Below are 98,407 nucleotides of genomic sequence, written 5' to 3'. Positions count from 1 at the left end.
GGCGGGGGGGGCCCGGTGGCGGGGGTGTCCGCGGCATGGATGCCGCGGCCAACCCCCCATGGACGGGTTAACGGCGTCCCCCCCAACCGGACCCACCCCGCCATGCCACGGATAGCCGGCTTCTGCTGTTGCTTCGGCTCTGGCCTCTGCAGGTGCCGGGTGCAACCCGGCCGATACCCTCCCAGTGCTAGGCTGTGGCTACCGACAACCACGGAGGCGGGATGGGGGCGATCGTGTTGTTGCCGCTGTGCGTGGACGATGCCGCGCTCGACCGCTGCCTGGCCGCGCTGGATGCCGGCACCGCGCCGGGAACCGCGGTCTGGCTGGCCGATGACGCGCAGACCGGCCCGCGTGCGCAGGCGGTGGTGGAGCATTGGTTGGCGCATACGCCGTTGCAGGCCGAATACACCCGCCGCGCGCGGCCGTTGGGCGAGGTCGCCCATCTGGATGAGATGCTGCGCGCCTGCGAGGGCATGGACGTGGCGGTGCTGGCGCCGGACAGCGTGCCCGCGCCGGGCTGGCTGCAGCAGCTGCAGGATGCCTTCGCCCGCGACGCCGCCATCGCCACCGCAACCCCGTGGTGCAATGCCGGCGAAACCGCTGCATGGCCGCGGCTGGGCGAGATCAATCCGGAACCGGAGGACCCGGCGCTGCTGGCACACACCTGTGCCACGCTGCCGGTGCTGCATCCGGAGCTGCCCTCGGCGGTCACCCACGCGGTACTGGTGCGCGGCAACGCGCGCCGGCGTGCCGGCGGCCTGGACGTGGACAGCTACGTGGGTTGGAACGCGGCACTGGTGGACCTGAGCCTGCGCATGGCTGGCCTGGGATGGCGCAACGTGCTGTGCGAGACCGCCTTCGTCAGCCGGGCAGGGGAGGCGGTCAGCCGTGATGGCGATCTCGAGGCCCTGGCCGCGCGCTGGCCGGGGTGGGTGCCACGGCTGGCTGACTTCCTCATGCACGATCCGCTGCATGGCCTGCGTGCCGATCTGCAGCAGCGCATGCGGCAGGCGATAATGCCGAAGGAACAGGGTGACCTGTTCGTCTCGTCTTCCGCGCCGGAGCCTCCTGCTTGAATGTTGCCATTGCCGCCATCGTCGTCACCTACCAGAGCGGCAGCACCATCGACGCCTGCCTCTCGCGTCTGCGCCAGGCGCAGGACGTGGCCGAGATCCGGGTGATCGACAATGGCTCGATGGATGGCACGCTGGATATCGTGCAGCGCCATGCCAGCCACGACCCGCGCGTGCGTTTCGTCGGCAATCCGGACAATCCCGGCTTTGCCGCCGCCAACAACCAGGGCGTGGCCGATTCGCACAGCCCATGGCTGGCCTTCATCAACCCGGACCTGATGGTCGAACCGGAGACGTTGGCCGCACTGCGCAGCCGCGCGGAAGGACTGGGCGACTGCCTGCTCGGTGTCGAGCAGGTGGACGAGCAGGGCCATGCCGACGAAGCCGTGCGCCGCCGCGACCTGGATTTCCTGATGATGCTGCGCTCGCCGGGCAAGGGCTCGAAGCTGGCGGTGCCGCGTGACCCGCAGCAGGCGCTGCAGCGGGTGCCGGCGCTGTCCGGTGCGCTGCTGATGATGCCGCGTGCATTGTTCAACTGCATCGGAGGTTGGGACGCCGGCTATCGTCTGCATGCCGAAGACCTGGACCTGTGCCGGCGTGCACGCGAAGCCGGAGCAGTGGTGGCGATCGCCAATGACCTGCAGGTCACCCACGTTCGTGGCGTCTCCAGCCGCTCGCGGCCGTTCTTCGTGGAATGGCACAAGCACAAGGGCCTGTGGCGCTATTTCCAGAAGTTCGAGGCCAGGCAGCGTTCGCTGCCGGTGCGGGTAGCGGTGTGGGGCGCGATCTGGGCGCACGCGCTGATGCTGGTGCCGAAGCTGCTGCGCAAGGCGCTGTAGCGCCGCAAGAGCATCCACGCATGGCGTGAATCTACCAATGTTGTTTCCCGTGAGCTGAGTGTGGCCGCAGGCACCCCGGTTCACCCTGCCGGGCGCATAATCCGCCCCATGCCTATCATCCAGTCCCTGCTCGACACCGACCTGTACAAGTTCACCATGATGCAGGCGGTGCTCCACCAGCACCCCGGCGCCCAGGTGCAGTACCGGTTCAAGTGCCGCACGCCCGGCATCGACCTGGCCCATTACATCGACCAGATCGACGAAGAGATCGACCACCTGTGCAGCCTGCGTTTCAGCGACGCGGAGCTGGACTACATGCGTGGCCTGCGCTTCGTGAAGCCGGACTTCGCCGATTTCCTCGGCCTGTTCCACCTCGACCGCAAGTACATCCAGCTGCGCGCGTCGGAGACCGTGCCCGGCGAGATCGAACTGGACATCACCGGCCCCTGGCTGCACACCATCCTGTTCGAAGTGCCGCTGCTGGCGATCATCAACGAAGTCTGGTTCCGCAACACCACCACCGCCGACTTCGCCGAGGGCGAGCGCCGCCTGCAGGCCAAGGCCGCGCTGCTGCGTGATACCCCGGGGTTCGAGCAGTGCCGCATCGCCGACTACGGCAGCCGCCGCCGCTACTCGCGTGACTGGCACGCCCGTCTGCTGCCGCTGCTGCGCGATGCGCTCGGCCCGCAGCTGGTCGGCACCAGCAACGTGCACTTCGCCCGCCTGTACGGCATGACCCCGCACGGCACCATGGCCCATGAGTACCTGCAGGCATTCCAGGCGCTGGGCCCACGCCTGCGCGATTCGCAGGTGGCGGCACTGGAATCGTGGGCACGCGAGTATCGCGGCGACCTCGGCATCGCGCTGTCCGACGTGGTCGGCCTGGATGCGTTCCTGCGCGACTTCGACATGTACTTCTGCAAGCTGTTCGACGGCGTCCGCCATGACTCCGGCGATCCGTTCGACTGGGGCGACCGCATGCTGGCCCACTTCCAGCAGCGCCGGGTGGATGCACGCAGCAAGGTGCTGGTGTTCAGCGACGGGCTCGACATCGCCAAGGTGATGCGCCTGTACGACTACTTCCGTGGTCGCTGCCAGGTCGCCTTCGGCGTCGGCACCCACCTGACCAATGATCTGGGGCCAACGCCGCTCAACATCGTCATCAAGATGGTCCGCTGCAACGGCCAGCCGGTGGCCAAGCTCAGCGATTCGCCGGGCAAGAGCATGTGCGACGACCCGGGCTACCTGGCCTATCTGCGCCAGGTGTTCGAGCTGCCGCCGGCGTAAACACGTCGGCTTACAGGTAGTCGACCACCACCAGGTAGGCGCCCTGCAGCGGCTGCTGCTTCGAAGCCTGCACGCTGTAACGCTCGGAGAAGGCGATATCGCCGGCGCGCATCGCGCTGGCCGACACCGACAGCTTCTGGCCCTGGCGCTTGCCGTCGCGCAGCGTCGCGGCCTGGCCATCGGCCAGCGCCGTCACGGCCACCGTCGAGCCCTTGGCCGAGGGCGGGCAGGCGGCCAGGCTCAGCTCACCCTGGGACAGGTTCGTCGTGCAGCCCGGCTCGGCGATACGGCCGCTGAAACGGATGCTGCCGCTGCTGGCCTGGGCCAGCGCACTGACGGACATCAGGGCCACACACAGCAGAATGGAGTTCCTCATGACACGTTCTCTGGTTCGGTGTGTCCTAGTTAGCGACAGGTTCGATCCGTCTTTAATAGGACAAATCCGAATCTGCTAGGGCCATCACCAAGAAAGAGTGATGCGCATCAAATAAGGCGATTTCCACCTGAAAAAAGCCTGTTTTCGCGCATGCCGAACGCGCCACGGGAAGCGTCATGCAGGGTCGTTTGTGACCTGATCGCCTTGCCGTCAAATCCCCCACGCCCGCCGGGCTCTCATTCCGCCTACCACGTCACATTTGAGGCGTCAATGAATTGGCGTTCAGAAAAATAATGAGACTTTCATCACAGTTGTGCCTATACTTGCGTCACGGATTCAGGGGAAGGTATGTCCGAGTCCGGCCACAGGTGAGACGCAAGGATGGGTCTTGATAGCCCGGCAGTGCTCCTTGCTTCCTCCTCTACTTCTCATCTCTTCAGTAGGGTTAGGTAAAAGCGAATGCACAAGATCAATATCATCGCCGCTCTGATGCTGGCCGCCGCTCCGCTGGCCGCCAACGCCGCCGACGGCACCATCACCTTCAACGGCAAGGTGACCGACAAGACCTGCACCATCTCGACCCCGGGCGGCAAGGACTTCTCCGTCAACCTGCCGACCGTGTCCAAGAACACCCTGGCCGCCGCCGGTAACGTTGCCGGTCGCACCCCGTTCGCCATCAACCTGACCAAGTGCAGCGCCGGCAACGTCGCGACCTACTTCGAGCCGGGTTCGACCGTTGACTTCAACACCGGCCGCCTGCTGAACCAGGCTTCGGCCAACGCTGCCACCAACGTGCAGCTGCAGCTGCTGGGCTCGAACAACCAGGTCCTGCCGATCAAGGCTGCAGGCGCTGGCCAGGCCCAGACCAACTCGCAGTGGGTCACCGTCGGCACCGACGGCTCGGCCGATCTGAACTACTACGCTGAGTACTACGCCACTGCCGCCGCCACCCCGGGCGACGTCACCAGCAGCGTCAAGTACACGATCATCTACAACTGATCGTAGTCGTACCCGCACTGGCCGGCGTACGCGCCGGCCAGTGCATCGCGGCCCCTGGCCACATACCTCGAGCGTAGTACTTCCGATGAAAGCATTCTTTCCCCGGGCGCTGCTGCTGGCAGCGTTCACGCTGCCCTTCTGCCAGAACGCTCTGGCCGGCGTGGTGGTCAATGGCACGCGAGTGATCTATCCGGCGCAGGCGCGCGAAGTCACCGTGCAGGTCGACAACGTGGGCGATTCGCCGGCGCTGGTGCAGGCCTGGATCGACAGCGGCGACGCCAACCAGACCGCCGACACCAGCGATGCCCCGTTCGTGCTGACGCCGCCGATCGCGCGCGTCGAACCGGGCCGCAGCCAGGCGCTGCGACTGATCTTCTCCGGCGCGCAGCTGCCGACCGACCGCGAGTCGGTGTTCTGGCTCAACGTGCTGGATGTTCCGCCGTCCCCGGACAACGCCGACAGCGGCGAACAGAATTACCTGCAGGTCGCGTTCCGTTCGCGCCTGAAGCTTTTCTACCGGCCGCAGGGCCTGAAGGGCGTCGCCAACGACGCGCCGGCAGCGCTGCGCTGGACCCGCACGGGCGACCGTCTGCGGGTGGAAAACCCGAGCCCCTTCCACGTCACTCTGGCCGAAGTACATGCCGTGACCGGCAGCAGTGAAAAGGCCGTCGAGGACAAGGGCGCGATGGTCGCGCCGAAGCAGAGCCTGGAGTTCGCCGCACCGGCGGGCACCGACCAGGTCCGCTTCATCACCATCAACGACTACGGCGGCCGGGTGGAACACACCATCCGCCTCGGCAGCACCGGGGGCTGAACGCGCCGCGCCGGCCTTGGGCCTGCGCATCCCGCCACCGCCGCTGTGCGGCGAATTGAAGGAATGTCAGTGTGATCGGAAACAGATTGACATTGTCGATCCATCAGGCGCTTTGCCTGTTGGTTGCTGGCGTGGCCTGCCCAGGATGGGCGCTGGCTGCCCCGGCCAATCTCGGCGAACAGGCGCTGATGGCGCAGAGTGGTGCGGCCAATGCGCGTGCACCGGAATCGGCCCAGTTCAACTCCAGCTTCCTGTCTGGCCAGGCCAAGCAGGTCGATCTGGCGGCCTTCAGCAACGGCAACCCGATGGTGGCCGGCAACTACCGTGTCGACGTCTACGTCAACGGTGCCTGGCAGGGCCGTCGCGATCTGCAGTTCAAGGCCGATGCGCAGGGCCGTGTCGACGCCTGCCTGCCGCTGCCGATGCTGGAAGAAATGGGCGTGGACAGCGAAGCCGTGCTGCTGCAGCAGGATCCGTCCGTGCCGACCGACAAGACCAGCTGCGTGCCGGTCCAGCAGCGCATGGCCAATGCCTATGGTGTCTATGACAGCGGCAACCTGCGCTACGACCTGAGCATCCCGCAGGTGTTCCTGCGTCGTGAGGCACGCGGCTACGTCAACCCGGCGCTGTGGGACCGCGGCATCAATGCCGGCTTCGTCGGCTACAGCTTCAATGCCATCGACAGCGACAGCCGTGTCGAAGGTGGCCAGCGCAACCGCAGTGCCTACCTCGGCCTCAACGCCGGCATGAACCTGGGTGGCTGGCAGTTCCGCCACGATTCGAACCTGACCTGGTCCGAGGGCGATGGCCGCCATTGGCAGAGCATCGCCACCTATGCGCAGCGCGGCATCCCGCAGGTGCGCGGCATGCTCACCATCGGTGAGGCCTACACCACCGGTGAACTGTTCGACTCGATCGGTTACCGCGGTGCCAGCCTGGCCAGCGACGATCGCATGCTGCCCGATTCGCTGCGCGGTTACGCGCCGGTCGTGCGCGGCATCGCCGAGACCAACGCACGCATCGAAGTGCGCCAGAACGAGCAGCTGATCTACTCCTCCACCGTGTCGCCGGGCAGCTTCGTCATCGACGACCTGTACCCGACCGGCTACGGCGGCGACCTGGAAGTGAGCGTGATCGAGGCCGATGGCCGCCGCCGCGAATTCAAGGTTCCGTTCGGTTCGGTGCCGCAGATGCTACGCGAAGGCGTTTCGCGTTACTCGCTGACGGCCGGCCAGGTGCGCAACAAGCTGCTGGCCGATGAGCCGTGGCTGGTGCAGGGCACCTACCAGCGCGGTATCGGCAACCAGCTGACGCTGTACGGCGGCAGTGCACTGAGCGATGGCTACCTGTCGCTGCTGTACGGCGTCGGCCTGTCCACGCCGGTTGGCGCGTTCGCCGCCGACGTCACCCACGCACGTACGACGTTCGACCACTACGGCAACCACACCGGTGCCAGCGTGCGCTTGAGCTACAGCAACATGATCGGCGAGACCGGGACCAACCTGACCCTGGCCGCCTACCGTTATTCGACCGAAGGCTTCTACAGCCTGCAGGATGCGCTGTACGGCCGTGATTCGGACAAGCGCGGCATCGATCCGACCACCCGTGGTCGCCAGCGCAGCCAGTTCCAGGTGACCCTGAACCAGCCGTTGGGCCGTCGTGGCGGCGCGTTGTACGTGACTGGTTCGGTGCGTGACTTCTACGACCGCCCCGGCACCTCCAAGCAGTATCAGGTGGGCTACAACAACGCCTGGCGTTCGGTGAACTACGGCTTCTCGGCGCTGCGCACCGAAGAGGGCGTGCTCGGCCGTTCCGATACCCAGTACCTGCTGTCGATGAGCGTGCCGCTGGGTCGTGGTTCGCACCCGGTGTCGTTCAGCGCCGACCTCGGCGTGCGCGAGCGCGGTGGCTACGACAACAGCCGCGTTGGCATCACCGGTTCGGCCGGCATCGACAACAACTTCAGCTACGGTGTGGCGCTGTCCGACTCCCGCGAAGGTGGCACCACCGCGGTGGGCAGTGCGGAATACCGCAGCCGCTACAGCGCGTTGAACGCGACCTACAGCCACTCGCGCGATTTCCGCCAGGCGTCGGTCGGTGCCAACGGCAGCGTGGTCGTGCATCCGGGCGGCTTCACCTTCACCCCGCAGCGTGGCGACACCATGGTGCTGGTGGAAGCGCCGGGCGCACGCGATGCGATCGTCAGCAACGCCCCGGGCCTGCGCGTCGACGGCCGCGGCTACGCGGTGGTCCCGTACGTGTCGCCGTACCGCCTCAACACCGTCACCCTCGATCCGCAGGGCATGGCCCACGACGTCGAGCTGGAAAGCACCAGCCAGTCGATCGCGCCGTTCGCCGGTGCCATCAGCTACCTGCGCTTCGATACCCGCAAGGGCAACGCGCTGCTGATCCAGGTGCGCAACACCGATGGCCGCACCATGCCGTTCGGTGCGCAGGTCAAGGATGAGCAGGGCCAGCCGGTGGGCATGGTCAGCCAGGGCGGCCGCCTGTACGTGCGCAGCGAGAAGAACCAGGGCCAGTTGCAGGTCGAGTGGGGCGCAGGTGCCGATCAGCGCTGCACCATTGATTACCAGGTACCGGCGGGCGCCGACGCGTCCAAAACCGGCTTCATCCCGCTGGAGGCAGCATGCCGATGATTTCTTCCCGTGGCCGCAAGGCATTGGCCGCGTTGGCCCTGCTGGGTGGCGTGCTGCTGGCGCAGCAGGCCAGTGCGGCCTGCCGCATCCAGATCAACGGCTTCGTTGCACAGGACGTGCAGATGGACATGGGTCAGATCGTGATCCTGCCCAGTACACCGGTGGGTGGCGTGATCAAGGAAATCAGCGTGCCGATCAACCAGCAGAACAGCGTTGCCCGCTGTGACTACTGGTATAGCGGCTACTCGACAGGCGAGTACGTCAACGCGCCGCAGAAGCGACCGGTGGCCGGCTTTGCCAACGTCTATGAGACCGGCGTGGCCGGTGTGGGCATTCGCCTGTTCCGCGACTCCGGCGCGATCCAGGCCTATTACCCACATACCATCAATTTCGCGGCCAACTCCACGATCTCGCTGATCGGTGGCCAGTTCCGCATCCAGCTGATCAAGACCGCCGCGCAGACCGGTTCGGGCGTGATCGCACCGAACGGTCGCTTCACCACCTACTACTTCGATGGTGATGGCCCCAGCCGCCCGGTGCTGACCTCCACCTTCAGGGGCTCGGGCACCACCGTGGTCAGCCCGACCTGCGAAGTGCAGGCGGGCAGTCGCAACATTGCCGTCGATTTCGGCAGCGTGCCCAACACCACGTTCACCGGTGTCGGTTCCAAGGCTGTAGATCGCGATTTCGAGATACGCCTGAACTGCCAGGGCAGCAACGTTGCTGCCTACCAGAGCAAGATCGGCATCCGCCTCGACGCCGACCAGGACAGCTCGAACATGCCGGGCGTGCTGAAGCTCAGCGCGGCCACCAACAGCGCCACCCGTATCGGCATCCAGATGGTCCAGCGCGATGGCAGCACCGAGCGCGAAGTGCGTTTCGGCCAGACCGTCAACGTCGGCACCACCGTGCCGGGTACCAGTGTCATGGCGCTGCCGCTGCGTGCCCGCTATGTGCAGACCCAGGCCGGCACGGTGGGTGCAGGTGTCGCAAACGGCCAGGCCACCTTCACCATCCAGTACGAGTAAGGCGGCCGCAGGCCGCGCCACTGCTGCGTTCCACCGCAACGTCGCCCGTTCCACGGGCGGCGTTGACTGCGTCTTGATCTTCCAACGATGAAGATCAATGCCACGACGCACGTACCATCATTCGAATGTGATGTACGTCGCGATTTTGGAGTTTCCTCATGAGGTGACCGTCTCCTGCCTGCGGGTGTTGGACGGGAACGCCGAAAGGATCCAGACGTGGCTACAGCTCCTGGCATTCCCTCGCGCCGGCCTTTCGGAGCGCTGCGATGAAGGTCCTGTCGGTGTTCGGCACGCGACCGGAAGCGATCAAGATGGGGCCGCTGGTAAGGGCCTTGGCGGAGGCTGCGGACATCGAATCGGTGGTCTGCATCACCGGCCAGCACCGGGCGATGCTGGACCAGGTGATGTCGCTGTTCGCGATCACCGCCGACCATGACCTCGATGTCATGGTGCCCAACCAGACCCTCAATGGCCTGTGTTCCAAGCTGTTCGAACGGCTTGACGCGCTCTACACGCAGGTTCGTCCGGACCGGGTACTGGTGCACGGCGATACCACCACGGCGATGACCGCCGCACTGGCTGCGTTCCACCACCGTATTCCGATCGGTCACGTCGAGGCCGGCCTGCGCACCGGCGACATCAACCGGCCGTGGCCGGAGGAAATGAACCGGCGGGTGATCGATGTGGTCGGCCACCAGCTGTACGCGCCCACGCCCAGCTCGCGCGCCAACCTGGCCGGTGAACACCTGGGCGGGCAGATCCTGGTCACCGGCAATACCGTCATCGATGCCCTGCAGCAGACCGTAGAGCGGCTGGATGCCGACCCGGCGCTGCGTGCGCGGGCTGACGAACCCTTCCACATGCTTGACCCCGATCGTCGCCTGCTGCTGGTCACCGGCCATCGCCGCGAGAGTTTCGGCCAGGGCTTCGAGGACATCTGCCGTGCGCTGGCCGAACTGGCGCGGCGGCCGGACCTGCAGGTGCTGTACCCGGTGCATCTCAACCCGAACGTGCAGGGCCCGGTCAACGCCCACCTCGGCCATCTCGACAACGTGCACCTGGTGCCGCCGCAGGACTACCTGCGCTTCGTGCGCCTGATGCAGCGCGCCGACGTCATCCTCACCGACTCCGGTGGCGTGCAGGAAGAAGCGCCTGCGCTGGCCAAGCCCGTGCTGGTCATGCGCGACGTCACCGAACGCCCGGAGGCGGTCGAGGCCGGAGTGGTGACGCTGGTCGGCACCAGGCCCTCGCGCATTGTCGAGGCGGTCAACGCGGCACTGGCACAACCACCGCATCCGACCCGCTTCGATCCCGACGCCAGTCCCTACGGCGATGGCCGTGCCAGCGCGCGCATCGTCGCCGCCCTGCGTGGCACGCCCCTTCCCGAATTCTCGCCCGGCCTCCGCAACAGCGGTGCCGCCCACCTCCATCCACGCGAAGTGACGCCATGACCCAGACCGGCCGCTCTCCCCTGTTTGCATCCGCCGCCGCGTTCGTCCTGTCGGGCGTGGTTGCCAGTGCCCATGCCGCCGACAGCGTCGCCGGCCAATTCGCCGAATGGAGCGGCGACAGCACGGTCAACCGGCAGATGACCTTGCGTGAACTCGGTTTCCGCCAACCGCTGGTGCTCAGCGGGCAGGAGAGCCAGCGCGAGGTCTACCTGCCGGTGCCGGTCGGCGTCGCCACCCGCGATGCGCAGCTGCAGCTGGACGGGCGCTATGTGCGCGGCCACGCCGGGCGCACTTCCGGCCTGTGGTCGGTCGATGGCGATCCGATCGCCGCGCGCTCGATCACTGATGCGCAGGGCGACGCCAGCCAGCTACTGGCCATTGATGGCGAACCCCGCCAGAACGGCTTCGTGCGGGTCGGCGTCGGCTGGTGGTCGATCGTCTCCGACTACCAATGTGCCGACCAGAGCGCGCCGGCCAACGTGTTGCGGCTGTCGCCGGACTCGCGTTTCAGCTACCGCTTCGATGGCCGGGCCGTGGACACCGTGGCCAAGGCCTGGGGCGCGCTGCCACCGCAGGTGCGCCTGCTGGTGGACGGCAAGGCGCTGCAGGCGCCGGCCTACGATGCCGCCTGGCGCGTCGGTACCGCGTTGCAGGGCGGTGGCAAGCAGGTGCAGGTGGTGGCGCTACCCAAGGTCGGTGACAGTGTCGACCTGACCGGCATCAGCATCCCGGCCAGCCTGCAGGGCGTGCCGGCCTACGCTGCGCTGGCGACGGGCGAGCGCGCGCATGTGATCAAGGATCTGGCTGAAGTTGGCGCGCTGCTGTCGCTGCGTGACAGCGGGCCCTTGGCCGCTGACGTGATGATCGGCAGTGATGCGCTGCGGGCCGGCGTACGCGCGGCACTGGACGCGCTGGCCGTACAGGTCGCGGCTACGGGTGCCGATGCGGGCGCTGCCTTCGCCGCGTGGCGCGGTACCGATATGGGCGGCCTGGAAAAGCCCACGGCCAACGCATCGGTCAGCGTGGTCGCCGTTGCTGGCCGTCCGACGCTGGTGGTCGGCCCGGCGGCGGCGGGCAAGGTCGCCGGGTTGTTCGCCGAACAGTGGCGCAGCTATGCGCTGGGCCGCAGCCTGCAGGTCAGCGCGGCGGGAACACCGAAGCTGGACGGAGACCAGGTGCTGCTGAGCCGGCTCGGCAACATCGCCGGTACGATGGATGTGGTCACCCGCGCGGACCGCAGTGCCACCTTCGACCTCGGCGCGCTGTCGGCCGATGGGCGCCTGCCCGAGGAAGTGGTGATCGATGTCTCGGCGGCGCCCAACGCCGCCGGGCAGGGCGCGGTGGCCACGATCCATTTCAACGATTACCTGCTGGGCGGCAAGGTGCTGTCGGCCAATGGCCAGCCGCAACGGCTGGTGGCCAAGGTGCCGGCCTACGCGCTGTCGGCGCGCAACGAGATCCGCGTCAGCTTCCTGCGCCAACCGGCACGACCTTATTGCCACGATCCGGCCACCGCCTATCCGGTCTCGATCCTGCCCAGCAGCCACCTGACCCTGGCCAAGCGGTCGCTGGGCAGTGATTTCGTCGGCGCCAGCAGTCAGCTGTCGCGCGGCAACCAGGTGTTCGTGCCGGCCACGTGGCTGCAGGATGCACCGGCATCGCTGCGCAAGGTGATTGCGGTGGCCAGTGCAGTGGGTGCCTCGCCGGAGGCGTCGGAACTGAAGGTGGTCGATGCCGGTGCGGCGGTCAGCCCGGGCGCACCGTGGCTGGCGTTCGGTGTGGCGCCATCGGGTGTCGATGTGGCCGGCCTGAAGAACGGTCATCTGCTGATCGGCGGGAAGCCGCAGCCGCTGCTGGATGTCAGCGGGTTGGATCGTGCCGCGGTGGTGCAGGTCGGCACCTCCGGCGGCCAGCTCGGCGTGCTGTACAGCGACCTGGGCGCACAGGCACCGCCGTTCGGCGCACCGTTCCGGCTGCTGCGCGGTGATCTCGCCGTGCTCGACGGCAGTGATGCCGTGCGCGAGTTCGACCGCCAGGATCCTTACGGGAGCCGCGTTGCCCAGGATGGCAATCCGCAATCGAAGTGGGAACGGCACATGGTCTGGTTGCTGCTGCTGGTCGGCGTGATCGTGTTCGCGCTGCTGGCCGCCCGCGTTACCCAGGTGCGCCGCCGCAAGTCCGCCAACACAGGGCACTGATCCACCGTGGACGGTCTGTTCTGGAACATCCAGCTGGCCAACTACTACGCTGCCCTGGAAACCACGGCGGCGGCGGTGGCCGTGCTGATCCTGATCTCCAGCCTCGATGACCTGTTCATCGATGTCTGGTACTGGGTGCGCGAGAGCTGGCGGGCGCTCACCATCAAGCGTCGCGAGGCGTACCGGCCACTGAGCCAGGAAGACCTGCTGCAGCGGCCGCAACAGCCGCTGGCGATCATGGTGCCGGCGTGGATGGAGTACGACGTCATCGCGCAGATGGTGGAGAACATGATCAACGTGCTCGACTACCGCGAGTACGTGGTGTTCGTCGGCACCTATCCCAACGACCAGCAGACCATCGACGAAGTGGAGCGCATGCGCCGCCGCTACAAGCGCCTGCGCCGCGTGGAAGTGCCGCATGACGGGCCGACCAGCAAGGCCGACTGCCTGAACTGGCTGATCCTGGCCATCTTCGATTACGAGAAGCGCCACGACATCGAGTTCGCCGGGGTGATCCTGCACGACAGCGAGGACGTGCTGCACCCGATGGAACTGCGCTTCTACAACTACCTTTTGCCGCGCAAGGACATGATCCAGTTGCCGGTCACCTCGCTGGACCGCGAGTGGTACGAACTGGTGGCCGGCGTCTACATGGACGAGTTCGCCGAATGGCATGCCAAGGATCTGGTGGTGCGCGAAAGTGTTTCCGGCATGGTGCCGTCGGCCGGTGTCGGTACCTGCTTCTCGCGGCGCGCGCTGCTGGCACTGAGCGCGCAGACCGACAACCAGCCCTTCAACACCGACAGCCTCACCGAGGACTACGACGTCGGTGCGCGGCTGGCGGCGATGGGGATGCAGTCGATCTTCGCGCGCTTCCCGGTGCAGTTCCGCGTGCGTCGCCCGTCATGGTTCGGCTGGGGCCCGGTACGCGAGCGCACCCAGCAGATGGCGCTGTGCGTGCGCGAGTACTTCCCCGACAACTTCCGCGCATCGTACCGGCAGAAGGCGCGGTGGGTGCTGGGCATCGGCCTGCAGAGCTGGGAGTCGCTGGGCTGGCGCGGCTCGCTGGCCACCAAGTACCTGCTGGCGCGCGACCGCAAGGGCATCATCACCTCGTTCGTCAGCATCATCGCCTACCTCATCTTCCTGCAGCTGCTGCTGTTCTGGCTGTTGAAGATGACCGGGCTGTGGACGATGCAGTTTCCCAGCGTGTTCCAGGCCGGTACCTGGCAGATGAACGTGGCGCTGCTGACCACGGCGGCGCTGGCCACCCGCGTCGTGCAGCGCTTCTACTTCGTCAACCGGCTGTATGGCTGGGAGCATGCGCTGATGTCGATCCCGCGCATGGTGGTCGGAAACATGATCAATTCCATGGCCACCGCACGCGCGTGGAAGGTGTTCCTGGCCTACCTGCTGTTCGGCAAGCGCATGGTCTGGGACAAGACCATGCACGACTTCCCGGATGCGGCGCAGCTGGTGCAGACCCGCAAGCAGCTCGGTGAGCTGTTGACCACCTGGCAGGCGGTGGAACCCGAACGCCTGCAGCAGGCGCTGGATCAGCAGCAGGCAGGCCGCCAGCAGCCGTTGGGCCGCATCCTGCTCACCCAGGGCTGGCTGGATGATGAAACGCTGGCCGAGGCGATCGCCTTCCAGGGCGACCTGCCACGCGCGGTGATCGACGTGGATTACCTGCGTGCCTGCCAGTTCCCGGTCAGTGCCGATGCCTGCGTGCAATGGCGGATGCTGCCGCTGCCGCCGCGTCAGCAAGGTACCCTGCGGCTGGCCGTCGCCAGCCCATTGCCCGAAGAGGCGTTGGCACTGCTGAAGCAGGAAACCCGCAGCGAGCACGTTGAACAGAGCATCGCCCGCGAAAGCGAAATCAACGCGGGCCTGCGCCTGATCGGCGGCGACCGGCAGTGGCACCTGGACAACGTGCCCTTGCTGGGTGACCTGCTGGTGGAGATGCGCCTGATCGATCACGCGCGCTTCGAGATCGCACTGGATGACTACATGCCGCAGCGCGACGGCCGCATCGGCGATTACCTGGTCAAGCAGGGCATCACCACCGAGGAGGCCGTGGCCCAGGCCATGCAGGAACAGCGCCGGCGTGCGGCCACGCTGCAGTCACCGCCTCCCGGAGCCTTGCCGGCATGAAGACCACGCTGCTGTCCACCGTCATTGCCGTGGCGTTGGCCACGGCCAGCGTATCGGTACAGGCCCAGGCCGATGCGCAGCTGCCATTGTCTGGAGCTGCCTACCGTATCGCCGAACAGGCGTTTGCCGCCTATGAGCGTGGTGACTACCGAGCGGCGTACCAGCAGTCCACTGAAGCGATCCGGCTGCGCCCGGACGTGGTGCGGCTGCGCCTGCTGCAGATCTATGCGCTGCAGAAACTCGGGCGTGGTGCAGAAGCGCAGCAGCAGGCGCGGCGTGCGCTGGACGCGGGGATGAAAGATCCGGCCTTGCCGGCGCTGGCGGCTGTCACCGCTGCACGTAGCGCGGCAACCGGAGGCGAAGGTGCGCGCACGACATCCCCATCTCGTCCGGTCGGCAGCGCCGCAGACCGCAGCAGGCAGCAGGCCTACGCGCTGGCCACCGAGGCGTACGCGGCCTATGACGCCGGGCGGATGGGAGAGGCGGCCAGCAAGGCCGAGCAGGCGTTCCGGAAGCAGCCGAAACAGGGCGCATGGGCCCTGCTATGGGTGGCAGCACTGGAGGCACAGCAACAGCCCGAACAGGCCGACGCCGCCATCGGCACCGCGCTGCAGCTGGGTGCACCGAATGCCGAGGCGCTGCGCACGCGGCGCGTGGCATTGGGTCGCCAAGGCGCCCTGCTGCAGGCCCAGCAGGCCTATCAATCGCTGTCCGCAGGCGAGGATGCCGCCGCCATTGAGCATGCACACGCTGCCGTGGAACTGGCCCCCGACGTGGCTTCATACCGGCTGCTATTGATCACCGCGCAGCTGCAGGGCGATCAGCTGGCCGACGCTGAGCACAGTGCTGATCAGGCGTTGCAGGCCGACGGCCAGGATCTCAATGCACGGGTGATGCGCGGCTACCTGCGCCAGCGCCAGGGCAGTTCACTGCGGGCCAATGAGGATTTCGATGCGGCACTCGCCACGCCCGGGTCATCCATGCAGCAGCGCAACGTGCGTCTGCTGGCGGTGGATGCAGCGCTGGCCGCAGGTGATCGGATACGCGCAGCTGCACTGCTGGCACCGTTGCAGGCGGCGGTACTGCCAGCTGAAGGCGATGCACGGACGCGGCAGCTTCTGCAGCAGGGCATCGAGCAACGTAGCCGGGCGATCCGCTCCAGTCGCGAGCTTCCGCGTATGAGCGCGCAGACCTATCCGGCGCCGTTCCAGCACTGCCAGTCGGGCGACACAGGCAATGTCTGCGAGTTGATGCCGGCCGACCTGCAGGGCGACGGCGGTGCCGCACAGCGTGCCTATGCTGCCTACGCGCGCCAGGATTACACCGATGCCATCGGTGAGGCACGGCAGGCCGTGCAACTCGCACCGGACGACGCGAACCTGCAGGCCCTGCTGACCACCACGCTGGCAGCGGGCAACCGCGCACAGCAGGACGAAGCACGGCAGCGCCTGGATGCGGCACTGGCACAGCGTCCTGACGATGCGGAGGCGCTGATGCAGCGCGGCTACCTCAACCAGAAGGCGCACGAACCTGCGCAGGCACTGGCCGACTTCCGTGCCGCCGAGGCCACCGGCAAGGCACCGAAAAGCGTGGTGCTGGACCAGGCCTACGCCAGCGCAGCCAACGGCGATCATCCACAGGCGGTGACCCTGCTGCGTAGCGCCATCGACCGCGCCGACGTCGGTGAGCTGCCGCTGGATGAGCATCAGCGCTACAACGTGCGCAATGCCATCGCCAACTATTCACGCGAGTGGGGCGTGGTCGCCTCGGCGGGTTTCCGGGGGGCGCGCCAGGCCGCAACCAATGTCGGCGGTGCGGCGATCAGTACGCCCGGCGATTCGGTGTTCAGTACGCTGGAGGCGTTCTGGCGGCCCCCGGCCTTCAACGACCAGCATGGCACGCTGGAGCTCTACGCACGCCTGCTCAACACGCTGTACGACGAGGGCGGCACCTACGAGTCGATCCGTGCGGTGGATCCGTGCACCGGCGAATCAACGCCGGATGCGCGTGCACGCGCCGAGCGCCTCAGTCATTCGCGCTCGACCACCGGCTGGCCGTCCACCATCGCCTCGTTCGGCCTGCGCTACGCCTTTGGCCAGACCGGTTTGAGCGCCGGCATCGAGCGCCGCCAGTTCCTGGGCAGTGCCACCCGCCAGGGCGAGGTCTACCCCGCATCGGCAGCGGTGCAGTGCCGCCTGCAGCTGGCCCTGAACCGGCCACTGGAAGCCAGCACGCTGGCGCGCTACCGCTTGGCCAGCGGTTCCGGTGGATGGATGTCCTACCTGACCTACGGCTATTACCACGGCACCGATCTGCGCACCGATGTGAACCAGTGGTGGATGGTCAGTGGCTATGCGCAGGGGGGATATACCTGGGACGACAACGGTGCCACCTTCACCCTCGACGCGCTCGATGCCAACGGCACGCCGGTGCGGCGGATCGGCGACGCCAACGGGCGCCTGCATCGCGAACAGTGGTTCGTTGCCGGTGAACTGCGCGCCGGGCGCAGCTTCCGTTTCGGTGCCGGGCAGACGCACTGGGTGGTCACACCCTATGTCGTGGTTGGCGCCGATTGGCTGGACCAGCGCTCGCGCGTGCGCGACATCCGTTACCCGCTGTTCCCGGCGCAGTCGTTCGCGCTCAACGATACGCAGCGCAGCTGGTCACTTGGCGCAGGGCCAGGCGTGGGCGTGCGTTACTGGTTCCGCGAGGACCACTACAACACGCCGCGTTCCTACCTGGACCTGACCGTGCAGTACCGCATCGCCATCGGCGGTGGTGATACGCAGCGTGCCAAGGGCCTGTTCGCCACCGCCATCCTCTACTACTGAGGCAGGCCCCAGCGTCGCCGCAGCGCTGCGGCCTGCGGTGTGTCCTGGGTCAGCCATGGCTCCAATGCATAGACCAGCACGTGCTGTGCGCCGCTGTCGCGTGCGCATGCCAACTGCCGCTGGATGCGTGCGGCATCGGCCGTTTCGCCCTTGAATCCGCTGCCGTCGGCGGGGCCGCCGGGCAGTTCGCGGAACAGTTCAACGATCGCATCGAAACCGATGCCGTTGGCATGGAGATGATCGAGCAGCGGTTGCAGCTGCTGCACGTTGCCGGCGCCGGCCACCCCCACGCCGTCCTGCACCATGGGCCGCACGGCCGCGTGCGCGAGTACCGCCTGCCACAGCGTGACCAGGTTGCCATTGGTCTGCAGGCGGCTGAAGTAACAGGAGATCGCACAGTCACCGCCGCGTGCGCCGGCGGCCTGCACCAGGCCGTGCAACCACTGCGCCAGCCACAGCTGGCGCGCCGGATCGGCCCAGTGGTACTGCTCCAGCTCGTAGGGCAGGTACCAGCCCCCGAAGGCCGGCTGCTGCGCCCAGGGCGCCTGTGCCAACCAGCGGCGTGCCTGCGCCAGGCTGTCGGCCAGGAAGGCCTGCAGCGAGGCATCGTCGGCGCCGATGGCCTGCCACCAGCGTTGCTGGAAGGGCAGGCCGACGCGGATGCGGATGTCGTTCTCGCTGGCGGCGGTGAACAGTTGCTGCAGGCTGCCGTCGGGCAGTGACCAGTCGCCGTCGCTGCCACCGATGATGCCGGTCCACTGCAGCACCAGCTGCCGGCAGCCCAGCGTACGTGCAAGCTTCAAGGATCGCTGCCAGTCGGCCAGGCCCCACTGCAGGTGGCTGCGCCACGGCTGCAGGAACGTGCCATCGACCTGCACCGGCGGCGAGCAGCCGGGCAGGGTAGCGAGCGTACCGGCGAGCGGTGCCAGCACTGCCGCGCGCAGCAACCGGCGGCGCAACGGCGAAGACGGATCAGCGGGAAGGACAGGCGGAACCATGCCTGCATCATCCCAGAGCACCGTGCGCGGCAGGTGAACCACCACCCGGTAGTGCCGGCCGCTGGCCGGCATCGCCTACCGCTTATTCCAACGCGTAGCGCAGGGTGAACAGCACCGCCACCAGCCACACCGCCGGATGCACTTCGCACCAGCGGCCGGTGCCGGCCTTCAGCGCGGCGTAGGCGATGAAGCCGAACGCCAGGCCATTTGCGATGGAGTAGGTGAACGGCATCGCCAGCGCGCACAGTGCCGCCGGCACCGATTCGGTCAGGTCGCTCCAGTCCACTTCCACCAGTTCGCGCAGCATCAGGCCAGCCACGAACAGCAACGCCGGTGCGGTGGCATAGCTGGGCACCATCGCCGCCAGCGGCGAGAACAGCAGCGCGGCCAGGAACAGTGCCGATACCACCAGTGCGGTCAGGCCGGTACGGCCACCTACCTGCACGCCCGAGGCGCTTTCGGCAAACGCGGTGGTACTGCTGGTACCGAGCATCGAGCCGGCCACGATCGCCGTGCTGTCGGCCAGCAGCGCACGGCCGAAGCGCTTCTGCGCGCCCGGAAGTTTCAGCAGGCCGGCGCGACCGACCACGCCGTACAGGGTGCCGGTGGCATCGAACACTTCCACCAGCACGAATACCAGCACCACCTGCAGCAGCACCGCGATCGGCGCGCCGCCGTCATGGTGCAGCAGGCCCGGCAGGTCCAGCTGCAGGAAGGTCGGCGCCAGGCTCGGCGGCAGCGAGACCAGGCCCTGGTACTGCACGTCGCCCAATGCCCAACCAGCGCCGGTCACGGCCAGGATGCCGATCAGGATCGCGCCACGGATGCGGCGCGCTTCCAGTACCGCGATCAGCAGAAAGCCGGCCAGCGCCAGCAGCGGCGGCGCCGTGTTCAACGGGCCCAGCGCCACCAGCGTGTCTTCATTGCCGACGATCACGCCGGACTTCTGCAGCGCGATGATCGCCAGGAACAGGCCGATGCCGGCCACGATGGCCGAGCGCAGCGACGAAGGAATACCCGACACCAGCCATGCACGCACACCGGTCAGCGACAGCACCAGGAACACCAGGCCGGAGATGAACACCGCGCCCAGTGCCTGCTGCCACGGCAGGCCGGCAGCGCCGACCACAGTGAAGGCGAAGAACGCGTTCAGGCCCATGCCGGGCGCCATGCCGACCGGGAAGTTGGCGGCCAGCGCCATCACCGCCGAACCCAGTGCAGCCGCCAGGCAGGTGGCCACGAACACCGCGCCCGCATCCATGCCGGTGGTGCCGAGGATCTCGGGATTGACGAAGACGATGTAGGACATCGTCAGGAAGGTGGTGACACCGGCCAGCAGCTCGGTGCGCACGGTGGTGCCGTGCTGTTGCAGCTGGAACAGGCGTTCGAACAGGGACATGGGGGAATCTCGCGACAATAATGCGTCACGACCAACGGTCGTGACCTACCCGAATGCAGAACGTGGGTACCGACCGTTGGTCGGTACGCTTCACAGCGTCACCACCAACGGTGGCGACCTACCGAAATGAGAAAGGCCGCGCGAGCGCGGCCTTTCCTGTTGCCTTACTTCAGCGCCTTGAAGCGCAGGCGCTTCGGCGCAGCGTCGTCGCCCATGCGGCGGCGCTTGTCTTCTTCGTACTCGCGGTAGTTGCCCTGGAAGAACTCCACGTGCGAGTCGCCTTCGAACGCCAGGATGTGGGTCGCGATGCGATCCAGGAACCAGCGGTCATGCGAAATGACGAAGGTGTTGCCCGGGAACTCCAGCAGCGCATCTTCCAGCGCACGCAGGGTTTCGATGTCCAGATCGTTGGACGGTTCGTCGAGCAGCAGCACGTTGCCACCCTGCAGCAGGGTCTTGGCCATGTGCAGGCGGCCACGCTCACCACCGGACAGCGAACCAACCATCTTCTGCTGGTCCTGGCCCTTGAAGTTGAAGCGGCCGATGTAGGCGCGCGACTGGATCTCGATGCCGTTGATGTTGAGGATGTCCAGGCCGCCAGCGATTTCCTGGAAGACGTTGTGGTTGCCTTCCAGCGCGTCGCGGCTCTGGTCCACGTAGGACAGCTTCACGGTCGGGCCGACCACGATCTCGCCGGTATCCGGCTTTTCCTGGCCGGTGATCATCTTGAACAGGGTCGACTTACCGGCACCGTTCGGGCCGATGATGCCGACGATGGCGCCGGCCGGCACCAGGAAGCTCAGGTTGTCGAACAGCAGGCGGTCGCCGAACTTCTTGGAGACGTTCTTGAACTCCATCACCGCATTGCCCAGGCGCTCGCCCGGCGGGATGAAGATTTCATTGGTCTCGTTGCGCTTCTGGTAATCGACCGACTGCAGCTCTTCCAGGCGGGCCAGACGGGCCTTGCCCTTGGTGCGGCCGCCCTTGGCGTTCTGGCGCGACCACTCCAGTTCCTTCTGGATCGCCTTCTGGCGAGCCTTTTCCTGGTTGTCTTCCTGCTTCAGGCGTTCATCCTTCTGGGTCAGCCAGTCGGTGTAGTTGCCCTTCCACGGAATGCCGCGGCCGCGGTCCAGTTCCAGGATCCACTCGGCGGCGTTGTCCAGGAAGTAGCGATCGTGGGTGACCGCCACCACGGTGCCGGTGTAGCGCGCCAGGAACTGTTCCAGCCATTCCACCGACTCGGCGTCGAGGTGGTTGGTCGGTTCGTCGAGCAGCAGCATGTCCGGCTTCTGCAGCAGCAGGCGGCACAGCGCCACGCGGCGCTTTTCACCACCGGACAGCTTGCCGACCACGGCATCCCACGGCGGCAGGCGCAGCGCATCGGCGGCCACGTCCAGCTGGTTCTCCAGGGTGTGCGCGTCGCCAGCGGCCAGGATCGCCTCCAGGCGCTCCTGTTCCTTGGCCAGCGCGTCGAAGTCGGCGCCTTCCTCGGCGTAGGCCAGGTACACCGCGTCCAGCGCGGCCTGGGCCTGCAGCACTTCGCCCACGCCTTCCTCGACCGCTTCACGCACGGTCTTGGTCGGGTCCAGTTCCGGTTCCTGCGCCAGGTAGCCGACCTTGATGCCCGGCTGCGGGCGGGCTTCGCCCTCGAAATCGGTGTCCACGCCGGCCATGATCTTCAGCACGGTGGACTTGCCGGCGCCGTTCAGGCCCAGCAGGCCGATCTTCGCGCCCGGGAAGAAGGACAGCGAGATGTCCTTGATGATCTGCCGCTTGGGCGGGACCACCTTGGACACGCGGTTCATGGTGTAGATGTATTGCGAGGACATGCGGTCTCCGTAGGCGCGGCCCTGCGCCCGACCCGTCACGGGAACATCCCGTTGCGGCAGCGGGCACAGACTGAAATGGAATACCGCCAATTATAGCCGGAACCGGTTCCGGGCCGCGCCCGGGCAGGGGCGCCGGGCTGGCCGCGGCCTGAATACCCGGTCACAGTCCTGTAGCGGGAAGCGTTTCCAGCCGGAAACGGTTCAGATCGGGTGCGCAATATGGGCTCACCACCCACCCGAGCAGAGGTCTGACATGCGCATCAATCGAGTAATGGCCGGCGCCGTGGCCTCTGTGCTGGCGCTCGGCGCCGTGGCCCCGGCCTTCGCCGACAACGACCACCGCCGCGACCATGATCGCCGCGAGTGGCGCGAGGACCGCCGCGAGTGGCGCCAGGATCGCCGTGACTGGGAGCGCGACCGCCGCGAGGCCCGGCGCGACTACCGCCAGGATCGCCGCGAGTGGCACCGCGACCATGACCGCTACTACCGCCCGGCACCGCCGCGTGTGGTGTACCGCCCGGCCTATGGCCCGGGCTACGGCTGGAAGGTCGGCCATCGCTACCGCGACTACTACCGTGGCCCGATCTATGTGGTGAACGACTACCCGCGCTATCACCTGCGTCGCCCGCCGTATGGCCACCACTGGATCCGCGATGACCGCGGCAACATGCTGCTGGTGGCCATCGCCACCGGTGTGATCGCCCAGTACGTGCTCAGCAGCCGCTGAGTCCGTAGCCACCTCCACGCATGGCGTGGATCTACCGGTACGCCGGTACAGCGCACTCGAAACCATACGGGGCCGGATTCCTTCGGGGATGCCGGCCCCGTCCGTTTCGGCCCCGGCAGGCCCGGTGCGGGGCTACAATCGGGGGCTGAGCCGTACCCCTTTTCCCTGCCTGCTGGAGTACCCGATGTTCCCGCGTGACGTCCGCATCGAATCCTACGATCCCGAACTGGCCAAGGCCATCGCCGCTGAAACCCAGCGCCAGGAAGACCACGTCGAGCTGATCGCCAGCGAGAACTACACCAGCCCGGCGGTGATGGAAGCCCAGGGCAGCCAGCTGACCAACAAGTACGCCGAAGGCTACCCGGGCAAGCGCTACTACGGTGGCTGCGAATACGTGGACATCGCCGAGCAGCTGGCGATCGACCGCCTGAAGCAGCTGTTCGGCGCCGACTACGCCAACGTGCAGCCGCACAGCGGCTCGCAGGCCAACCAGGCCGTGTACTTCGCCCTGCTGCAGCCGGGTGACACCATCCTCGGCATGAGCCTGGCCCACGGCGGCCACCTCACCCACGGTGCCAAGGTGAACGCCTCGGGCAAGCTGTTCAACGCCGTGCAGTATGGTGTGAACGACCAGGGCCTGATCGATTACGACGAAGTCGAGCGCCTGGCTCTGGAGCACAAGCCGAAGATGGTCGTGGCCGGCTTCTCCGCCTACTCGCAGGTGATCGACTGGGCGCGCTTCCGTGCCATCGCCGACAAGGTCGGTGCCTACCTGTTCGTCGACATGGCCCACGTCGCCGGCCTGGTTGCTGCTGGCGTCTATCCCAGCCCGCTGGAACACGCGCACGTGGTCACCTCGACCACCCACAAGACCCTGCGCGGCCCGCGCGGCGGCATCATCGTCGCCAAGGGCGCCGACGAAGACCTGGTCAAGAAGCTGCAGTCGATCGTGTTCCCGGGCATCCAGGGCGGTCCGCTGATGCACGTCATCGCCGGCAAGGCCGTGGCCTTCAAGGAAGCGCTGGAACCGGGCTTCAAGGCCTACCAGCAGCAGGTGGTGAAGAACGCCCAGGCGATGGCCAACACGCTGATCGCGCGCGGCTACAAGATCGTCTCCGGCGGCACCCAGAACCACCTGATGCTGGTCGACATGATCGGCAAGGACGTGTCCGGCAAGGACGCGGAAGCCGCGCTGGGCAAGGCCCACATCACCGTCAACAAGAACTCGGTGCCGAACGACCCGCGTTCGCCGTTCGTGACCTCGGGCTTGCGCCTGGGCACCCCGGCGGTGACCACCCGTGGTTACGTCGAACAGGATTGCGTGGACCTGGCCAACTGGATCGCCGACGTGCTCGACGCACCGAACGATGACGCCGTCATCGCCCGCGTGCGCGACGCCGTCAGCGCGCAGTGCCGCAAGTACCCGGTCTACGGCTGATCGCAGCAGGGGTCGGATCCCTTCCTGCCGGGAAGGGCTCCGACACCGGTATGGGAGTAACCGCGCATGGATGAGCGCCACCTCAAGTACCTCTACACCGTCCTGGCGGTGCTGTTCGGCCTGCCCAGCCTGGCGATGGGCGGCGCGGCGGCGACGATGCTGCTGCTGATGGGGCTGGGCCAGTTTGGTCATGGCACGCTGGCCTCGGTAACGGTGATGCCGCTGTGGGGCCTGGCCGGCATTGCCGGCTGCCTGGCTTGGTTGTGGCTGAGCGCGGGTTTTCTGATGCAGGGGCGTGCCGGGCTGCACGTGCACCGCCTCTGGTGGTGGATGCTGCTGGCGGGCGGTCTCGCTGCCTTGCCCCCGCTGGGGCTGGCGCTGTGGTGGGGCATCGCCGTGCACGCCGAGGGCATCAGCCTGTTGCTGCTGGGCCCATCGATGCTGGTGCCGGCTGCGATGCTGGTGTGGATCAAACGCCGCGCATGACGCGGCCCATGGAAGGAAACCGAACGCATGGATGAGCGTCTGCACAAACGCTGGATGGCCATTGCCGGCCTGTTGGTGGGCCTGCCAACGGTGGCCGCCGGAGGCACGGGTGCCGTGCTGGGCCTGATGGTCGTATGGGATGGCAAGTACCTGACCGGTGACGAGTACAGGATCCTGCTGCTGTGGTCGTCGGCCGGGATCATCGGCCTGCTGTCGTGGTTGTGGCTGAGCGGCCTGTTCCTGTGGCGCGGTGTCAGCGGCCTGCGCCAATCGCCGGTTGTCGCCTGGGTCGGCCTGGCGCTGGGGACCCTGGCCGCGCTGGGCGTGGTTGGCGCCACGCTGTACTTCACCTTCAAGCATGGGGAGATCTCGACCCTGGCCTTCCTCGGGTTCGGCCCGCCGTTGCTGGTGATGGCAGGGCATCTGGCGTGGCTGCGTTGGGCGCGCGCGGCCTCGGCGCCGCCGGCACCCGGTTGAACGCGCAGCCGTGACCGCGCTGGCGGCTCTGTTCGGCCGAAATGCAGGCACTTCCGCGCAGACAGCATTTGCTGCGGGGCCCTTTCTCAGGTACCTTTGCGACGCTGCCATGACCGTGGCAATAGGTACTTTCCTGAGCCAGGCGTTCCATGCACTGCCCCTTCTGCCAACATGCCGATACCCGGGTCATCGACTCGCGCGTCTCCGAAGACGGCGCGACGATCCGTCGTCGGCGTGAATGCGAAGCCTGTGGCGAGCGCTTCAGCACCATGGAAACGGTGGAGTTGAAACTGCCCGCCATCGTCAAGAGCGATGGCACCCGTGAAGCATTCGACCAGCGCAAGGTCCGCGCTGGCTTCGACCGCGCGCTGCAGAAGCGTGCGGTGGCCGAAGACAAGATCGAAGCGGCGGTACGCGCCGTGGTCCACCAGCTGCGCATCAGCGGCGAGCGCGAAGTGCCCTCGATCAAGGTCGGCGAGTTCGTCATGAACGAACTGCGCAAGCTCGACCATGTCGGCTATGTGCGCTTCGCGTCGGTCTACCGCAGCTTCGAGGACGTGGCCGATTTCCGCGAGGAGATCGAGAAGCTTGAACGCGACCTGCCCTCCAGTACCGAACAGTTGCAGCTGCTGGGCGACGTGATCGCCCTGACCAAGAAGAAGAAGGGCTGACCGCCCCGGTAGATGCCAACCTTGGTTGGCGCCGATGGCACATCCACTGGTGGGTGCCAACCGTTGGTTGGCACAGTGGCGGCCATCCACGCATGGCGTGGATCTACACCGGCACCGGCGGCGCTACCATGGCCGCATGACCACCCCGTTCTCCGTTCTCGACCACCTGCACATGGCCAACGCACTGCGCTTGGCCGAGCGTGCCGCCTATACCACCCGCCCCAACCCGATGGTCGGCTGCGTGATCGCCCACGGCGAACGTGTGGTCGGGCAGGGCTGGCACCAGCGCGCAGGTGGACCGCACGCCGAAGTGTTCGCGCTGCGCGAGGCCGGCAGCGAGGCACGTGGTGCCACCGCCTACGTCACCCTGGAACCCTGCGCACACTACGGTCGTACGCCGCCGTGTGCGCTGGCCCTGATCGAAGCGGGCGTATCGCGCGTAGTCGCGGCCATGCGCGATCCGTTCCCGAAGGTCGATGGTGGTGGCTTCGATCTGCTGCGCAACGCCGGCATCGAGGTCGCAGAAGGGCTGATGGCGGCGCAGGCACGCGAGCTCAACAAGGGCTTCCTGTCGCGTGTGGAGCGCAACCGACCGTGGTTGCGGGTGAAGCTGGCCGCCAGCCTCGATGGCCGTACCGCGATGGCCGATGGCAGCTCCAAGTGGATCACCGGGCCGGCCGCGCGCGAAGACGTGCAGCACTGGCGCGCGCGTGCGGGTGCGATCCTGACCGGCGCCGAGACCGTGCTGGCCGACGACCCGATGCTGACCGTGCGCCTGGCTGATGCCGAGGTGATGCCGCCACTGCGCGTAGTGCTGGATTCGCGCCTGCGCTCACTGGAGTGCAGCCGCGTGCGCGAGGGCGGGGCACCGACGCTGTACCTGCACGATGCTGCAGTGAGTGCACCGGATGCGGCCGATGCCGAATTCGCCAGCGTGCCCAGTGTTGACGGCCGTCTCGATCTTGGCGCGGTGCTGGCACTGCTGGCCGAACGCGGCATCAACGAAGTGCATACCGAAGCCGGCGCGACGCTGGCCGGTGCCTTGCTGCACGGCGGCTGGGTGGACGAACTGCTGCTGTATCAGGCGCCCACGCTGCTGGGCGATACCGGTCGCCCGCTGCTGGCCGGCCTCGGCATCGATGCCATGGACCAGCAGCGTCGCCTGCGTGTGGTTGACCAGCGTCAGGTCGGTGAGGACATCAGGCTGCTGCTGCGCCCGTGAGGGAATGACGCAGAGCATGGGCTACGCCTTTGTCGTCAGGCATCTTCGTCGTCTTCTTCGCCGACCGGGCACTGGCCCTTCCATTGCTGCTTCCACAGCGCATGCAGGTTGCGGCAGTACGCGCCCAGTGCCTCGCCCGGCAGGTTCTTCGCCTTCAATCGCAACTGGTGACGGGTAAACCCGTCGTCGTACTCATGCGGCAATACCAACACGGCACACTGATCGTGGTACATCAGGAACGCGTGACAGTCGTCGTCTTCGCTCATCCACGCATCCAGCTGCCTGTCGCTCAGCAGGGTTGACTCGAAGGCAACCGCTGGGATGACCGAGAAGGTCGTAATCCTGGACTTGGGAGCTTTGGCTTGCCCGCACGCCACAAGCGCCAGCAGCGTCAGCAACATGACCATGGTCGACGTCGTGCGGTGTTTCATGCGGTTGCCCCGATGGAAGAGGGCAACAGCATTGACCATGCAGGCCACGCAGGGCCATGCAACGGTTCTGAAAGTGCGGCCGCCCTCGTCGTCGGCGACAATGAGCCGAGCGTGGGCTCGGCTCTACACGCGGCTCACGCGCACTCGTCGGTCCACATCATCTCGGCGATCGGGCGCAGTGCCTTGCACTCCTGCGTCATCTCATCGGCCGACTGCACCTGTGCCTTGGCCTTCAGCTCCTCGGCCATGGCGTCCACGCCGCTGATCTGGTCCGGTGCGACCTTCGCCACGCAGGCACGATGCTGCTGCAGCAACAGGTCGCAGCCCGGTACGCCGGTCACCTTCGGCGCGTTGGCCGCCTGCGCGTCCTGCATCCAGTCCTCGAACGGTGCCAGCGCACCGGCCACGGTGCCCACCAGGTCATCGAAATTGCCGCTGTACCAGTAGCCGTTGTCCTTGGCCGGGTACAGGGTGAAGGTGCCGCTGACCGGCACGCGCGCGCCACTCTGCAGCGCTTGGGTGTAGGCATCGGTGAACTGCTTGCGCGAGGCCGGGCTGGCATCGGATGCGAGGCTGGCGGCGAACAGCGGGCGCACCTTGCCCAGGTCGGGCAGCTGGCAGCTGTAGGTGATCCGAGCCAGCTTCTGGTCTTCAACGTATTCGTTGTCTTCGATCACGCTCTTGGTGGCGCGGCACTTCGAATCACGCAGCGCCTTGGCGTACAGCGCTTCGGTGGCTGCAGCGTCTACCTTGGCGCCGGTGCTGGCCAGTACGGTCTGCCAGGGTTCGGCCAATGCCTTGGCCAGCGCACCCGGGTTCGGGGTCACAGCGTCCTGGCCTTCGAATGCCGGTTTCAGTGCGTCGTTGAGCGCGCGCGTGGCGGTCGCGTCGTCTTCCAGCAGGGTGCGTGCATACAGGTCGAACGCCTGTTCGGGCGACAGCGTGGCCGGGGCGGCCGTGGCGATCAGCGGGGCGCACAGCAGCATGCTGGCCAGCAGAGTACGGGTGGGGGTCTTCATGACGGTGTTTTCCTGTTCCAGAGGCGCGCAAGCCTAGCGCATCTGCGTGGACTTTCGATGGCGCGATGGGGTCACGAGGTCGTGTATGGCGGCCAAAAAAACGGGCCCCTTGCGGGGCCCGTTCGATCGCACGACGAGGAGCGATCGCTGGATCAGAAGCTGGCGCGGACGCCGGCCGAGTACTGGGTGACGTCGCGGTAGCCGGAGATCTCGCCCACCAGACCCCAGGTCCTGGTGAAGTTGATCTGGCCACCGATGGTGCCGACCCAGGTGCCCTTGTAGTTGTTGCCGCCGTCCATGTAACCGGCCTTGGCCCAGGCTTCGGTCATGCGCGACGGCTTGCCGCGGATGCCCATGGTGGCGCGGGCCAGGTTGGTGTGGTCCTTGTAGCGGTCGCTGTAGCCGTCATAACGATCGGTCAGCTCAGCGTTCTGGCGCACCCAGGCGATGTCGGCGGTGAAGTCGACGCGGTCGGTCCACGGCATGTGGTAGCCGATGCCCAGCTCCGGCTGATTCAGTTCAACCTTCAGCGAACCGTCGCTGTAGTGATAGGTCTTGCTGGTGCGCGACCAGCCACCAAACACGTAGACCTGTTCGGCGATGGCCACGGAGCCACGCAGGTAGCCGCCGTCGACCTTCGGGTCGTCCAGTGCGTTGTCGTCAACCTTGACCTGCGTCCAACCGCCTTCAACGTAGGTGTAGCTCAGGGCGTCGGCCGAAGCCGAGAGCGGGGCGGTGGCCAGCAGGGCGGCCACGATCAGCATCTTGCGCATGGGAATTCCTGTGAATTTCAGTCCTTTGGCGGGCCTGCCCAGCGGGCTGCCCGTGGCGACCTCATGTCGTCCGGGGCAGAATTTTAATGAAAGTTTTACAAATTGCGAGCGACGGCCGTCACAGCTGTGGCATCCGACCCCGTTCAGCACGGGCTGGTACACTAGCCACGCCGGTTCGCCGGTACACAAACGTCTTCAGGGCGGGGTGCAATTCCCCACCGGCGGTAGGTGCGCAAGCACGAGCCCGCGAGCGCCCCGGCTCACGGCCGGGGGTCAGCAGATCCGGTCCAATGCCGGAGCCGACGGTCATAGTCCGGATGAAAGAAGACGGTGCCACAGGGCTCATGCCCTGCGTGCGCCTGTTTGCCTTGCGGCGTTTTTCGCTCACTTTTCGCGGAGAACGTTACTTGTTTACTGGAATCATCGAAGGCGTCGGCCGTCTGGCCGCACGCGAATCCATCGGCGGCGATGTCCGCTTCACCTTCAATGTCGGGACTCTGCCGTTCGACAACGTGCAGATGGGCGAGAGCATTGCCATCAACGGCGTCTGCCTCACCGTCATCGCATTCGACGCCAGCAGCTTCCAGGCCGATGCCTCCACCGAGACCCTGGGCCTGACTACGCTGGGCCAGCTGGGCGAGGGTGCGGTCATCAACCTGGAACGCGCGATGCGCCCGACCGACCGCCTCGGCGGCCATCTGGTCAGCGGCCACGTCGACGGCCTCGGCCAGGTGCTGTCCATCCACGAAGACGCGCGTGCCCAGCGTTGGCGTTTCGCAGCGCCGGCCTCGCTGCGCCGCTACATCGCCAAGAAGGGCTCGATCTGCGTGGACGGCGTCAGCCTCACCGTCAACGAAGTGGACGATGAAGGTTTTGAAGTCGCCCTGATCCCGCACACGGTGGCCAACACCGCCTTCTCCGCCGCAGGCGTGGGCAGCGCGGTCAATCTTGAAATCGATCTGGTCGCCCGCTACGTCGAACGCCTGATCAGCGTGCCGGCCAACGGCCAGCACCCGCATGGAGATGCAGCATGAACTTCGCCCCGATTCCGGAAATCCTGGAAGACATCCGCCTGGGCCGCATGGTCGTCATCGTCGATGACGAAGACCGCGAGAACGAAGGCGACCTGATCATGGCCGCCGAGCTGGTCAAGGCCAGCGACATCAACTTCATGGTCACCCATGGCCGTGGCCTGGTGTGCCTGCCGCTGAACCGCACCCGCGCCGCCGATCTCGGCCTGGCGCCGATGGTGCAGGCCAATACCGCGCAGTTCCAGACCAATTTCACGGTCAGCATCGAGGCCGCCGAGGGCGTCACCACCGGCATCTCGGCGCATGACCGCGCGCACACCATCCGTACCGCGGTGAAGCCCAACGCCAAGCCGTCGGACCTGCACCAGCCGGGCCACATCTTCCCGCTGATCGCTCAGCCGGGCGGCGTCCTGACCCGCGCCGGCCACACCGAAGCCGCCGTGGACATGGCCATGCTGGCCGGGCTGGAACCGGCCGGCGTGCTGGTGGAGATCCTGAACCCGGATGGCAGCATGGCGCGCCGCCCGGAGCTGGAAGTGTTCGCCCGCGAGCACGGCCTGAAGATGGGCTCCATCGCCGACCTGATCGCCTACCGCCTGGCCACCGAAAAGACCGTCGAGCGTGTGGACGAGCGCGAGATCGAGACCGAGTTCGGCCCGTTCAAGCTGGTCACCTACCGCGATCGCATCGCCCACGACGTGCATTTCGCCCTGGTGCGCGGCACCCCGGATGCCGAAACGCCGACCCTGGTGCGCGTGCAGGTGGAAAACCCGCTGGCCGACCTGCTGCACTGGCGCCGCGATGACTTCGGCGTGGCTGCCACCGATGCCCTGCGCGCGATCGATGCCGAAGGCGCCGGCGTGATGGTGGTGCTGTCGGCCCCGCGCGACGGCGAGGCCCTGCTGGCCCGCCTGCGGCAGCAGCCTGCGCCGGTGGTACCGGGCAAGGACAAGGACGTGAGCCAGTGGCGCCGCAATGGTGCTGGCGCACAGATCCTGTCCGACCTGGGCCTGGGCAAGCTGCGCGTACTGGGCACCCCGCGCCGCCAGATCGGCCTGGCCGGCTACGGCCTGGAAGTGGTGGAGACGGTGACCCTGTAATGGGTAGTGGCGGGGGGGGGGGGGGCCCCCCCCCCCCCCGCGGGGGGGGGGCGGGGGGGGGGCCCCCCCGCCCCGGGCCACCATCGGCCACGGCCGGGGCCCATCCACGCTAGAATTACCCCCTTATCGAGTCCCCCAAGCCGCATATGAGCCACTTCGAAGGCGATCTTCGCACTCCCGAATCGGCGCGCTTCGCCATCCTGGCCAGCCGCTGGAACGCCCGCATCACCGACACGCTGGTCGCTGGCGCCCGCCAGAGCCTGGCTGGCAACGGCATCACCGAAGCCAACATCGACGTGATCCGCGTGCCGGGTGCCTGGGAACTGCCGCTGGTGGCCGCGCGCCTGGCCGCCGCCCACGAACACGCCGCCATCCTTACCCTGGGCTGCGTGATCCGTGGCGATACCCGCCACTACGAGCACGTGGCCGATCGCTGCGCCGAAGGCCTGATGCGCGTGCAGCTGGACTTCGGCGTGCCGGTGCTGAACGGCGTGCTGGCGGTGGAACGCGTTGAAGACGCCGAGGCCCGCGCAGGCGGCAGCCACGGCAACAAGGGCGAGGAAGTCGCACTCGCCGCATTGGAAATGGTCAATCTTCTGGAGCAGCTGCCATGAACAAGAACACCCAGGGCAAGCCCTCCGGTAAACCCGTCCGCCGTGATGGCGTCGATCCGGTGCTGCGCTCGCGCGCGCGCCGTCGTGCTGTGCAGGCCATCTACGCCTGGCAGATCTCCGGCGGCAACGCCCAGTCGCTGATCGCCCAGTTCGCCCACGAGCAGGCCCGCGAAATCGCCGACCTGGCGTACTTCGAAGCACTGCTGCACGGCGTGCTCGACAACCGCCGCGACATCGACGAAGCGCTCGGCCCGTACCTGGACCGTGGCATCGAAGAAGTGGACGCGATCGAACGCGCGGTGCTGCGCCTGGCCGCCTACGAGCTGCGCTACCGCCTGGACGTGCCGTACCGCGTGGTGATCAACGAAGCCATCGAATCGGCCAAGCGCTTCGGTTCCGAGCATGGCCATACCTACGTCAACGGCGTGCTGGATCGTGCCGCCGTGGAATGGCGCAAGGTCGAATCGGGTCACTGACCCACCTGTGGTAGTGGCGGGGGGGGGGGGGGGGCGGCGGGGGGGGGGGGGGGGGGGGGGCCCGGGGGGGCCGCCCGCCCCCCCCCCCCCCCCCCCCCCCCCCCCCCCCCCCCCCCCCCCCCCCCCCCCCCCCCCCCCCCCCCCCCCCCCCCCCGGCCCCTGACAGTTTCCTGCGCGGCCCGCCACGGAATGGAAGAAGATCAAAGGCAACGGCGGGTCGCGCGCTGCGCTTGCTCATGCCAAAACAAAAGAGGGACGCGGCGAAGCCGCGCCCCTCTTTCAAATTCCGTCCCGACAACCCAAAGCTCTTCGATCCGTCACCAGGAATCTGTCAGAGGTGGGACGGGATGGGCCAGCGGGACCGTTGGCGCCATGGATGGCGCCATCGAGCCCCCATGGACGGGTTTACGGCGTGTCCCGCTGGCCCATCCCGTACCGCCCAGCTAGCAGCAATCCAGAGCCGCTCTTGACGTTGCTGTTGCCGTTGCCTGCCGCAGGCAGCGCCCGCGGCCGCCGCCGCAAAGGAAACTCCTTAAATCTTCTTCGCCAGCGACTCGGCCAGGCCGGTGTAGCTGCCCGGGGTCATCTCCAGCAGGCGCTGCTTCGCATCCGCCGGCAGCTCCAGCCCCTGCACGAACGCACGCATCGACTCGGCCGTGATGCCCTGGCCGCGGGTCAGCGCCTTCAGCTGCTCGTACGGGTTCGGCAGGCCGTGGCGGCGCATCACCGTCTGCACGGCTTCGGCCAGCACTTCCCAGGCCGCGTCCAGATCGGCATCCAGGCGCTGTGGGTTCACTTCCAGCTTGCCCAGGCCCTTGGCCAGCGAATCCAGCGCCACCTGGCTGTGGCCGAACGCGGTGCCCAGCGCACGCAGCACGGTGGAGTCAGTCAGGTCACGCTGCCAGCGGCTGATCGGCAGCTTCGCGCTGAAGTGCTCGAACAGTGCGTTGGCAATGCCGAAGTTGCCTTCCGCATTCTCGAAGTCGATCGGGTTGACCTTGTGCGGCATCGTCGACGAGCCGACTTCACCTTCCTTCAGGCGCTGCTTGAAGTAGCCCAGCGAAACATAGCCCCAGATGTCGCGCGCCAGGTCGATCAGGATGATGTTGGCGCGGCGTGCGGCATCGCCGATTTCGGCGATGTTGTCGTGCGGCTCGATCTGCGTGGTGTACGGGTTGAACACCAGGCCCAGGCCGGTCACGAAGCGCTCGGCGAAGGCCGGCCAGTCCACGTCCGGGTAGCTGGCGATGTGGGCGTTGTAGTTGCCCACCGCGCCATTGATCTTGCCGGTCAGTTCGACCGCGGCAATCTGCCTGCGCTGGCGTTCCAGGCGGGCGACCACGTTGGCCAGTTCCTTGCCCAGGGTGGTCGGCGAGGCGGTCTGGCCGTGGGTGCGCGACAGCATCGGCTGGCCGGCCTGGGCGTGGGCCAGGCTGCGCAGGCTGTTGGCGATGCCGTCCAGGGTCGGCAGCAGCACCTCGCGGCGCGCCTGTTCCAGCATCAGGCCGTAGCTGAGGTTGTTGATGTCTTCGCTGGTGCAGGCGAAATGCACGAATTCCAGCGCCGGGGCCAGCTCGGCGTCGTCCTTCAGCTGTTCCTTGATGAAGTACTCCACCGCCTTGACGTCATGGTTGGTGGTGCGCTCGATCTCCTTCACGCGCGCGGCCTGGACCGGGCTGAAGCTGGCGGCCAGGGCACGCAGGCGCGCGATGGCGGCGTCGGAGAACGGGGCCAGTTCGACGATGCCCGGCTCGGCGGCCAGGGCCAGCAGCCACTCCACTTCGACCGTGATGCGGGCCTTGATCAGGCCGTACTCGGAGAAGATCGGGCGCAGGGCGTCGACCTTGCCGGCATAGCGGCCATCGAGCGGGGACAGGGCGAGCAGGGCGGAATCGGACATGTCGGCAGGGCTGGGGCGAGCGGCGGGGGCCATATTCTACGACGTGCCGGTGAGGTAGTGCCGGCCGCTGGCCGGCAACCACGCCCGGCCCACGCTTCCATGGATTGCTGGCCAGCGGCCGGCACTACCCCTTGCGCGTGCAGATCGGCCCTGCGGATGAAACGATCTGGCCCGCCCTCGTCATCCCACGCTGCGGGCAAGGGAGTATCGTTGGCGCAGCCGCCAGCCCGGGAAGCGACACCCTGCCAGCCGCCGCTTCCCTTTCCCCAACTGAAGTAGTGCGGAGTTGATGCAATGAGCAAAGCTGCAAGCAAGGGTTTCAGAATCGAACACGACAGCATGGGCGAGCTGCAGGTGCCTGCGGACGCACTGTGGGGCGCCCAGACCCAGCGTGCCGTGCAGAACTTCCCGGTGTCGGGCCAGCGCATGCCGCGCGGTTTCATCCGTGCCCTGGGCCTGGTCAAGGGCGCCGCCGCGGGCGTCAACGCAGAACTGGGCCACCTGCCGAAGAACGTGGCCAAGGCCATCCAGACCGCTGCCGCCGAAGTGGCCGCCGGCAACTGGGACGCGCAGTTCCCGATCGATGTCTACCAGACGGGTTCTGGCACGTCGTCGAACATGAATGCCAATGAGGTCATCGCCACCCTGGCCAACCGTGCCGGCAAGGCGGGCAAGACCAGTGTGCACCCCAATGACCACGTCAACCAGGGGCAGAGCTCCAACGACGTGATTCCGACCGCGTTGCGGGTGTCGGCGGTGTTGGCGACGCATGAGCAGCTGCTGCCGGCGCTGGTGCACCTGCGCAAGACACTGGACAAGAAGGGCCGCAGCCTGCGCAAGGTGGTCAAGACCGGCCGCACCCACCTGATGGATGCGATGCCGCTGACCTTCGAGCAGGAATTCGGCGCGTGGTCGGCGCAGCTGGCGTCGGCGCAGGAGCGTATCGAAGACAGCCTCAAGCGCGTGCGCCGGCTGCCGCTGGGTGGCACCGCCATCGGCACCGGCATCAATGCCGATCCGCGCTTCGGTGCACAGGTGGCCAAGGCACTGAAGCAGCAGACCGGTTTCAAGTTCGACAGTGCCGAGAACAAGTTCGAAGGCCTGGCCGCACAGGACGACGCGGTGGAGCTTTCCGGTCAGCTCAATGCGCTGGCGGTGGCGCTGATCAAGATCGCCAACGACCTGCGTTGGATGAACGCCGGTCCGCTGGCCGGGCTGGGCGAGATCGAACTGCCGGCGCTGCAGCCGGGCAGCTCGATCATGCCGGGCAAGGTCAACCCTGTGATTCCGGAAGCGACGGTGATGGCCTGTGCACAGGTGATCGGTCACCACACTGCGATCACCGTGGCCGGGCAGACCGGCAACTTCCAGCTCAACGTCACCCTGCCGCTGATCGCAGTGAACCTGCTCGATGGCATCGGCCTGCTGGCCAACGTGTCCACCCTGCTGGCCGACAGTGCGATTGCCGGGCTGAAGGTGCGCGAGGACCGCGTTGCCGAGGCGCTGGCGCGCAACCCGATCTTGGTTACCGCCCTCAACCCGATCATCGGCTACGAGAAGGCTGCGGCGATTGCCAAGCGTGCGTACAAGGAACAGCGCCCGGTGCTGGATGTGGCGCTGGAGGACAGTGGACTGGAGGAGGCCGAGCTGCGTCGCCTGCTGGACCCGACCGCGCTGACCGCCGGTGGCATCCAGGCCGGTGGCGGCGGCGCCGGCGGTTGATCGGCCGGTTGTAGAGTCGAGCCATGCTCGACTGTTGTTCCGGAGTCGAGCATGGCTCGACTCTACAGAAAGCAGAAACGCCGCCCTTTGGGCGGCGTTTTTTTTCAGCGACGGTCGGCGACGATGTTGCCGAAGGTGTCGGTGTAATCCTTGAACTCCGGGATGCGCTGGATCAGGTCCGCCGGAATCACGACCATGCCCTCCGGCGGTTGGATCTTCACCGGCTGCATGTTGGGATCGGCCGGTGCGGCCACCAGGGTGTTCTGGCGCAGCACCTGCAGCTTGCCGAACATGGTCTGCAGCATCTGTTTCTGCCCGTCGTCCAGCGGAATCTGGATCTCGTCCATCTTCATCGTGCCGTCGGCGAGGATGATGATGTTCGGCGCGGGCGGGCGACGCACGGTGACCATGCCTTCGCTGACGGAAATCTTGGGCTTGCCACGCTCGGCGCGGTGGTTGCGGTACTCCTGGTCACAGCCGGCCAGGCCAAGGCAGAGCAGGGCGGTCAACAGCAGAAACAGCTTCTTCATGACATTCGGTTCGGGGGCGTCCGGGGCCGCCATTGTAAGCCGGGCGGCGCACTACGGCCGGCAGCCGGACGCCGCTGCCGGCCGGGTGCGCTGATCTGTCACAGGCCTAGCGCTGGACCACGGTGTCCTTGCCGCAGTCGTCCACGTCGCTCTGGTCCATGGTCGCGTAGGGCTTGAATGCCGGCAGTTCACGTGCGAGCGCCTGCTGGCTGGCCAGCATCGCCGGAAGGCGGTCGCAGATGCGCTTGGCCTGGGCTTCGATCTTCTCGGCTTCGGCATTGATGCGCTTTTCGACACCTTCGCTGTCGCCGCTGAAAATGCCCTTCAGCGCTTCGCCGGCAGCACTGGCACCCAGCTTGGCGCCGGCCAGGCCGACATCCATACCGTCCATCGCGATGGCGACCACGTGGCCGCGGTAGTCCTGCAGATGACGGCGCTGGATATCGTTGGCGGCGATCTCCTTGCCCGCGATCAGCAGGCGGCCATCCGGCGTGATCTCCGCACGCGGCTGCTTGTCCGCCGAGATCTTGATGTTGCCCTGGGCGATATCCTTGCGGGCATCGTCCATCGCGTTCCTGACGGTCTCGCCGACGCCGCCTGTGGCTTCGGCCACACTCTTGCCAACGGTCTTGTCGGGTGCTGACGACGTGCCGCCGCAGGCGATCAGCGGCAGGGACAGCAGCACAGCGGGCAACAGGCGCAACAGGTTCATGGTGTTCCCCTGGTAGTGTCTGGAAGAGGGTTTACTTGCTGCGCGGCAGAGTGACCCGGCCGCTGACGTTGCGATGATCGACGTCACCGCTGCCGCTGTGGTCGACGGTCAGGGTGCCGCGCACGCCGTCGACGTTGATGTCGCCCGAGCCGTGGCTGCGGACATGCACATTGCCACCGATGTCGGCCAGATCGACCCCGCCGGAGCCGACCACGCCCACTTCAACGCTGCCCTGCACGCGCTTGAACTCGATATCACCCGAGCCCACGGTATCCAGCCGCGCGTTGCCACGCACATCGCTGATCTTCAGGTCACCGGAGCCGACGGTACCGGTGCTGGCATCGCCGCTGATGTTGCGTACGGTGACGTCGCCGGAACCCAGCGACAGCAGATTCAGGGAGCTGCCGCCATCGATGTTGAGGTCGCCCGAACCCACTGCAGCGTGGATGCTGCCGCGGGTACCGCGGACCACGGCATCACCGGAACCCACGTCCACGCTCAGCGACTGTGCGTTCTCCACGCTGGCATCGCCCGAGCCGATCTTGAACTGCAGCGGCATGTTGTCCGGCACGCTGCCACGGATATCCAGCCAGGCGTAGCTGTTGCCCAGGCTGATACCGCTTTGGCGGCCGTCGCGGCGCAGGCTCACCACCAGCTTGTCGCCGACCTTGCGCTGCTCCAGCACCAGCTGGTCCAGCCATTCCTGGCTGGACGCGCAGGCGCGGCCGTCCAGCTGGCCGCCGCCAGCGCTGGCGACCACCTTCAGGTCATGCTGGTTGACCTCGAACACCACCGTCCTGGCACCAGCCACGTCCAGCTTCAGTGCGCGGGCAGCAGTGAACTTGCAGTTCGGAGCATCGGCGGCCAGCGCCGACAACGGCAACAGCAACAACGCAGAACAGGCGAGCAAAGAACGCATGGGTGGTGCCTCCGGATGGATGGGATCAGATCTCGCCGGCGCGCTTGCGCAGGCGGATGGCAAGGAAGATGAACACTGCACCGACGACGGCGCCGATCCACAGCTCCGGCATCGCCAGCGACTTCAGCTGCGAGGCGGGGGACATCAGGCTGACGACCGAGTCCAGATCGCGGCGCGATGCTTCGTCGGCGCCGAGGCGATACAGCAGGTCCATGCCGGGCACGCCGCCCAGCAGCAGGCGGCCGACGATGTTCTGCCAGAACCAGCCGGTGGTCAGGCCGAACAGCGGCATCATCTTGGTGGAGCTGACAATGATGCCGGCAAACAGCGGCAACATTACCGCCCACAGGAACGGCTTGCTCCTGGCCCATGCCGAGCACAGCAACAGCCAGCCGGCGGTGGGCAGGGCCCACAGGGCATAGACCGGAATCCAGGCCAGGTGCCCAGCGGCCAGGGTCAGCGGGCTGGCCGGGCCCCAGATCAGGGTCATCGGGCTGCCGCCGTGCAGCAGTGCGACGGCGCTGATGATCAGCATGAAGCCAAACATGGTGAGGATGCCGGCGATGACCGCGATCAACGGTGCCACGATCAGTGCGCTGATCACCTTGGACAGCACGGTCTGCGTGTCCGACAGCGGCAACGACTTCCAGAACAGTATGCTGCGGTCACGGCGATCGTCGTAGAGGGCGCCCAGGCAGTAGAAGAACACGACGAAGGCCAGCACCACGAACGGCCAACTTGAACTGAGTACCAGCGTCAGGTCCAGGCCGTTGCCAAGATCAGCAAGGTCCTTGGCACTGATGTCACGGGTGAGCAGGGCCAGGTTCAGGCCGTTGATGTTCACGTTCTCGCCATCGATGTGCAGGCCGCCGTCGCGTGCTGCACGGTTCAGCGCGAACAGGCCGAAGGCAATGCCGGCGATGCTCATCACCAGTGAGATCAGGCCCGCGATCAACGGGGCATACAGGAAGCCGCCGCGGTTCTCCCAGTACTCGCGCTTGAGCAGCCAGCGCAGGGTGCCGATCGGGCTGACGGGGTGGTTGACGGCATTCATGCGTAGGTCCCCTTCATGATGGCGACGAACAGGTCGGCCAGGCCCGGAATGCGGGTCTCGCCGAGAGAGGAAAGCTGGGTGCGCGGCACGCCATCGAACAGCATCACCGTCTTGCCGAACGCCAGGCTGCGCTCGTCGATCGGCTTCAGGGCGCGCGCGGTGTCCAGCTGGTCGGCATTGACCAGCAGCTCGGTATAGCGCTGGCCGACGTCGTCCATTTCCGCGTCGAGCACGATGCGGCCATCGCGGATGAACATCACGTCGCTGAGGATGTGCTCGATCTCCTCCACCTGGTGGGTGGTGACGATGATGGTTTTCTGTTCGTCGAAGTAGTCTTCCAGCAGGCGCTGGTAGAACTCCTTGCGGTACAGGATGTCCAGGCCGAGGGTCGGCTCGTCCAGCACCAGGATGCGGGCATCGATGGCCATCACCAGCGCCAGGTGCAGCTGCACGATCATGCCCTTGGACAGCTCGCGCACGCGCTGCTTCGGCTGCAGCTTGGTGTTGGCCAGGAAGCGCTCGCAGCGGGCGCGGTCGAAGCGCGGGTGGACGCCGGCCACGAAATCGATCGCCTCGCGCACCTTCAGCCAGCGCGGCAGCACGGCGACGTCGGCGATGAAGCAGATGTCGTTCATCAGTTCGTCGCGGTGCAGTCGCGGGTCGCGGCCGAGCACGCTCAGTTCACCCTCCACCGAGGTCAGCCCAAGAATGGCCTTCAGCGCGGTGGTCTTGCCGGCGCCATTGGGCCCGATCAGGCCGACGATGCGTCCGCTTGGAATGCTGAAACTGGCGTTGTCGAGGGCGACCGTGGTCTTGTAGGCCTTGCGCAGGCCTCGGGCGGTGATGACCGACTCACTTGCAGTGCTATTCATCAGACTTTCCCCTGGGGCAGCAATTCGTCGAGGCTCAGGCCCAGGCGCTGGATGCGCTCCAGAACCGCCGGCCATTCTTCGTTGAGGAAACGGTCGCGCTCGCTGCTGCGCAGCTGCGTGGCCGCCTGCTCGGTCATGAACATGCCCAGGCCGCGGCGCTTCTCGACCAGGCCTTCGTCGGCCAGCTCCTGGTAAGCGCGCGAAACGGTGATGGGGTTGAGTTGATAGTCGGCGGCCACCTGGCGCACCGAAGGCAGGGCATCGCCCGGCTTGAGGATTCCGTCGAGCATCATGGCGATCACGCGCTCCTTCAACTGACGGTAGATGGGAGCGCCGTCGCTCCACTGGATGTCGCTCATATTCAGCTCCGTGGGGTCAGCGGCTGGGCGAACGAGAAATACGGCATGGACAGCGCGCTGTGCAGCCGACGCGGGGGAGGGGGGGAGGAGGAGGGGGCGTTCCCTGCGGGGGAGAGAGTCGCGTCCTGCGCACTTTCAGCAGCGGCGGAAACAGGGGCGGTGGGCGTGGCCCACCAGGCCAGCACGAGCAGGGTCGAAACAGCGACGGCCGCGGGTGCGGTGAGGTTGCGACGGATCCGGACGTTCATGGCTTCCCCCTGTCTCAGGTGACTGGTGTTGTATGCAACTATAACACCGGCACGCCTACGTGCAACCCCTTGCCGTCCCCAACTGATGGCAGGGGTGGTCAGATTGCTGAAACATCCCTTTAGTCGATTGATTTAAAAGGGAAATTGATCTTCTGCAGGGGGCTTTTCGGGGCGGCCTTCCATTCAGTGATGTCCATGCTATGTCATCACTGCGCCTTCGATGGCGCCCGGGCAGCACATTCGCCACGCCGCGCAAAGCCCGGGGGGGACCTGTGCCATCAGGGGCTGCAGAGCCCGGTGCTATAGTTCGGCCGATTCCCGGCCAGCACTGGCCGGGCCTTGTGAATGGCTACCGCGGACCGCCTCTGATGCCCCTGCCGACCGTTTCCCCGTGCCGCCTGCGCGGCCTGTCCCTGCTGGCCCTGATGGTGGCCGGCGCCGCCGGTTCCGCCAGTGCGCTGGCGGCCGACCTGCTCGATCTGGAATACCGGCCGTTGGCCAGCAAGCAGCAGGTGAATCTGCAGCAGCGCTATCACGGGCAAGTGCTGCTGGTGGTCAACACCGCCAGCAAGTGTGGCTACACGCCGCAGTACGAAGGGCTGGAGGCGCTGCAGAAGCGCTATGCAGGCCGCGGTTTTGCGGTGCTGGGCTTTCCTTCCAATGACTTCAAGGGCCAGGAACCGGGTGACGAGAAGCAGATCCAGGACTTCTGCACCCTGACCTACGGCGTCAAGTTCCCGATGTTCGAGAAGGTGCATGTGGTCGGCACGCAGGCCACGCCGCTGTACCAGCGGTTGACCGCAGCGACCGGCGTTGCGCCGGCCTGGAACTTCCACAAGTACCTCGTGGGCCGCGATGGCAAGGTCATTGCCCAGTTCGCCAGCAAGGTGACGCCGGACGATCCGCAGCTGACCGCGGCCATCGACAAGGCGCTGGCGGCAGCCGCCACGCATTGATATCCGGCACGCATGCCTCGACATCGACGGCATGCGTGCGACAATGCTTCTTTTCGCGCCGACGTCGGCGCCCAGACACTTCCAGGAATGCAGCGAATGAAGATGGGAATGCGCGGCGCCGCGGCGTCGGTTCTGATTCTGGCGATGGGCACTTCGGGTGTCGCTCTGTCGCAACAACCGGCTGCCCCCGCAGCCGCCAAGGAGACCGCAACCTTGAATTCCCCCAAGCAGAAGCTCGGCTACGCCATCGGCCTTGATGTCGCCAAGTCGTTCACCCCGATCGCCGATGAGATCGATGTGGCCGCCCTGCGCACCGCCGTTGAGCGTTCGTTCGAGGGCCTGCAGCCGCAGATCACCCAGGAACAGGCCAAGGCCACCGATGCCGCCCTGCGCCAGGTCGTGATGGCCCGCAGCGGCCAGCAGGTGCCGGGCGTGGCACCGGGCTCGCAGCCGCCGAAGGTCGACCGCGTCAAGGTGTCGCAGATGATCGGCTCCTACTCGGTGGGTCCGTCGCTGGCGCAGCTGAAGGACGATATCGATGTCGCCTCGTTGTTTGACGCAATCAGCACCGGCCTGACCAAGGGCCAGCCGAAGATGACGGAAGCTGACGCGACCGCCACCATCCAGGCCTTCATGGGTGCCAAGCAGGCTGAAATGCAGGCCAAGGCCGCCCAGGCTGCGCAGACCAACCGCACGGAAGGCAACGCATTCCTGGCCAAGAACAAGACCCAGCCGGGCGTGGTGACCACCTCGTCGGGCCTGCAGTACCAGGTGATCCGCCCGGGTAGCGGCGAGCGCCCGCTGCCGAGCAGCAAGGTGCGCGTGAACTACGAAGGCAAGCTGCTCAACGGCACCGTGTTCGACAGTTCCTACGGCCGCCAGCCGGCCGAGTTCGGTCTGGACCAGGTGATCAAGGGCTGGACCGAAGGCGTCGCGCTGATGCCGGTCGGTTCGAAGTACCGCTTCTGGATCCCGGGCGAACTCGCCTACGGTGAGAACGGCACCCCGGGCGGCCCGATCGGCCCGAACGCGACTCTGACGTTCGACGTCGAGCTGCTGGGCGTTCTGCCGTAAGTCATTCAGGAGCGAATACGGATATGCGCGTTGCGATTTTTGGTACCGGCTACGTTGGACTGGTGACCGGTACCTGCCTGGCCGATGTTGGTCATCAGGTGGTCTGTGTCGATATCGACCAGGCCAAGGTGGATGGCCTCAACCAGGGCATCATCCCGATCTATGAACCCGGCCTGGAGCCGATGGTGAAGGCCAACCATGCCGCAGCGCGGCTGGCGTTCACCACGGATGCCGCGGCCGCCATCGATCACGGCCAGGTGGTGTTCATCGCCGTTGGTACGCCACCGGACGAGGATGGCAGTGCCGATCTTCAATACGTGCTTGCCGTAGCCCGAACCATTGGTCGGCACATGAGTGTGCCGACCGTGGTGGTGAACAAGTCGACGGTGCCGGTTGGCACCGCCGACAAGGTGCGTGCCGCCATTGCCGAAGAGCTGGCCGCGCGTGGCGCGGACATCGCCTTCGACGTGGTGTCCAACCCGGAATTCCTGAAGGAAGGCGATGCGGTTGCGGACTGCATGCGCCCGGACCGCATCATCATCGGTGCGGCGAACGAAGAGTCGGTGGCGGTGATGCGTCGCCTGTACGCGCCGTTCAACCGCAACCACGACCGCGTGGTGGAAATGGACGTGCGTTCGGCCGAACTGACCAAGTACGCCGCCAATGCGATGCTGGCGACCAAGATTTCGTTCATGAATGAAATCGCCAACATCGCTGAACGCGTCGGTGCCGATGTCGAGCAGGTCCGCCAGGGCATTGGTTCGGATCCACGCATCGGCTGGCACTTCATCTATCCGGGTGCCGGTTACGGCGGCTCGTGCTTCCCCAAGGACGTGCAGGCATTGGCCCGTACCGCCCAGCAGTATGGCCTTGAGCCGAAGCTGCTCAATGCGGTTGAAGCGGTCAACGATGCGCAGAAGGGCCATCTGTTTGCCCTCATCCAGCGTCATTACGACAAGGGCGAGGACGAGGGCGTGCGTGGAAAGACCTTCGCCGTATGGGGTCTGGCCTTCAAGCCGAACACCGACGACATGCGTGAGGCCTCCAGCCGTCGACTGCTGGCGCAGCTGTGGGAAGGCGGTGCGACGGTGCGTGCCTACGATCCGGAGGCGATGCACGAGTCGCAGCGCATCTTCGGCGAACGCGATGACCTGGTGTTCTGCAACAGTGCCGATGAAGCGCTGCAGGGTGCTGACGCGCTGGTGGTAGTCACCGAGTGGAAGCAGTTCCGCAGCCCCGACTTCCAGAAGCTGCGCGAGCAGCTGAAGGATGCGGCGGTGTTCGACGGCCGCAACCTGTATGAGCCGGGCGAAGTGGAAGCCGCAGGTCTTGCGTACTACGGCATTGGCCGGGGGCGCTCGTTGCATGTCTGATCTGCCCACTGAACGCGAGCAGGCGCTGGAAGCGCGCCTGGTCGAGCTGGAAATGCGCGTGTCCTTCCAGGAACAGGCGCTGGCCGAGCTGAGCGACGCGCTGGCTGATGCCCGCATGCAGGGCATGCGCAACGCCGATGTGCTGCGCGTGCTGCTGGAAGACCTGGGCAAGGTCCGCAACGCACTGAATTCTTCCGATCCGGCGAGCGAACCGCCGCCGCCGCACTACTGATCCGAATCCTATGAGCGATACCCTCCGCGACCAGCTGATGGGCCTGGGCTTCAAGCCCGCGCCCAAGCCCGAGCGCAAGAATGATGGCCCCCGCCGTGATGGCCGCCCGCAGGGCAAGGGTGGCAACGGCAATGGAAAGCCGCAGGGCGCAGGCAAGGGCGAGCACAAGCCCGGTGAGCGTCGTGGGCAGGGCCATGGCGCGGGCAAGCCCGGCGGGCATGCGCGCGGTGGCCAGGGCCAGCAGGGCCCGCGCAAGCCGCGCAGCACCGAAGAGATGGACCTGGCCAAGGCCTATGCCATCCGGGCGCAGCGGGAGAAGGAAGAGCGCATCGAGACCGAGCGCCTGAAGCAGGAAGAAGCACGCGTGCGCCGCGAGGCGAAGGCCAAGCTGGAAGAACTGCTGAAGGACAAGAGCCTCAACGCCGAGGCAGCGGACATCGCCCGCCACTTCCCGTATGGCGGCAAGATCAAGCGCATCTATGTGACCGCCGAACAGCTGACCGCGCTCAATGCCGGTGAGCTGGGTGTGGTCCAGCTCAATGGCCGCTACCTGCTGGTAACGGCCGACGTGCTGGCACAGTCCGAGGCGGTGTTCGCCGCCTCGGTGGCGCTGAAGGTCGATCCGAATGCGCCGGCCGAGGAAGATCCGTATGCGGATCCGCAGTACCAGGTGCCGGACGACCTGGTCTGGTAAAGGCGCAACCACCGCGGACGGCACTGCCCCCGCGGTTGGGGGAAGGGATGACCGCTGATCCAAGCCGCGGCTACGTGCCGCACATTGACGGCCTGCGCGCGATTGCCGTGCTGGCCGTCATCGTGTTCCACCTGGACCCGGCCTGGTTGCCGGGCGGGTTCACCGGCGTAGACGTGTTCTTCGTCATTTCCGGGTTCGTGGTCAGCGCGTCGGTGCACCGGCTGCCGCCGTTGTCGCTGTGGCAGTCGATGCTGCGCTTCTATTCGCGTCGCATCCGCCGCATCGCACCTGCGCTGATCAGCTGCCTGCTGTTGACCGCCGTCGGCAGCGTGCTGTTCATTCCCGAGTCCTGGCTCAGCGAGGCCAGTGACAAGACCGGGCTGATGGCATTCTTCGGCTTCAGCAACTGGGTGCTGGCGCTGATCGGCAACGACTATTTCGCGCCCAAGGCCGAATTCAATCCCTATACCCATACCTGGTCGCTGGGCGTGGAGGAACAGTTCTACCTGCTGTTCCCGCTGCTGTTCCTGGCCTGGGCGCGCGGCGCGCGCGGGCGCTGGATCAGCCTTGGCCTGTTTGCCGTGGTCAGCGCGGCGTCGCTGCTGCATGCGGCGGTGCTGGGCCTGCGCGAGGCGCCGCCATCGTGGGCGTTCTACGCCACCACTACGCGGCTGTGGCAGCTGGGTGTTGGCGTACTGCTGTTCCAGCTGCTGCATGTTCGCCAGCCAGTGGATGCGGTGACGACGATTGCACTGAAGCGCGCTGCGCCCGTGTTCTCGCTGCTCGCGATGGTGGCGCTGGCCTTGCTGTGCTGGGCATTGTGGACCGCACGGGCCGGACGTTCGCCGTGGCCTGATGGCCTGCTGCCGACCTTTGCTGCGGCAGGCCTGCTGTGGGCGCTGCATCATCATCCCCGGTCCTGGGTGGCACGCCTGTTGGCCAGCAGGCCGATGCGCTCCATCGGCCTGCTGTCGTACTCGCTGTATCTGTGGCACTGGCCGGTATTCGTGCTGATGCGCTGGACCGTGGGCCTGCAGACACCCCTGCAGATGAGCGCTGCGATGGCGCTGGTGCTGCTGCTGTCGTGGTTGTCGTGGCGCTGGGTGGAGCAACCGTTCCGGGGCCCCTTGGCGCAGCGTCTGCGCCCGGGTCGCTGGGTGCTGGCAGGTTCGGTTGTGCTGCTGGTCGCGGCCGGCACCCAGACGCTGCTGTACCTGCAGGCACCGCGGATATCACTGAGCACGGTCAGTCGGCATCCCGGCGACTGGTATCCCAACGGCAAGAGCGTGGCAGGCGACTATCCCGACTGCAACCTGGTGACCACCAAGCGACGCTTCGAAGGTGGCAGCATGCGGACCTATGCGCGTGGTGACTGCGATCGGCCGGTGCCTGCCGGTGCGCCGAAGCAGGTGTTCGTTGCTGGCGATTCGCATGCAATGGCCTACATCGAGCTGCTGCAGCGGCTGGCGCTTGAGAGTGGCTCGGAGGTGATTCTCTACGGTCGTGGTGGATGCCCGCAGGTGAGCCTGCAGAAGTGGCGCGGCGCGGGTGCCGGTTGCAGTGATTTCGACGCAGCGATGCTCGCCGATGTCACGCAGCGTGCGCAGCCAGGTGATGCCGTGGTGCTGGTGTCGCTGCGGATACCGCGCTTGTCCGATCAGTTCGTATTGTTCGATGCGCAGGCGCAGCTGGCGGGCGAGGTGACCCCGGAAGCCACTGCAGGGCGCGAGGCCGAAGTGGCCGAGGCGATCACCCAGTGGAAACCGTTGGCCGAGCGCGGTGTGCGAATTGTGCTGGAGGCGCCCAAACCGGTGCTGCCGGCGCCGCCGTATCGCTGCTCTGACCGCTTCAATTCACGCAACGAGGTCTGCCGCAACGGCCTGGACAGCACGCGTGAGGCGATGGAAACGCTGCGTGCGCCGATGCTGGGCAGCCTGCAGCAGGTGGTCGATGGCCTGCCAGGAGGTGTGCTGTGGGATCCGATGCCGGTGCTGTGTGATGACGTGCTGTGCCCGGCGCAGCGCGATGGCCGGCCGTTGTTCTTCGATGGCGATCACCTCAGCGCGCATGGCAACCGTGTGCTGCTGCCGTCGCTGCAGCAGGTACTGCTGCAGCAGTAGGACCGCGCCGGCGTCAGGCCTTGAAGCGGCTCCGGCGTGCGCGGATCAGTGGCAGGCTCGGTGCGAAGAAGCACAGCAGTGCGCCGACCAGGGCAAACGACACCGGACGAGAAACCGTCAAAGCCCAGCGCAATGATGAAGCGAAAAGGGGACGGAGGGGATTAAGTCGTTTGGGGCACAAACGACTTAATCCCCTCCGTCCCCTTTTGTGTCATTCGGGATCGTAGTCGAGGTTGGAGGCCAGCCAGCGCTCGGCCTGGGCGCGGTCCACGCCCTTGCGGCGGGCGTAGTCGCTGATCTGCTCGCGGCTGAGGCGGCCGACCACGAAGTACTGGCTCTGCGGATGGCTGAAGTAGTAGCCCGAAACGGCCGCCGTGGGCAGCATCGCGAAGCTCTCGGTCAGTTCCATGCCGGCGTTGGCTTCGGCCTGCAGCAGGTCGAACAGGCGTCGCTTTTCGCTGTGCTCCGGGCAGGCGGGGTAACCCGGTGCCGGGCGGATGCCACGGTACTCCTCGTCGATCAGCGCCTCGTTGTCCAGCGTCTCGGCGTGCTCATGGCCCCAGAATTCGGTACGCACGCGCTGGTGCAGGCGCTCGGCCAGCGCTTCGGCGAAACGGTCGGCGAGGGCCTTCAGCAGGATCGCGTTGTAGTCATCGTGGTCGGCTTCGAAGCGCGCTACGTGCGCGTCGATGCCGATGCCGGCAGTGACGGCGAAGGCGCCGATCCAATCCTGCTTGCCGCTGTCGGCCGGGGCGATGAAATCGGCCAGGCAGAAATCCGGGCGCTCGGCCGGCTTGTCCACCTGCTGGCGCAGGAAGTGCAGGGTGGTTTCGCCCTGCGGGTGCTGCACGCGCACGTCGTCGCCGATGCTGTTCGCCGGCCACAGGCCGAACACGGCCTTGGCGGTCAGCCATTTCTCATTGACGATGCGCTCAAGCATCGCGCGGGCGTCCCTGTACAGATCGCTGGCCTGGGTGCCGACGATTTCGTCGGTGAGGATGGCCGGGAACTTGCCGGCCAGCTCCCAGGCCTGGAAGAACGGCGTCCAGTCGATGTAGTCGACCAGTTCGGCCAGCGGGTAGTCGTCAAATACGTGCAGGCCGGGCTGGTTCGGTGCCGGCGGCGTGTAGGTGTCCCAGCCGCCCTGGAATTTCTGCCCACGCGCGTGTTCCAGCGAAACCAGGCGCTTGGCATCGCCACGGTTGCGATGGCGCGCGCGGATCTCGGCATAGTCGGCCTCGTTGGCGGCTACGAAGGCCTCGCGCAGGTCACGCGAGATCAGCGACTGGGCCACGCCGACTGCGCGCGAGGCGTCCTTCACCCACACCGTGGGCGCCTTGTAATGTGGGTCGATCTTCAGCGCGGTGTGCGCGCGCGAGGTGGTCGCTCCACCGATCAGCAGCGGCAGGTCGAAGCCCTGGCGCTGCATCTCCCGGGCCACGTGGCTCATCTCTTCCAGTGATGGAGTGATCAGACCGGACAGGCCGATCAGGTCGGCGTTGTGCTCGCGCGCGGCATCGAGGATCTTCTGCGCCGGCACCATCACGCCAAGGTCGACCACCTCGAAGTTGTTGCAGGCCAGGACTACGCCGACGATGTTCTTGCCGATGTCATGCACATCACCCTTCACCGTGGCCATGATGATCTTGCCGTTGCTCTTGGCGGTGTCGCCACTGCGCGCCTTCTCGGCCTCGATGTAGGGCAGCAGGTAGGCCACGGCCTTCTTCATCACGCGCGCGGATTTCACCACCTGCGGCAGGAACATCTTGCCGGCGCCGAACAGGTCGCCGACCACGTTCATGCCATCCATCAACGGACCTTCGATCACGTCCAGCGGGCGGCTGGACGCCTGCCGGGCCAGTTCGGTGTCTTCTTCCACGAAGGCATCCAGGCCGTGCACCAGCGCGTGCGCCAGGCGCTGCGCCACCGGCTTCTCGCGCCAGGCGAGGTCTTCGGTCTTCGCCGCGCCCTTCTTGCCCTTGTAGCGCTCGGCGATTTCCAGCAGGCGCTCGGTGGCATCGCTGCGGCGGTTGAGGATCACATCCTCCACGCGCTCGCGCAGTTCCGGTTCCAGTTCGTCGTAGATCGGCATGGCGCCGGCGTTGACGATGCCCATGTCCATGCCGGCGGCAATGGCGTGGTACAGGAACACCGAGTGGATGGCCTGGCGCACCGTTTCGTTGCCGCGGAACGAGAACGAGACGTTGGAAACACCGCCGGACACATGGCAGTGCGGCAGCGTCTGCTTGATGATGCGGGTAGCTTCGATGAAGTCCACCGCATAGTTGTCGTGCTCTTCGATGCCGGTGGCGACGGCGAAGATGTTCGGGTCGAAGATGATGTCCTGCGGTGGGAAGCCGATCTCGTCGACCAGGATGCGGTAGGCGCGGGTGCAGATCTCGACCTTGCGTGCGCAGGTGTCAGCCTGGCCGCTTTCGTCGAATGCCATCACCACCGCGGCAGCGCCATAGCGCAGGACCTTGCGTGCGTGCTCGCGGAACAGCGCCTCGCCTTCCTTCAGCGAGATCGAATTGACCACGCTCTTGCCCTGCAGGCACTTCAGGCCGGCCTCGATCACGCTCCACTTGGAGGAGTCGACCATCACCGGAATACGGGCGATGTCCGGCTCGGACATGATCAGGTTGAGGTAGCGGGTCATCGCCGCTTCCGAATCGATCAGGCCCTCGTCCATGTTGACGTCGAGGATCTGCGCACCGCTGGCCACCTGCTGGCGGGCCACGTCCACCGCTTCTTCGTAGCGGCCTTCCTTGACCAGCTTGCGGAACTGCGCGCTGCCGGTGACGTTGGTGCGTTCGCCGACGTTGATGAACAGCAGGTCCGGAGTGATGACCAGAGGTTCCAGGCCGGACAGGCGGGTAGGGCGGACAGGCGTCATGGCAGGCGTCAGCTCAACAGCAATAGGGCGGGAAGTGCGGAACGGTGGCAGCGACATTCATGCGGCCTGCTCCTGGACACCGGGCAGGGCGCGCGGCGGCAGCCCGGCCACGGCCTCGGCGATTGCGCGGATATGGTCAGGGGTGGAGCCACAGCAGCCACCGACCAGGTTCAACAGGCCATCCTCGGCGAAACCGCGCAGGGTGCTGGCCATGTCCTCGGGCGTCTCGTCGTACTCGCCGAAGGCATTGGGCAGGCCTGCGTTGGGGTGCGCGCTGACGTAGCAGTCGGCGACCTGCGAAAGGGTTTCCACGTGCGGGCGCATCGCGTCGGCACCCAGTGCGCAGTTCAGGCCGATCGACAATGGGCGCGCATGCGCGAGCGACGCGTGGAAGGCCTCGGCGGTCTGCCCGGACAGCGTGCGTCCCGAGGCATCAGTGATGGTGCCGGAGATCATCACGGGCAACCTTGCGCCGCGTGCATCGAAGGCCTCCTCCAGTGCATACAGCGCGGCCTTGGCATTGAGCGTGTCGAAGATGGTCTCGACCATGATGGTGTCGGCGCCGCCGTCGATCAGGCCGTCAATGGCTTCGCGGTACGTGTCGCGAAGCTCGTCGAAGCTGGTGTTGCGAAAGCCCGGATCGTTGACATCGGGACTGATCGAGGCGGTGCGGCTGGTCGGGCCGATCACCCCGATCACGAAGCGTGGCTTGCCTGGTGTGGTTGCAGCTACCGTATCGCAGCAGGCGCGTGCCACCGCTGCGCCAGCCTTGTTCAACTCGTACACCAGGTGTTCGAGGTGGTAGTCGGCCTGGCTGACCGACGTGGCGTTGAAGGTGTTGGTCTCGACCAGATCCGCGCCCGCTTCCAGGTAGGCGGTATGGATGTCGGCGACGATCTGCGGCCGGGTCAGCAGCAGCAGATCGTTGTTGCCCTTCAGGTCATGCCCTTCCTGCACGGCGTGGTCGCAAGCGGGGCCATGCACATGATCGTAGCCACCGGCGAAGCGCTCGCCGCGGTAGTCGTCTTCCTGCAGGCCATGGCGCTGGATCATGGTGCCCATCGCGCCGTCGATGATCAGGATCCGCTCGCGCAGGGCGTCGAGCAGGGCGTTGGCACGATCAGGATGCAACCAGGGCAGGGCAGGCATGGCGATCTCGGGCTCAGGGCTTGTTGGCGATCAGTGAAATCACTTCGAAGTGCGGCGGACGCTTTTCGCGGGTGACCGTCTCCAGGCTGGATACCTGCAGGCCGGCCTTGTCGACGAACCTGCGCAGCTCCTTGTCGCTGAAGCCGAGGTTGACGTGGCCGTAGGCCTCCACCGCCGCCTTGTGCTCGTGGCGGGCCAGGCTGCACAGCAGCAGGCGGCCGCCGGAGCGCAGCACGCGCGCGGCTTCGGTCACCGCCTGCGCCGGTTTGCTGGCGTAGGTCAGCGCATGCATCAGCACCACCAGGTCGAAGCTGCCGTCCTTGAACGGCAGCGCATGCATGTCGCCCTCGCGCACTTCCACATTGGGCAGGCGGCGCAGGCGCTCGCTGGCAGCGGCAACCACGCGCGCGCTGGTATCGATGCAGATGTAGCGCTTGGCATGCGGGGCGACGAGTTCGGCCAGCACGCCGTCACCGGAGGCGATGTCCAGCACGTCGCCGGTCTCCAGCAGCGGCAACGCGGTACGCGCGAGGGCTTCCCAGGTGCGGCCGGGAGAATAGTGGCGCTCCATGTCGCCGGCCACGCTGTCGGCCCAGTTCTGGTCGGAGGCACGGTGGGCCAGCACGGCGGCGACACGTTCAGCGTCCTGCCGCAGCAACGGGTCGTCGCTTCCATTGCTCAAGGCATGCCACAATGCACGCTGCGCCGGGTCCAGCTGGACCTCGTCGAAGCGGTAATAGGCCGACACGCCCGCACGGCGGTCGCGGACCAGGCCGGCTTCCTTCAGGCGCGCCAGGTGGGTGGACACCCGCGGCTGTGCCAGCCGGGTGATCGCCGACAGTTCGGCCACGGTCAGTTCCTCCTGCTCCAGCAGCGCCAGCAAGCGCACGCGGGTGGCATCGGCGAACACCTTGAGGCGGGTCGACCAGTCTTCCAGATCCATAAATATCTACCTATCGCGATATAGAGATATATTCGCTGAGAACGCCTGCCGCGGTCAAGTCGCTGGCGTACGGAAACTGGCGGGCCCCGGTACAATCGAGGCACCTGGGCGCGCGGTGCGCGGCCCATAACTTCATGTACCCGGGAGGGTGTTGTGGATTTCAGCTTTACTGAAGAGCAGTTGATGCTGCAGGACGTGGCGCGGCGCATCGCGCAGGAAAAGATCGCCCCCAGCGCGGAGCACCATGACCGCACCGGCGAGTTCCCGCTGGACAACATCCGCCTGCTGGGCGAAAACGGCCTGATGGGCATCGAAGTGCCGACCGAATACGGTGGCGCGGGCATGGACCCGGTGGCGTACGTGCTGGCGATGGTGGAGGTCGCCGCCGCCGACGCAGCCCATTCGACCATCATGTCGGTCAACAACTCGCTGTTCTGCAACGGCATCCTCACCCACGGCACCGAGGAACAGAAGCAGAAGTATGTGCGTGCCATCGCCGAAGGCGAGGCCATCGGCGCGTTCGCGCTGACCGAACCGCAGTCCGGTTCGGACGCCACGGCGATGCGCTGCCGCGCGGTGAAGCAGGCCGATGGCACCTTCGTCATCAACGGCAAGAAGAGCTGGATCACCTCCGGCCCGGTGGCCAAGTACATCGTGCTGTTCGCAATGAGCGAGCCGGACAAGGGCGCGCGCGGCATCACCGCCTTCATCATCGATACCGACAAGGCGGGCTTCGGTCGCGGCAAGACGGAGCCGAAGCTCGGCATCCGCGCTTCGGCCACCTGCGAGATCGAGTTCAACGACTACGTGGCGCAGGCTGAAGACGTGCTGGGCCAGGAAGGCGAGGGCTTCAAGATCGCCATGAGCGTGCTCGATGCTGGCCGCATCGGTATCGCCTCACAGGCCATCGGCATCGCCCGTGCCGCCTATGAAGCGACCCTGGAGTACGTGAAGGAGCGCAAGGCGTTCGGCGCGGCCATCGGTACCTTCCAGATGACCCAGGCCAAGATCGCCGACATGAAGTGCAAGCTGGACGCAGCGCTGCTGCTGACCCTGCGCGCGGCATGGGTGAAGGGCCAGGGCAAGCGCTTCAGCACCGAAGCAGCGGTGGCCAAGCTGACCGCCTCGGAAGCGGCGATGTGGATCACCCACCAGGCCGTGCAGATTCATGGCGGCATGGGGTATTCGAAGGAAATGCCGCTGGAGCGCTACTTCCGTGATGCCAAGATCACCGAGATCTACGAGGGCACCTCGGAAATCCAGCGCCTGGTGATCGCCCGCAACGAGACCGGGCTGCGCTGAGTTCGACCGGCCGCGCCGCTGCAACGGCGGCGCGGCCAGTAGATCCACGCCATGCGTGGATACACGGTCTTCTTGGCCGAGCGATACCCGATCTGGTCCAATGCAAGCCGGTTTTTACGTGGTCTGCAAAGATGATCTATCGAGGTTGGGGATTCATGACGCTGGTGACGCCGATTGCAGCCATCCTGCTGCTGGCGTACTTCTTTCCGCATGAAGGCTCCAGGGGCAACACGCCGCTGCCCCAGGTTCTGTTGGGTGCAGGCATCGGCGCAGCGGTGAACGTATTGCTGGGTTTGTGGCTCAACCGTGCGCCCCGGCAGAAGGGTATGGCTGCACCCCATCATTTCTTCTTTGTGCCGATGCAATGGGCTGCATTGGCTCTCGTGGTGGTGTGCGTGGTGGTTGCGCTGCTGCGCTGAGACGCCGGCTTGGCATGCGCCAACCTTGGTTGGCATGGATCCAGCGGCGCCAACCAAGGTTGGCGACTACCGGCTTCATGGCACGAATGAAAAAGCCCCGGATCGCTCCGGGGCCTTTTCGTTTCAACTCACCACCGGATCAACGATCCGGGCGGTGCGCGGCTTCCGCGTCGCGCTGGCGCTCCATGAATTCCTTGGAGGACTCATCCAGCTTGTCACCCAGCATGCGGCGCACGACCACGAAGAACACCGGGATCATAAGCAGGCCGAGCAGGGTGGCGAACAGCATGCCGCCGATCACGCCGGTGCCGATGGCGTGGCGGGAGTTGGCGCCGGCGCCGGTGGAGATCGCCATCGGGATCACGCCCATGATGAACGCGAACGAGGTCATCAGGATCGGTCGGAAACGCAGGCGTGCCGCCTCGATGGTGGCATCGCGCAGGGTCTTGCCTGCTGCGCGCTGCTCCACCGCGAACTCCACGATCAGGATCGCGTTCTTGGCGGCCAGGCCGATCACGGTGATCAGGCCGATCTTGAAGAACAGATCGTTCGGCAGGCCACGCAGCATCGACAGGCCGAGGGCGCCAAGCACGCCCAGCGGCACCACCAGCAGCACTGCCACCGGGATCGACCAGCTTTCATACAACGCGGCCAGGCACAGGAACACCACCACGATCGACAGCACCAGCAGCAGCGTCGCCGCGTTGCCGGCCAGGATTTCCTGGTAGGACATGCCCGACCAGTCGTAGCCGAAGCCAGCCGGCAGATCGTCGTTGACGATGCCTTCCATGGTCTGCATCGCCTCACCCGAGCTGGTGCCCGGTGCCTGCGAGCCGACGATGTTGATCGCCGAGTAGCCGTTGTAGCGGCTCAGCGACGGCGGTGCCGACACCCATTCGGACTTGACCACCGTATTGAGCGGGATCATCGCATTGGTGCCGTCGGCATTCGTGGTCAGGCTGGACGGGCTGTAGAAGCTCTTCAGCGACTCCTGGCCGGTGCGGTACGGACCATCGGCCTGCATGGTCACGCGCTTGATGCGGCCTTCGTAGAAGAAGTCGTTCACGTACACCGGGGCCAGCATCAGCTGGATGGTGCTGTACACGTCCGACACCGACATGCCCATCGACTGCGCCTGCACGCGGTCGACATGCAGCTGCAGCTGCGGGGCGTTTTCCAGGCCGTTCGGGCGTACGCCCACCAGATGGTCGGGCTTCTGCGCAGCCTGGCCAAGCAGGATGTTGCGGGCCTGGGTCAGCTGCTCGTAGCCGGCACCGCTGCGGTCCTGCAGCCACATGTCGAAGCCGCCGAACTGGCCGAGGCCCTGCACGGTGGGCAGGTTGACCACGAAGATCTGCGCTTCCTTGATGCCGTAGAACGCGCCGTTCATGTTCTGGATGAACTCGGGCGCGGTGAACTTGCGTTCCTCCCATGGCTTCAGGCGGATGAAGCCCATGCCCACGTTCTCGCCGGAACCGACGAAGCTGAAACCGGCCACCTGCAGCATGCCTTCATAGCCATCCTGCTTTTCCAGGATGCCACGCATCTGCGCGAACACTTCGTTGGTCTGGCCCTTGGTCGAGCCCGGCGGCAGCTGCACGATCGCCAGCGCATAGCCCTGGTCTTCTTCCGGCAGGAAGCTGCCCGGCATGCGGGTGAACAGGAAGCCGCACAGTGCGGTCAGCACCACGAACAGGATCATCCAGCGCGGTGCATGGCGCACCGCCGAAGTGATGTGCCCCACATAGGTATGGCTGATCTTGTCGTAGTACTTGTTGAAGGTGCGGTAGATGATGTTCGGGTTGTCGTTGTGCGTCGGCTTGAGGAAGGTCGCGCACAGCGCCGGGGTGAAGCCCAGAGCCAGGAACGCCGAGAACGCCATCGAGATGGCGATGGTCAGCGCGAACTGCTTGTAGATCTCACCGGCGGCGCCGCCCTGCAGGGCGGACGGGATGAACACCGCGGCCAGTACGACGGTGATCGCCACCACCGCGCCGGTGATCTGGGTCATCGCCTTCTGCGTGGCCGGCTTCGGCGCCAGGCCTTCCTCGGTCATGATGCGTTCGACGTTCTCGATCACCACGATCGCGTCATCGACCACGATGCCGATCGCCAGCACCATCGCGAACAGGGTCAGCTGGTTGATCGTGAAGCCGATCATCCACATGCCCAGGAAGGTGCCGAGCAGGGCCACCGGGATGACCAGGGTCGGGATCAGGGTGGCGCGGAAGTTCTGCAGGAAGATCAGCATCACCAGGAACACCAGGAACACTGCTTCAAACAGTGTCTTGACCACTTCCTGGATGGAGATCTTGACGAAGGTGGTGCTGTCGTACGGCGAGAACCAGGTCACCCCGGACGGGAAGCTGGGCTGCAGCTCGTCCATCTTGGCGCGCACCGCATCGGCCACGTTCAGGGCGTTGGCGCCCGGCAGCAGCTGGATGGCGAAGGCACCGGTCGGCTTGCCGTTGTACTGGGTGTCGAAACCGTAGTTGTTGGCACCGAAGGCAACGCGGGCGATGTCCTTCATCAGCACCCGCGAACCGTCCGGATTTGCCCGCAGGATGATGTTCTCGAACTCCTGCGGCGAACTGAAGCGGCCTTCAGCCGAGACCGTGGCGGTGAAGTGCTGGCCTTCCGGCGACGGGTCCGAACCCAGCGCACCGGCGGCGAACTGCACGTTCTGCGCGCGCACCGCCGCCAGTACCTGGCTGGCCGACAGGCCATAACCCTGCATCTTCTCCGGGTTGAGCCAGATGTTCATGGCGTACTCGGAACCGAACTGCTGGGTGCTGCCGACGCCGGGAATACGCGAGACCTGGTCGAGCACGCGCGAACCGACGATGTCGTTCAGGGCGTCACGGTTGATGGCCGGCGTATCGGACTGCAGCGCGATCACCATCAGGAAGCCGGCGTTGGCCTTGGCCACCACCACGCCCTGCTGGGTCACTTCCGAAGGCAGGCGTGGCGTGGCCAGCGAGACCTTGTTCTGCACCTGCACCTGGGCGATGTCCGGATCGGTACCGGTCTCGAAGGTCAGGGTGATCTGCGCGCGGCCGTTGGAGGCGGACGATGAGCTGAAGTACAGCAGGTGATCGATACCGGTCAGCTGCTGCTCGATCACCTGGGTGACCGATTTCTCGGTGGTGTCCGCACTGGCGCCCGGGTAGGTCGCCGAGACGGTGACCTGCGGCGGGGCGATGTTGGGATAGGACTCCACGCCCAGGTTGAGGATCGCGATCACGCCGCTGAGCGAGATCAGGATCGCAACCACCCAGGCGAAGACTGGATGTTCGATGAAAAATTTAGGCATGACGGAAGGTTCCCGTTACTGCTTGTTCGAATCGGTGGCGGCCGGCTTGGCCGCATCGGCCTGCTCGGGCTTGGCCGCGTCGGCCGGTGCCTTGCCTGCGGCCGGTGCTGCGCCCGCCGGAGCGGCGCCGCCTGCGGCAGGCTTGCCGTTGGCGTCCTGCCCCGGGGTCCACGGCTTGGCGACTGCCGGTGCACCTTCCTTGACCTTCTGCACGCCGGCCACGATCACCTTGTCACCGGCGGCCAGGCCGTCGCTGACCAGCCAGTTGCCGTTCTGCGCGCCATCGGTCTTCACGTTCTTGCGCACGACCTTGCCGTCGGCACCGACCACCATCACGTAGCCGCCGGTGGTGTCGCGCAGCAGCGCCTGCTGCGGCACCAGGTAGGCGTTGTTGCGCTCGCCGAGGTTGGCCTGGAAGCTGACGAAGGCGCCGGGCAGCAGGATCTGCTGCGGGTTCGGCAGCAGCGCGCGCAGCGACACCGCGCCGGTGGCCGGGTCGACCGTGGTCGAAGAGAAGTCCAGCGTGCCCGGTTCGCTGTAGGTGCTGCCGTCGGCCAGCTTGACGTTGACCGTAGCCTTGCCGTCACCAGACAGCGCCAGCGCACCCTTGGCCTGCTGCGCGCGCAGCTGGGTCAACTCGTCCACGCTCAGCGAGAAGTTCACGTACAGCGGGTCGAGCTGGTCGACGGTGGTCAGCAGGGTCACATCGCCCTGGCCGACCAGTGCGCCTTCGGTGACCTGCTGCTTGTTGGCCACACCGCTGATCGGCGCGGTCACTTCGGTATAGCCCAGGCTGATGCGCGAAGAGGTCACCGCCGCTTCGGCCTGCTTGACCGCGGCCAGCGCGGTGCGCTCGGCCGATTCGGCGTTGTCCAGGTCGGATTTGGAGACGAACTGCTGCGGCGCCAGCGAACGCGCGCGGTCCGCGGCCACCTTGGCATTGGCGTAGGTGGCGCGGGCCGAGGCCAGCTGGGCCTCGGAGGCATTGAGCGAAGCACGCAGCGGCGCCGGGTCGATCAGGAACAGGGGCTGGCCCTGCTTGACCTGCGAGCCTTCCTGGTAGACGCGCTTGAGCAGTACGCCCGGCACGCGCGCGCGGACGTCGGCGCTGCGGAACGGCGACAGGCGGCCGACCAGCTCACGCTGCAGCGGCAGGGTCTGCGGCTTGGCGTCGATCACGCCCACCTCCGGCGGCGGGGGCGTCTGCTGTTCCGGCTTCTTGCAGGCAGCCAGCGCGACAGCAACGGCGCACGTCAGGGCAAGGGTGCGGAGTGGGGCGGTCATCAGGAGGAACTCCGGGGTTGGTTTGAAGACGGGGCCGCCGACGGCTGAGGCGCGAACGCGCGCAGGAAGCTGTCGACGGAGAACTCTGCCCAGCGCCGACGCAGCTGCGCGTCATCACGATGGGGGGTATGGAAACGCTGTTTGTCGAAATCCTGACCGGCGATCATGCTCAGCAGCAGTTCGGCCATGAAGTGCGGGTCGTCATGCCGGAGCTGGCCACGCATGCAAACGGTTTCAATCCATTCAGCAAGATGAAGCGTCAGCGCGCCGGCGCCATGCCGGTACAGCGTACGCGCCTCTTCGGGAAACTGGGCCGCGTCGGCGGCGATCAGCCGACAGGCCTGCCCTACGTGCGGTTGGTTGAAATGCTCCAGGAAGTCGGTGGCGAACTGGAGCAGGCTGGCACGCAGGTCGTCAGTGCGGAGTGCACGAACCATGGCTCCGGTAGCGTGGCCGACATGGCGCTGCATCACCCGGCGCAGCAGTTCCTGCTTGTTGCCGTAGCGCGAGTACAGGGTCTGCTTGGAGCAGCCGGCATGCTGGGCCACCGCGTCCATGCTCATCTGCATGCCCTGCTGGGCCAACAGCTCGCGCACGGCATCGAACACGCGCTCATCGCGTGCGTCGAGGGCAACGGGGAGGTAGGCCGGGTTCACGCGGTGGACTATACCGTCCAGTTCAGGATTGTGGAATCGAATCGGCGTCGCCGCGTGTGTCTTCCGGTAACACGCTTTGCCGATCCTGTCGGCAGTGCTGAAGCGCGCACCAGCACCATACCGGTGCGAACTGAATAGGCGTCTAAACCGCAGCAAACCCGAATCTGGTTATTCCGTCCTGCAGCAAGGCCTTTTCGTGCGGTAGGGCTACAATTTCATTTTCCCAACTGAGCAAGCGCATCGCTCTGCCATGAAACCGCAAAAAACCGCAGCCAAGACCGTGAAAAACAAGACCAAACCAGCAGAGTCGGAGGTCGCAGTGACCGCTGGTTTCTCCCTGGAGCCGGTGTACACGGCATTGCGCAAGCGTTACCCCGCGGCCGCACAGGCCGAAGCGGTGGCCTTCGCCACTGACTTCTACAAGCGCATGGAGTCGGACGAGTTCCCGCACCACAGCGCTGAAGAGTGGGCCGCGCTCGCGGCTGAGACGCTGGAATTCGCCCGTGCCCGCAAGGCCGGCAAGGCCAACGTCCGCGTGTTCAATCCGACCGCGAAGGCCAACGGTTGGGAATCGCCGCACACCGTGCTGCAGATCGTCAACGACGACATGCCGTTCCTGGTCGACACCGTCACCATGTCGCTGGCCGAACAGGGCGTGGGCGTCCACGTGCTGGGCCACCCGGTGCTGCGCTTCACCCGCGACAAGGCCGGCAAGCTGGTCAAGGTCGGCGAGGGTGATGCCGAGTCGGTGATGCTGCTGGAGATCGACCGCCAGCCGGCCGAAGCCATGGCGGCCATCGAGCAGGCCATCAGCAAGGCGCTGGACGAAGTGCGTGCGATCGTGCGCGACTGGCAGCCGATGAAGGACAAGGCACTGGCGCTGGCCGACGACCTGGGCAGCCGCCAGCTGCCGGTCGACGATGCGTCGCGCAAGGAAGCACAGGAATTCCTGCGCTGGGCCGCCGACAACCACTTCACCTTCTTCGGCTACCGCGAGTACCGCGTCGAGAAGCAGGGCAAGGAAGAGGTGCTGGCGCCGCTGAACGACACCGGCCTGGGCCTGATGCGCGGCAAGGACAAGTCCGCCGCCCGTCCGGTCAAGACCCTGGCCGCGCAGGGGCTGAACACCACGTCCGGGCTGAAGGACGCGCTGATCCTGACCAAGACCAATGCCCGTTCGCGCGTGCACCGCGCCGGCTACATGGACTACATCGGCGTGCTGGAATTCGACGCCAAGGGCAAGATCATCGGCGAGCAGCGCTTCCTCGGCCTGTTCACCTCCAGCGCCTACAACCGTCGCCCGTGGGAAATCCCGCTGGTGCGCCAGCGCCACGAGCACGTGATGAAGCAGTCGGGCCTGGCCTCGGCCAGCCACAGCGGCAAGGCCCTGCGCCACATCCTGGAAACCCTGCCGCGCGAAGAACTGTTCCAGTCCAGCGAGGACGAACTGTTCCGCACTGCCATGGGCGTGCTGGGCCTGCAGGAGCGCGTGCGCAGCCGCCTGTTCCTGCGCCGTGACAAGTACAGCCGTTTCATCTCCGCGCTGGTCTACCTGCCGCGTGAGCGCTTCAACACCGACGTGCGCCTGCGCATCGAAGCGATGCTGAAGGACGCGCTGCACGGCGAGTACGTCGACAGCTCGGTGGTGCTGGGCGAATCGCCGCTGGCCCAGGTGCACCTGATCGTGCGCCCGAAGCCGGGCGAAATGCTGGACGTCGATACCGCCGAACTGGAGCAGAAGCTGGCCCAGGTGCTGCGCAACTGGCAGGACGACCTGCGCGAAGCGCTGGTGACCCGCCATGGCGAAACCGAAGGCCTGCGCATCGCTGCCCGTATCGGCAAGGCACTGCCGGCCGGCTACATTGAAGACAACAGCACCGCCGTTGCCGCCAACGATGTCAGCCAGCTCGATGCCCTGACCGGCCCGGACGACCTGCGCCTGAGCCTGCAGGCCGTGCCGCGCGAAAGCGGCGATGGCCTGCGCCTGAAGCTGTATCGCCAGCTGGACGACATTCCGCTGTCGGACGCGCTGCCGATGATGGAAAACATGGGCCTGCGCGTGATCGCCGAGCGTCCGTACCGCCTGTCGGTCGACAACGCGCCGGTGTACGTGCAGGACTTCGAGGTCGAGTCGACCGCCGGCGCGATCGATGCCGCCAGCGTCGATGAAGCCTTCGGCGAGACCTTCGCCCGCGTCTGGCACGGCGATGCCGAGAACGACGGCTTCAACCGCCTGGTGCTGGCCGCTGGCCTGCACTGGCGCCAGGTCGCCATGCTGCGTGGCTACTGCAAGTACCTGCTGCAGACCGGCGTGCCGTTCTCGCAGGCCTACGTGGAAGGCACCTTCGCGCGCTACCCGCTGCTGGCCCGCCTGCTGGTCGAGCTGTTCGAAGCCCGCTTCGATCCGGCTACCGGCCATGAGAGCAAGGACGATATCGCCGCCGGCCAGGCCCAGCTGAAGGCCCACTTCGATGTGCTGGCTGCTGGCGACGACGCCACCCTGAAGGTGCTCAAGACCGTGGTCGACGCCCGCAAGGGTGACCGCGACGCGCAGATGCAGGCCGCGCGCGATGCGCTGCTGAAGCTGATGGACCGCGTGTCCAGCCTGGACGAGGACCGCATCCTGCGCTCGTTCATGGGCGTGATCGACGCGACCCTGCGTACCAGCTACTACCAGACCGATGCCAACGGCCAGCACGGCCATGTCATCAGCTTCAAGTTCGATTCGGCGCTGGTGCCGGACCTGCCGAAGCCGCGCCCGTACCGCGAAATCTTCGTCTACGGCCCGCGCGTGGAAGGTACCCACCTGCGCTTCGGCGCGGTCGCCCGTGGTGGCCTGCGCTGGTCGGACCGTCGCGAAGACTTCCGTACCGAAGTGCTGGGCCTGGTCAAGGCGCAGATGGTCAAGAACACCGTCATCGTGCCGGTTGGCGCGAAGGGCGGCTTCTTCGCCAAGACCCCGCCGGTGAACGGCGACCGCGACGCGATCTTCGCCAACGGCGTGGCCTGCTACAAGCTGTTCATCCAGGGCCTGCTGGACATCACCGACAACATCGTCAACAACAAGATCGTGCCGCCGGTGGATGTCGTGCGCCACGACATGGACGATCCGTACCTGGTGGTGGCTGCCGACAAGGGCACCGCGACCTTCTCCGACATTGCCAACGGCCTGGCCATCGCGCACGGCTTCTGGATGGGCGATGCCTTCGCCTCCGGTGGTTCGGTCGGTTACGACCACAAGGGCATGGGCATCACCGCACGCGGTGCGTGGGAGTCGGTCAAGCGTCACTTCCGTGCGCTGGGCCGTGACAGCCAGAGCCAGGACTTCACCGCGGTCGGCGTCGGCGACATGTCCGGCGACGTGTTCGGCAACGGCATGCTGCTGTCGCGCCACATCCGCCTGGTCGCTGCGTTCGATCACCGCCACATCTTCCTGGACCCGAACCCGGATGCAGCCACCACGTTCGTCGAACGTGAGCGCCTGTTCACCGTGCCGCGTTCGAGCTGGGCGGACTACGATGCCAAGCTGATCAGCAAGGGTGGCGGCGTGTACCCGCGCAGCCTGAAGTCGATCGAGATCACCCCGCAGGTGCGTGAAGTGCTGGGCCTGGACGAGAACGTCAAGGCGCTGTCGCCGAACGACCTGATGAGCGCGATCCTGAAGGCACCGGTCGACCTGCTGTGGAACGGCGGCATCGGTACCTACGTCAAGGCCGCCAGCGAGCAGCACAGCGATGTCGGCGACCGCGCCAACAACGCGCTGCGCGTGAACGGTGGCGAGCTGCGCTGCAAGGTGGTGGGCGAGGGCGGCAACCTGGGCATGACCCAGCTGGGCCGCATCGAAGCCGCCCAGGCCGGCGTGCTGCTCAACACCGACTTCATCGACAACTCGGCCGGTGTCGACACCTCCGACCATGAAGTCAACATCAAGATCCTGCTCAACGATGTGGTGCGGGCCAAGAAGCTGACCGTCGAGCAGCGCAACAAGCTGCTGGCCTCGATGACCGATGAAGTCGCCGAGCTGGTGCTCAACGACAACTACCGCCAGAACCAGGCGCTGAGCCTGATGGAGCGGATGGCAGTCAAGCGCCTGGGTTCCAAGCAGCACTTCATCCGTACCCTGGAGCAGCAGGGCCTGCTTGATCGCCAGATCGAGTTCCTGCCGTCCGATGCGGAGCTGTCGCAGCGCAAGGCACGCGGCCAGGGCCTGACCCGTCCGGAGCTGTCGGTGCTGCTGTCCTACTCCAAGCTGGTGGCGTTCGCCCAGCTGCTGGATTCGGACATCCCGGAAGATCCGTACCTGTCCAAGGAGCTGCAGCGCTACTTCCCGACCCCGCTGCAGAAGAAGTACGCCGACGCGATGGAGCGTCACCGCCTGAAGCGCGAAATCATCGCCACGGCCGTGACCAACCAGACCATCAACCGCATGGGCGCCACCTTCCTGATGCGCATGCAGGAAGACACCGGTCGTTCCATCGCCGAGGTCGCCAAGGCCTACACCATCAGCCGTGAAACGCTGGATGCACGCGCGCTGTGGGCGCAGATCGATGCCCTCGACGGCAAGGTGCCGGAGTCGGTGCAGATCGATGCACTGGAAGTGATCTGGAAGCTGCAGCGCTCGTTCGTGCGCTGGCTGCTGTCGCGCCCCGGCGCGATGCCGGGCATCACCGAAGCGGTCAACCGCTACCAGGGTCCGTTCAACGACATCCGCGTTGCTTCGGGTGTGCTGCCGGATTCGCAGCGTCCGACCTACGAAGCCCTGGTGGCCGAGTGGAAGGAAAAGGGCCTGCCGTCCGCGCTGGCGCAGCAGCTGGCCGAACTGCACTTCCTGGAGCCGGCGTTCGACATCATCGAACTGGCCCGCACCCGCAAGCTGAAGCCGGTGGACGTGTCCAAGGTTCACTTCCGCCTGGGCGACGCCCTGCAGCTGCCGTGGCTGTTCGAGCAGGTCGACGCGCTGGAGGTCAATGGCCGTTGGCACGCCGTGGCACGTGGCGTGCTGCGTGACGAGCTGGCCGCCAACCACCGCAACCTGGCGGGCCAGGTGCTGGGCACCAAGGGCAGCAGTGCTGAAGCGAAGGTGGCGGCCTGGATGGGTCGCGACGACAACAGCCTGCGCTTCACCCTGGCGATGCTGGCCGAACTGGCCGAGCAGAAGACCCTGGACTACCCGACCGTCTCGGTCGCGGTGCAGCGCCTGGGCCAGCTGGCTGCACATGGTGCGTAAGTGATGTACCGCCGGGTTATGCCCGGCGTGTGTTGAACAGAACGGCCCCGCGAAAGCGGGGCCGTCTTGTTTTGCGGCGCATGCCTGGGACGGGTAGTGCCGGCCAGCGGCCGGCACTACCGCTTGGATCAGTGCCGGGTATTGGAGTTACGGCCTGAGGCTGTCGCTGTATCGGGCAACGTCTGCGGCGACACCATTCATGTACAGCACCTCGTCGCGCTGCCCGTGGTTGATGGCACGGCTGCCGTCTTCCAGGATGCGGGTGCTGGTTGGATACATGGGCAGTGCGTTGCCCGAGCCGATGACCGGTACCGGTTGCTTGGCGTTGATCTTCATGCCCAGGGCCTTGCCAACTTCCTCGCGCAGGACGTCGGTTGAGCACAGCACATTGGTCGCGATCACGAAGCGCATGGCCTCTGCAGAATGATGGGAGCCACTGCAGCCGTCGGCGAAACCACCGTAGTACAGGCCATCTGAGCGGAGCAGGCCGACCACGTACTCGAAGTCGGGCTGCTGTGCCAGCCATTCCGGAATGGCCTGGGTGGGCATTCCGGCAGGTACCCTGTAATTCATTGCGACTGCTTCACGCAGGCGGAACGTTGCGCCGGAGTTCTGCAAGGCCTCGTTGGTCTTCCTGAGGTTCTCGCGCATCAATACAAGGATGTCTTCGTCCGGCCGGCCTGGACCCGGAGGGCCCACCAGAGTGACGTCGATGGTGTCGGTTTCGCGGACCCAGTCGAGCCGGCCGTTGACCCTCGTCAAGCGGAAAGACGCCTGCTCGCGGCGCTTGAGAGTGTCGACCCTGTTGCCCGTGACCTTGATGCTTGCATTGGGGTCGGTGTTTACCACTTCGATACGCGCATGCTCCGTCATCCAGGCTGAAACGTGGGGCAAGCTCACGTTCCTGCCCTTGCTCGTAATCCAGGTGAGCATCGTCTGGGCCTTGTCGAGGCGCCCACCCGGCAGCGTATCAGCATCGAAGTGCTGGATCGGATAGCGCAGCGGGTGCCATTGGCCGCTGCCCACGCCGCCATCATCGATATAGACCAGCTCCATCGACTGGCCAGGCGCAAGCATCCAGTAGGTGGTGGCGTGATCGAAGATGTTCCGGGCGATCAGTGCAATGGAACGATCGAGCGCCGGATGCACGGAGACGGTGCGACGATCCCGATCGCTGGCCACGTCAGGGAGACGCAGTGACCTGTGCGAATCTTCCGGTGTAACCTCAACTACCGTTCGGGGCGCATCGGGCTTGTCCATATGCCTGGCGATGCTGACCGGAACAAGGGTCGCGTAATCAAGCTTCCATTTGCGATGGTTCGGGTCGAACACGAAGTGATGCACATCACCGGTCCCCAGCTTCATCTGCGCATCGGGGAACAGCGTGTTGTTGCCCATGATCCGGGTAGGCCACGTCGCATGGTTGGTGACGGTAATCGTGTCATAGGGAAGATTGGGCTGGCTGGGCAACCCGATCTCGCCGGCCCACTGGCCGTCGTACAGCGAGACTTTGGTGATGAATTTGCGGCCCATGGCGGGCACCCACCAGCGCTCGGTATTGTGAGGAATCAACTCCCGTACGTCGCCGATGACTTCCCATCCCTGTTCGCGCTTGTCCAGGTCCACCCATTTCGAGGCAGGGATGATCATGCGGTTGGCATCCGGTGGCAGATGCGAGAACTTTCCGATGAGTTCGAAGTTCTGGTCTTTGCCAGCGGCGTTGGAGATCAAGAAGGACATTTCCCCTGGCTGGGACTGATGTGAAGGCAGCCGTGCCCGCTCCATCCAGTCCTTGGCGCTTACTGTGAAATCCACATGGGAGTACCTGTCAGGTAGTTGCTCCTGGTAGTTGATCCTGCTGGGTGTCAGGTGGGCGCTACCGGACTGCGCGAGGCTGTTGCCTGCTGGCAGCAACGCCGCCAGGGCGATTGCGAGGTGGTGGATTCTCATGGGCTCTCTCTTGGATAGACGGCCGATCCGCGACGTGCCCTGCGGGCCTGCGCCAACGCTGGGTGTGCCAGGCGAACCTGATCGGCACATCAATGGTCATGAGAGTGGTATGAGAAGCCTATCGGACGATATCGAGATGTCGTTGCTGTCGCCGGGAAGGGCTCGATCCTGCTGCACCGCTGAAACCTTCATTGAGTTGGATGAGGGTGCCCCATCCGGCCTGCGGTTGCGCTGTCCGGGGGGCGAGGTATGCTTTGCCCAGCCCTTCCGGATCTGCCGCGCTGATGAGCGACACCCCCCGCATCGCTTTCCTGGCCAGCACCACCGAGCCCGCGCAGATGGCCCGCGCCGCGATGGTCTCGCGCTATGGCGATCATGCGCCGGAGCAGGCCGACGTGCTGTGTCCGCTGGGGGGCGACGGCTTCATGCTGCAGACCCTGCATCGGCATGGTCACCTGGGCAAGCCGGTGTTCGGCATGAAGCTGGGCACCGTTGGTTTCCTGATGAACCAGTACCGTGGCGACGACGACGTGCAGGCGCGCATTGCCCGTGCCGAACCGGCCAACCTGCGCCCGCTGGAAATGGTGGCGCTGACCGAGTCGGGCACCAGTACCGGTTCGCTGGCCTACAACGATGTGTCGCTGCTGCGCCAGACCCGGCAGGCGGCGCATATCGGCATCGACCTCAACGGCCAGGAACGTGTGGCCGAACTGATCGGAGACGGCGTGCTGGTGGCCACCCCGGCAGGCAGTACCGCCTACAACTATTCCGCGCACGGACCGGTGCTGCCGCTGGGCTCGCATACCATCGCGCTGACGCCGCTGGCCCCTTACCGGCCGCGACGCTGGCGCGGGGCGATCCTCAAGGCCGACACCGAGGTGCGTTTCCGCGTGCTTGATCCGTACAAGCGCCCGGTCAGCGTTACAGCGGATTCGCACGAGACCCGCGACGTGGTCGAGGTGACCATCCGCGAGTCGAAGGACCGCCGCGTGACCCTGCTGTTCGACCCGGAGCACAACCTGGAAGACCGGATCCTGAGCGAACAGTTCGTTTTTTGACGACAATAGGCGGCCGGCCCCGCCGACCGCTTGAAGGACCCCCACCGATGGGCGACAACTCCCCCCGTTTGCTGACCGTCGCGGTGACCTCGCGCGCCCTGTTCGACCTCGAGGAAAGCCATGCGCTGTTCGAGAGCGATGGCGTGGCGGCCTATGCCGAATTCCAGCGCCAGCACGAGGACGATATCCTCGGGCCCGGCGTGGCCTTCCCGGTGGTGCGCAAGTTGCTGGCGCTGAACCAGGGCGCCAGCCCGGAGAACCCGCGGGTCGAGGTGATCCTGCTGTCGCGCAATTCGGCCGATACCGGCCTGCGCATCTTCAATTCGATCCAGCACTACGGCCTGGGCATCATCCGCGCAACGTTCACCGCCGGCGAGCCGACCTGGCCGTACGTGAAGCCGTTCGGTACCGACCTGTTCCTGTCGGCCAACCCCGAATCGGTGCGCAGCGCGCTGCGCCATGGCATCGCGGCGGCGACCATCCTGCCCAAGCCGCCTGGCGAAACCGCCGCCGCGGCGGCCGACCAGATCGATACCGGTCGCCCGGCCGGCCAGCTGCGCATCGCCTTTGACGGTGACGCCGTGATCTTCGGCGACGAGAGTGAGCGCATTTCGCGCGAGCAGGGCGTGGAAGCCTTTGGCCGCCACGAACGCGAGCGCGCCCGAGAGCCGCTCAGCGGCGGGCCGTTCCGTGGCTTCCTATCGGCGCTGCACACGCTGCAGGAAGTGTTCCCGGCCGGAGACAGTGCACCGATCCGTACCGCGCTGGTCACCGCGCGATCGGCACCGGCGCATGAGCGGGTGATCCGCACCCTGCGCGAGTGGGGCGTGCGCCTGGACGAGGCGCTGTTCCTCGGAGGGCGCCACAAGGGGCCGTTCCTGCAGGCGTTCGGTGCCGACATCTTCTTCGATGATTCGCAGCACAACATCGACAGCGCCCGAGAGCATGTAGCCGCCGGCCACGTGCCGCATGGCGTTGCCAACGAGGGGTGAAACCATGCCGGGTGGGTGCCAACCGTTGGTTGGCACTGCCATGCATCCGTGCCCACCAAGGTGGGCATCTACCACAGCGCTGTACCCCGGTAGTCGCCAACCTTGGTTGGCGCCGTATTGGATCCATGCCCACCAAGGTGGGCATCTACCAGAGCGCCATGCCCCGGTAGTCGCCAACCTTGGTTGGCATTGCCGTCAGGCCACGGGTCCGGTCACGGGCTGCCCGACATCCCCAGCTGCAGGTCCACCACCTTCCAGCGCAGACCCTGCGGTTCCAGCACCACCTTCATCGGCGGCTGGCCGGGGCCGCGATCGACATCGATCACGAAGCGGTCCAGCGCTTCGAAATGATGTTCGGCATGCTTCAGCGGCCGTGCGGGTTCGGTCGCGCCGAAGGCATCGCCGCCCTGCAGTTCATTGCGGCCGCGCTTCCACAGCACGTGACCCTGCAGCATCGCGCCGATCCCGGTCGGGGTCACCATGGTGTCCACCGCGGCACCACCAAGCTGGTCGCCCAGTCCGTACAGCAGGGCACCGAACGGGCTGGCCGCCACATCCGGGCTGGCTTGGCGCACCAGATAGTCATTGAGCTGCGCGCGCAGGCTGCTGCGCACGCGCGGGAAATCGACGTAACGCTCCAGGCGCGCGGTGTCGCGTTGCTCAATGGCCTTGGACAGGCCATTGACGGTCATGTACGGGCCGCCGAACCACCAGGCGGCCAAGGCCAGGACCAGCAGCCCAACGAGTGCGGTGAGTTTCTTCATGCCGCCCAGACTGCCGCAACCGCAGCAGCATGGGGTGAAGACTCAATGACTGGGAGATCCGCGGCCATCACCGAAGGCGTCCACCAGCTGCTGGCGTTCGGCTGCGGTCAGTGCCTCAAGCCGCGTCGCCAGTACTTCGTCCAGGCTGCCGGTGCGGGTGGTGCCCAGGATGCCACTGGCCACGCCGGGATGGCCCAGGGCGTAGGCAAACGCGGTCTGGGCCGGGCGCTGGCTGCGGATGGCGGCGAGTGCCTTCCGCATGTTGCGTGCGCTGCGCATCAGTTGACGGCTGCTCGGTTTGAGCCAGGCCCTGGCCAGGTACCAGGCATCCGCCGGTCGTGGCAGGCGCGGGCGTGGTGGCAGCAGATGGCCCTGCGCCAGCACGGTGCCGGCCAGTACGCCTATGCCCACCGCGTGCAACTGGTCGATGAGGGGTTCACGGTCCTGCTGCAGGGCGTTGTAATCGAGCAGCACCACGTCGAACAGCGTGGGATGGTCGATCATCCAGCGCAGGGTCGATGCCGTGTGCGTATTGATGCCGGTGTGCCGGATCAGCCCGCGTTCGCGCAGGCGTTGCAGCGCGGCCAGCAGGTCATCGTTGATGTCGTGCTGGCTGGCACCGTGCAGCTGGTAGATATCCAGGTAATCCAGGCCGAGGTTGCGCAGCGAGGCCTCGCAGCTGGCAGTGATGGCTGCCGGCGAGAAATTGCGTTGCTCGGCGCCGCTGACGCCGGCCTGGCCGGTCAGTGTGCCGCCCTTGCTGGAAATCACCAGCGACTCGCGCGGGTATCGCTTCAGCAACGGGCGCAGGATGCGGCCCAGCCGCGGCTCGGCGTGGAAACCGGAATAGTTGTGTCCGGTGTCCAACAGGTTCACGCCCTGTGCCAGTGCCTGCTCGACCACGTGCGCGGCCGACTGTTCCGGGAAGCGGCGATGCCCCCAGAAGCCGGAGCAGCCCAGGCCCACCGGCGAAACCGCCAGGCCGGTGCGGCCCAGCGTGCGGCGTTGCTGTGCCAACGGCATCAGAATTCCAGGTCCAGCGCCGCGCACAGGTAGTCGACGAACGGGCCGAGCGCGGCCAGGTCCTTGCCCAGCGTGGACAGCAGGCGCGGGCCGGTCATGGTGGCGTCGTCCAGCGAGCGCCACATCACCCAGTTGCGGTGCTTGAGGTCGTCGATGAATTCGAAGTCGGCCGGGAAGCCGCGCGGCGGCCGCACCAGCTTTTCGCTCTCCTCGAAGTCGAAGCGTTTGCGCAGGGCCGGTGCATGCGCGGCGGCCTTCCAGCTGCCGGGGTTGTCGAGGATGAAATGGCGCACGCGGCGCTGGGTCTCCGGTTCCGGATGCCACAGGCCGGCACCGACGAAGCTCTCGCCCGGCTGCAGGTGCACGTAGAACGAAGGCGCGGCCACCTCGCGGCGGCGTTCGTGGAACAGGCGTGCACCCTGCCAGGTCTTGTACGGGGATTTGTCGTTGGAGAAGCGCGCGTCGCGATGGATGCGGAACAGCGAGCCGCCGACGCCGCGGGTATCGGCGCGGAAGTGGTCGCTGACCTCGGCCAGCGCCGGCTGCAGGTCACCCAGCAGGCGCAGGAATGGCTGCCGCACGTGGTCTTCATACTGCTGGCGGTGGTCGTTGAACCACGCCTTGTCGTTATGCCGCGCCAGGCTGCGCAGGAACTTGAAGCTGGCGTCCGAGAAATAGGTACTCACAAGGTCTCCTGCAGGTGCTGGCCCCAGTCGCGCAGCGATTGCAGCAGGGCCTGGCGCCGTGCATCGTCGGGCGCTTCAGCGGCCAGTGCATCGAGCTGCTGCTGGTACTGGGGCAGGTTGAGTTCGCCCAGCCCGCCGTCTCCGAGCAGGCGCTGGCGGCGGTAATCCTGCCAGCGCTGGCGTTCAGCCGGCGCGAGGCTGTCGGGATGATTGCGCGCGCGGTAGCGGAACAGCAGCTCCGGCAGGCGCGGGTCGCGGAAGCGGCCTTCCAGCGCGGCCAGCTGCTCCGGCGCGGTGGTGCGTGCCAGCGCAAGCAGCGGCTTGTCGCCATTGCCGAGGAAGCCGTCGTAGAGCGAGGCATCGACATCGGCCACGGTGGCGGCGCGGGGCTGGTTGTAGACCTGCCGGGCCTTCTCGGCCAGCTGCGGGGCGAACGCGCGCAGGCGTTCCACCTTGGCCTCGATCGCGGCCACGTCCAGGCCGAGGCGCGCGTGGTCATCGGCGCGCAGGTGGTTCCAGGCGATCAGCGCGGGCACCTTGTTCAGGTGCACTTCCTTCAGCGGCACCCGCGCCACGCCTTCGGGCAGCTCGCTGACGCGCATGTACAGGCGCTGTGCGATCACCTCGGCCGGCAGTTCCAGCAGATCGTCGATCTCGCCTTCCAGGTCGAACACGATCACCCGGTTGTTGATGGTCGGGTGCGCGGCCAGCGGCAGCACCGGGGCCGCGCACAGGCGACTGGCCGGGTAGCGCATGGAAATGTGCAGTACCGGCTTCATCGCGGCCACGTCCAGCAGGCTGCCGACGAAGCGTTTGTCGCGCAGCTTCAGCGCGTACTCCCACAGCCGTGGCTGCGACTGCTTGAACAGGCGTGCCATGCCGATGGTGGCGCGTACGTCGGACAGCGCTTCGTGCGCATCGCCTTCGCGCACGTTGTTGGCCTCGGCCAGGTGCTCGAGCTTGAACGAGGTGGCGCCATCCTCGCGCAGCGGCCACTGGATGCCGTCCGGGCGCATCGCGCGCATCAGCCGCAGCATGTCCAGCAGGTCCCAGCGCGAATTGCCGTTGCGCCACTCGCGTTCGTACGGGTCGTGGAAGTTGCGGAACAGGCCGTAGCGGACGAACTCATCGTCGAAGCGCAGCGTGTTGTAGCCCAGCGCACAGGTGCCGGGGCGCGACAGCTGCTCGTTGATGCGATCGAAGGCCTCGGCCTCGCTGATGCCCTCGGCCAGTGCCTGCTGCGGGGTGATGCCGGTGACCAGGGTGGCCATCGGCGAGGGCAGCAGGTCATCGGCCGGGCGCACGAAGAAACTGACCGGCGTGTCGATTTCGTTGAGATCGGCGTCGGTACGGATCGCGGCGTACTGCGAGATGCGCGTGCGCCGCGGGTCCTGGCCGAAGGTTTCCAGGTCGTAGAACAGGAAGCTGTCAGCCATCAGTGCGCGCCCTCCAGGACCGGTAGCTGGGCGTGGATCTGTGCTTCCAGTGCGGTCCAGTCGATGTTGTCCAGTGAATCGTGACCGGCGGTGGCGGCCACCAGCATGTCGCGCTGCAGTTCGGTGCGGCGCAGCGCCTCGGCGTACGGCGTGTGCAGGAAAGTGACCATCGTGTAGTGCGGTACGAAGCGGGTCGGCCAGCGCCGCTGCAGTTCCTGTTCCAGCTCGCGCTGCAGCAGGAAGGCGGGATCGGCCACGCGGTCGCGCATCTCCAGGTAGTTCTCCAGCGCCATCTGCTGGATTGCGCGCGCATTTGGCTTGCGCTCGGCTTCGAACGCGGCGAACGCGCCTTCCAGATCATCGGCCTCCATCAGGTGACGGGCCAGCGCAACGCAGTCCTCGAACGCGCAGTTCATACCCTGGCCATGGAACGGCACCATCGCATGCGCGGCGTCGCCGATCAGCACGGCGCGGCCCTGCTGGTGCCAGCGTTCCAGAGTGAGCGTGCCAAGCAGGCCCGGCGGATGCTGCTCCCAGTCCGCGCGCAGGTTCGGGATCAACGGCAGGGTGTCGGCGAACTCGCGCGCGAACAGCGCCTCGGCCTGTGCGCCGGTGTTGACCGTGGCGAAGCTGGGGTCGCCCTGGTTGGGCAGGAACAGGGTGACGGTGAAGGTGCCTTCATGGTTGGGCAGGGCGATGCACATGTAGTGGCCGCGCGGCCAGATGTGCAGTGCATTGCGCTCGATTCGGAAGCTCCCATCGGCAGCCGGCGGGATCTCCAGCTCCTTGTAGGAGTGGTCGAGGAAGGCGATGTCCTCACCCAGCGGCGCGCGCCGGTTCATCGCCGCACGCAGTGCCGAACCGGCACCGTCGGCACCGATCAGGGTGTCGAAACGGATGTCGTGCGGGCTGTCGTCACGGTCATCGATGAAGCGTGCGTAACCCGCATCGAAATCGACGGTGTGCAGGCGGCGATGGAAGTGCACGGTGGCGCCGGCCTGTTCGGCCAGCTCCAGCAGCGTGGTGTTCAGGTCGCTGCGGTGGATCGACCAGATCACTTCGCTGTCGTCGCGGCCATAGCGCTGCAGCTGCGGTTCGCCCTCGCGCGGGTGCACCATGCGCCCGCGCATCATCACCGCGCGCGCCATCACCTCGTCTTCCACGCCCGCCTGACGCAGTGCGTTGCGCCCACGCTCGGCCAACGCCAGGTTGATCGAGCGGCCGCTCTCGTAGTCGGCCACGCGTGGATCGCCGCGGCGTTCGTACAAGGTGATGCGCCAGCCCTGGCGTGACAGCAGGATGGCCAGCAGGGACCCGGCAAGGCCGGCACCGATAATGCTCAACGAGCGGGAAGCGTGTGCGATCAACGAACTGTCCAGCAGTAGGGGAGGGGCCGGCTTAGAGGCCGGCCCAGGCTTCCACTTCCTCGACGAAGTGGTGCACGTCCAGGTAGCGGTTGTAGAGCGGCGTGGGCGAGATGCGGATCACGTCGGGTTCGCGCCAGTCGCCGAGCACGCCGATGCCGCGCAGATGCTCGAACAGCGCACGGCCGCGCTCGCGGCCACCGATCACGCGCAGCGACAACTGGCAGCCACGGCGCTGCGGCTCGGCCGGGGTGATGATGTCCAGCACGCCGGACAGGCGCGCACGGACCAGTGCTTCGAGCATGCCGGTCAGTGCCAGCGACTTGCTGCGCAGCGCCTCCATGCCGGCGCGCTCGAACAGGTCCAGCGAGGCGCGCAGCGGCGCCAGGCCGAGGATTGGCGGATTGCTCAGCTGCCAGCCTTCGGCACCGATGGCCGGGGTGAACTGCGGTGCCATCTGGAAGCGGGTGGATTCCTCATGGCCCCACCAGCCGGCAAAGCGCGGCAGGCTGGTGTCGCGGTGATGGCGCTCGTGGACGAAGGCGCCGGCAACCGCGCCCGGGCCGCTGTTGAGGTACTTGTAGTGGCACCACACGGCGAAATCAGGGGCCACGTCATGCAGGCGCAGCGGCAGGTTGCCGACCGAGTGTGCCAGGTCGAAGCCGATACGCGCGCCCTGCAGGCGTGCGGCGCGGGTGATCGCATCGAGGTCGAAGGCCTGGCCGGTGCGGTACTGCACGCCAGGCCACAGCACCAGCGCCAGGCGTGAACCGTGCTCGGCGATGGCATGCTCGATCGCGGTCAGTGAAATCGTGCCGTTGGCCTCGTCCGGCTGCACTTCCACCAGGCACTCGGCCGGGTCGAAACCATGGAAGCGGATCTGTGCTTCCACCGCGTGGCGATCGGTCGGGAATGCGCCGGCTTCCATCAGGATCACCGGGCGCTCGGCCGTGGGCCGGTAGAAGCTGACCATCATCAGGTGCAGGTTCACGCTCAGCGTGTTCATTGCAACCACCTCGCTGGGCAGCGCACCGACCACGCGGGCCAGCTGCGCGCTCACCAGGCGGTGGTAGGACAGCCACTGCGTCGGGCCGGTGAAGTGGCCTTCCACCGCCAGCTCACCCCACTGCTTCATCACTTCCTGCACGGCCGCCTGCGCGCCACGCGGCTGCAGGCCCAGCGAGTTGCCGACGAAGTAGGTCTGCTCGCCGCCGCCATGGCGCGGAATCAGGAATTCATTGCGCAGCGGGCGCAGCGGATCGGCGGCGTCCAGGGCAATGGCGTGGGTGCGGCTGAGCAGGTCGGACATGGTCGGGCAACAGGCTGCAACGGGACCGCCAGTGTAGCGCCTGGGGCATGGCCCGGTAGCTGCCAACCCAACGCCAGCGCCGCATGACCCGGTTGTCGCCAACCTTGGTTGGCGCACGTACAAGCAAGCGCCCACCAAGGTGGGCAACTACCAGAGCGGGGGCAAGCGCCCACCAAGGTGGGCATCTACCAGAGCGGGGGCGAGCATGCGCCCACCAAGGTGGGCAACTACCGTTCGATGGCTCAGCCTGCCGCTGGCACCGGCAGCGGGTCCACGTGCCCGCACTGGCTGCAGGTACGCAGTTCCAGGCTGGCGTGATAGCGCGCAAACACCTTGGGCAGGTCGGTCTCGATGTTCTGCAGCGGGAAATACTCTTCGTGCAGCTTGTGGTTGCAGCGCTCGCAGTGCCAGATCACGCCGTCCATCTCGTGCGGCAGGCGCTTGCGCTCGACCACCAGACCGATACCACCGGGCGGGCGCCGCGGCGAGTGCGGAACCTTTGCCGGCAGCAGGAAGATCTCGCCGGCGCGGATCGGAATGTCGCGCACCGCGCCGTCTTCCTGCACCTTCAGCACCATCTCGCCTTCGAGCTGGTAGAACCACTCCGGGCCTTCGTCGTAGTGGAAGTCGGTACGCGAGTTCGGCCCGCCCACCACCATCACGATGAAGTCGCCGTTGTCGATCATCTTGTTGCCCACCGGCGGCTTCAGCAGGTGGCGGTTTTCTTCGATCCAGGCGTGCAGGTTGATCGGCGAAGCGAGCATGGTGGTCATCCGTAAGGGATCAGTCGCGCTTGCCCTTGCGCGGGACGTAGGACAGGGCCTTTTCATAGGCGGGCTGCAGCTCTTCCTGCGAACCGACGTCGATGCCCATCTCGCGCACGCGTCCGTCCTTCAGGCTGTAGACCCAGCCGTGCACCATCAGCTTCTGGCCGCGGGCCCAGGCGTCCTGCACGATGGTCGAGCGGCACAGGTTGGCCACCTGCTCGATCACGTTCAGTTCGCACAGGCGTGCGTGCTTGAGCTCGTCGGTCTCGATCGCATCGAGGATGCCGGTGTGCTTCTGCATCACGTCGCCAACGTGGCGCAGCCAGTTGTCGGCCAGGCCGACGCGGGTGTTGTGCAGGCAGGCATGCACGCCGCCGCAGCCGTAGTGGCCGACGATCAGGATGTGCTTCACCTTCAGCTGGTCCACCGCGTACTGCACCACGCTCAGGCAGTTCAGATCGGTGTGGGCGACCACGTTGGCGACGTTGCGGTGCACGAACACTTCACCCGGGGCCATGCCGATGATCTGGTTGGCCGGCACGCGCGAATCGGAACAGCCGATCCACAGGTATTCGGGGTGCTGCTGCTTGGCGAGCTGGTGGAAGAACTCGGGGTCTTCCTTCTCGATGCGGTCGGCCCAGTCGCGGTTGTTCTGCAGCAGTTTGTGGATGTCTTTCATGTATGGGTCCCTGGCGTCGGGTGGGGGCTCGCCGCAGCCGTCCGGCTGCGTCGTCGCGGGAATCTGGGGCGTTCAGTCGCTGCGGGCGGCCTGTTCGCGGTGCCAGCGCATCCACTGCGCCAACTCGGTGGAAGCGGGGGTGCCCAACTGTTCCAGTTCGGCGATCACCGCGCGCTGGTTGGCATCGGGATGGTTCTGGCTCAGCTTGAGCTTCAGCTGCACCTGTTCGACCTGGAAGCGGAAGCCGACGATGGCGCGCAGCTCCGGGCCATGTTCGGCACGCGTGGCATCGAACTGCCAGGCCTGGCCGACACTCGCTTCGAAGCGGTCGCTGATCGCGCCGACCAGTTCGGCCAGCGCCTCGGTATCGTCGAAGGTCTGCAGCTGGCCACGCAGCTCGGCGGCGGCGTAGTTCCAGGTGGGTACCCGCGCAGCGGGTTCCTTGTCCGGATACCAGCTGGCCGAGACGTAGCCATGCGGACCATCGATCAGTACCTTCGCCGCGCCGCGGTGGCGCGACTGCGGGTTGGCGCGCGCCCAGTGGCCGCGCAGTTCGATCTGGTCGCCGTCACGCCGGTACAGCACCGGCATCCGGGTCAGCTCCGGCAGGCCATCGCTGCCGGGCGTAAGCACGGTAACGAACGGGTCGCGCGCCAGCAGGCGGTCCAGCCAGAGCAGGTCGGTCTCGGCGAAGGCGCGCGGGGTGAACATGCAGGGTCAGGCGCGCCCGCCCAGCGACTGGATCATGCGGCCGCGCAGGCCCTCATCGCTGTCGGCCTGCGGCGGCTGCACCTCGTGCAGGCTGAAGCCGCGCACCAGCGCGTCTTCCTCGTCCAGGCCGTCGTACTCGACGAATTCGGCGTCGAACAGCTGCGAACGCGCGGTGTCTTCGCTGTCATAGCTCAGCGTGTTGCCATCGCTGTCGAGCACTTCGGCGGTGCCGGCCGGGCGCACGCGCAGGCGCGCCCAGATCAGGGTGTTGCCGAGGCTGGCCAGCCACCAGCTGTCGCGCGAGGCGGTGATGTCATTCATGGATGTGTTACCAGAGCGAGGCCAGCCAGAGCAGGGCGGCCATGCCCAGTCCGGCCAGCAGGGTCAGCAGCGATACCCAGGCCGGCGTCGCCAGCCCGGACAGCGAGCGGTCCGGCTGCTGGCGATAGTCACGGCGCAGCAGCCAGGCCAGGGCATCGGGCTTGAGGAAGGCACCGCTGCCGAAGCGCTCGGCGAGCGCCGGATGGCGATCGCGTACGTGCACCAGGGTCAGCGGCCAGAAGATCACGAAGGCACTGAACCCGGCCACTGCAACGCCGACGAAACAGAGGGCGAAGAACAGGGTCATGGGAGCGGTACCTCCGTGGTCGTGTGGGGCTTAGAAGTCCGCGCTGCCCGGGGCGCGCGGGTAGGGGATCGCATCGCGGATGTTGGACAGCCCGCAGACGTACACCACCAGGCGTTCGAAGCCCAGGCCGAAGCCGGCGTGCGGCACCGAACCATAGCGGCGGAAGTCGCGATACCAGCTGTAGTGCTCACGATCCAGGCCGAACTGGGCCATGCGCGCGTCCAGCACGTCCAGGCGCTCTTCGCGCTGGCTGCCGCCGATGATCTCGCCGATGCCCGGGGCCAGCACGTCCATCGCGGCAACGGTCTTGCCGTCGTCGTTCAGGCGCATGTAGAAGGCCTTGATGTGCTCCGGATAGTTGGTCACCACCACCGGGCGGCCGACGTGTTCTTCGGTCAGCCAGCGCTCGTGCTCGGTCTGCAGGTCCAGGCCCCATTCGACCGGGAAGTCGAACTTCTTGCCGGACTTCTGCAGCAGGCTGACCGCATCGGTGTAGTCGATGCGCTCGAACGGCGCATTGATGAAGTCTTCCAGCTTGGTGATCGCGTTCTTGTCCACGCGCTCGGCGATGAAGGCCAGGTCGTCGCCACGCTCGTTCAGCGCCGCACGGAACAGGTACTTCAGGAACTCTTCGGCCAGGCGCGCGTCTTCGGCCAGGTCGGCGAAGGCGATTTCCGGCTCGATCATCCAGAACTCCGCCAGGTGGCGGGTGGTGTGGCTGTTCTCGGCGCGGAAGGTCGGGCCGAAGGTGTAGACCTTGCTCAGCGCCAGGCAGTAGGCCTCGACGTTCAGCTGGCCGGACACGGTCAGGAAGGTTTCCTTGCCGAAGAAGTCGCGGCTGAAATCGATCGCGCCCTTCTCGTCACGCGGCAGGTTCACCATGTCCAGGGTGGACACGCGGAACATCTGGCCGGCGCCTTCGGCGTCGGAGGTGGTGATGATCGGGGTGCTGATCCAGTTGAAGCCGTTCTCGTGGAAGAAACGGTGCACGGCCTGGGCCAGGCAGTTGCGGATGCGGGTGACCGCGCCGAACAGGTTGGTGCGCGGGCGCAGGTGCGCCACTTCGCGCAGGAACTCCGGCGACATCGGCTTGGGCTGGATCGGGTAGGTGAGCGGGTCTTCGACCCAGCCGACCACGTCCAGCGTGCTGGCCTGGATCTCGAATGACTGGCCCTTGCCCTGCGACTTCACCAGGGTGCCGGTGGCGATGACCGAGCAGCCGCTGGTCAGGCGCTTGATCTCATCGAAGTTGGCCAGGCTGTCGCCGGCCACGACCTGGATCGGCGCGAAGCAGGAGCCGTCGCTCACATTCACGAAGGCCAGATTCGCTGAACCGCGCACCGTGCGCACCCATCCGCGTACCGTGACTTCGCCGCCTTCCGGGATCTTCCCGGCAAGCGCATGTTCAACGCTGACCACCGTCATGACTTGAATCCTCTGCTGATCGACTCGATCTGTGAACACGGGAGTTTACCGGTTGCAGCGTTCTGCTTGCGAGGCATTTTTCGTGGCAACGGCTCCTTATAATGCCCCCGTACCTATGGAGTAGCCCCATGGCCGTCAGCCTGACCCCCATTGCCTTCGAGCGCGTGCAGCGCTTTGTCGCCCAGACCCCCGGCGCGCTGGGCCTGCGTTTCGGCGTGACCAAGACCGGTTGCTCGGGCTGGGGTCACATCACCGACCTGGCCCGCGACGAGCGCGAGGGCGATACCGTTTTCGATCAGGACGGCGTGAAGATCTACGTCGACGCCAAGAGCCTGGCGCTGGTGGACGGCACCGTGATCGACTTCGGCAAGCACGGCCTGAGCGAAACGTTCACGTTCAGCAACCCGAACGCCACCGCCGAGTGTGGCTGCGGTGAAAGCTTCACCACCGACGCCGACAAGGCCTGAGGGCTGGTTCTGGCGTCCGCCGGGCATGGCCGGGCGCTGGTACATGCCGACCTTGGTCGGCAGGGAAGGGATCCACGGATGGAACGACCGCTTTTCATTTATCACCCCAACGCCTACGCCCTCTCCTTCGAAGAGGTCGACGGGGTCTGCGACTGCTGTGGTCAGCCGCGCACACTGCGCTACCGGGGGCCGTTCTACTCCGTTCTGAGCCCCGATTACCTGTGCCCCTGGTGCATTGCCGATGGCAGGGCAGTGGCCAGTTACGAGGGTGAATTCACCGGCTGGAGCGATATCGAGGGGGTATCCCCGGATCCGGCCGATCCGCCGCCGACCATCGCCCGCGAGCTGCTGCTGGAGATCTGCGAGCGCACCCCGGGCTACTCGTCCTGGCAGCAGTCGGTCTGGCTCAGCCATTGTGAGCGGCCCTGCGCCTTCCTCGGTTACGCCGGTAGCGAGGACCTCCAGCCCATCCTCGACGAGGTCCGGCCCGACGTGGTTGAGGTCAACCCGCGCGACGCCGACTGGGTGCTGGAACACCTGAGCCGGGACGGGGAGATGATTGGCTGCCTGTTCCAGTGCCTGGAATGCGGCCAGCACCGCCTTCATGTGGATCTGGGGTAGCCCGGTTCAGGTTGCCCTGTAGCCCGCCGGTTGCCCGGCCACCCCATCTGCGCCATAATGCGCGGCTTCCTGCCTTCCTGGCGGGAATCCTTGCCCCACCGCGGTCTCAACGGCGGGGGGCTGTCCGGCCGCGAGGCCACATCCGAAAGGTAGAAAAAACATGAGTCGTCATTACGAAATCGTGTTCATGGTCCACCCGGACCAGAGCGAGCAGGTCCCGGCCATGATCGAGCGCTACAAGTCGCTGGTCGAGAACGGCAACGGCACCATCCACCGTCTGGAAGACTGGGGCCGCCGCCAGCTGGCGTACCCGATCCAGAACCTGGTGAAGGCCCACTACGTGCTGATGAACATCGAAGCCGACCAGGCCGTTCTGAACGAACTGACCGAAAGCTTCCGCTTCAACGACGCCGTGCTGCGCAACCTGGTCATCAAGCGTGACGAGGCTGACACCGAGCAGTCGCTGATCATGAAGAGCAAGGACGAGAAGGGTGACAAGCCGGAGCGCGGTGAGCGCCGTCGTCGTGACGACGAAGAAGGCGAGTCCACCACCACCGCTGACAACGAAGCCGGCGACGACGCCGCTTCCGCCGCCTAAGGAGCCTTCCCATGTCCAAGTTCTTCCGTCGCCGCAAGTTCTGCAAGTTCACGGCTGAAGGTGTGAAGGAGATCGACTACAAGGATCTCAACACCCTGCGCCAGTACCTGACCGAGAACGGCAAGATCGTGCCGAGCCGCGTCACCGGTACCAAGTCGAAGTACCAGCGTCAGCTGGCGACCGCCGTCAAGCGCGCTCGCTTCCTGGCCCTGATCCCGTACACCGACAACCACGACGTCTGATGCCCGGCGGGGCGGCCCGGTGCCGCCCCCGCTGTGCCAGCTATTCGGACAGCCTTTGTTGCGGGGCATCGCCTCGCTAACGAATAACTCATCTGGAGCAATACCATGCAGCTGATCCTCCTGCAGAAAGTCACCAACCTCGGCAACCTGGGCGACCTGGTCGACGTGAAGCCGGGCTACGGCCGTAACTTCCTCGTGCCGCAGGGCAAGGCCGTGCCGGCCACCGAGAGCAACAAGGCCGAGTTCGAAGCCAAGCGCGCCGAATACGAAGCCAAGGCCCAGGCCATCCACGCCGACGCTGACGCCCGCAAGGCCAAGCTGGAAGGCGCGAGCGTGACCATCCCGGCCAACGCTTCGACCGAAGGCAAGCTGTACGGCTCGGTCGGCGCCCGCGAAATCGCCGATGCCTTCACCGCTGCCGGCCTGCCGGTCAGCAAGAGCGAAGTCATCCTGGGCGAAGGCGCCTTCCGCAACATCGGCGAATACGACGTGCTGGTCCACCTGCACGCCGACGTCGAGACCACCGTCAAGGTCGTCGTCGTCGCCGAAGCCTGATCCCACGCCGCAAGGCCAGGAATCACCGCAGAACGGGCGCCCGCAAGGGTGCCCGTTTTGTTTTGGGCGAATGTTGGACATATAGAGTCGAGGCGTGCTCGACTGATTGCTCAGGTCGTCTGGATGACGAATCGACCGCAGTCCATCGAAGGTGAGGGAATGTTGCGATCAAGCAACAGATACCCCATTCCGCCGACCAGAATTCCTCGGTGCGTGGGTGCTGCCCGGTTCAATCGGGAGCCGTTGATCTGGAGGATGAATTCCCGGCCATCGGTGCAATCGTCCTGAAGCCAGACGGGAATTCCGCCAATCTTGGCGATTCCGTTCGCGGCGTCATCCGGGATGGAGGCCGTGGCAGTGGTGATCAGGCGCGGATCAAAAGGGGGCGCTGCGCTGTCTGGACCGGATTCGTGGGGTGCGTAAGCGATGACACGTCCGCCAGTCAGTAGAGCGATTTCGATGTAGGCATCGTCAAGAACGTCATAAGGCGTGAAGATCGACACGCAGAGATCAGCTCTGATTTCGATCTTCTGGGCATGCGTTTGAACGAAGGGTGCAGGCAGGCTCGCAAGATGAAGCATCGGCTTCGCCTTTGCGTCGCAAGGCCAGGGAGTATCGGGAGGCAGGTATGGATTGCCTCCAAGAAAGGCGCGATCCCGGGCTTGGCCAAGGTGCTCAAACTTCAGCTCCTGGTAGGAAGGCTGGCTGGGGCTGTTCATCGGTCCATGCTGCAGCCTGGAGACGTAGCTGGCTAGGTTGACTCAAAAAATATACTTTAAAATCAATAATTTGGTTAATTATGGAGGGGGCTGCCCGATCCCAAAGCGACATTCAAGCGTGAAACGGAGTACGTGTATGGGCATTCTCGGCTGGTCATCCCGCCCGTGGAACATTCGCGCCGTTATACTCATTCCATTGTGTCACCCTTGGCTTCATTGAATTCTTTTGAAATCAATGGCTTGAGGTGCTGGCTGACCTGACATCCACAATACGGACGCCCCCAAGGCGCCTGTTGGAACCCAATCACGCCATGCGTCTTTCCACGATCAAGCTGTCCGGCTTCAAGTCGTTCGTCGATCCGACCACCCTGCACCTGCCGACCAACATGACCGGCGTGGTGGGGCCCAATGGCTGCGGCAAGTCGAACATCATCGACGCCGTGCGCTGGGTCATGGGCGAGAGCTCGGCCAGCCGCCTGCGCGGCGACTCGCTGACCGACGTGATCTTCTCCGGTTCCAATGCCCGCAAGCCGGTCTCGCAGGCCACCGTCGAGCTGATCTTCGACAACTCGGACCACACGATCTCCGGCGAGTACGCCTCGTTCAACGAGATCTCGGTCAAGCGCACGGTCAGCCGCGACGGCACCAGCAACTATTACCTCAACGGCACCAAGTGCCGTCGCCGCGACATCACCGATCTGTTCCTCGGCACCGGCCTGGGCCCGCGCAGCTACTCGATCATCGAGCAGGGCATGATCAGCCAGATCATTGAGGCGCGCCCGGAAGACCTGCGCGTGTACCTGGAAGAGGCGGCCGGCATCTCCAAGTACAAGGAGCGCCGCAAGGAAACCGAGACCCGCATCCGCCACACCCGCGAGAACCTGGACCGGCTGGGCGACCTGCGCGACGAGATCAGCAAGCAGCTCGAACACCTCAAGCGCCAGGCCAAGCAGGCCGAGCAGTACCAGGCCCTGCAGGAAGAGCGCCGGGTCAAGGATGCCGAGTGGAAGGCCCTGGAGTTCCGCGGGTTGGACGGTCGCCTGTCCAAGCTGCGCGAAGGGCTGTCGCAGGAAGAGACGAAGCTGCAGCAGCTGATCGCCGACCAGCGTGACGCCGAGGCCCGCATCGAGACCTCGCGCGTTCGACGCGAAGAGGCCGCCGATGCGCTCAACACCGCGCAGGCTGCGGTCTACCAGGTCGGCAGCACGCTGGCGCGCCTGGAACAGCAGATCCAGCACCAGCGCGAGCTGTCGCAGCGCCTGCACAAGGCGCGCGACGAGACCCGCCAGGCACTGGCCGAACTGGGCCAGCACATCAGCGGCGACGAGGCCAAGCTGATGGTGCTGCGCGAAGCGGTCGAGGCCGCCACCCCGCAGCTGGAGGAGCTGCAGGAAGAAAACGAGATAAAGCAGGAAAGCCTGCGCGAGGCCGAAGACCGGCTGGCCAGCTGGCAGCAGCGCTGGGAACAGCACACTTCGCAGAGTTCGGAGGCCTCGCGCGCCGGAGATGTCGAGCGCACGCGCGTGGACTACCTGGACAAGCAGATCCTCGATGCCGACCGCCGTCGCGAGGCCCTGGCCGCTGAGCGCGCCGGGCTGGACGTGGACGCGCTGGAAGAAGCTTTCGAGCAGCTGCACCTGCAGCACGACACGCAGAAGACCGCGCTGGATGAATTGAGCGAAGACGTCGAGCTGCGCAAGCAGGGCGTGGCGGCAGTGCAGGAACAGCAGCGCAATGGCCAGAACGAACTGGCCGAACTGCGCAAGCAGGCCAACGGCCTGCGCGGTCGCCTGGCTTCGCTGGAAACCCTGCAGCAGGCCGCGCTGGGCCAGGAGCAGGGCGCTGCCGTGGCGTGGCTGAAGGCGCGTGGGCTGGATTCGGCAGCGCGTGTCGGCGAACGCCTGGACGTTGATGCCGGCTGGGAAAACGCGGTGGAAAGCGCGCTGGGCCAATTGATCGAAGGCGTGCTGGTTGATGATCCGGCCAGCCTGGTCGATGCGCTCGGCGAACTTGGCGAGGGCCACATCGCACTGGTCGCCAACGATGGCGCGGACCTGAAGGTCGCGCCGACCTCGCTGGCGGCCCGCGTGCGTGGCCCGGCCGCGATCCGTCGACTGCTGGCACACCTGCACGCAGCCAAGGACTTGTCCGAGGCGAAGGTGTTGCAGGGCACTCTTCCGGAAGGCGATTCGATCATCACCCAGAGCGGCGAACGCCTGGGCCAGGGCTGGCTGCGTGTATCGCGCTCTGGTGCGGCCCAGCAGGGTGCGCTGCTGCGCGAACGTGAGATCAACGAGCTGCGCGAGCAGATCGAGCAACTGCAGGATCGCGAAGCCGAGCTGGAAGAACAGCTGAGTGGTTTCCGTGAGCAGTTGCAGGCCGCCGAGCAGCAGCGCGAAGACGCGCAGCGTGCGCTGTACCAGGCCCATCGTGCGGTCTCTGAACTGGCTGGCCAGTTGCAGGGACAGCAGGGCAAGGTGGAGGCGGCGCGAACGCGCATCGACCGCATCGAAGGTGAACTGAAGCAGCTGCAGGAAACGCTGGAAGCCAACAACGAGCAGGCGCGTGAAGCGCGCTCGCGGTTGGAAAACGCGGTCAGCAGCATGGGTGACCTGGAATCGACCCGGCAGCGGCTGGAGGGTGAGCGTCGCCAGCTGACCGAGGCCCGCGACCTGGCCAGAGACGCGGCGCGAGCGGTGCGCGAGCGCTCGCACTCGTTGGCCTTGACCCTGGAATCGCAGCGGGCGCAGCTGGCTTCACTGAGCCAGGCGTTGGAACGCATGGGCACCCAGCGCGGGCAGCTGGATTCGCGCCTGGGCGAACTGCATTCGCAGCTGGATGAAGGTGATTCGCCGGTCGAATCGCTGCAGGCCGAGCACCAGAACGCACTGGAAGAGCGCGTGCGGGCCGATCGCGTGCTGACCGAAGCGCGCACGCTGCTCGATGGCATCGACGCCGAGCTGCGCAATTACGAGCAGACCCGTCACCAGCGCGACGAACAGGCGCTGGCCCAGCGCGAGCGTATTTCGCAGCGCAAGCTGGACCAGCAGGCGCTGGTGCTCAGCGCGGATACCTTGCAGGGCGCGGTGGAGAAGGCCGGGTTCGTGCTGCAGGACGTGCTCAACGCACTGCCCGAGGACGCCCGCCTGGGTGACTGGGAGCAGGCCGTGCACCAGATCGATGGCCGCATGCGCCGGCTGGAGCCGGTCAACCTGGCCGCCATCCACGAGTACGGCGAGGCTTCGCAGCGCTCGGACTACCTGGATTCGCAGCACACCGACCTGACCACCGCGCTGGAAACCCTGGAAGATGCGATCCGCAAGATCGACCGCGAGACCCGCGGTCGTTTCAAGGACACCTTCGATCGTGTCAACGCTGGCGTGCAGGCGCTGTACCCGCGCCTGTTCGGTGGCGGCCACGCCTACCTGGAACTGACCGGTGAAGACCTGCTCGACACCGGTGTGACCATCATGGCGCGTCCGCCGGGCAAGCGCGTGTCCAGCATCTCGCTGCTGTCCGGCGGCGAGAAGGCGATGACCGCGGTGGCGCTGGTGTTCGCCATCTTCCAGCTCAACCCCGCGCCGTTCTGCCTGCTGGACGAGGTGGACGCGCCGCTGGACGAAGCCAACGTCGGCCGCCTGGCCAACATGGTCAAGGAAATGAGCGAAAAGGTGCAGTTCCTGTTCGTCAGCCACAACAAAGCGACGATGGAGGCCGCGCACCAGCTGTCGGGCGTGACCATGCGCGAGCCGGGCGTCAGCCGCCTGGTCAGCGTGGACCTGGAAGAAGCCGCGCGATTGGCGGGCGCGGCCTGACGTGCCATCCTAGTTACCTGAATGAACTAGCCGGAGAACCTATCGAATGTCCGACACGGCACTGTTGCGCATCGGCATCCTGGCCGCCGGCCTGCTGTTGATCGCCGCGATCTTCCTGTTTGGCCGTCCGAAAAAGAAGCCCCAGGGGCGCCGCGTGGAAGGCGCGGAACCGACCAGCGGCGAGCGCCGCGAACCGGTACTGGGCGAAGACGGCGTCGCCGTGGCCGATGGCCGCGTCGAACCGGGCATGGGCACGGAAGGCGAGCAGGCCGAACTTGGTCTGGGCGAAACCGACCCGGGCGCCAGTGATCTCGGCAAGCGCGCCACCCAGGATTTCGACAAGATCGTCTCCTTGTTCGTGGCTGCCCGGGCCGGCGAGCAGCTGCGTGGTGAGGACATCGTGGTGGCGGCTGAGAAGACTGGCCTGGTGTTCGGCCACATGAACGTGTTCCACCGCCTGGTGGAAGGCCACCCCGAGCGCGGCCCGATTTTCTCGATGGCCAGCATCATGAAGCCGGGCAGCTTCGACATGGCCAACATCCGCGCCATGGAAACCCCGGCCATCGCCTTCTTCCTGACCCTGCCGGCGCCGCTGACCGCGCTGGACGCCTGGGAGAAGATGCTGCCGACGGTGCAGCGCATGGCTGAACTGCTGGATGGCGTGGTGCTCGATGACAGCCGCAATGCCCTGGGCCGCCAGCGCATCGCACACATCCGTGACGAGCTGCGCGCCTACGACCGCCAGCACCAGGCCCCGCCGCTGACCAAGACCCCGCGCTGGTAAGCGCCATGGCGTGCCGACCAACGGTCGGCACCCACCCCGACCAACGGTCGGCACCCACAACAGTAGATCCACGCCATGCGTGGATGGGGCGAACCAAGGTTCGCCCCCACCAACAGGTTCAGGCCGGCACGCCGGCCACCTTCGCGAACGCGCGGCAGAACGCCGCCATTTCCTCTTCGGTGCCGACGGTCACGCGCACGCGCTGTGGCCAGATTGGCCAGCTGCGTCCGATCACCACGCCGTTGTCCGCCATCGCTTTGGCGAACGCGCTGCCATCGCGTTGCACGTCGACCACGAAGCAGTTCGCTTCCGACGGCACGCAGCTGAAACCACGCTTGCCCAGCCATGCGATGGTGGCCTGGCGCACCTTGGCATTCTGCAGGCGGCGCTGTGGAATCAACTGCGGATCGCGCAGGCTGGCCAGTGCCGCCGCCAGCGCCGGCACCGGCAGCGGGTTGTCGCCCAGGCTGGCCAGCTCGCGCAGGCGGTCGGGATGTGCGGTCGCCACGCCCAGGCGCAGGCCGGCCATGCCATATAGCTTGGAGAACGTGCGCAACACGATCAGGTCATCGCGCTGCGCCACCTGCGCGATCAGGCTCGGCTGTTCGCTGTACTGCAGATACGCCTCGTCCAACAGCACGCGGGTGGAACCGGGCTTGTGGGCCAGCAGCCAGGCGAGCTCATCCGGTGGGCTGATCGAGCCGGTCGGGTTGTTGGGGTTGCACACATACAGCAGCCCGGTCGGGCGTGCGTGTGCGGCGGCGACCATCGCACGCAGGTCGTGTGCACCGTCCTCGCGCAGCGGCACTTTCTGCACGTGTGCACCGTGTGCGGCGGCGACCTCGCCGAGCGTCTCGAAGGTCGGGTCGGCCACCACCAGCCCCGCCTGCGGGCCGGTCCATAGCACGGCGGCGCGGTTCAGCGGCTCGCTGGAACCCGGATACAGCCGCACGTGATCAGCTGGGATGCGCGCCTGTTCGATGAAGGCATCGCGAACCTGTGCCGCCAGAGCGAAGCGGTAGCGGCCGCAGCTGGCGATGCTGGCGCGCGCCGCCTGCTGGGCGGCGGGCGAGGGGCCATACGGGCATTCGTTGAAGTTCAGTAGTACGGCGCCTTCGGCAGGGGCTGGGGCGGCGGCTGTCGCGGGTTGGGCATGGCCGAGCTGCGGCAGGCCGGTGCCGGCGACGGCGAGGCCAGCACCGGCCAGTTGCAGGAAGCGTCGACGGGAGGCAGGCAGGGTCACGGGTGGGATTCCGAAGGGCGACCGTCGCACGCTAGTGCCGGTGGTGGTGCGCCGCAAGCCGTCTTTTGTAGAGTCGAGCTTGCTCGACTGCTTTGGCCGTGCATGAAGGCCAGTCGAGCAAGCTCGACTCTACGGAAAGGCGCAGTCGAGCTTGGCTCAACTCTACAAAAGGCGGCGGCGTTACAGGGGCTGACAGCCGGGCGCGGTAGAATCCCCGGCCATCCCAGAACCACCGGATCCCGATGAGCCCCAGCCCCGCCGAACGCGCCGAAGACCTTCGCCGGCAGATCGCCCAGGCCAACCGCGCCTACCATGAGCTGGACGCGCCGGAGATCCCCGACGTCGACTACGACCGGATGGTGCGCGAGCTGGAAGCGCTGGAGCGCGAGCATCCGGAGCTGGCCCGTGCCGACAGCCCGACCCAGCAGGTCGGTGCGCGCCCCTCCGGCCGCTTCCCGGAAGTGCGCCACGCGGTGCCGATGCTGTCGCTGTCCAATGCTTTCAGCGATGAGGAGGTGGCCGATTTCGTGCGCCGCATCGATGAGCGCCTGGGCCGTCGCAGCCTGCGGTTCTCGGCCGAGCCGAAGATGGACGGCCTGGCGATCAGCCTGCGCTACGAAGACGGGCATTTCGTGTTGGGCGCGACCCGTGGCGATGGCAGTACCGGCGAGGACGTGACGGCCAACCTGCGCGAGATCGGTGATATTCCCAAGCGGCTGCACGGCAAGGACTGGCCGGATGTGCTGGAGGTGCGTGGTGAGGTCTACATGGCCCGCGCCGACTTCGAGTCCTACAACGAACGTGCGCGCCTGCAGGGCGGCAAGGTGCTGGCCAACCCGCGCAACGCCGCCGCCGGTTCGCTGCGCCAGCTCGACCCGAAGATCAGTGCGCAGCGCCGGCTGAGTTTCTTCGCCTACGGCACCGGCGAAGTGCAGGGCGGCGAGCTGCCGGACACCCATTCGGGCACACTGGCCCAGCTCGGTGCCTGGGGCTTCCCGGTCAGTGAGCTGTGCAAGGTCGTGGAAGGCACCGACGGCCTGCTCGGCTACTACCGCGATATCGGTGAGCGCCGCGATGGCCTGCCGTTCGATATCGATGGCGTGGTCTACAAGCTGGATGACCGCGCCGGCCAGCAGGCCATGGGCTTCGTTTCGCGTGCGCCGCGCTGGGCCATCGCGCACAAGTTCCCCGCGCAGGAACAGAGCACTAAGGTAGAGGCGATCGAGATCCAGATCGGCCGCACCGGTGCTGCCACACCGGTCGCGCGGCTGGCACCGGTGGCGGTGGCCGGCGTGATCGTGTCCAACGCCACGTTGCACAACGCCGACCAGATCGCACGCCTGGATGTGCGCGTGGGTGACAGCGTGATCGTGCGCCGCGCCGGTGATGTGATTCCGGAAGTGGTCAGCGTCATCCTTGATCGCCGCCCGCCGGGCACCATGCCGTGGCAGATGCCGACGCGCTGCCCGGTGTGCGGCTCGGAAATCGTGCGCGAGGAAGGTGCTGCCGCATGGCGCTGCTCGGGCGAACTGTCCTGCCCGGCGCAGCGCAAGGAAGCCATCGCCCATTTCGCCTCGCGTCGCGCGATGGATATCGATGGCCTGGGTGACAAGTACATCGAAACCCTGGTCGACGCCGGCATCGTCAGAAGCGTGGCCGATCTGTACCGGCTCAACCGTGACCAGCTGCTGCATCTGAAGCTGGTGCTGGATGCCGAGGACCCTTCCGCACTGGCGGCTGCGCTGAAGCTGCACCTGCCCGCCGAAGGCAGTGGTGCGGTGCTCAATGCGGTGCTCAAGCTGGATGGCAACGATCCGGGCTGGCGCGCACAGGCGCTGGCACAGCCTGCCAGCTTCGAATGGAACACGAAGAAGATCGCCACCAAGTGGGCCGACAACCTGATCGCGGCAATCGACGCCAGCCGTGCGGCCACGCTGGAGCGCCTGCTGTTCGCGCTTGGCATCGAGCACGTGGGTGAGAGCACGGCCAAGGCGCTGGCGCAGTGGTTTGGTGACCTGGAGCTGATCCGCCACCTGCCGTGGCCGTTGTTCAAGCGTGTGCCGGACATCGGCGGCGAAGTGGCGCGTTCGCTGGGCCACTTCTTCGAGCAGCAGGGCAACCAGCAGGCCATCGATGACCTGCTGCAGGTCGGTCAGGTGCGCATCAGCGATGTGCATGCGCCCAGTGCCAAGCTGCGCGAAGGGCTGGATCTGGCGCAGCTGCTGGTCGAATCGGAAATCCCGGGCATCACCCGCCTGCGCGCCGAAAAACTGGTCGCTGCGCTTTCCGGCGCGCAAGCAGTGCTCGACGCCGAGCATGGCCAGTTCGTCAACGCCGGCCTGCCCGATGACACTGCACGCGGCCTGGCTGCGTGGCTCGATGCAGATGGCCATGGCGCGATGCTGCTGGCGGCCGAGAAGGCGATGCAGCAGATCCTGGCCAAGGCGCCGGCGCTGGCCGAGATCGTGGCCGGCCCGCTGGATGGGCAGACCGTGGTGCTGACCGGCACCCTGGCCCAGCTCACCCGCGATGCCGCCAAGGAACGCCTGGAAGCGCTGGGTGCCAAGGTCTCCGGCAGCGTGTCGAAGAAGACCAGCTTCGTGGTGGCCGGTACCGAGGCCGGCTCCAAGCTGGACAAGGCGCAGTCGCTGGGCGTGCCGGTATGGGACGAAGACCGCCTGCTGGCCTACCTCGCCGAACACGAATGATGACCCCGCCGGGTGCCTGGCGCCCGGCATGAAACACAAAGGAACACCGATGCAGACCGCTCCGCTGGATTTCCGCCTGGCCACCCGTGCCGACGAAGAACTGTTGATCGCGTTGATGCGCGAGTTCTATGCCGAAGACAAGATCGACTTCGACGACGCGCGCGTGCGTCGCGGCGTGGACGCGCTGCTGGCCGATCCGCGCAATGGCGAGGTGCTGCTGTGGCTGGACGAGGCCGCCGAGGTGGTGGGCTACGCAGTGATCGCGATGGGTTTCAGCCTGGAGCAGGGCGGCCATTTCATGTTGCTGGACGAGCTGTACCTGAGCCACCGCGCGCGCGGCCGCGGCCGCGGCAAGCAGGCGCTGGCCATCTGCGAACAGCGCGCTCGCGGGCGTGGCGTCAGCCGCCTGCGGCTGGAAGTGAACCACCACAACGAACTGGCCCGGCGCCTGTACCTGGCCAGTGGCTACATCGATGACACCCGCGATCTGCTGACCCTGCCGCTGGATCATCCGCGCCCGGAGGGCATCCTGTGAGCGAGGCCCTGCTGCGCGCGCTGCAGCAGCGTGCCGCGCTCAACGCGCTGGTGCGCCGCTTCTTCGCCGATCGCGATGTGCTGGAGGTGGAGACGCCGATCCTGTCGGTGGCCGGCAACACCGAGCCGAACATCGACAGCTTCCATACCGATTTCACCGGCCATGTCGATGCCGGTGGCCGCCGCCGCTGGCTGCGTACCTCGCCGGAGTATCCGCTCAAGCGCCTGCTGGCGGCGGGCGTGGGTGACTGTTACGAACTGGGCCGGGTGTTCCGCAACGGCGAGGCGGGCGGCCGCCACAATCCGGAATTCACCATGCTGGAGTGGTACCGGGTAGGTTGGGACCACCATCGCCTGGTGCAGGAAACCGCCGAGCTGGTCGGCCAAGCGCTGGCCCTGGTCGGGCGCAGTGCGACGCTGCGTGTGCTCAGTTACCGCGAGCTGTTCCAGCAGTACGTGGGTGTGGATCCGTTCGATGCCGACGAGGCCGCGCTGCGTGCCGCGCTGGGCGAGGTACATATCGACCCGGTCGGGCTGACCCGCGATGACTGGCTGGATCTGCTGATGACCCATCATATCCAGCCGCATTTCGATGACGCGGTGATGACCGTGGTCCATGATTGGCCTGCCAGCCAGGCCGCACTGGCACGCATTCGAGCCGGCACGCCGCCGCTGGCCGAGCGTTTCGAGCTTTATCTGGGGGCCGTGGAACTGGCCAACGGCTATCACGAACTGAACGACGCGCAAGAACAGCGTGCGCGATTCCAGCGTGACCTGCAGCGCCGCCATGAGCGGGGCCAGGTGCAACCGTCCGTGGATGAGGCGCTGCTGTCGGCGTTGCCATCGATGCCTGCCTGCGCTGGCGTGGCGGTGGGTGTCGATCGGTTGTTGATGGCGATGAGCCGCACGCCGCGTATCGCCGATGTGCTGGCCTACGACTTCGCCCACGCGTGAGCGCGGTGCGCACGTTCCTGAACATCGAAGACTGAACGGAATTCCGCGTTTCCGCGCTTGCTTCGGTAAGCAGGATGATGCTCTTATCACGGCAGATGCCGGACACTGGCACGCAGTTCATCCATTCCTGCTGGGGAAGGCTTTGGTCAAGTGGTTTGCGGTTGTCGCTGCACCGGTGTACTCCATCGCGCTCTGGGGTGCCTGGCTGCCGTCATCGGCGTCGGCCCAGCAGGCGGGCTATGACGGCGAAGTGGTGACCTGCGAATCGCGCGACATGGGCTGGGTGCATTGCGATATCGACGTCAGCAATGGCATCGACCTTGTGCGCCAGTTGTCCAGCAACAGTTGCATCCGTGGCAGCGAATGGGGCACCGACCGCAGTGGCGTGTGGGTCACCCTTGGCTGCCGCGCAGAGTTCCGTGCGCGTCGTGCGGAAGGTGCAGCGCCTGCGGCAACGGAAGGCAAGCGCCTGGTCCGCCGTGTGGTGCGCTGCGAATCCAATGGCCGCCCGCAGAGTTGCCCGGTGCGCCTGGACGGGGCGCCGGTGCGCCTGCTGCGCCAGCTGTCGGTGCTGCCGTGCCGCGAAGGGCAGGGCTGGGGCTACAAGCGCAATGAAGTCTGGACCAGCCGTGGTTGCCAGGGCGATTTCGAAGTGGCTGACGAGGACGGCCGTTTTGTCGACGTGCCACGCCGCCTGACCTGCGAGTCGAAGTCGAAGAAGCGCCGCTTCTGTGGGGCGAGCATTTCGGTCGGCGCGGTCGTTACCGAGCAGTTGTCCAGCACCCCGTGCGAGGAAGGCAACACCTGGGGCTGGAACCGCAACGGGATCTGGGTGGACGGCGGCTGCCGCGCCGAATTCTCGGTGAATTGAGCCCGGGCAGGCTCCAACCACGCGGGGCGTGGCCCTACAATGGGCCCATGAACACTGCCTCCGACATCGACTACGCCCGTTATGACCACATCCGCCCGATCCTCTGGACCGGCGATGCCCTGCAACTGCTGGACCAGCGCAAGCTGCCGTTCGTGGTCGAGCACGTGGTCTGCCATGACAGTGACGAAGTTGCCAGCGCCATCCACGCGCTGACCGTGCGTGGCGCGCCGGCGATCGGCATTGCCGCAGCCTGGGGTGTGGTGCTGGCGGCGCGGGACGTGCAGGCCGCTGATGGCGCGCATGCGCTTCAGCAGTTGGAGCCGGCGCTGCAGCGTCTGAACGCATCGCGCCCGACCGCCGTCAATCTGGCCTGGGCGCTGGCGCGCATGCGTCGCTGCCTGAACGTCGCCGGCGCCGACTGGAAGGCTCTGCTGGAAGCCGAAGCGCAGGCCATTGCCGAGGAGGACCTGGCCGCCAACCGCCACATGGGCGCGCTGGGCGCGGGCCTGATCGAGGCCGGCAGCGGCGTGCTGACCCACTGCAACACCGGCTCGCTGGCTACCGCCGGCTTCGGCACGGCACTGGGCGTGATCCGTGCCGGCATGGCCCAGCACCGCATCGCCCGCGTGTTCGCCGGCGAGACCCGTCCGTGGCTGCAGGGCGCACGCCTGACCGTGTGGGAACTGCAGCAGGATGGCATCGACGCCACCCTGATCGCCGATTCGGCAGCCTCGCACCTGATGAAGACCGGCGCCGTGCAGTGGGTGATCGTCGGTGCAGACCGCATCTGCGCCAACGGCGATACCGCCAACAAGATCGGCACCTATCAGCTGGCCATCGCCGCTCGCCACCACGGGGTCAAGTTCATGGTGGTGGCGCCGTCCTCGACCGTGGACATGGAGACCGTGGATGGCAGCCAGATCGAGATCGAGCAGCGCGACCCGGGCGAGCTGTACGGCGTGGGCGGTACCCGCACCGTGGCCGAAGGCATCGCCGCCTGGAACCCGGTGTTCGACGTCACCCCGGGTGAACTGATCGATGCCATCGTGACCGAGCGCGGGGTGATCCTGAACCCGACCATCGAGAACATGCGCGCCGCCTTCGGCGGGTGAGGCACAGGGGAGGGGGCAGCGTGACCTCCGCCCCCGGTAGTGCCGGCCGCTGGCCGGCACCCCCCTAAGTTCCTGATTTGTGCCGGTAAAATCCCCGTAAATGGAGGCAGGGAACGGCCTGTTGTGGTAGTATCCACAGGTTGAATCGAGGTTCCGGCACGACCCCCTCCCGCAGAGGGCTGCGCCGGACTGGACCGCTACCAGACAACGGAACCCGAATGGCAGAAAACGCCAAGGAAATCATCCAGGTCAACCTGGAAGACGAGATGCGCAAGAGCTACCTCGATTACGCCATGAGCGTGATCGTGGGCCGCGCGCTCCCGGATGCGCGCGATGGCCTCAAGCCGGTGCATCGCCGCGTGCTGTTCGCGATGAACGAACTCAACGCGCACAGCAACAAGCCCTACTTCAAGTCGGCGCGTATCGTCGGTGACGTCATCGGTAAGTACCACCCGCATGGCGATCAGTCGGTGTACGACACGCTGGTGCGTCTGGCACAGCCGTTCTCGCTGCGTTACATGCTGGTCGATGGCCAGGGTAACTTCGGCTCGATCGATGGCGACTCCGCCGCGGCGATGCGATACACCGAAGCGCGCATGTCGCGCCTCGCGCATGAGCTGATGGCGGACATCGACAAGGAAACCGTCGATTTCCAGCCCAACTACGACGAGAAGGAACTGGAGCCGACGGTCATGCCGACCCGGTTCCCGAACCTGCTGGTCAACGGTTCGGCCGGTATCGCGGTGGGCATGGCGACCAACATCCCGCCGCACAACCTGAGCGAATCGATCAACGCCTGCATCGCGCTGATTGATAATCCGGAAATCGATGTCGACGGCCTGATGGAGTACATCCCGGGCCCGGATTTCCCGACTGCCGGCATCATCAATGGCACTGCCGGCATCGTCGCCGGCTATCGCACCGGCCGCGGCCGTGTGCGCATCCGTGCCAAGGCCGATATCGAAGTGGCCGACAACGGCCGCGAATCGATCATCGTCACCGAAATTCCTTACCAGGTGAACAAGGCGCGTCTGATCGAGAAGATCGCCGAGCTGGTCAAGGAAAAGAAGATTGAAGGCATCAGCGAGCTGCGCGATGAGTCCGACAAGGACGGCATGCGCATCTACATCGAGATCAAGCGCGGTGAATCTGCCGAGGTTGTGCTGAACAACCTGTACCAGCAGACGCAGATGGAATCGGTGTTCGGCATCAACATGGTGGCGCTGGTCGATGGCCGCCCGCAGTTGATGAACCTCAAGCAGATGCTGGAGGCGTTCGTCCGCCACCGTCGCGAAGTGGTCACCCGTCGCACCGTGTTCGAGCTGCGCAAGGCGCGCGCCCGTGCCCACGTGCTGGAAGGCCTGACCGTTGCGCTGGCCAACATCGACGAGATGATCGAGCTGATCAAGACCTCGCCGAACCCGAATGAAGCACGCGAGCGCATGCTGGCGCGCGTGTGGGAGCCCGGCCTGGTCGGTGCGATGCTGGGTGCCGCCGGTGCCGAAGCCTCGCGTCCGGAAGACCTGCCCAAGGGCGTGGGCCTGATCGAGGGCGGCTACCAGCTGACCGAGATCCAGGCCACCCAGATCCTGGAAATGCGCCTGCACCGCCTGACCGGGCTGGAGCAGGACCGCCTGACCGACGAGTACAAGCAGCTGCTGGAAGTGATCGCCGGGCTGATCCACATCCTGGAAGATCCCGACCGCCTGCTGCAGGTGATCCGCGAGGAGCTGGTCAACGTCAAGGCCGAGTTCGGCGATGAGCGTCGTACCGAAATCCGCCACAGCGAAGAAGACCTGGACATCCTCGACCTGATCGCGCCGGAAGACGTGGTGGTCACCGTGTCGCATGCCGGTTACGTGAAGCGGCAGCCGGTGAGCGTGTACCGCGCACAGCGCCGTGGCGGCCGCGGCCGCAGTGCGGCAGCGACCAAGGAAGAGGATTTCATCGAACAGCTGTGGCTGGTCAACACGCACGATACGCTGCTGACCTTCACCAGCTCGGGCAAGGTGTTCTGGCTGCCGGTCTACCAGCTGCCCGAAGCCGGTTCGAATGCCCGCGGCCGTCCGATCATCAACTGGATCCCGCTGGAGCCGGGCGAACGCGTGCAGGCCGTGCTGCCGGTGCGCGAATACGCCGATGGCCAGTTCGTGTTCTTCGCCACCAAGAACGGTACGGTCAAGAAGACCCCGCTGGGCGAGTTCGCCTTCCGTCTGGCGCGCGGCAAGATCGCAATCAATCTGGACGAGGGCGATGCCCTGGTCGGCGTCGGCCTGACCGACGGCGAGCGCGACATCCTGCTGTTCGCCTCCAACGGCAAGACCGTGCGCTTCGGTGAAGACAAGGTCCGCTCGATGGGCCGTACCGCAACCGGCGTGCGTGGCATCAAGATGCCGGCCGGCGAGGAAGTGGTCAGCCTGATCGTGGCCGAGAGTGCCGGTGGCAGCGAGGATGAGAACGAGGACGACAACGGTGTCGAGGAAACCGCAGCCAATGGCGATGCGGTGATCGACGGCGCCGATGACGCCAGCGTGCAGTACATCCTCACCGCCACCGAGAACGGCTACGGCAAGCGCACCCCGCTGCCGGACTACCCGCGCAAGGGCCGTGGCACGCAGGGCGTGATCGGCATCCAGACCACCGAGCGCAACGGCAAGCTGGTCGCCGCAGTGCTGATGGGCTCCAGCGACGAAGTGCTGCTGATCTCCGATGGTGGCACCCTGGTGCGTACGCGTGGCTCGGAAATCAGCCGCGTTGGCCGCAACACCCAGGGCGTGACCCTGATCCGCCTGTCCAAGGACGAGAAGCTGCAGGCGGTGGAGCGCATGGATGCCTCGATCGACGAAGACGAGGACGAGGTGGCCGTCGCCGCACCGGCCGCGACCGACGGCGCACCGGCGGCTGCCAGCAGCGAGGACGCCGCGCAGGAGTGATCCTGCCGCGAGCCTGAGGTACCCGACGACGCCGGCCCTGTGCCGGCGTCGTCGTATCCGGATGCCGCACATACGCGCGCGCTTCACGCAGGCGGTGGGATAACGGCGCATGCTGCCCCCGGAGATCGACGATGTCCGCCACGCCGCAGTCTGCTCCTGCCCCCGTTCGCGCCTCCCGGCATCCCCTTGTCACCGTGCTGTCGCTGCTGCTGGTCGTGCTCGGCCTGGTCATCGGCGGGCTCGGTGCGTGGCTGCTCAGCCTTGGCGGCTCGGCGTACTACGCAATCGCCGGGCTCGGCCTGCTGGCCAGCGGCATCCTGTTGTTCGGCAACCGCCGCAGCGGTGCATTGCTGTACGCGCTGGTGTTCATCGGCACGCTGCTGTGGACCTGGTGGGAGTCAGGGAGCGACTACTGGCGCTGGGTGCCCCGGCTGGGCCTGGTGACCGCACTCGGCATCGTGCTGGCCTTGCTGGCGCCCACCCTGCACGAGCCGGTCTCCAAACGCCTGTCGCGCAGCGTGGCGGGTGTGCTGATGCTGGTGTTCGTGGCCGCCTTCGGCCTGGCCTTTGCGCCGCATGGTGAAGTGGATGGGCATCAGCCGTTCCCGGAAGGCGCGGTCAGCGCCGGACTGGAACCTACGCGTGATACCACGGGCCTGCAGCCGGCTGACCAGCCCGCCGAGGGCGACTGGCCGGCGTGGGGCCGCAGCAATGCCGCCACCCGCTATTCGCCGCTGCAGCAGATCACCCCGGCCAATGTGGCCTCGTTGCAGCCAGCCTGGCAGTTCCGTACCGGCGATATGCCCAAGAAGCGCTGGGGCGCGGAAACCACGCCGCTGAAGATCGGCGATCGCCTTTACCTGTGCACCGCGCGCAACCGCCTGATCGCACTCGATGCCGCCAGCGGCAAGGAACTGTGGCGGTTCGATCCCAAAGTGAAGGACACCTCGATTCCGTACACCGCCGCCTGCCGTGGGGTGAGCTACTACGAGCAGCCCCGCACGCCGACCATTGCCGATGCGGCATTGGCCGATGTCGCCGCCGATCTGGCGCTGCCGGAGCCGTCGCCCAGCGTCACCCGCAGTGCTGCACCGGGCAGCCGTCCGG

At 66.3% G+C, this 98,407-nt stretch carries 82 protein-coding genes and 1 riboswitch (1 of these 83 running past the window's edge); of the genes, 47 read left to right on the top strand and 35 right to left on the bottom strand.

Going from position 1 to position 98,407, the window contains the following annotated elements; all coding sequences use genetic code 11:
- Nucleotides 1–221 precede the first annotated feature (221 nt).
- The 3 genes from V3B48_RS10640 to pncB all read left to right on the top strand — a co-directional run bounded on the left by V3B48_RS10640 (nucleotide 222) and on the right by pncB (nucleotide 3,199).
- Complete coding sequence (locus V3B48_RS10640) at nucleotides 222–1,076, top strand: glycosyltransferase (RefSeq protein WP_279912434.1); 855 nt, start codon at nucleotides 222–224, stop codon at nucleotides 1,074–1,076.
- Complete coding sequence (locus tag V3B48_RS10635) at nucleotides 1,073–1,912, top strand: glycosyltransferase family 2 protein (protein WP_329893705.1); 840 nt, start codon at nucleotides 1,073–1,075, stop codon at nucleotides 1,910–1,912. Before V3B48_RS10640 ends, V3B48_RS10635 begins: the two co-directional genes overlap by 4 nt.
- 108 nt (nucleotides 1,913–2,020) lie before the next feature.
- On the top strand, nucleotides 2,021–3,199 hold the full coding sequence (gene pncB, locus V3B48_RS10630; RefSeq protein ID WP_125894930.1) for a nicotinate phosphoribosyltransferase: 1,179 nt from the start codon (nucleotides 2,021–2,023) through the stop codon (nucleotides 3,197–3,199).
- A 10-nt stretch (nucleotides 3,200–3,209) separates the two neighbouring features.
- On the opposite strand, the gene V3B48_RS10625 is transcribed toward pncB, so the two are convergent.
- Complete coding sequence (locus V3B48_RS10625) at nucleotides 3,210–3,575, bottom strand: hypothetical protein (RefSeq protein ID WP_014645902.1); 366 nt, start codon at nucleotides 3,573–3,575, stop codon at nucleotides 3,210–3,212.
- A gap of 459 nt (nucleotides 3,576–4,034) precedes the next feature.
- Here V3B48_RS10625 and V3B48_RS10620 point away from each other — a divergent pair, with 459 nt between their 5' ends.
- The 8 genes from V3B48_RS10620 (at nucleotide 4,035) to V3B48_RS10585 (ending at nucleotide 17,707) form a co-directional block, all read left to right on the top strand.
- Nucleotides 4,035–4,574, top strand: coding sequence for a fimbrial protein (locus V3B48_RS10620; protein WP_032128057.1), 540 nt, complete (start codon nucleotides 4,035–4,037; stop codon nucleotides 4,572–4,574).
- A gap of 85 nt (nucleotides 4,575–4,659) precedes the next feature.
- The gene (locus V3B48_RS10615) at nucleotides 4,660–5,388 is read left to right on the top strand and encodes a molecular chaperone (protein WP_032128056.1); all 729 of its coding nucleotides are present in this window, start codon (nucleotides 4,660–4,662) and stop codon (nucleotides 5,386–5,388) included.
- A 92-nt stretch (nucleotides 5,389–5,480) separates the two neighbouring features.
- Nucleotides 5,481–8,045: a fimbria/pilus outer membrane usher protein gene (locus V3B48_RS10610; RefSeq protein ID WP_329893707.1), complete on the top strand. Its 2,565-nt coding sequence runs from the start codon at nucleotides 5,481–5,483 to the stop codon at nucleotides 8,043–8,045.
- Nucleotides 8,036–9,073 (top strand): fimbrial protein, encoded by a 1,038-nt coding sequence (locus V3B48_RS10605; RefSeq protein WP_253143427.1) that lies wholly within the window; start codon nucleotides 8,036–8,038, stop codon nucleotides 9,071–9,073. Before V3B48_RS10610 ends, V3B48_RS10605 begins: the two co-directional genes overlap by 10 nt.
- A gap of 266 nt (nucleotides 9,074–9,339) precedes the next feature.
- The gene (gene wecB, locus V3B48_RS10600; RefSeq protein ID WP_149908773.1) at nucleotides 9,340–10,524 is read left to right on the top strand and encodes a UDP-N-acetylglucosamine 2-epimerase (non-hydrolyzing); all 1,185 of its coding nucleotides are present in this window, start codon (nucleotides 9,340–9,342) and stop codon (nucleotides 10,522–10,524) included.
- Nucleotides 10,521–12,722 carry a hypothetical protein gene (locus V3B48_RS10595; protein WP_329893704.1) on the top strand — a complete coding sequence of 734 codons (2,202 nt, stop codon included), beginning with the start codon at nucleotides 10,521–10,523 and terminating at the stop codon, nucleotides 12,720–12,722. The genes wecB and V3B48_RS10595 overlap by 4 nt, the downstream gene beginning before the upstream one ends.
- A gap of 6 nt (nucleotides 12,723–12,728) precedes the next feature.
- Nucleotides 12,729–14,876 carry a glycosyl transferase family protein gene (locus V3B48_RS10590; protein WP_329893703.1) on the top strand — a complete coding sequence of 716 codons (2,148 nt, stop codon included), beginning with the start codon at nucleotides 12,729–12,731 and terminating at the stop codon, nucleotides 14,874–14,876.
- Complete coding sequence (locus V3B48_RS10585) at nucleotides 14,873–17,707, top strand: hypothetical protein (RefSeq protein ID WP_329893702.1); 2,835 nt, start codon at nucleotides 14,873–14,875, stop codon at nucleotides 17,705–17,707. The genes V3B48_RS10590 and V3B48_RS10585 overlap by 4 nt, the downstream gene beginning before the upstream one ends.
- Here the strand turns inward: V3B48_RS10585 and V3B48_RS10580 are convergent.
- The 3 genes from V3B48_RS10580 to ettA all read right to left on the bottom strand — a co-directional run bounded on the left by V3B48_RS10580 (nucleotide 17,701) and on the right by ettA (nucleotide 21,933).
- Nucleotides 17,701–18,705 (bottom strand): DUF4434 domain-containing protein, encoded by a 1,005-nt coding sequence (locus tag V3B48_RS10580; RefSeq protein WP_329893701.1) that lies wholly within the window; start codon nucleotides 18,703–18,705, stop codon nucleotides 17,701–17,703. The genes V3B48_RS10585 and V3B48_RS10580 overlap by 7 nt on opposite strands.
- Before the next feature lie 82 nt (nucleotides 18,706–18,787).
- Entirely contained in the window at nucleotides 18,788–20,104 is a 1,317-nt protein-coding gene (locus V3B48_RS10575) for an NCS2 family permease (protein ID WP_329893700.1), read from the bottom strand.
- A gap of 164 nt (nucleotides 20,105–20,268) precedes the next feature.
- A complete protein-coding gene (gene ettA, locus V3B48_RS10570; protein WP_005412220.1) occupies nucleotides 20,269–21,933 on the bottom strand; it encodes an energy-dependent translational throttle protein EttA in 1,665 nt (554 codons plus the stop codon).
- A gap of 253 nt (nucleotides 21,934–22,186) precedes the next feature.
- Here ettA and V3B48_RS10565 point away from each other — a divergent pair, with 253 nt between their 5' ends.
- The 6 genes from V3B48_RS10565 (at nucleotide 22,187) to ribD (ending at nucleotide 26,954) form a co-directional block, all read left to right on the top strand.
- A complete protein-coding gene (locus tag V3B48_RS10565; protein ID WP_154262284.1) occupies nucleotides 22,187–22,660 on the top strand; it encodes an RcnB family protein in 474 nt (157 codons plus the stop codon).
- A 184-nt stretch (nucleotides 22,661–22,844) separates the two neighbouring features.
- Nucleotides 22,845–24,098, top strand: a complete 1,254-nt coding sequence (glyA, locus tag V3B48_RS10560) for a serine hydroxymethyltransferase (protein ID WP_010481990.1) — start codon at nucleotides 22,845–22,847, stop codon at nucleotides 24,096–24,098.
- A 66-nt stretch (nucleotides 24,099–24,164) separates the two neighbouring features.
- The gene (locus V3B48_RS10555; protein WP_329893699.1) at nucleotides 24,165–24,584 is read left to right on the top strand and encodes a hypothetical protein; all 420 of its coding nucleotides are present in this window, start codon (nucleotides 24,165–24,167) and stop codon (nucleotides 24,582–24,584) included.
- Nucleotides 24,585–24,611: 27 nt separating this feature from the next.
- Nucleotides 24,612–25,061, top strand: coding sequence for a hypothetical protein (locus V3B48_RS10550; protein WP_110711026.1), 450 nt, complete (start codon nucleotides 24,612–24,614; stop codon nucleotides 25,059–25,061).
- Nucleotides 25,062–25,210: 149 nt separating this feature from the next.
- Complete coding sequence (nrdR, locus tag V3B48_RS10545; RefSeq protein WP_004143350.1) at nucleotides 25,211–25,732, top strand: transcriptional regulator NrdR; 522 nt, start codon at nucleotides 25,211–25,213, stop codon at nucleotides 25,730–25,732.
- 136 nt (nucleotides 25,733–25,868) lie between these two features.
- Nucleotides 25,869–26,954: a bifunctional diaminohydroxyphosphoribosylaminopyrimidine deaminase/5-amino-6-(5-phosphoribosylamino)uracil reductase RibD gene (gene ribD / locus V3B48_RS10540; protein ID WP_049399823.1), complete on the top strand. Its 1,086-nt coding sequence runs from the start codon at nucleotides 25,869–25,871 to the stop codon at nucleotides 26,952–26,954.
- A gap of 35 nt (nucleotides 26,955–26,989) precedes the next feature.
- Here the strand turns inward: ribD and V3B48_RS10535 are convergent, their stop codons facing one another.
- The 3 genes from V3B48_RS10535 to V3B48_RS10525 form a co-directional block, all read right to left on the bottom strand.
- Entirely contained in the window at nucleotides 26,990–27,424 is a 435-nt protein-coding gene (locus tag V3B48_RS10535; RefSeq protein ID WP_329893698.1) for a hypothetical protein, read from the bottom strand.
- A gap of 95 nt (nucleotides 27,425–27,519) precedes the next feature.
- Nucleotides 27,520–28,404, bottom strand: coding sequence for a hypothetical protein (locus tag V3B48_RS10530; protein ID WP_121504865.1), 885 nt, complete (start codon nucleotides 28,402–28,404; stop codon nucleotides 27,520–27,522).
- A gap of 152 nt (nucleotides 28,405–28,556) precedes the next feature.
- Nucleotides 28,557–29,177, bottom strand: a complete 621-nt coding sequence (locus V3B48_RS10525) for a hypothetical protein (RefSeq protein ID WP_121504866.1) — start codon at nucleotides 29,175–29,177, stop codon at nucleotides 28,557–28,559.
- 187 nt (nucleotides 29,178–29,364) lie between these two features.
- Nucleotides 29,365–29,510, top strand: a riboswitch (FMN riboswitch).
- A gap of 74 nt (nucleotides 29,511–29,584) precedes the next feature.
- On the opposite strand from V3B48_RS10525, the gene V3B48_RS10520 reads away from it, so the two are divergent.
- The 4 genes from V3B48_RS10520 (at nucleotide 29,585) to nusB (ending at nucleotide 32,398) form a co-directional block, all read left to right on the top strand.
- Nucleotides 29,585–30,211: a riboflavin synthase gene (locus V3B48_RS10520; RefSeq protein WP_121504934.1), complete on the top strand. Its 627-nt coding sequence runs from the start codon at nucleotides 29,585–29,587 to the stop codon at nucleotides 30,209–30,211.
- Nucleotides 30,208–31,308, top strand: coding sequence for a 3,4-dihydroxy-2-butanone-4-phosphate synthase (gene ribB, locus V3B48_RS10515; RefSeq protein WP_049425006.1), 1,101 nt, complete (start codon nucleotides 30,208–30,210; stop codon nucleotides 31,306–31,308). Before V3B48_RS10520 ends, ribB begins: the two co-directional genes overlap by 4 nt.
- A gap of 146 nt (nucleotides 31,309–31,454) precedes the next feature.
- Nucleotides 31,455–31,922 carry a 6,7-dimethyl-8-ribityllumazine synthase gene (ribH, locus tag V3B48_RS10510; protein WP_005408061.1) on the top strand — a complete coding sequence of 156 codons (468 nt, stop codon included), beginning with the start codon at nucleotides 31,455–31,457 and terminating at the stop codon, nucleotides 31,920–31,922.
- A complete protein-coding gene (nusB, locus tag V3B48_RS10505) occupies nucleotides 31,919–32,398 on the top strand; it encodes a transcription antitermination factor NusB (RefSeq protein WP_005408062.1) in 480 nt (159 codons plus the stop codon). The genes ribH and nusB overlap by 4 nt, the downstream gene beginning before the upstream one ends.
- A gap of 532 nt (nucleotides 32,399–32,930) precedes the next feature.
- Here the strand turns inward: nusB and purB are convergent.
- A complete protein-coding gene (gene purB / locus V3B48_RS10500; protein ID WP_049422054.1) occupies nucleotides 32,931–34,298 on the bottom strand; it encodes an adenylosuccinate lyase in 1,368 nt (455 codons plus the stop codon).
- A gap of 294 nt (nucleotides 34,299–34,592) precedes the next feature.
- Here purB and V3B48_RS10495 point away from each other — a divergent pair, with 294 nt between their 5' ends.
- Nucleotides 34,593–36,020, top strand: coding sequence for a class II fumarate hydratase (locus tag V3B48_RS10495; RefSeq protein ID WP_049462122.1), 1,428 nt, complete (start codon nucleotides 34,593–34,595; stop codon nucleotides 36,018–36,020).
- Between the two features lie 104 nt (nucleotides 36,021–36,124).
- On the opposite strand, the gene V3B48_RS10490 is transcribed toward V3B48_RS10495, so the two are convergent.
- The 6 genes from V3B48_RS10490 to V3B48_RS10465 all read right to left on the bottom strand — a co-directional run bounded on the left by V3B48_RS10490 (nucleotide 36,125) and on the right by V3B48_RS10465 (nucleotide 40,466).
- Nucleotides 36,125–36,550, bottom strand: a complete 426-nt coding sequence (locus tag V3B48_RS10490) for a hypothetical protein (protein WP_032130459.1) — start codon at nucleotides 36,548–36,550, stop codon at nucleotides 36,125–36,127.
- A 106-nt stretch (nucleotides 36,551–36,656) separates the two neighbouring features.
- A complete protein-coding gene (locus tag V3B48_RS10485) occupies nucleotides 36,657–37,262 on the bottom strand; it encodes a YggN family protein (protein WP_164081210.1) in 606 nt (201 codons plus the stop codon).
- A gap of 31 nt (nucleotides 37,263–37,293) precedes the next feature.
- Entirely contained in the window at nucleotides 37,294–38,181 is an 888-nt protein-coding gene (locus tag V3B48_RS10480; RefSeq protein WP_032130457.1) for a DUF4097 family beta strand repeat-containing protein, read from the bottom strand.
- Nucleotides 38,182–38,206: 25 nt separating this feature from the next.
- Nucleotides 38,207–39,235: an ABC-2 transporter permease gene (locus V3B48_RS10475; RefSeq protein WP_049400228.1), complete on the bottom strand. Its 1,029-nt coding sequence runs from the start codon at nucleotides 39,233–39,235 to the stop codon at nucleotides 38,207–38,209.
- Nucleotides 39,232–40,107 carry an ABC transporter ATP-binding protein gene (locus V3B48_RS10470; protein WP_032130455.1) on the bottom strand — a complete coding sequence of 292 codons (876 nt, stop codon included), beginning with the start codon at nucleotides 40,105–40,107 and terminating at the stop codon, nucleotides 39,232–39,234. The genes V3B48_RS10475 and V3B48_RS10470 overlap by 4 nt, the downstream gene beginning before the upstream one ends.
- Nucleotides 40,107–40,466, bottom strand: coding sequence for a GntR family transcriptional regulator (locus V3B48_RS10465; RefSeq protein ID WP_006453095.1), 360 nt, complete (start codon nucleotides 40,464–40,466; stop codon nucleotides 40,107–40,109). The genes V3B48_RS10470 and V3B48_RS10465 overlap by 1 nt, the downstream gene beginning before the upstream one ends.
- A gap of 616 nt (nucleotides 40,467–41,082) precedes the next feature.
- Here V3B48_RS10465 and V3B48_RS10460 point away from each other — a divergent pair.
- From V3B48_RS10460 to V3B48_RS10435, 6 genes are all read left to right on the top strand, one after another.
- Complete coding sequence (locus V3B48_RS10460) at nucleotides 41,083–41,670, top strand: glutathione peroxidase (RefSeq protein WP_019337359.1); 588 nt, start codon at nucleotides 41,083–41,085, stop codon at nucleotides 41,668–41,670.
- Between the two features lie 96 nt (nucleotides 41,671–41,766).
- Entirely contained in the window at nucleotides 41,767–42,744 is a 978-nt protein-coding gene (locus V3B48_RS10455; protein ID WP_019337358.1) for an FKBP-type peptidyl-prolyl cis-trans isomerase, read from the top strand.
- Between the two features lie 23 nt (nucleotides 42,745–42,767).
- Complete coding sequence (locus V3B48_RS10450; RefSeq protein ID WP_032127659.1) at nucleotides 42,768–44,117, top strand: UDP-glucose/GDP-mannose dehydrogenase family protein; 1,350 nt, start codon at nucleotides 42,768–42,770, stop codon at nucleotides 44,115–44,117.
- Nucleotides 44,110–44,349, top strand: a complete 240-nt coding sequence (locus V3B48_RS10445) for a SlyX family protein (RefSeq protein ID WP_019660397.1) — start codon at nucleotides 44,110–44,112, stop codon at nucleotides 44,347–44,349. The genes V3B48_RS10450 and V3B48_RS10445 overlap by 8 nt, the downstream gene beginning before the upstream one ends.
- Before the next feature lie 10 nt (nucleotides 44,350–44,359).
- Complete coding sequence (locus tag V3B48_RS10440) at nucleotides 44,360–45,043, top strand: DUF2058 family protein (RefSeq protein ID WP_132810468.1); 684 nt, start codon at nucleotides 44,360–44,362, stop codon at nucleotides 45,041–45,043.
- A 47-nt stretch (nucleotides 45,044–45,090) separates the two neighbouring features.
- Nucleotides 45,091–47,163 carry an acyltransferase family protein gene (locus V3B48_RS10435; RefSeq protein ID WP_285302641.1) on the top strand — a complete coding sequence of 691 codons (2,073 nt, stop codon included), beginning with the start codon at nucleotides 45,091–45,093 and terminating at the stop codon, nucleotides 47,161–47,163.
- Between the two features lie 211 nt (nucleotides 47,164–47,374).
- On the opposite strand, the gene metH is transcribed toward V3B48_RS10435, so the two are convergent.
- The 3 genes from metH to V3B48_RS10420 are packed head-to-tail and all read right to left on the bottom strand — an operon-like array spanning nucleotide 47,375 to nucleotide 52,151.
- On the bottom strand, nucleotides 47,375–50,059 hold the full coding sequence (gene metH, locus V3B48_RS10430) for a methionine synthase (RefSeq protein ID WP_329893697.1): 2,685 nt from the start codon (nucleotides 50,057–50,059) through the stop codon (nucleotides 47,375–47,377).
- Nucleotides 50,060–50,116: 57 nt separating this feature from the next.
- Nucleotides 50,117–51,208 (bottom strand): homocysteine S-methyltransferase family protein, encoded by a 1,092-nt coding sequence (locus V3B48_RS10425; protein ID WP_032127663.1) that lies wholly within the window; start codon nucleotides 51,206–51,208, stop codon nucleotides 50,117–50,119.
- Nucleotides 51,209–51,221: 13 nt separating this feature from the next.
- The gene (locus V3B48_RS10420) at nucleotides 51,222–52,151 is read right to left on the bottom strand and encodes a metalloregulator ArsR/SmtB family transcription factor (protein WP_285302644.1); all 930 of its coding nucleotides are present in this window, start codon (nucleotides 52,149–52,151) and stop codon (nucleotides 51,222–51,224) included.
- A gap of 153 nt (nucleotides 52,152–52,304) precedes the next feature.
- Between V3B48_RS10420 and V3B48_RS10415 the strand changes: the two genes are divergently transcribed.
- Both V3B48_RS10415 and V3B48_RS10410 read left to right on the top strand, forming a co-directional pair.
- Nucleotides 52,305–53,453 (top strand): acyl-CoA dehydrogenase family protein, encoded by a 1,149-nt coding sequence (locus tag V3B48_RS10415; protein WP_180845359.1) that lies wholly within the window; start codon nucleotides 52,305–52,307, stop codon nucleotides 53,451–53,453.
- A 155-nt stretch (nucleotides 53,454–53,608) separates the two neighbouring features.
- Nucleotides 53,609–53,872, top strand: coding sequence for a hypothetical protein (locus V3B48_RS10410; protein WP_080355173.1), 264 nt, complete (start codon nucleotides 53,609–53,611; stop codon nucleotides 53,870–53,872).
- A 139-nt stretch (nucleotides 53,873–54,011) separates the two neighbouring features.
- On the opposite strand, the gene V3B48_RS10405 is transcribed toward V3B48_RS10410, so the two are convergent.
- From V3B48_RS10405 to V3B48_RS10395, 3 genes are read right to left on the bottom strand one after another with little or no spacing between them, the layout of a single operon-like run.
- Entirely contained in the window at nucleotides 54,012–57,185 is a 3,174-nt protein-coding gene (locus tag V3B48_RS10405) for a multidrug efflux RND transporter permease subunit (protein WP_049400218.1), read from the bottom strand.
- Between the two features lie 15 nt (nucleotides 57,186–57,200).
- The gene (locus V3B48_RS10400) at nucleotides 57,201–58,469 is read right to left on the bottom strand and encodes an efflux RND transporter periplasmic adaptor subunit (RefSeq protein ID WP_049422071.1); all 1,269 of its coding nucleotides are present in this window, start codon (nucleotides 58,467–58,469) and stop codon (nucleotides 57,201–57,203) included.
- Entirely contained in the window at nucleotides 58,469–59,125 is a 657-nt protein-coding gene (locus tag V3B48_RS10395) for a TetR/AcrR family transcriptional regulator (RefSeq protein ID WP_032127669.1), read from the bottom strand. Before V3B48_RS10395 ends, V3B48_RS10400 begins: the two co-directional genes overlap by 1 nt.
- Before the next feature lie 250 nt (nucleotides 59,126–59,375).
- On the opposite strand from V3B48_RS10395, the gene V3B48_RS10390 reads away from it, so the two are divergent.
- Nucleotides 59,376–64,352 (top strand): NAD-glutamate dehydrogenase domain-containing protein, encoded by a 4,977-nt coding sequence (locus V3B48_RS10390; protein ID WP_149909403.1) that lies wholly within the window; start codon nucleotides 59,376–59,378, stop codon nucleotides 64,350–64,352.
- 147 nt (nucleotides 64,353–64,499) lie between these two features.
- Here V3B48_RS10390 and V3B48_RS10385 read toward each other — a convergent pair whose 3' ends face one another.
- Complete coding sequence (locus tag V3B48_RS10385; protein WP_285302647.1) at nucleotides 64,500–66,302, bottom strand: hypothetical protein; 1,803 nt, start codon at nucleotides 66,300–66,302, stop codon at nucleotides 64,500–64,502.
- Nucleotides 66,303–66,586: 284 nt separating this feature from the next.
- On the opposite strand from V3B48_RS10385, the gene V3B48_RS10380 reads away from it, so the two are divergent.
- Both V3B48_RS10380 and V3B48_RS10375 read left to right on the top strand, forming a co-directional pair.
- Entirely contained in the window at nucleotides 66,587–67,360 is a 774-nt protein-coding gene (locus V3B48_RS10380; protein WP_006376667.1) for an NAD kinase, read from the top strand.
- Between the two features lie 47 nt (nucleotides 67,361–67,407).
- Complete coding sequence (locus V3B48_RS10375; protein ID WP_005417414.1) at nucleotides 67,408–68,352, top strand: 5'-nucleotidase; 945 nt, start codon at nucleotides 67,408–67,410, stop codon at nucleotides 68,350–68,352.
- A 212-nt stretch (nucleotides 68,353–68,564) separates the two neighbouring features.
- On the opposite strand, the gene V3B48_RS10370 is transcribed toward V3B48_RS10375, so the two are convergent.
- From V3B48_RS10370 to asnS, 12 genes are all read right to left on the bottom strand, one after another.
- Nucleotides 68,565–69,116 (bottom strand): DUF2939 domain-containing protein, encoded by a 552-nt coding sequence (locus V3B48_RS10370; protein WP_329893696.1) that lies wholly within the window; start codon nucleotides 69,114–69,116, stop codon nucleotides 68,565–68,567.
- 42 nt (nucleotides 69,117–69,158) lie between these two features.
- A complete protein-coding gene (locus V3B48_RS10365; protein ID WP_329893695.1) occupies nucleotides 69,159–70,139 on the bottom strand; it encodes an aldo/keto reductase in 981 nt (326 codons plus the stop codon).
- Nucleotides 70,139–70,825 carry a DUF2461 domain-containing protein gene (locus V3B48_RS10360; RefSeq protein WP_032127674.1) on the bottom strand — a complete coding sequence of 229 codons (687 nt, stop codon included), beginning with the start codon at nucleotides 70,823–70,825 and terminating at the stop codon, nucleotides 70,139–70,141. Before V3B48_RS10360 ends, V3B48_RS10365 begins: the two co-directional genes overlap by 1 nt.
- Entirely contained in the window at nucleotides 70,822–72,261 is a 1,440-nt protein-coding gene (gene sbcB, locus V3B48_RS10355; protein ID WP_329893694.1) for an exodeoxyribonuclease I, read from the bottom strand. The genes V3B48_RS10360 and sbcB overlap by 4 nt, the downstream gene beginning before the upstream one ends.
- Nucleotides 72,261–73,628 (bottom strand): NAD(P)/FAD-dependent oxidoreductase, encoded by a 1,368-nt coding sequence (locus tag V3B48_RS10350; protein ID WP_032127676.1) that lies wholly within the window; start codon nucleotides 73,626–73,628, stop codon nucleotides 72,261–72,263. Before V3B48_RS10350 ends, sbcB begins: the two co-directional genes overlap by 1 nt.
- A 31-nt stretch (nucleotides 73,629–73,659) precedes the next feature.
- Complete coding sequence (gene kynU, locus V3B48_RS10345) at nucleotides 73,660–74,934, bottom strand: kynureninase (protein ID WP_032127677.1); 1,275 nt, start codon at nucleotides 74,932–74,934, stop codon at nucleotides 73,660–73,662.
- A gap of 242 nt (nucleotides 74,935–75,176) precedes the next feature.
- Entirely contained in the window at nucleotides 75,177–75,698 is a 522-nt protein-coding gene (locus V3B48_RS10340) for a 3-hydroxyanthranilate 3,4-dioxygenase (RefSeq protein WP_182266388.1), read from the bottom strand.
- Between the two features lie 19 nt (nucleotides 75,699–75,717).
- On the bottom strand, nucleotides 75,718–76,380 hold the full coding sequence (gene can / locus V3B48_RS10335; RefSeq protein WP_014037740.1) for a carbonate dehydratase: 663 nt from the start codon (nucleotides 76,378–76,380) through the stop codon (nucleotides 75,718–75,720).
- 72 nt (nucleotides 76,381–76,452) lie between these two features.
- Nucleotides 76,453–77,091 carry an FMN-binding negative transcriptional regulator gene (locus V3B48_RS10330; RefSeq protein WP_049400205.1) on the bottom strand — a complete coding sequence of 213 codons (639 nt, stop codon included), beginning with the start codon at nucleotides 77,089–77,091 and terminating at the stop codon, nucleotides 76,453–76,455.
- A 6-nt stretch (nucleotides 77,092–77,097) separates the two neighbouring features.
- Nucleotides 77,098–77,412: a hypothetical protein gene (locus V3B48_RS10325; RefSeq protein WP_006453002.1), complete on the bottom strand. Its 315-nt coding sequence runs from the start codon at nucleotides 77,410–77,412 to the stop codon at nucleotides 77,098–77,100.
- Nucleotides 77,413–77,419: 7 nt separating this feature from the next.
- Entirely contained in the window at nucleotides 77,420–77,719 is a 300-nt protein-coding gene (locus V3B48_RS10320; RefSeq protein ID WP_005417403.1) for a hypothetical protein, read from the bottom strand.
- A gap of 30 nt (nucleotides 77,720–77,749) precedes the next feature.
- On the bottom strand, nucleotides 77,750–79,144 hold the full coding sequence (gene asnS, locus V3B48_RS10315) for an asparagine--tRNA ligase (RefSeq protein WP_329893693.1): 1,395 nt from the start codon (nucleotides 79,142–79,144) through the stop codon (nucleotides 77,750–77,752).
- Between the two features lie 128 nt (nucleotides 79,145–79,272).
- Between asnS and V3B48_RS10310 the strand changes: the two genes are divergently transcribed.
- The 5 genes from V3B48_RS10310 to rplI all read left to right on the top strand — a co-directional run bounded on the left by V3B48_RS10310 (nucleotide 79,273) and on the right by rplI (nucleotide 81,627).
- The gene (locus tag V3B48_RS10310; RefSeq protein ID WP_006376495.1) at nucleotides 79,273–79,611 is read left to right on the top strand and encodes an iron-sulfur cluster assembly accessory protein; all 339 of its coding nucleotides are present in this window, start codon (nucleotides 79,273–79,275) and stop codon (nucleotides 79,609–79,611) included.
- A gap of 78 nt (nucleotides 79,612–79,689) precedes the next feature.
- Entirely contained in the window at nucleotides 79,690–80,232 is a 543-nt protein-coding gene (locus tag V3B48_RS10305; RefSeq protein ID WP_110712808.1) for a CbrC family protein, read from the top strand.
- Nucleotides 80,233–80,392: 160 nt separating this feature from the next.
- Nucleotides 80,393–80,830, top strand: coding sequence for a 30S ribosomal protein S6 (rpsF, locus tag V3B48_RS10300; RefSeq protein WP_006452997.1), 438 nt, complete (start codon nucleotides 80,393–80,395; stop codon nucleotides 80,828–80,830).
- A gap of 11 nt (nucleotides 80,831–80,841) precedes the next feature.
- Entirely contained in the window at nucleotides 80,842–81,072 is a 231-nt protein-coding gene (gene rpsR, locus V3B48_RS10295) for a 30S ribosomal protein S18 (protein WP_002804494.1), read from the top strand.
- 105 nt (nucleotides 81,073–81,177) lie between these two features.
- On the top strand, nucleotides 81,178–81,627 hold the full coding sequence (gene rplI, locus V3B48_RS10290; RefSeq protein WP_014037734.1) for a 50S ribosomal protein L9: 450 nt from the start codon (nucleotides 81,178–81,180) through the stop codon (nucleotides 81,625–81,627).
- A gap of 110 nt (nucleotides 81,628–81,737) precedes the next feature.
- Here rplI and V3B48_RS10285 read toward each other — a convergent pair whose 3' ends face one another.
- On the bottom strand, nucleotides 81,738–82,346 hold the full coding sequence (locus tag V3B48_RS10285) for a DUF1963 domain-containing protein (protein WP_329893692.1): 609 nt from the start codon (nucleotides 82,344–82,346) through the stop codon (nucleotides 81,738–81,740).
- Nucleotides 82,347–82,657: 311 nt separating this feature from the next.
- Between V3B48_RS10285 and smc the strand changes: the two genes are divergently transcribed.
- Nucleotides 82,658–86,161 carry a chromosome segregation protein SMC gene (smc, locus tag V3B48_RS10280; RefSeq protein WP_329893691.1) on the top strand — a complete coding sequence of 1,168 codons (3,504 nt, stop codon included), beginning with the start codon at nucleotides 82,658–82,660 and terminating at the stop codon, nucleotides 86,159–86,161.
- 46 nt (nucleotides 86,162–86,207) lie between these two features.
- Nucleotides 86,208–86,945 (top strand): cell division protein ZipA, encoded by a 738-nt coding sequence (zipA, locus tag V3B48_RS10275; protein ID WP_006376490.1) that lies wholly within the window; start codon nucleotides 86,208–86,210, stop codon nucleotides 86,943–86,945.
- A 118-nt stretch (nucleotides 86,946–87,063) separates the two neighbouring features.
- On the opposite strand, the gene V3B48_RS10270 is transcribed toward zipA, so the two are convergent.
- Nucleotides 87,064–88,188 (bottom strand): pyridoxal phosphate-dependent aminotransferase, encoded by a 1,125-nt coding sequence (locus V3B48_RS10270; protein ID WP_329893690.1) that lies wholly within the window; start codon nucleotides 88,186–88,188, stop codon nucleotides 87,064–87,066.
- Nucleotides 88,189–88,424: 236 nt separating this feature from the next.
- On the opposite strand from V3B48_RS10270, the gene ligA reads away from it, so the two are divergent.
- The 7 genes from ligA to V3B48_RS10235 form a co-directional block, all read left to right on the top strand.
- Nucleotides 88,425–90,896: an NAD-dependent DNA ligase LigA gene (gene ligA, locus V3B48_RS10265; protein ID WP_329893706.1), complete on the top strand. Its 2,472-nt coding sequence runs from the start codon at nucleotides 88,425–88,427 to the stop codon at nucleotides 90,894–90,896.
- Between the two features lie 49 nt (nucleotides 90,897–90,945).
- Nucleotides 90,946–91,431, top strand: a complete 486-nt coding sequence (locus tag V3B48_RS10260; RefSeq protein ID WP_032127684.1) for a GNAT family N-acetyltransferase — start codon at nucleotides 90,946–90,948, stop codon at nucleotides 91,429–91,431.
- Nucleotides 91,428–92,384, top strand: a complete 957-nt coding sequence (gene epmA, locus V3B48_RS10255) for an EF-P lysine aminoacylase EpmA (RefSeq protein ID WP_329893689.1) — start codon at nucleotides 91,428–91,430, stop codon at nucleotides 92,382–92,384. Before V3B48_RS10260 ends, epmA begins: the two co-directional genes overlap by 4 nt.
- 142 nt (nucleotides 92,385–92,526) lie before the next feature.
- Entirely contained in the window at nucleotides 92,527–93,255 is a 729-nt protein-coding gene (locus tag V3B48_RS10250) for a DUF3011 domain-containing protein (protein ID WP_032127686.1), read from the top strand.
- 47 nt (nucleotides 93,256–93,302) lie between these two features.
- Complete coding sequence (mtnA, locus tag V3B48_RS10245; protein ID WP_049400195.1) at nucleotides 93,303–94,367, top strand: S-methyl-5-thioribose-1-phosphate isomerase; 1,065 nt, start codon at nucleotides 93,303–93,305, stop codon at nucleotides 94,365–94,367.
- A 218-nt stretch (nucleotides 94,368–94,585) separates the two neighbouring features.
- Nucleotides 94,586–97,300, top strand: coding sequence for a DNA gyrase subunit A (gyrA, locus tag V3B48_RS10240; RefSeq protein ID WP_049400193.1), 2,715 nt, complete (start codon nucleotides 94,586–94,588; stop codon nucleotides 97,298–97,300).
- A 131-nt stretch (nucleotides 97,301–97,431) separates the two neighbouring features.
- Nucleotides 97,432–98,407: the start of a membrane-bound PQQ-dependent dehydrogenase, glucose/quinate/shikimate family gene (locus tag V3B48_RS10235; RefSeq protein ID WP_329893688.1), read on the top strand. 1,553 nt of this gene lie beyond the right edge of the window; only the first 976 of its 2,529 coding nucleotides appear in the window; its start codon is at nucleotides 97,432–97,434; the stop codon falls past the right edge of the window.

Source organism: Stenotrophomonas sp. SMYL20 (assembly GCF_036320045.1).
In the GTDB taxonomy this organism is placed as follows: Bacteria; Pseudomonadota; Gammaproteobacteria; order Xanthomonadales; family Xanthomonadaceae; genus Stenotrophomonas; species Stenotrophomonas maltophilia_A.
Note: the sequence above shows the minus strand (reverse complement) of the source record. Positions and strands in the feature narration are given on the sequence as shown.

What these genes read in the sequence shown, in the direction of transcription:
- purB (WP_049422054.1), bottom strand. Translation starts at nt 34,298, where the DNA reads ATGTCCGATTCCGCCCTGCTCGCCCTGTCCCCGCTCGATGGCCGCTAT.
- V3B48_RS10580 (WP_329893701.1), bottom strand. Translation starts at nt 18,705, where the DNA reads ATGGTTCCGCCTGTCCTTCCCGCTGATCCGTCTTCGCCGTTGCGCCGC.
- V3B48_RS10365 (WP_329893695.1), bottom strand. Translation starts at nt 70,139, where the DNA reads ATGCCGTTGGCACAGCAACGCCGCACGCTGGGCCGCACCGGCCTGGCG.
- V3B48_RS10550 (WP_110711026.1), top strand. Translation starts at nt 24,612, where the DNA reads ATGGATGAGCGTCTGCACAAACGCTGGATGGCCATTGCCGGCCTGTTG.
- can (WP_014037740.1), bottom strand. Translation starts at nt 76,380, where the DNA reads ATGAAAGACATCCACAAACTGCTGCAGAACAACCGCGACTGGGCCGAC.
- V3B48_RS10390 (WP_149909403.1), top strand. Translation starts at nt 59,376, where the DNA reads ATGAAACCGCAAAAAACCGCAGCCAAGACCGTGAAAAACAAGACCAAA.
- wecB (WP_149908773.1), top strand. Translation starts at nt 9,340, where the DNA reads ATGAAGGTCCTGTCGGTGTTCGGCACGCGACCGGAAGCGATCAAGATG.
- V3B48_RS10525 (WP_121504866.1), bottom strand. Translation starts at nt 29,177, where the DNA reads ATGCGCAAGATGCTGATCGTGGCCGCCCTGCTGGCCACCGCCCCGCTC.
- V3B48_RS10465 (WP_006453095.1), bottom strand. Translation starts at nt 40,466, where the DNA reads ATGAGCGACATCCAGTGGAGCGACGGCGCTCCCATCTACCGTCAGTTG.
- V3B48_RS10260 (WP_032127684.1), top strand. Translation starts at nt 90,946, where the DNA reads ATGCAGACCGCTCCGCTGGATTTCCGCCTGGCCACCCGTGCCGACGAA.
- V3B48_RS10625 (WP_014645902.1), bottom strand. Translation starts at nt 3,575, where the DNA reads ATGAGGAACTCCATTCTGCTGTGTGTGGCCCTGATGTCCGTCAGTGCG.
- sbcB (WP_329893694.1), bottom strand. Translation starts at nt 72,261, where the DNA reads ATGGCTGACAGCTTCCTGTTCTACGACCTGGAAACCTTCGGCCAGGAC.
- V3B48_RS10425 (WP_032127663.1), bottom strand. Translation starts at nt 51,208, where the DNA reads ATGCCTGCCCTGCCCTGGTTGCATCCTGATCGTGCCAACGCCCTGCTC.
- V3B48_RS10575 (WP_329893700.1), bottom strand. Translation starts at nt 20,104, where the DNA reads ATGTCCCTGTTCGAACGCCTGTTCCAGCTGCAACAGCACGGCACCACC.
- V3B48_RS10455 (WP_019337358.1), top strand. Translation starts at nt 41,767, where the DNA reads ATGAAGATGGGAATGCGCGGCGCCGCGGCGTCGGTTCTGATTCTGGCG.
- V3B48_RS10555 (WP_329893699.1), top strand. Translation starts at nt 24,165, where the DNA reads ATGGATGAGCGCCACCTCAAGTACCTCTACACCGTCCTGGCGGTGCTG.
- mtnA (WP_049400195.1), top strand. Translation starts at nt 93,303, where the DNA reads ATGAACACTGCCTCCGACATCGACTACGCCCGTTATGACCACATCCGC.
- V3B48_RS10370 (WP_329893696.1), bottom strand. Translation starts at nt 69,116, where the DNA reads ATGAAGAAACTCACCGCACTCGTTGGGCTGCTGGTCCTGGCCTTGGCC.
- V3B48_RS10400 (WP_049422071.1), bottom strand. Translation starts at nt 58,469, where the DNA reads ATGACCGCCCCACTCCGCACCCTTGCCCTGACGTGCGCCGTTGCTGTC.
- V3B48_RS10460 (WP_019337359.1), top strand. Translation starts at nt 41,083, where the DNA reads ATGCCCCTGCCGACCGTTTCCCCGTGCCGCCTGCGCGGCCTGTCCCTG.
- V3B48_RS10490 (WP_032130459.1), bottom strand. Translation starts at nt 36,550, where the DNA reads ATGAAGAAGCTGTTTCTGCTGTTGACCGCCCTGCTCTGCCTTGGCCTG.
- gyrA (WP_049400193.1), top strand. Translation starts at nt 94,586, where the DNA reads ATGGCAGAAAACGCCAAGGAAATCATCCAGGTCAACCTGGAAGACGAG.
- kynU (WP_032127677.1), bottom strand. Translation starts at nt 74,934, where the DNA reads ATGTCCGACCTGCTCAGCCGCACCCACGCCATTGCCCTGGACGCCGCC.
- V3B48_RS10340 (WP_182266388.1), bottom strand. Translation starts at nt 75,698, where the DNA reads ATGCTCGCTTCGCCGATCAACCTGCACGCCTGGATCGAAGAAAACCGC.
- V3B48_RS10380 (WP_006376667.1), top strand. Translation starts at nt 66,587, where the DNA reads ATGAGCGACACCCCCCGCATCGCTTTCCTGGCCAGCACCACCGAGCCC.
- V3B48_RS10435 (WP_285302641.1), top strand. Translation starts at nt 45,091, where the DNA reads ATGACCGCTGATCCAAGCCGCGGCTACGTGCCGCACATTGACGGCCTG.
- V3B48_RS10640 (WP_279912434.1), top strand. Translation starts at nt 222, where the DNA reads ATGGGGGCGATCGTGTTGTTGCCGCTGTGCGTGGACGATGCCGCGCTC.
- V3B48_RS10405 (WP_049400218.1), bottom strand. Translation starts at nt 57,185, where the DNA reads ATGCCTAAATTTTTCATCGAACATCCAGTCTTCGCCTGGGTGGTTGCG.
- pncB (WP_125894930.1), top strand. Translation starts at nt 2,021, where the DNA reads ATGCCTATCATCCAGTCCCTGCTCGACACCGACCTGTACAAGTTCACC.
- ribD (WP_049399823.1), top strand. Translation starts at nt 25,869, where the DNA reads ATGACCACCCCGTTCTCCGTTCTCGACCACCTGCACATGGCCAACGCA.
- V3B48_RS10310 (WP_006376495.1), top strand. Translation starts at nt 79,273, where the DNA reads ATGGCCGTCAGCCTGACCCCCATTGCCTTCGAGCGCGTGCAGCGCTTT.
- V3B48_RS10530 (WP_121504865.1), bottom strand. Translation starts at nt 28,404, where the DNA reads ATGAAGACCCCCACCCGTACTCTGCTGGCCAGCATGCTGCTGTGCGCC.
- V3B48_RS10385 (WP_285302647.1), bottom strand. Translation starts at nt 66,302, where the DNA reads ATGAGAATCCACCACCTCGCAATCGCCCTGGCGGCGTTGCTGCCAGCA.
- rplI (WP_014037734.1), top strand. Translation starts at nt 81,178, where the DNA reads ATGCAGCTGATCCTCCTGCAGAAAGTCACCAACCTCGGCAACCTGGGC.
- glyA (WP_010481990.1), top strand. Translation starts at nt 22,845, where the DNA reads ATGTTCCCGCGTGACGTCCGCATCGAATCCTACGATCCCGAACTGGCC.
- smc (WP_329893691.1), top strand. Translation starts at nt 82,658, where the DNA reads ATGCGTCTTTCCACGATCAAGCTGTCCGGCTTCAAGTCGTTCGTCGAT.
- ribB (WP_049425006.1), top strand. Translation starts at nt 30,208, where the DNA reads ATGAACTTCGCCCCGATTCCGGAAATCCTGGAAGACATCCGCCTGGGC.
- V3B48_RS10585 (WP_329893702.1), top strand. Translation starts at nt 14,873, where the DNA reads ATGAAGACCACGCTGCTGTCCACCGTCATTGCCGTGGCGTTGGCCACG.
- V3B48_RS10445 (WP_019660397.1), top strand. Translation starts at nt 44,110, where the DNA reads ATGTCTGATCTGCCCACTGAACGCGAGCAGGCGCTGGAAGCGCGCCTG.
- V3B48_RS10320 (WP_005417403.1), bottom strand. Translation starts at nt 77,719, where the DNA reads ATGACCCTGTTCTTCGCCCTCTGTTTCGTCGGCGTTGCAGTGGCCGGG.
- V3B48_RS10450 (WP_032127659.1), top strand. Translation starts at nt 42,768, where the DNA reads ATGCGCGTTGCGATTTTTGGTACCGGCTACGTTGGACTGGTGACCGGT.
- V3B48_RS10495 (WP_049462122.1), top strand. Translation starts at nt 34,593, where the DNA reads ATGAGCAAAGCTGCAAGCAAGGGTTTCAGAATCGAACACGACAGCATG.
- zipA (WP_006376490.1), top strand. Translation starts at nt 86,208, where the DNA reads ATGTCCGACACGGCACTGTTGCGCATCGGCATCCTGGCCGCCGGCCTG.
- rpsF (WP_006452997.1), top strand. Translation starts at nt 80,393, where the DNA reads ATGAGTCGTCATTACGAAATCGTGTTCATGGTCCACCCGGACCAGAGC.
- rpsR (WP_002804494.1), top strand. Translation starts at nt 80,842, where the DNA reads ATGTCCAAGTTCTTCCGTCGCCGCAAGTTCTGCAAGTTCACGGCTGAA.
- V3B48_RS10305 (WP_110712808.1), top strand. Translation starts at nt 79,690, where the DNA reads ATGGAACGACCGCTTTTCATTTATCACCCCAACGCCTACGCCCTCTCC.
- asnS (WP_329893693.1), bottom strand. Translation starts at nt 79,144, where the DNA reads ATGACGGTGGTCAGCGTTGAACATGCGCTTGCCGGGAAGATCCCGGAA.
- V3B48_RS10620 (WP_032128057.1), top strand. Translation starts at nt 4,035, where the DNA reads ATGCACAAGATCAATATCATCGCCGCTCTGATGCTGGCCGCCGCTCCG.
- V3B48_RS10330 (WP_049400205.1), bottom strand. Translation starts at nt 77,091, where the DNA reads ATGTTCACCCCGCGCGCCTTCGCCGAGACCGACCTGCTCTGGCTGGAC.
- V3B48_RS10285 (WP_329893692.1), bottom strand. Translation starts at nt 82,346, where the DNA reads ATGAACAGCCCCAGCCAGCCTTCCTACCAGGAGCTGAAGTTTGAGCAC.
- ettA (WP_005412220.1), bottom strand. Translation starts at nt 21,933, where the DNA reads ATGTCCTCGCAATACATCTACACCATGAACCGCGTGTCCAAGGTGGTC.
- V3B48_RS10375 (WP_005417414.1), top strand. Translation starts at nt 67,408, where the DNA reads ATGGGCGACAACTCCCCCCGTTTGCTGACCGTCGCGGTGACCTCGCGC.
- V3B48_RS10470 (WP_032130455.1), bottom strand. Translation starts at nt 40,107, where the DNA reads ATGAATAGCACTGCAAGTGAGTCGGTCATCACCGCCCGAGGCCTGCGC.
- V3B48_RS10475 (WP_049400228.1), bottom strand. Translation starts at nt 39,235, where the DNA reads ATGAATGCCGTCAACCACCCCGTCAGCCCGATCGGCACCCTGCGCTGG.
- nusB (WP_005408062.1), top strand. Translation starts at nt 31,919, where the DNA reads ATGAACAAGAACACCCAGGGCAAGCCCTCCGGTAAACCCGTCCGCCGT.
- V3B48_RS10325 (WP_006453002.1), bottom strand. Translation starts at nt 77,412, where the DNA reads ATGAATGACATCACCGCCTCGCGCGACAGCTGGTGGCTGGCCAGCCTC.
- V3B48_RS10615 (WP_032128056.1), top strand. Translation starts at nt 4,660, where the DNA reads ATGAAAGCATTCTTTCCCCGGGCGCTGCTGCTGGCAGCGTTCACGCTG.
- metH (WP_329893697.1), bottom strand. Translation starts at nt 50,059, where the DNA reads ATGACGCCTGTCCGCCCTACCCGCCTGTCCGGCCTGGAACCTCTGGTC.
- V3B48_RS10410 (WP_080355173.1), top strand. Translation starts at nt 53,609, where the DNA reads ATGACGCTGGTGACGCCGATTGCAGCCATCCTGCTGCTGGCGTACTTC.
- ribH (WP_005408061.1), top strand. Translation starts at nt 31,455, where the DNA reads ATGAGCCACTTCGAAGGCGATCTTCGCACTCCCGAATCGGCGCGCTTC.
- nrdR (WP_004143350.1), top strand. Translation starts at nt 25,211, where the DNA reads ATGCACTGCCCCTTCTGCCAACATGCCGATACCCGGGTCATCGACTCG.
- V3B48_RS10565 (WP_154262284.1), top strand. Translation starts at nt 22,187, where the DNA reads ATGCGCATCAATCGAGTAATGGCCGGCGCCGTGGCCTCTGTGCTGGCG.
- V3B48_RS10535 (WP_329893698.1), bottom strand. Translation starts at nt 27,424, where the DNA reads ATGGTCAATGCTGTTGCCCTCTTCCATCGGGGCAACCGCATGAAACAC.
- V3B48_RS10605 (WP_253143427.1), top strand. Translation starts at nt 8,036, where the DNA reads ATGCCGATGATTTCTTCCCGTGGCCGCAAGGCATTGGCCGCGTTGGCC.
- V3B48_RS10440 (WP_132810468.1), top strand. Translation starts at nt 44,360, where the DNA reads ATGAGCGATACCCTCCGCGACCAGCTGATGGGCCTGGGCTTCAAGCCC.
- V3B48_RS10420 (WP_285302644.1), bottom strand. Translation starts at nt 52,151, where the DNA reads ATGGATCTGGAAGACTGGTCGACCCGCCTCAAGGTGTTCGCCGATGCC.
- V3B48_RS10480 (WP_032130457.1), bottom strand. Translation starts at nt 38,181, where the DNA reads ATGCGTTCTTTGCTCGCCTGTTCTGCGTTGTTGCTGTTGCCGTTGTCG.
- V3B48_RS10595 (WP_329893704.1), top strand. Translation starts at nt 10,521, where the DNA reads ATGACCCAGACCGGCCGCTCTCCCCTGTTTGCATCCGCCGCCGCGTTC.
- V3B48_RS10485 (WP_164081210.1), bottom strand. Translation starts at nt 37,262, where the DNA reads ATGAACCTGTTGCGCCTGTTGCCCGCTGTGCTGCTGTCCCTGCCGCTG.